Origin of the sequence: Streptomyces sp. B3I8, assembly GCF_030816915.1 — a bacterium.
GTDB lineage: Bacteria > Actinomycetota > Actinomycetes > Streptomycetales > Streptomycetaceae > Streptomyces.
Genome location: NZ_JAUSYN010000002.1, coordinates 1,433,210 through 1,546,645, shown reverse-complemented (window position 1 = coordinate 1,546,645; position 113,436 = coordinate 1,433,210). Strand labels below are relative to the sequence as shown.

Sequence of the window (113,436 nt, the reverse complement as noted above, 5' to 3'; positions counted from 1 at the left end):
GGGCGACGTGGACCTCAGTGGGCCCCCGGCTCGGCATCCCCCGCGGCCGCGGCCCGCAGCCGGTCCAGTTCGCGCCGGTCGCGCTTGGTGGGGCGGCCGGCGCCGCGGTCGCGGACGGCGACCGGCGCGACCGCCTCACGGGGCGGCGGGGGCGGACTGTTGTCGACGTAGCACTCGGCCGCGACGGGGGCGCCGACCCGCTTGCGGATCAGACGCTTCACGACGACGATCCGCTCGCGTCCGGCGGCCTGCCGCAGCCGCACCTCGTCGCCGACGCGCACCGCATACGCGGGCTTGACGCGTTCGCCGTTGACGCGGACGTGCCCGCCCCGGCAGGCGGTCGCGCCCATCGAGCGGGTCTTCACCAGACGCACGGACCAGATCCAGCTGTCGATCCGCACACTCTCGCCCCCGGCGGGCCGGGCCGCCACAGCGGCGGCCACGGCATCGGCGTGGGTTCCGGTGCCATGGGCGGCGCCGGTGTCTCCCGCTCCGCCCTCGGGTTCTCTGCCTTCGGATTCTCTGCCCTCGGAAGCCATGCTCCCGACCTTAGTGAACTCGGCGGGGCGGCGTTCCACGACCACGGGATGTCCGCCTCGGAGGAGGGGCGTCCGGCGCTCCCTCCACGACCACAGGCGACCGGGTCCGTCGTCCGCGTCGTACGCCCGGCCGTCCTCCTGCACCGCGCAAGGGCGGGGTCAGGCGCGTGGCAGTACACCCAGCAGCGTCGAGGTGAAGGAGATCAGCAGGGCTTCACGCAGTTCCATGTGGAGGACGCCGAGGGCGGGCTCGTCCGCGTAGGCGGTGAGAAGGCTGGGCGGCGGCGGGACGTAGGTCGACAGGGCGCCCGCCGACGCGAGGCCCATCAGACAGAACATCGGCGCTTCGTCGCCGAGTTCGGGCACGTGGCGGCGGAGCAGGTCGGACATGGCCGTGAGCTTCGCCAGGGAGGACCGCTTGTGCCGCTTGACCACCTCGACCGAGACGTTGCGTTCGAGGACACCGCCCTGTGCGCCGAAGAGGTCGCACAGCACCGCGCGGTTCGCCAGTGTCCGGCTGAGGATCTCGGCCAGTTGGCGTGCCCGTGTTTCCGGCGACGCGCCCGCCTCGACACCCGCGGCCAGCTCGTCCGTCAGCTCGGCGATCCAGCTCTCCAGGAAGGAGTCCAGGAGTTCGAGCAGCACCGCCTCGCGCGACTCGAAGTACCGCAGAACGTTTGATTTGGCCAGGCCCACCCGGCGGCTGATCTCGTTGAGGCTCACCTCGGCGACGGGCATTTCCTCGAGCATCGCCGCCACCGTGTCCAGGATCGCCCGACGGCGGATCTCCCGCTGCTCCTCGCTTCGCGCCCGCTGGAATGTCACGCCCTCAGCCTAGCTTAAAGACCGCCGGTTCCTTGACAGTAGACCGCCGGTCTCTTATTGTCCTTCGGTAACAGACCGATGGTTCTTTAGGAGTGGGTCATGACCGAGAACTGGACCGAGCAGCACATCCCCGATCAGCACGGCCGGGTGGCGATCGTGACCGGCGCCAACACAGGACTGGGCTTCGAGACGGCCCGGACGCTCGCCGCCCGGGGGGCGAGCGTCGTCCTGGCCGTCCGCAACGTCGAGAAGGGCAGGCGGGCGGTTGACCGCATCACCGGCGACGTCAGCGTCCAGGCCCTGGATCTGACCTCCCTGGACTCGATCAGATCCGCGGCGGCCGACCTGCGCGCCGCCCACCCGCGCATCGACCTGCTGATCAATAACGCCGGCGTGATGTACACCCCGCGCCGGACCACCGCCGACGGCTTCGAGCTGCAGTTCGGGACCAACCACCTCGGCCACTTCGCCCTCACCGGCCTGTTGCTGGACCGGCTCCTGCCGGTCCCGGGCTCCCGCGTCGTCACGGTCAGCAGCACCGGCCACCGCATCCGGGCCGCCATCCACTTCGACGACCTGCAGTGGGAACGTTCCTACGGTCGCGTCGCCGCCTACGGCCAGGCGAAGCTCGCCAACCTGATGTTCACGTACGAACTGAACCGCCGTCTCGCGGCACATGGCACCACGGTCGCGGTGGCCGCCCATCCCGGCGTGTCCAACACCGAACTCATCCGCAACGCGCCCGCGGCGCTGCGGGTGCCCGTCACCTGGGTGGCGCCGCTGTTCACGCAGAAGCCCGAAATGGGGGCCCTGCCCACCCTGCGGGCCGCTACCGATCCGGCGGTCCGCGGCGGCCAGTACTACGGACCCGGCAACCGCAGCGAGACCCGAGGTCATCCGAGGCTGGTCGCCTCCAGCCCCGCCTCCCACGACGAGACCGTCCAACGACGCCTGTGGGCGGTGTCCGAAGAACTCACCGGCGTGACGTTCCCCAGGCGGTGAGGCGATGAGGCGGTGCTCCCGGCAGGCGCGGGGTGTGGCTCTCCGTGAGTCGGAGGCGGCCTCTACGGTGGAGGTATGGACGGCAGCACACCGGACGCACTGGACGCACTGGACGAGCGGATCGCCGACTGTCGGGCGTGCCCACGACTGGTCGCCTGGAGAGAGGAAGCGGCCCGTACCCGGCGGGCCGCGTTCGCCGACTGGACGTACTGGGGGCGGCCGGTGCCGGGCTTCGGACCGCCCGATGCCGCGCTGCTGGTGGTCGGGCTCGCCCCGGCGGCCCACGGCGGCAACCGGACCGGACGGATGTTCACCGGCGACCGCTCCGGGGACGTGCTGTACGCGGCGCTGCACGAGGTCGGGCTGGCCTCGCAGCCGACGGCGGAACGGATCGGCGACGGGCTGGAGCTGTACGGTGTGCGGATCACCTCGCCGGTGCACTGCGCCCCGCCCGCCAACAGGCCGACCCCACTGGAACGGGACACCTGTCGGCCCTGGCTGGTCCAGGAGCTCACACTGCTCCGTCCGACGCTGCGAGCGGTGGTGGTACTGGGCGCGTTCGGCTGGCAGGCCGCACTGCCGGCCTTCGCCGAAGCCGGCTGGACGGTGCCCCGCCCCCGCCCGCCCTTCGCCCACGGCGCCCACATCCGGTTGGACCGGGCCGACGGCTCTCTGGAACTCTTCGGCTGCTTCCACGTCAGCCAGCGCAACACGTTCACCGGCCGACTCACGCCCGACATGCTCCGGGAGGTGTTGCGCACGGCGGCCACGTCGGCCGGGCTGCCGGCCGCCCCGCAGTCCGGCGGACCACCCGCCGACGGTGCCGATGGGAGGCACCGAGCATCGGGAGACATGGAGCACAAGGAGACGGGCGTCACACAAATACGGTGAACGAGTGTCAACAACATCTCAGTACCGTCACGTCCGAAGACCTATACCCTGTCCCAGGCGTTTAACTCTACGGACCACAACCGTTTCCGGGAGAGGTTCCGGGGAGTACGGCGCGTGACACGGAGGTGTACAGGTGAACGGGAGAACGGTGCTTGAGCGGTTCCCCGCCGGCGGGCCTCGCGGCTCGTGGCCCGCGGAGGAGTTCGCGCAGGCGCGCCGTATGGAGGGGACTCCCGCCGAGGTCGTCATGGACCTCGCCACGGACACTTTCCTCGTGATCGTGCGCGCGGCGGAGGCCGTGGTCGACTGAACGGCGCCGCTCGGCCCGGCCCGGTTCCCCGGGCCGGGCTCGGCAAAGCTGCCGGAGGACCGGTCGCGGGAGGCGCGGCGCGCGCCGTGCCGGGCGGGACTCAGGCGCTGAGGGGCCCCGACCACGCCGGGGTCGCCCCTGTGACCCGGCACAGCGCCAGGTAGAGGGGGATCGGCGGGGTGTACGGAAGGGTGCCGTGCGGGCGGTGGATCAGCTCCACGGGGCCGGGTCCCGCACCGGAGCCGTGCGGCCGGCGGGTGACCACCGCGCCCGCCGCGTAGTGGGCCGGCGCCGGCCACTCCAGGGCCACGTCGGAGTCGGACGGCACGATCCACCACCAGTGCGCGCGGTCCGCGTACACACAGCCGACGCGGGGGAGCCGGGGCATCAACTGGGCCCCGAGGGCGGCCGGCACCGCCACCGCGTCGCAGCCGAGCGGCAGTGTCATGCCGGCCGGGATGGGCAGCCGATCGGGCGCGGGGGGCGTGCGCCGGGTGCTTCGGAGACCGACCAGGGTGGCCAGGGTCAGTACCCGGGCGCCGTGACGGCCGCCGGAGGAGGCGCCCGTCACATCCATACGGACCTCATGTCCCTAAGCGCTTCCGCCTCCTCGCCCCGTCCGCCCTCGGCCGGGGGCTTCTTGGCGCTCCACCCCAGATCGGCGCGCGGGGCGGGAGGAGAGGTGGTGCGGTCGCCGGGAGCGGGCCGCGACTCGGGGCCGCCCCTGGTGCGGGTGCCCTGAACGCCGGGGCCCGGAGCGTCGGCGGCCGGGGTTCCGGCGGAGCGGCCCGGACCGGAGTCGGCGGCGCCGGAACCTGCGGGGCCGGCGTTCATGCGGCTGGAATTCGCGGGTGCGCCCGTGGGCCGGGGGTCCGGGGAGTCGTACCTCCCGGTAGGCCGGGCGTCCCCTGTGGAGAAGTCGGCGGCCTCGGGGGAGTCGGGGTGGGACCTGTCGCCGGAACACGACAGGTCCCCCCGGGTGACCGAGACCTCGGCCCGGCGCGGAAGCTCCGCCCAGACCAGCAGTCCCGGCCCGGTCTCCTGGGCGCCCCAGGCCCGGCACAGTGCCTCGACCAGGAGCAGACCCCGGCCGTGCTCCTCCTCCGGTCGGCGCGGGGAGGGATGCGGTTCGCCCGGGGCGCAGCCCTCGTCACGCACGGCTATGCGCACCAGTTCGGGGTCGTCGCGCAACTCGCACACGACGTTCTCGCTGGCAGTGTGCACGATCGCGTTGGTGACGAGTTCGGAGACGACCAGGGCGGCCGAGTCGCAGGTGTCCCCGCAGGCCCCCCAGTCACTCAGCCGCTGCCGTGTCAGCTGCCGGGCCCGTGCCACGGAACCCGGATGTGCGGACAGCTGGAAGCGGAACCGGTGTTCTGCGTTCGCCTCGGGGCGTACCCCTGGGACGACGTGCAGACCCTTCCGGTCCTCGGCGTCTGTTTCTAAACGCGCGGGCGGAGTCACGCTTGCCACTATCTCCCCGTCGGATGCACTTGGCAAGAGTCACTCTGAAAATTGCAGAGTGCTGTGTGCGCTTCGAAGAGGGCGTGGCACACTGCTCGCAACAGCACGCCGAGCGGCGCCAGTTGGAACCTCTGCACGGAACGTGGTCACGCGGGCATGGAGCGTTGCTTTCCCGCCCGGAGGACCGTTTCGACCCATCGTTCGAACAAGAGCGGGGAGGTCTCCGAAAGGCGCCGCCCGGCCTGTCCGGACCAGGAAGAGGGGGCGAGATGAGCGAACCGCGGTCCGCGCCGACGGTCGGACAGGTCGTCCTCGGCCGGCGCCTGCTCGACCTGCGGGAACGTGCGCACCTCAAGCGTGAGGAGGCCGCGCGCATCCTGCGCGTCGCGCCCGCCACCGTTCGCCGCATGGAGACCGCCGAGGTCGCTCTCAAGATCCCGTACCTTCAGCTCCTGCTGCAGGCGTACGGGGTCGAGGAGGAGGAGGCCCAGGCGTTCGTCCGGCTCGCCGAGGACGCCAACAAGCCCGGCTGGTGGCAGCGCTACCACGACATCCTGCCGGGCTGGTTCTCGATGTACGTCAGCCTGGAGGGGGCCGCGGCCCTCATCCGCTCGTACGAACCCCATTTCGTCCCCGGCCTGGTACAGACCGAGGACTACGCCCGCGGCGTCCTGAAGTCGGGCGCCGTCGGCCAGACCAACCCGGAGGAGATCTCGCGGCACGTGGCGGTGCGCTTGCGCCGTCAGCAGCTGCTCACCCGCGAGGACGCGCCCCACTTCTGGGCCGTGATGGACGAGACCGTACTGCGCCGACCCGTCGGCACCCCGGAGGTGATGCGCGCCCAGATCGACAAGCTGCTCGAACTCGGCGAGCTGTCCAACGTGACGCTCCAGGTGATCCCGTTCTCCTCGGGACCGCACCCGGGCACCTACGGGCCGTTCGTCCTCTTCCGGTTCGCCATGCCGGAACTCCCGGACATGGTCTACAGCGAGTACCTGACCGGCGCGGTCTACCTCGACTCGCGCTCCGAGGTGGCTACCCACCTCGAGGTCATGGACCGCATGGCGGCCCAGGCCGCCACGGCACAAGGCACGAAGAAGATCCTCGAGGATCTTCGCAAGGAGCTGTGAATGGACCGCATCACACACGACCGCGTCAACATCAAGCAGGACCGCCGCACCGCGGCCGGCTCCCTGACCCGGCGCGTCTACAACGGCATGCCCGCGCGGGAACTGGGCAGTGAGGGCTGGCACAAGCCGTGGAGCGGCGGGAACGGAGGCAACTGCCTGGAGGCCATGAAGCTCTCCGACGGCCGCATAGCCGTCCGCCAGTCCACGGACCCCGACGGACCCGCGCTGATCTACACCTCCGCCGAGATGACCGCCTTCATCCAGGGAGCGAAGGCGGGTGAGGCCGACTTCCTCCTCTCCTGACGTGCGTCCCGAAGGCCCCGCCGACGGCCTTCCCGACGGACACCGGCCCGGCCGTTGCCCCGGGACCCTGCCTGATCATCCCGTCCCTCCCGATCAGCCCACTCACGCTGATCACGAGCCGTCGCACCACCCCGATCGCTTCCTTCGCCGCTTTGACTGATCGTCTGCTGCTAAACGATGTTGAGTTGACCCGCCGGAACACCCGCCGGAACACCGCGTGCACCACCGGCCCGGCCGCCCCCGCCCCCGTATGGCTCTGCCCTTCGGGGCGCGCTCGGGCGTGCCGTGCCGGCGGGGCATCATGGGCCGTGTGCGACTCGAAGCGATCACCTGGGAGCGCCTCGCCGAGGCGCTCGCCGACCGTCTGCTCGACCTGAAGCCGGAAGACGGCGGCTCCTGGCCGCGCGTCGCGGTGGACGGAGCTCCGGCCGCGCGGCCCGGCGCGCTCGCCGAGCGCGTCGGCGAGGCGCTCCGGGCGCGCGGCCGTCCGTCCCTCGTCGTCGCCGCGGAAGGGTTCTGGCGCCCCGCCTCACTACGGCTCGAACATGGACACCACGACCCCGACTCCTACTACGACGGCTGGCTCGACACCGGCGCCCTGTGGCGCGAGGTGTTCGGGCCCCTCGAACCCGGCGCCGGCGGCCGCGTCCTGCCCGATCTGCGGGATCCGGCCACCGACCGGGCCACCCGCAGCCCCTACGTGTCGCTCCCGCCCGGCGGGGTGCTCCTGCTGCACGGCCCCTTCCTGCTGCGCCACTGGTTCCCGTTCGATCTGACCGTCCACGTCCTCCTCTCCGCCGGCGCACTGCGCCGCCGCACACCCGAGGCCGAGCACTGGACCCTGCCCGCCCACGCGCGCTACGCGGCCGAGACGGACCCGGCCGGCACCGTCGACGTACTGGTCCGCGCGGACGACCCCCGGCACCCGGCGTGGAACGGCACCGGCTGAGAGAAGACGGCCCGCGCGGGCGGAGCGGGGCGAAGCCACCCCGGCCGACCGGGCCCGACCCAGCGGCTACGGCCGACCCGGCACGGTCGGGTGACCGCAGCGGGCGGAAGCGTCGGCCGAGCGACTACGGCCGACCGACTGCGGGACCGGGTGCGGCCGAGCGACGGCGACCAGCCGGGTAGGTCCGGGCGCCCCGCGGCCGGCCGTACCCGGGTCACAGCCAGCCGTTGCGTTTGAACCCCCGGTGCAGGACCAGGCAGGCCACCCCCACCACGGCCAGCGCGAGCGGGTAGCCGAACCGCCAGTGCAGCTCCGGCATGTGGTCGAAGTTCATGCCGTACACGCCGCACACCATCGTCGGTATCGCGATCAGTGCCGCCCAGGCCGTGATCTTCCGCATGTCCTCGTTCTGCGCGACGCTGACCTGGGCGAGATGCGCCTGCAGGATCGAGTTGAGCAGTTCGTCGAACGCGGATATCTGCTCCTTGGCCCGCTGCAGATGGTCCGAGACGTCCCGGAAGTACGCCTGTATCTCCGGGTCGATCATGCGGCTCGGCCGGGTGGCCAGCTCCTGCACCGGCCGGTCGAGCGGTATCACCGCCCGCTTCAGTTCGAGGAGCTCGCGCTTGAGCTGGTAGATCCGTCCCGGATCCGCCCGGGCGCCGTTCTCCGCGAAGACGTCGGTCTCGACCTCGTCGATGTCCTCCTGCACCGCGTCGGTGACACTCAGGTAGTCGTCGACCACGTGGTCCGCGACCGCGTGCAGCACCGCGGCCGGGCCCTTGGCGAGCTGCCGCGGGTCGGCCTCCAACTCCTCGCGCATCGGTCCCAGTGAACCGTGCATCCCGTGCCGGACCGTGATCACGAAGGAGGGGCCGACGAAGACCATGAGCTCGCCGGTCTCCACCACCTCGCTCGTCGCGGTCAGCTCCTTGTGCTCGACGTAGCAGACCGTCTTGAACACCGCGAACAGCGTGTCCCCGTACCGCTCCAGCTTCGGGCGCTGGTGGGCCTCCACCGCGTCCTCGACCGCCAGCGGGTGCAGGCCGAAGAGTTCGGCGATGCCGGCGAACTCCCGGTCCGTCGGTTCATGCAGGCCCAGCCAGACGAAGCCGCCGTCGCCGCGGCCTGCCCGCTCCACCGTCTCTGCCAGGTCCCGCCCGCCGGGGATGCGCACGCCTTCGCGGTACGCCACGCAGTTCACGACCGCGGAGCCCAGCGGCGACCGGACGGGATGGCTCAGGTCGACCCGTCGGCGCCGCCGCGTCAGCCCGGCCATCCTGCGCAGCCCCCCGACCCTGTCGAGGCCCGTGACCTTCCGCAGATTCCCCGCCATGGACATGTGGTTCTCCCCGTACGGCTCGCTCGCGTCGCACTTCGCGTCGCCGCGGCAAGTCTGCCAGCACTCCCGAATCACCGTGCAAGCCTGTGGATAACTGTCATTCCGCTTCTGTGCGGCAGCTGTTGCGCTCCCGTGACACGGTCGGGCGGCGACGGTCGACGGCAGCCGAGGAGGGCCGAGGGCGGTCGGCCGCGGGCCGCAACCCTCGTCGGCGCCCCTCCCCGTGCCCGCGAGTCGGCCGGCTGGGATCATCGCCGGCATGAAGCGAACCGACGGATACCTCCTCGGCAACGGCCAGACGGAGGCGGGCCGACGTTTCGCCGCGCTCGCCACCCTGTTCGACCCCGGCACTTTCCGGCACATGGAGAACCTCGGCATCGGGCCCGGATGGCGCTGCTGGGAGGTCGGCGCCGGCGGCACCTCGGTGATCTCCTGGATGGCCGAACGGACCGGCCCGTCCGGCAGGGTCGTCGCCACCGACATCGACACCTCCTGGGCCACCGCGGCCGCCCGGCACCCGATCGAGGTGCGTACCCACGACGTGGGCGCCGAGGAACCGCCCGGCGACGGTTTCGACCTGGTGCACGCCCGGCTCGTCCTGGTGCACGTGCCCGACCGGGACCGCGCCCTGCGCGCGATGATCGACTCCCTGCGCCCCGGCGGACACCTGCTCGTCGAGGATGCCGACCCCGCGCTGCAGCCACTGCTGTGCCCCGACGAGTACGGTCCCGCGCAGGAACTCGCCAACAGGCTGCGCAGGGGCTTCCGCTCGCTGCTCGCCGAACGCGGCGCCGATCTGTCTTACGGGCGCAGGCTGCCGCGGCTGCTGCGGGAGGCCGGGCTGAAGGAAGTCCAGGCGGACGCGTACTTCCCGATCACCTCGCCCGCCTGCACGGACCTCGAGGCGGCCACGGTCCGTCAGGTCCGCGACCGCCTCGTCGCCGCCGGACTGGCCACCGACGAGGAGATCGACCGGCATCTCGCCAACCTCGCTACCGGGACGATGGACCTGGCCACGTCCCCGATGATCTCGACCTGGGGGCGCAGGGAGTAGGCCGCAGCCCGGTCGCGGGGGGTTCACCCCGCCCGGCCCTCGCCCGGTGGCCGTCCGCCCACCTCGCCCACGGCCAGGGCCCCGGCCCGGCAGCCCTCCCGCGCCGCCGCCACCGGATCCGCACCCGTCAGCAGGGCGGCGAGAAACGCTCCGGTGAAGGCGTCCCCCGCGCCCGTGGTGTCCCGGACGGCGGCGGGCAGCGCCCGGACCCGGCCCCGTACGGCTCCCGACGCGGCCACCAGCGCGCCCCGTGCTCCCCGCTTGGCCACGACCAGCGGGAACCGGCGGCTCAGCGCGACCGCCGCCTCCTCCGGATCGGACCGCCCGGTCAGCAGACAGGCCTCGTCCCGGCTGGGCAGCAGGACGTCGACGCCCTCGGTCAGCGTCAGGAACCGGTCTACTCCCAGCGCGGTGAGGAACCCCGCCGACGCGGGATCGAGGCTGACCGGCACTCCTCGTGCCCGGGCGTCCGCGACTGCCGCCGTCACCAGTGCCTCGCCCGGAGCGGAGAAGAGCAGATAACCCGACAGGTGCAGTCGCGCCACGCCGTCGAGCAACGTCGGTGACCAGTCCTCGGGCGCCAGCCGCAACGAGGCCCCGCTGTCCGTGAGGAACGTGCGTTCCGCGGAGGCATCCGTGTCCACCAGGCAGATCACGGTCCCTGTCGGCGCGTCCGGGTCGATGACGAGCCGGGGCCGCACCCCGCACGCCGTCAGCTCGCGCGCGTGCCAGGCGGCCGACTCGCTTCCCACCCTGCCCAGCAGCCGTACGTCGGCCGGGCCCCAGCGTGCGGCCCAGCACGCCACGTTGGCGCCCGCTCCGCCCGGCACGGTCCGGATCACGGCGGCCGTGTCGGTGCCGGGCGCAGGCGGCCCCCGATGCCGGACCACGACGTCCGTCACCACGTCACCGACGACCAGCAACGCCCCGCATGAGTTCCCTTCCCCCACCCCCCTGATCGTGCCGTCCGCGCGTCCGGTCCGACCGCTCACGCCCCGGCCCAGACCGAGGCGATCCGGGCCGCGAGCCGCACATTGCCCCGCACCGCCGCCAGGTTGGCGGCGAGTGAGGCGCCGTCGGTGTGCCGTACCAAGTGGTCCAGGAGGAAGGGCGTGACCGCCTGCCCGGTCACGCCCCGCGTCTCGCACGCCCGCAGCGCGTCGGCCAGCACACGCGCGTGCAGTGCGGGATCGAGCTGCTCCTCCTCCGGGACCGGATTGGCCACGATCAGCGCCGAGGCGGGCCCGCGCAGCGAGGTCTGGGCCCGCATCACCGCCGCGACCTCCTCCGGGGAGTCCAGCCGCCAGTCGACGGTGTGGCCCGAGTCGGACAGGTAGAAGCCGGGGAACCGGTCCGTGCCGTACCCGGCCACCGAGACGCCCAGGGTCTCCAGCCGCTGCAGGGTCGCCGGGACGTCCAGGATCGACTTCACGCCCGCGCACACCACGGTGATCCGGGTCCGCGCCAGCAGCGCCAGGTCCGCCGACTCGTCCTGCGTCACCGTCCACTCCCGGTGCACCCCGCCCAGACCTCCGGTGGCGAACACCCGTACGCCCGCGAGTGAGGCGAGGAGAGCCGTGGCGGACACCGTTGTGGCGCCGCTCGCGCCGGCCGCGACCGTGAGGGGCAGGTCCCGGTGGCCCAGTTTGCGGATGCCGTCCTCGTGGGCGATCCGCTCCAACTGGTCCTTGTCCAGACCGACGTGCGGCTGCCCGTCGAGCACGGCGACGGTGGCCGGGGTCGCGCCGCCCGCGCGCACCAGGTCCTCCAACTCGTGCGCGACGCGCAGGTTGCGCGGGCGCGGCAGCCCGTGCGCGATGATGGTGGACTCCAGCGCGACCACCGGCCGGCCCGCGACGAGCGCTTCCCGTACCTCTTCGGACACCACTAACACGCACTGCCTCCCGTCGTCGGTTCCTGCCTCATCTCTGGCGGGCGCCGCACCCCGCCAAACGTGCGGGCGCGAGGAGGGTCAGAAAAGCGGTTGGGGAAGTACCCCTTCCAGCGCCAGCAGTGTGCGCTTGGTCTCCAGCCCGCCGCCGAAGCCACCGATGCCGCCGTCGCTCTCCACCACCCGGTGGCAGGGCACCACCACCGGCAGCGGATTGGCGCCCATCGCCAGTCCCACGGCCTGGGCCGCCCCGGGTCGGCCCACCCGCCGGGCCAGGTCGCCGTACCCCACCACCGAGCCGTACGGCACCTGGGAGGCCAGCGCGCGCAGCACCTGACGGGAGAAGCCGGAGACCAGCGACCAGTCGAGCGGCAGTGTGAAGTCCCGCCGCCGGCCCGCGAAGTACTCCTCGAACTGGGATATCGCCTCGGCCAGCGGCGGGGCGGCGGCATCCTGGAGCGGCTCGCCGCCCAACCGGGCCGAGAGCCGCTCCAGTGCCCTGTCGCGCACCGTGTCCGTGGCGTGGAACACGACGTTCACCAGGCCGTCCCCGGTGGCGGCCAGCAGCAGCGGGCCGATGTGCGTGCGGAGCACCGTCCAGGAGGCCCGCCGCGGGGCACCGTCCTCACCGTTCATGCGCCCACGGTACGGCGCACCACTGACAACGCCCCCGGCACGGGCGGCGCCGGTGACGGCTCAGTCCTTCGCCAGCGCCCGCCGCACGACGTCCGGCACATTGGTGATGATGCCGTCGACGTCGTACCCGGCGACGCAGCGGGCGGTCTCCGCGTCGTTCACCGTCCAGGCCATCACCCTCAGCGGGCGGCCATGCGGTCCCCGGAGCATGTGGGCGAGGGACACGTACGCGGCCGACAGCGTGGGGTGGGCGCCGTTGACGCCGTCGGTGAACCCGGCGTACTCGGGCAGGTCCGCGACCCGTGGTGTGCCCAGGTAGGCGGTCCGTACTGCGGGCCGCAGCTCGTGTACGGCCCGGACGGTGTCCGCGTCGAAGCTCTGCACCACCAGCCGCCGCCGGACGTGGTCGGAGTCGAGCCAGCCCCTGTCGGCGAGGGTGTTCAGGGTCTGCCGGGCGATGCCGGGGTACAGCCCGGGATTCTTGATCTCCAGGACCAGCTTCTGGTGGCGGAGGGTGACCCGGTCCATGTACTGGCGCAGCGTGGGCACACGGGTGCCGGCGTACCGGTGGTCGAACCAGCCGCCCGCGTCCAGCCGGGCGATCTCCCGCGCGGTGAAGTCCCCGACCTTCCAGGGCGCCCGGTCGGGGTACACCTGTTCGACGTCGGTCGTGCGGGCCAGGGTGTCGTCGTGGATCACGACCAGCCGGCCGTCCTTGGTGCGCTGGACGTCGTTCTCCACCCAGTCGAACCCCATCGCGGCGGCCTTGTCGACGGCGGGCAGGGTGTTCTCCGGCGCGTAGCCGGAGGCGCCCCGGTGGGCCACGATCACGGGGGCGTCGTGCTCCGAGGCCCCGGCGTGGGACGGGGGCAGTATGACGACGCTCATCCCCAGGAGCGCGGTGGTCGTGGCGGCGGCTACGCGCGCGTGCATGCTTACTCCTCGCGTCGATGGTCACCCACAGCACAAGGGTGACAGCACGGCGTCACCGGGCAAGTCGCGCGGCGGGCACAGAGCGTCAGGAGTTGCCCAACTGCGCTCACAGCGGATGCACAAGTGAGGGCACCGCGTGATTGTTTGCCGGAAAATCGTTGGACCATACAGGTCCGGGTCATACTCTCTGCCTGGCCCCGACCGTTCGCGCGGTCACTGGGGCGGGGGACCGTGAGACATGGCAGGGATGCGCGGCATGGGTGACGCAACGCGCAAGACTCGCCTCGCGCAACACACTCGCGCAGGGCACGCATCACGCAACGCACGCAGCACGCAGAACGTCGGGAAGGGCAGCCGCGCATGCAGGGCACCGTCGACGGCTTCAGCTACGGGATCGTCACACCACTGGTCGCGTTCTTCATGGCCTTCCTCGGCGGGGCGCTGGGGTTGCGCTGCACCACCAGATCGATGTTCGTCACCCAGTCCTGGCGCGCCGGCTGGCTCGCCCTGGGCTCGGCCGCCATCGGCTCCGGCATCTGGACGATGCACTTCATCGCCATGATGGGGTTCACCGTCGAGGAGACCCCCGTCCGCTACGACCAGACGATCGCCTTCTCCAGCCTCGGGTTGGGCGTCCTCATGGTCGGCGTCGGTGTGTTCATCGTCGGCTACCGCGGTGCCACAGGGGTGCCCCTGTTCACGGGGGGCACCATCACGGGTCTGGGTATCGCCACGATGCACTACCTGGGCATGGCCGGGATGCGGCTCAACGGGGCGCTGGAGTACAACACCCTCACCGTCACCGCCTCCGTGGTGATCGCCATGGCCGCCGCGACGGCCGCGCTCTGGGCGGCCGGACGAGCCCGCGGCTTCCTGTGGAGCGTCGGCGCGAGCCTCGTCATGGGGCTCGCCGTCAGTGGCATGCACTACACCGGCATGGCCGCCGTCAGCGTCCATCTGCACGCCGCGCCCGGCGGCCCGACGGGAGACTCCCCGGCCTCCCTCCTCGCGCCACTGATGATCGGCCCGTTGGTCTTCCTCTGCCTGGCCGGCGTCGTCGTGCTGTTCGATCCGCTGATGGTGATGGGCAGGCCCGACCGGCTGCTGGTGGAGCGCCGCCCTGGCGTCCCCGCCCACCCCCCGGCCGCCGACGCCGGACTGCGGCACACCCTCGCCCGGCCCGGTCGGCACATGGTTCCGCGGGACGACCGCACCCCGCAGACCCGCTGATCGCACCCCGCGGACCCGCCGACCGGACCGCGTTGTCAGTGGCGGGTCGTACGGTGGATGACATGCGGCCCGTTTCCACGATCGAACGTACGGTGGCGCCTTTCGAGGTCGTCAGTCCCTATCGGCCCAGCGGCGACCAGCCCACGGCCATCGCCGAGCTGGAGCAGCGCATCCGCGCGGGTGAGAAGGACGTCGTCCTGCTGGGCGCGACCGGCACCGGCAAGTCCGCCACCACCGCCTGGATGATCGAGAAGCTGCAGCGCCCCACCCTGGTGATGGCGCCCAACAAGACCCTCGCGGCCCAGCTGGCCAACGAGTTCCGCGAGCTGCTTCCGAACAACGCGGTCGAGTACTTCGTCTCGTACTACGACTACTACCAGCCGGAGGCCTACGTCCCCCAGTCGGACACCTACATCGAGAAGGACTCCTCGATCAACGAGGAGGTGGAGCGGCTGCGCCACTCCGCCACCAACTCCCTGCTCACCCGACGTGATGTCATCGTGGTCGCCTCCGTCTCCTGCATCTACGGCCTGGGCACCCCGCAGGAGTACGTGGACCGGATGGTCCCCCTCCGGGTGGGCGACGAGATCGACCGCGACCAGCTGCTGCGCCGCTTCGTCGACATCCAGTACACGCGCAACGACGTGGCCTTCTCCCGCGGCACCTTCCGGGTCCGCGGCGACACCGTCGAGATCTTCCCGGTCTACGAGGAACTCGCCGTCCGGATCGAGATGTTCGGCGACGAGATCGAGGCCCTGTCCACCCTCCACCCGCTCACCGGCGAGATCATCAGCGACGACGAGCAGCTCTACGTCTTCCCCGCCTCCCACTACATCGCCGGCCCCGAGCGCATGGAGCGGGCGATCAACGGCATCGAGAAGGAACTGGAGGAGCGTCTGGCCGTCCTGGACCAGCAGGGCAAGCTCCTGGAGTCCCAGCGCCTGCGCATGCGGACCACGTACGACATCGAGATGCTGCGCCAGATCGGGACCTGCTCCGGCGTGGAGAACTACTCGATGCACTTCGACGACCGAGCGCCCGGCACCGCGCCGAACACGCTCCTCGACTACTTCCCCGAGGACTTCCTCCTCGTCATCGACGAGTCGCACGTGACCGTGCCGCAGATCGGCGCCATGTACGAGGGTGACGCCTCCCGCAAGCGCACCCTCGTCGACCACGGCTTCCGGCTGCCTTCCGCCCTGGACAACCGCCCGCTGAAATGGGAGGAGTTCCAGAAGCGCATCGGCCAGACCGTCTACCTGTCGGCGACCCCGGGCGCCTACGAGCTCTCCCGAGGCGACGGACACGTCGAACAGATCATCCGCCCCACCGGGCTCGTCGACCCGGAGGTCGTCGTCAAGCCCACCGAGGGCCAGATCGACGACCTGGTGCACGAGATCCGCATGCGCACGGAGAAGGACGAACGGGTTCTGGTCACCACGCTCACGAAGAAGATGGCCGAGGACCTCACCGACTACTTCGTGGAACTCGGCATCCAGGTGCGCTACCTGCACAGCGACGTCGACACCCTGCGCCGCGTCGAACTGCTGCGCGAACTGCGTGCCGGCGAGTACGACGTGCTGGTCGGCATCAACCTGCTCCGCGAGGGCCTCGACCTGCCCGAGGTCTCCCTGGTAGCCATCCTCGACGCCGACAAGGAGGGCTTCCTGCGCTCCGGGACCTCCCTCATCCAGACCATCGGCCGCGCCGCGCGCAACGTCTCCGGCCAGGTCCACATGTACGCCGACAAGATCACCCCGGCGATGGAACGGGCCATCGACGAGACCAATCGCCGCCGCGAGAAGCAGATCGCCTACAACAAGGCGCACGGCATCGATCCCCAGCCGCTGCGCAAGAAGATCAACGACATCGTGGCGCAGATCGCCCGCGAGGACGTCGACACCGAGCAGTTGCTGGGTACGGGCTACCGCAAGGGCAAGGACGGCAAGGGCGCCAAGACACCGGTTCCCGCGCTGGCCAACCACCAGGTTGCGGGTGCCCCGGCCGGCAAGGGCAAGGGCGCCAAGGGCAAGCAGGTAGAGACGGTTCCCACCGACCGGCCGGCCGCCGCACTGGCGGAACAGATCGAGGAGATGACCACGCGGATGCGGGCGGCGGCGGCCGACCTGCAGTTCGAGATCGCCGCCCGGCTGCGTGACGAGGTCTCGGAGATGAAGAAGGAACTGCGACAGATGAGAGAGGCCGGCCTGGCCTGAGCAAACGGGACGGCGCCCGGCCCGTCGCACGGGTGTGCACGCGCTGTGTTGCAAGACCGACACAAAGCTCCCGCCGAGGGTCGGCACTGTCGGTGCCGCTGCGTAAGGTGCTGGTCATCCGTGGACTTCCACGGCAACAGGGGACATTGCGAGAGGGGAACAGCGCGTGACCGTCAACATGACCAAGGGTCAGGCCATCAGTCTGCAGAAGAGCGACGGAGCCACGCTGACCGCGGTACGCATGGGGCTCGGCTGGCAGGCGGCGCCCCGGCGCGGACTGTTCGGCACGCGCACCCGTGAGATCGACCTCGACGCCTCCGCGGTGCTCTTCGCGGACAAGCAGCCGGTCGACGTGGTGTTCTTCCGCCACCTCGTCAGCGACGACGGCTCCGTCCGTCACACCGGTGACAACCTCGTCGGCGGCGCCGGCCAGGGCGGCGACGACGAGGCGATCCTGGTCGACCTGCAGCGCGTGCCGGTCCACATCGACCAGATCGTCTTCACCGTCAACTCCTTCACCGGTCAGACGTTCCAGGAGGTGCAGAACGCGTTCTGCCGCCTGGTCGACGAGACCAACGGGCAGGAACTCGCCCGCTACACCCTCGCGGGCGGCGGGGCCTACACGGCGCAGATCATGGCCAAGGTGCACCGCTCCGGACCCGGTTCCGATTCCGGCTGGACGATGACCGCCCTCGGCACCCCGGCCAACGGGCGGACCTTCCAGGATCTGATGCCGGCGATCCTGCCGCACCTGTAACCGGCCGACGGCGCGGCAGCACACGCACGGCAGCACACGCACGCCAGTAAGCGCAGAACAGCACACGCGGGACAGCGCACAGGGGGGCGAAGGAGATGACGGCCGAGCTGGTCCGGGGTCAGAACCATCCACTGCCCGGGACGCGTCTGGAGATCCGGATCTCGGCCGGCAAGCCGATCATGGCGGGGGCGGCGCTCAGCGACGAGCAGGGCCGCACCCCCGGCCCCGCGTGGGTGGTCCACCCGGGCGCGCCCGCCCTGCCCGGCATCGAGGTCTCCCAGCAGGTCGCGGCCGATCACCGGCTCGCCGTCGACCTGGCGGCGCTGCCCGAGGAGGCACACCGCCTCTCGGTGCTGCTCGCGCTGCCGACGGGCACCGGCGGCCCGACCCGGTTCGGAGCCCTCCCGGCACCCCACGCGGCGGTGACCGCACTGGACGGCTCCGAGATCGTCGGCTATACGGTCACCGGACTGGACAGCGAGTCCGCGGTTGTCGTCCTGGAGCTGTACCGCAGGCAGGGCGCCTGGAAGGTGCGCGCGGTCGGACAAGGCTACGCGGGCGGTCTCGCCGCGCTCTTCGCCGACCTCCTCACCGGTCGGGACGCGGCCGAGGGGCGGCGTCTCGCGGACCGGGTGGCCGACGCGGTGACGGCGGGCCAGGCCCGCTCCGTGGCCCAGCCGCGTGTCACCTCCGACGGCTCCGCCGCCACCCAGGGTCGGCCCGCCGCGCCCCAGAGCAGGCCCACGCCGCCCCAGGAGCCCGCCGATCCCGGTGCCGAGGAACAGTACGGCCTGCAGGGCGCGGGCGGCGGCTCCGTCGACTACAGCCACCCCGCCCGTCGGCGCACCGCGCCTTTGCCGCCCCCGCCGCCCGCCCCCACGGCCCCACCGGGGCAGCCGGCGGCGCCGGTCGCGGGGGACGCGACCGGCTGGTCCATGGAGGAGCGGCTCTACAACCAGGTGTGGGGCATGTTCGAGGACCTGGCGCGGACGACGGCGGCCTATCGCAGCGCCGTCGACTTCGCCGACCAGCGCAGGGACCGGGAACTGGACGCCGCCCTCGCCGACCCCCGCGCCCGCCTCGGCGGCCAGGGCGACGCGGCCCGGGAGGCGGCCGGCGCACGGCACGCGGACCTGGTCGACCGGGCCAGGTCGGTGCTCGACCGGGACCTCGCCCAGCTCCGGGCCGAGTCCGAGGTGGTGGAACCCGCGCTGCCCCCGGCGTTCGCCCGCTGGGACAGCCCGGTGTGGCAGGACTTCCGCGTGCCGATGGAGATGCCGATGGCGTTGCGCCTGGGCGATCTCCGACTGCCGGAGTGCGCGGACGTCCGCATCCCCATGCTGGTCCGGCTGCCGCTGGAGCGTGGCATATGGATCGACAGCGGGCGCGCCCCGTCCGCCGGAGGCGTGCTCGCCGACCCCGACGAGGTGCGGCGGCTCGCCCTCGGCACGGCGGTGGCACATGTCGCACGGCTGCTCGCCGCCTACCCGGCTGGCGAGTTCGCCGTACACGTGATCGACCCGGCGGGCTCCGGAACCAGGGCCTTCGCGCCGCTGGTCGCGGCCGGGGTGCTCGCCGGTCCGCCGGGCGCGGGGCCGGCCGGGGTCGCCCGGGTACTGGGAGCGCTCACCCAGCGGGTGGACCTGCTGCAGATGGCGTTCCGCGGCGGCGCCGCCGACGCGCTGCCCCCGGACCTCGACTCGGCCGAGCAGCTGCTCGTCGTCAACGACTTCCCGCACGGTTTCGACGACCGTGCGGTGACCCAGCTGCGCTATCTCGCGGACGAGGGGCCGGCGGTGGGCGTCCATCTGATGCTTGTCGCCGACCGCGAGGACGCCGCCGGCTACGGACCGCTCCTGGACCCGCTCTGGCGGGCGCTGCTACGGCTCACCCCGGTGTCCGACGATCACCTCGCCGACCCGTGGGTCGGGCACGCCTGGACCTACGAGCCGCCGTGGACGCCGTCCGGCAGCCGGGTGCTCGAGCGGGTGCTGGAGCGCGTCGCCACGGCCCGCCGGGAGTGGAACCGCTGACGCGGACGGCCGGCCCCGTGCCGCTGCCCGCACTCCTCCTCGGTGTCCCGGCCGGATCTTTCCCAAGCTGAGGTAAAGGTCCAGTGACCTGGTCTTTTTGTTCTTTCTTTCCTTTCCTCTTTACCTTTCCTTGGTGATTCGGGTAGTGTCGTCCGTACGGAGGGGAGTACTCCCCGTCTGCGCGGCGCACCCGTCAATACGGACCGGATATCGGATCCCGGGGCGTCGGCCCGCGCGCCGGACGCGCCCTCGCGTTCCGGGCGGCACGGGTGGAAGAGACCTCCGATGACGCGACCGACAACGCCGTGACATACGACCGGAGGCACCGTGGACGTATCCGTGACCCTTTGGGCTCTCACGATCGTGGGCCTGGCCGCCCTGATCACCGTCGACTTCTTCATCGGACGCAAACCGCACGACGTGTCCGTCAAGGAAGCCGGCATCTGGACGGTGGTGTGGATCGCCCTGGCCGGACTGTTCGGCCTCGGTCTGTTCGCCTTCGCCGGCGGCAGGCCCTCGGGGGAGTTCTTCGCCGGCTTCATCACCGAGAAGTCGCTCAGCGTCGACAACCTCTTCGTCTTCGTCCTCATCATGGCGAAGTTCTCGGTGCCCTCGAAGTACCAGCAGCGGGTGCTGCTGGTCGGGGTCCTCATAGCCCTGCTGCTGCGCGCGGTCTTCATCGCCGCAGGCGCCGCCGTCCTCGCCAGCTTCTCCTGGGTTTTCTACCTCTTCGGCGCCTTCCTCGTCTGGACGGCCTGGAAGCTCATCCAGGACGCGCGGGCCGACCGGGAGGACGAGGAGTTCGAGGAGAACAAGCTGCTCAAGGCCGTCGAGCGCAGATTCGGCGTCGCCGACCGCTACCACGGCACCAAGCTGTGGATCCAGCAGAACGGCAAGCGGGTCATGACCCCGATGCTCGTCGTGATGCTGGCGATCGGCACCACGGACGTGCTGTTCGCGCTCGACTCGATCCCCGCGATCTTCGGCCTGACCCAGGACCCGTACATCGTGTTCACGGCCAACGCGTTCGCGCTGATGGGGCTCAGGCAGCTGTACTTCCTCATCGGCGGACTGCTGAGGAAGCTTGTCCACCTCTCCTACGGCCTGTCGGTCATCCTGGGCTTCATCGGGGTGAAGCTGGTTCTGCACGCGCTGCACGAGTCCGGGGTGCACGTCCCCGAGATCTCCATACCGGTCTCGCTCGGCGTGATCTGCGCGGTCCTGACTGTCACGACGATCACCAGCCTCATGGCCTCGCGGAAGCGGGAGACCGCCGCGGCGACGACCACGAAGGCGACGGTCGCGACGGAGGATGCCGACAAGGACAGCGTGGACGTGTGACCGTGCCGGCGGTGCGCCGCCGGCCGGGCGCGCGTGCCTCTGTGCGCCTCCACGACGACCGCGGCATGATCGTTCGGTACGGCGCGGGGTCGCCACCTGGTGCACGACGCTCGTGCCCACCGCCGGCGGTCGTCCTGCTGGTCTCATCCGGGAACGCGAGCTGCCCGGGCCGGTCGTGGCCGTGGTGACGCCGGTGCCGGCCGGGGCGGTCCTGGCCGCGGTCCACCACGCCGAGGTGGTCGCACACCGGGTGGGCGAGCCCTTCGGCTCCCTGGTGTTCGCCATCGCCGTCACGGACATCGAGGTCGTCCTCACCGCCCCCTGACGCCGGAGGACGGTGACGAAGAGCGCCATGCCCGCCCGCGACGCCGTCTTCGCGGCGGTGATGATCACCTGCAACGGGGTGGTCGGCCCGGCCGAAGGGGTGTCGCCCACTCTGGAGTCCGGGGTGGCGGCGGCCGGATTGCCGCAGGCCGTCGTCGGTGTGGTCATCGCCCTGCTCGTGCTGCTGCCGGAAAACATCGCCGCGCTCCGCGCGGCCCGCCGCGAGCGGGTGCGGACCAGCCTCAATCCCGCCCTCGGCTCCGTCATGGCCGGCATCTGCCTGACCGTCCCCGAGGTGGCCGCGGCCTCCGTCCGGCTCGCCGGCCCCCTGGGAATTCGGCCTGGCCCCGCTGCACATGACGCTGTTCCTGCTCACGGTGGTGGTCGGCTCCCTGACCGTCGTGCCGGGCCGCGCAACGCCCCTTCGGGGCGGTGTCCACCTGGTCCTCTCGCCCCGCCTCCTGGAGCTCGGGGTCACAACCCCCGAGCGCGGCCGCCTCACCGCGGGCCGCAGGCCCGGGAGGCCTCACCCGCGCCGCACCACCCCGTGATAGACCGGGTGCGAGCAGCGGTCCGGACGGGCCGCCGAAGCCCATGGACCGGAGGTACCGTGCCGCGCACCCTCGCAAGCGCCCCGATCATGATTCTGAACGGGCCCAACCTCAATCTCCTGGGCAGGCGGCAGCCGGAGATCTACGGCAGGGACACCCTCGCCGACATCGAGGCACTGTGCGTCAAGGCCGCGGCCGCGCACGGGGGCACGGTGGACTTCCGGCAGTCCAACCACGAGGGCGAACTGGTGGACTGGATCCAGGAGGCACGCCCGCACCACGCCGGCATCGTGATCAACCCCGCCGCCTACTCGCACACCTCGGTGGCGATCCTTGACGCTCTGAACGCCTGCGACGGGCTGCCCGTCGTGGAGGTCCACCTCTCCAACATCCACCGGCGCGAGGAGTTCCGGCACCATTCGTACGTCTCCCTGCGCGCCGACGGGGTCATCGCCGGGTGCGGGGTGCAGGGGTACGCGTTCGCGGTGGAGCGGGTCGCGGTACTGGCGGCGGAGGGCCGCGCGGCCACCTGAACCGCGCCGCCGCGCTGCCACTCGAACCGCGCCGCCGCGTGCCCCTCGTCCGGTGGCTACCAGCCCCGGGCGTGCCACTCGGGCAGGTGGGGCCGCTCCGCGCCCAGCGTGGTGTCGTTGCCGTGGCCGGGGTAGACCCACGTCTCGTCCGGAAGCACGTCGAAGATCCGCCTCTCGACGTCGTGGATCAGACTGGCGAAGGCCTTCGCGTCCTTGAAGGTGTTGCCCACTCCGCCCGGGAACAGGCAGTCTCCCGTGAAGACGTGCGGATGCCCGTGCGGGTCGTCGTAGACGAGGGCGATCGAGCCCGGCGTGTGGCCGACCAGGTGGCGCGCGGTGAGTGTCACGCGCCCCACCTGGATCGTGTCGCCGTCGTCGACCGGCACGTCCGTGGGGACCGGGATGCCCTCGGCGTCGTCCCGACCGGCGTACGTGCGCGCGCCAGTGGCGGCCACGACCTCGGCGAGCGCCTGCCAGTGGTCGCCGTGCCGGTGGGTGGTGACGACGGACGCGATGCCGTCGTCACCGATCGTCCCGAGCAGCGTGTGGGCGTCGTTGGCGGCGTCGATCAGGAGCTGCTCGTCGGTGGCGCGGCAGCGCAGCAGATAGGCGTTGTTGTCCATGGGTCCGACCGCGATCTTGGTGATCATCAGGTCCTGCAGTTCGTGCACATCGGCCGGACCGCCGACCTTCACCGCTCCGCTGTACGTCATGACCGTCAGCCTATAGCTGTGCCCCGGGCGTCACAGCGGGGGCAGGACGGGCAGCGTGCCCCCCTGCGCGGTCAGCGCCGCGCCGTCGCGGCGCCCGGAGAGCCAGCCCAGGAGGTCCGCCGGGCGGCCCGTCACGGTGACCTCGGGCGCGTCGGCCGCGCGCCCCGTGCTCCACGCGCGCGTGCCGTCCGTCAGGCGCGTGGCCGGGACGTCGGGGCGGCCGGTGAAACGGTCGGCCAGGAAGGCGGTCTCGCGCTCGGTGAACTCCGGCGGCAGTTCCTCCAGCTCGTAGCCGATCCCGAGGTCGACGTGGTGCAGCGCGACCTCGATCCAGCGCCGGAACGGCACCCTGGCCGCCGCGTCGGTGACCCCGTTGCGCAGCTCCACCGTGCGCGACCAGTCCGCGGGCGCGTCCGCCGCGCGCACGAAGCGCTCCGCGCTCTCCCGCAGGTCGGCGAGGTGGACGTCCAGCGGGCGCGGGGCGTCCCGCTCGATGTCGGCGTCGCGGGCCTCGGCCGAGGCGTACATCGGGCGCCCCTGGAGCACGTTGACGAGAGCGTCGGCGTTGCGGGCGAGGTGAGCGAGGAGATGGCCGCGGGTCCAGCCCGGCAGCCGTGACGGTTCCGTCACAGCGGCGTTGTCCAGTGCGGCGGCTGCGCTCAGCAGCCGGTCGGTCGCGTCACGGAGAGAGGCCAGGTCGCGGGCGTGATCCGTCATGCCGCCGACCCTAGCCCCGCCACTCCTTCGGGTGAAGGTGGCTCACTCGGTCCGGAAATCGAATGTACGTGCTATAAGCTCGACCGCGGCGTCGGGCATGCTGGATGGTCCGGGATTGTTACGGAGCACAGAATCCGACCGGCGTTGTCAGTGGCTCCCCCTAGTCTGAAATCGACGGGGGCCCCGCCCCTGTCACTTCTCTCAAGAAAGGTGCGGACCGGCGTGGCCGACCGTCTCATCGTCCGTGGCGCGCGTGAGCACAACCTGAAGAACGTCTCGCTCGACCTGCCCAGGGACTCGCTCATCGTCTTCACGGGCCTGTCGGGTTCGGGCAAGTCCTCGCTCGCCTTCGACACCATCTTCGCCGAGGGGCAGCGGCGTTACGTCGAGTCGCTGTCCTCGTACGCGCGCCAGTTCCTCGGCCAGATGGACAAGCCGGACGTCGACTTCATCGAGGGCCTCTCCCCGGCCGTCTCCATCGACCAGAAGTCGACCTCCCGCAACCCGCGCTCCACGGTCGGCACCATCACCGAGGTCTACGACTACCTCCGGCTGCTCTTCGCGCGCATCGGCAAGCCGCACTGCCCGGAGTGCGGCCGGCCCATCTCGCGCCAGTCGCCCCAGGCCATCGTCGACCGGGTGCTCGAACTGCCGGAGGGCAGCCGCTTCCAGGTGCTGTCGCCGCTGGTGCGCGAGCGCAAGGGCGAGTTCGTCGACCTCTTCGCCGACCTGCAGACCAAGGGCTACTCCCGCGCCCGCGTGGACGGCGAGACGGTCCAGCTCTCCAGCCCGCCCACGCTGAAGAAGCAGGAGAAGCACACCATCGAGGTGGTCATCGACCGCCTCACCGTCAAGGACAGTGCCAAGCGCCGCCTCACCGACTCCGTCGAGACCGCCCTCGGCCTGTCCGGCGGCATGGTCGTGCTCGACTTCGTCGACCTCCCCGAGGACGACCCCGAGCGCGAGCGCATGTTCTCCGAGCACCTGTACTGCCCGTACGACGACCTGTCGTTCGAGGAGCTCGAGCCCCGCTCCTTCTCCTTCAACTCGCCCTTCGGCGCCTGCCCCGAGTGCACCGGCATCGGCACGCGCATGGAGGTCGACCCCGAGCTGATCGTCCCCGACCCGGACAAGTCGCTCGACGAGGGTGCCATCCACCCCTGGTCGCACGGACACACCAAGGACTACTTCGACCGCCAGATCCACGCCCTCGCGGACGCCCTCGGCTTCCGTACGGACATTCCGTTCGCGGGGCTGCCGCAGCGCGCCCGCAAGGCGCTGCTGTACGGCCACAAGACCCAGATCGAGATCCGCTACCGCAACAGGTACGGCCGCGAGCGCGTCTACATGGCCTCCTTCGAGGGCGCGGTCAACTTCGTCAAGCGGCGGCACGGCGAGGCCGAGAGCGACACCAGCCGCGAGCGCTTCGAGGGCTACATGCGCGAGGTGCCCTGCCCGACCTGTGAGGGCACCCGGCTGAAGCCGGTCGTCCTCGCGGTCACGGTGATGGGCCGGTCCATCGCCGAGGTCTCCGCCATGTCGATCAGCGACTGCGCGGACTTCCTCGGCGAGCTGAAGCTGGAGGCCCGCGACAAGAAGATCGCCGAGCGGGTCCTCAAGGAGGTCAACGAACGGCTGCGCTTCCTGGTCGACGTCGGCCTGGACTACCTCTCGCTCAACCGCGCGGCGGGCACGCTCTCCGGTGGCGAGGCCCAGCGCATCCGCCTGGCCACCCAGATCGGCTCCGGACTGGTCGGCGTGCTCTACGTCCTGGACGAGCCGTCCATCGGTCTGCACCAGCGCGACAACCACCGGCTGATCGAGACCCTCGTCCGGCTGCGCGACATGGGCAACACGCTCATCGTCGTCGAGCACGACGAGGACACCATCAAGGTCGCCGACTGGATCGTCGACATCGGCCCCGGCGCCGGCGAGCACGGCGGCAAGGTCGTGCACAGCGGCTCCGTGAAGGACCTCCTCGCCAACGAGGAGTCGCAGACCGGGCAGTACCTCTCGGGCCGCAAGGCCATCCCGCTGCCTGAGACCCGCCGACCCCTCGATCCCGCCCGGCGGCTCACTGTTCACGGCGCCCGGGAGAACAACCTCCAGGACATCGACGTCTCGTTCCCGCTGGGCGTCTTCACCGCCGTCACCGGGGTCTCCGGCTCCGGCAAGTCCACGCTGGTCAACGACATCCTGTACACCCACCTGGCGCGCGAGCTGAACGGTGCGCGGAACGTGCCCGGGCGGCATACGCGCGTGGAGGGCGACGACCTCGTCGACAAGGTGGTGCACGTCGACCAGTCGCCCATCGGCCGCACCCCGCGCTCCAACCCGGCCACGTACACCGGCGTATTCGACCACGTGCGCAAGCTGTTCGCGGAGACCACCGAGGCGAAGGTGCGCGGCTACCTGCCGGGCCGCTTCTCGTTCAACGTGAAGGGCGGCCGCTGCGAGAACTGCTCGGGCGACGGCACCATCAAGATCGAGATGAACTTCCTCCCGGACGTCTACGTCCCGTGCGAGGTCTGCCACGGCGCCCGGTACAACCGGGAGACCCTGGAGGTCCACTACAAGGGCAAGTCCATCGCCGACGTCCTGAACATGCCGATCGAGGAGGCCCGTCACTTCTTCGAGGCGGTCCCGGCGATCTCCCGCTACCTCAAGACGCTGACCGACGTCGGACTCGGCTACGTCCGTCTGGGCCAGGCCGCCACCACGCTGTCCGGCGGCGAGGCCCAGCGGGTCAAGCTCGCGAGCGAGTTGCAGCGCCGGTCCACCGGGCGGACGGTGTACGTCCTGGACGAGCCGACCACCGGTCTCCACTTCGAGGACATCAGCAAGCTCCTCAAGGTGCTCGACGGACTGGTCGAGAAGGGCAACACGGTCATCGTCATCGAGCACAACCTCGATGTCATCAAGACCGCCGACTGGCTCGTCGACATGGGCCCCGAGGGCGGCGCGGGCGGCGGCCTCGTCGTCGCCGAGGGCACCCCGGAGCAGGTCGCGGGAGTGCCGGCCAGCCACACCGGCAAGTTCCTCCGGGAGATCCTCTCCCCGGAGCGGATCAGCGACGCGGCGGTTCCGGCCCCCGCGAAGAAGGCGGCCAAGAAGACCACCGCACGCCGGAAGACGGCGGCCAAGGGCTGACCGAACGAGCAGGGCCGAACGAGCAGGGCCGGCCGATCAGGGTCGGCCGAACAGGGCCGGACGGCCGGGGGTGGGCCGACCGCCGGTCCGCCTCGCCCGGCCCTGATCGGTGAGCGAGCCGCCGGGTTCGGCCTTCGGGCCGGCCGGACCCCTCACGCGCCGGTCAGCTCCGTGGCGTACGGGGGCTCCGCCCCCGCACGGGAACAGGTGACCGCCGCCGCGCGGGCCGCGAAGCGCAGCAGCCGCTGCCAGCCGTCGGGGCCGAGACCCGCCAGCGCGGCGGCGGACAACGCGTCACGGGCGGCGAGGCCGTGCAGCAGCGCCGCGTTGACCGTGTCGCCGGCCCCGATCGTGTCCACCACGTCCACCTTCTCGCCCGGGGCGACATACACGGCGTCCACCCCGCCGGTCTCCCGGACGAAGGCGGTCAGCCCGTCCCCGCCGTGCGTGACCACGACGGCGGCGGGACCGGCGTCCAGCCACTCACGGGGCGTACCGCCCAGCCACTCGGCGTCCTCCGCGGACAGCTTCAGCAGCGTCACCGACGGCAGCCAGCTGCGGAACCGGGCACGGTAGGCGTCCGCGTCCGCGATGAGTCCCGTCCGGATGTTGGGGTCGAGCGCGGTGAACAGACCGCGCCTCGACGCCTCCCGCAGCAGTTCCTCGTACGCACTCGCGCCCGGCTCCAGCACCAGCGAGCAGGTGCCGAACGACACGGCCCGGGCGCCCTCCGGAAGCCGCTCCGGCACCGTGAACAGCCGGTCGGCGGTGCCTTCGACGTAGAAGGAGTACGCCGCCGAACCGCCGTCGTCGAGCGTGGCGACCGCCAGGGTGGTCGGCTCGGGGCCGCGCTGCACCGAGGAGACGTCCACCCGGGACTTCCGCAACCGGTCGAGCAGCGCCTCGCCGAAGGGGTCGTGCGAGACGCGGGAGCAGAAGGCGGTGGGGGAGCCGAGGCGGCCGAGCGCCACGGCGGTGTTGTACGGGCCGCCGCCGAGCGCCGGAGTGAGCGCCGCGAGCGCTCCCGCGCCCTGCGGTACCAGGTCGATCAGTGCCTCACCGGCGACGACGATCACGAAACGGGTCCCTTCTCGGGCCGGCTGGGGATACGGGGCGCGAAGGTATCCGATGCGGACGGTGCACGTAAACAGCGGTGCGGCGCACCGGACCGGTGCGGGCGCGAGGCGGGGAAATCGGGCCGCCGACCGAACCGAAACGGGCGGCAGCCGTCATGAAACGGACGGACAGGCTCGGGATCGATCGCCGGTGACGGACAGCCGGTGAGTGTCTCCGGGCGACGGCGGTCGGACGAGGACGGAATGATCCATACCGGTATCCTCAGGACTCGCATTGACAGGGCCTGTTTCCCCAGGACAGGGATCTCCAGGACAGCGCTTCCCAGGACAGGGGACCCCACGGCCCGCATCACCACGACCACCATCACCGACCTCACCGCGACGTCCGTCCCAGGACCTGCGCGGCACCACGAGGGGAGCCCCCTGTGAAGACCGTCCCGCCCGGCAGCCTGAACGCCCGGCGCCGCACCGTACTGCGCGGAGCGGCGCTCGCCTCCGTCGCCGGGACCGGGCTCGCGGCCTGCTCCACCGGCGACGGCGACGACGGCGGCAAGATCCCCGCCACCCCCACCGCGCCGGTGGACCTGGGCGCGGAGGGCGACGTCCCCAAGGGCGGCGCCAAGCTCTACCGGGACGCGAACGTCGTGGTCAGCAGGTCCGACGACGGTGCCCTGAAGGCGTTCAGCACGATCTGCACGCACGCGGGGTGCCCCATCAACAAGTTGTCCGGCACCACCCTCACCTGCCCCTGCCACGGCAGCGAGTTCGACGCCCGGACCGGCGAGGTGCTCCAGGCCCCGGCCACCGAACCGCTGCACACCCTGCCCGTCGCGGCGAAGGACGGCAGGATCGTCGCGGGCCAGAAGGCCTGAGCGGCACCCGGCCCTGGACCGGCACCCGGACCAGCACCCGGCCCCGGACCGGGACCCGGCCCCAGCCCCCTCACTCCCAGTCCCAGGCGATCCCCACGATCCCCGACCGCACCCGCTGCTCCACGAGATGCACCGACCGGTGCTCCCGGCTCAGCCGGAGCTCCTGGCGCCCACCGCGCGGCGCCGCCGGCGAGTGCTGGCTGAACCGGTGGCAGCGCGCCGGCAACGCCGCGTCGTCGAACCGCACCTGGAGCGCGTACTGGCCGCCCGCGCCCCGGAACCCCCGTACGTACTCACGGCTGGGGCCCGCCGTGCCGTCCTCGAACCCGTAGCGGAACAGGAACGTGTCCCCGGCACGCAGCCGCATGTCGAAGAGGAGTTCGGCCACCAGCATTCCCGTCTCACCGTGCCGACGCACGCGCCCGGTGCGGCAGTTCTCCAGCGCGCGCACCATGACGCGTTCCGGAGCGCAGCCCGGGTCGCCGTGATGGACGGCGAGGAAGCGGTCCACCCCGTCCCGGTGGGCGCGCACGATGTGCTGCGACTCGCGCCCCAGCAGCTCCCGGCGCGCGCCGATCCGTACGTACTCGTGGTGACCGATGCTGTGCAGCCCGCCGTCGAGCGGCGACTCCAGCTCGGTGAGCAGTTCCTCCAGCACCCCCGACGCCTCCATGAGGGAGCGGTAGGAGCGGCCCGCGGCCCGGCCCGGCTCCTCCTCGGCCGAGGCGAGCAGCCGGATCAGGGACTCGTCGGGGAGGTGGAGTATCTCCTCCAGCGCGCGCACGGCACGCAGCGACTCGGGGCGCTGGGGGCGGCGGGCGCCCTGCTGCCAGTAGCTGAGGCTCGTCACCCCGAGCTTGACCCCGTGCCGTGACAGATGGTGCTGGACCCGCTGCAGCGGCAGCCCGCGCGCGGTGATCGCGGCGCGCAGGGCGACATGGAAGGGGCCGCGGCGCAGAGCCGTCTCCAACTCCGCGGCGCCGGGATCCGCGTGCTGTGTGCCGTGCCGCATGCAGGGGGCCTTTCTCTTCGGTGCGCGACGGCTGGTCGGACCGCGCGCGGGGGCCGGGCGCGGCGACGGGCGCAGGGCGCCGGGGCACCGAGGGGGAACGCCGTCTTCCGGAGGCCCGGGGGGTTTCCCCGCATTGAAGCGTGTTGACCATGTAAGGACAACAAGAGTGCGGAACCTGGCCGAGGTCCGGTCGACACCTGGCCGGGGTTCGATCGACAACCTGGCCGAGGGGCGGTCGAGAACCCGGCCGGGGCCCCACCCGTGGCGGGCGCGGCCCGGCACACCACGGCCGGCTGTCGGTGCCCGCCAGTAGGGTGTGTGACATGGCCGATCCCTCCAGCTACCGCCCCAGGCCGGGCCAGATCCCGGACTCCCCGGGGGTGTACCGCTTCCGCGACGAGCACCGCCGGGTGATCTATGTCGGGAAGGCCAAAAGCCTGCGCCAGCGCCTGGCCAACTACTTCCAGGACCTGGCGGGCCTCCACCCGCGCACGCGCTCCATGGTCACCACCGCCGCGTCCGTGGAGTGGACTGTGGTGTCCACGGAGGTGGAGGCGCTGCAGCTGGAGTACTCCTGGATCAAGGAGTACGACCCCCGGTTCAACGTCAAGTACCGCGACGACAAGAGCTACCCCTACCTCGCGGTGACGATGAACGAGGAGTACCCGCGCGTGCAGGTGATGCGCGGTCACAAGAAGAAGGGCGTGCGCTACTTCGGCCCCTACGCGCACGCATGGGCGATCCGTGACACCGTCGACCTGCTGCTGCGTGTCTTCCCCGTGCGCACCTGCTCCGCCGGGGTGTTCAAGAACGCCGCCCGCACCGGCCGCCCCTGTCTGCTCGGCTACATCGGCAAGTGCTCGGCGCCCTGCGTGGAGCGGATCTCCGCCGAGGACCACCGGGAACTGGCCGAGGAGTTCTCCGACTTCATGACCGGCCGCACGGGCACGTACATCCGCCGCCTCGAGGCGCGGATGACGGAGGCGGCCGAGGAGATGGAGTACGAGCGGGCCGCCCGGCTGCGCGACGACATCGGGGCCCTGAAGAAGGCCATGGAGAAGAACGCGGTCGTGCTCGCCGACGCGACCGACGCCGACCTCATCGCGGTCGCGGAGGACGAGCTGGAGGCCGCCGTCCAGATCTTCCACGTACGCGGCGGCCGGGTCCGCGGCCAGCGGGGCTGGGTCACCGACAAGGTGGAGGACGTCACCACCGGCGCCCTCGTCGAACACGCCCTGCAGCAGCTCTACGGCGAGGAGACGGGCGACTCGGTGCCCAAGGAGGTCCTCGTCCCCGCGCTGCCGGATCCGATAGAACCCGTCCAGGAGTGGCTCACCGCCCGTCGCGGCTCGAACGTCTCGCTGCGCATCCCGCAGCGCGGCGACAAGAAGTCGCTCATGGAGACGGTGCAGCGCAACGCCCAGCAGGCACTCGTCCTGCACAAGACCAAGCGCGCCTCCGACCTGACCACCCGCTCGCGCGCCCTGGAGGAGATCGCCGAGGCGCTCGGTCTGGACAGCGCTCCGCTGCGCATCGAGTGCTACGACATCTCGCACCTGCAGGGCGAGGACGTCGTGGCCTCCATGGTCGTCTTCGAGGACGGACTGCAGCGCAAGAGCGAGTACCGCCGTTTCCAGATCCGCGGCTTCGAGGGACAGGACGACGTCCGGTCCATGCACGAGGTGCTCGGCCGCCGCTTCCGTCGCTACCTCGCCGACAAGGAGAAGACGGGGGAGTGGTCCGACGGCGAGGCCGCGCTCACCGAGGAGGACGGCAGGCCCAAGCGGTTCGCGTACCCGCCGCAGCTCGTCGTGGTCGACGGCGGGCAGCCCCAGGTCGCGGCCGCCCAGCGGGCGCTGGACGAGCTGGGCATCGACGACATCGCCGTGTGCGGACTGGCCAAGCGGCTGGAGGAGGTGTGGCTGCCCGGCGAGGACGATCCGGTGGTGCTGCCCCGGACCAGCGAGGGCCTCTACCTGCTCCAGCGCATACGTGACGAGGCCCACCGCTTCGCCATCACCTACCAGCGCGCCAAGCGGGCCAAGCGCCTGCGCTCCGGCCCGCTGGACGACGTGCCGGGCCTCGGCGAGACGCGCAAGCAGGCGCTGATCAAGCACTTCGGCTCGGTGAAGCGGCTGCGCGCCGCCACCCTGGACCAGATCCAGGAGGTCCCGGGCATCGGCCGCAAGACCGCCGAGACCATCGCCGTCGCCCTTGCCCGGTCCACCCCGGCCGCGCCCGCCGTGAACACCGCGACGGGAGAGATCATTGAAGAGGAGGAGCCCGCCGGTCCGGCGGATCCTCCTCAGGAGCCCGTGTCCGCGGGCACCTCGCAGGAACGACGGGGGCAGGAGACATGACCGAGCACAGCGCAGACGATCCCGAGGGCACCATGCCCGACAGCGCACCCGACAGCGCACCCGGCAGCGCACCTGACGGAACACCCGACGGCACCGGGCACGGGGCCACCGCCCCGCAGGGGACCGTCCACGGCGGAACGCAGGAGAATGCCCCGGGTGCCGACCGGGCCCCCGTGCCACACGCCCCAGCGCGCGGCACACGTCACGACAACGGAGCACAGGTGAGTACGGGCAGCGACACGGCCGGGGCGCCAGCGGCGCCCGAGACGGCCATCCCCGAGCTGGTGATCATCTCCGGCATGTCCGGAGCCGGCCGCTCCACCGCGGCCAAGTGCCTGGAGGACCTCGGCTGGTTCGTCGTCGACAACCTGCCGCCCGCGCTCATCCCCACCATGGTGGAGCTGGGCGCCCGCTCCCAGGGCAACGTGGCGCGCATCGCCGTCGTCGTCGACGTGCGCGGCCGCCGCTTCTTCGACAACCTGCGCGAATCCCTCGCCGACCTCGAGGCCCGGCACGTCACCCGGCGCATCGTCTTCCTGGAGTCCTCCGACGAGGCCCTGGTGCGCCGCTTCGAGTCGGTGCGCCGACCGCACCCCCTCCAGGGCGACGGCCGCATCGTCGACGGCATCGCCGCCGAACGCGAACTGCTGCGCGAACTGCGCGGCGACGCCGACCTGGTGATCGACACCTCCAGCCTGAACGTCCACGAACTGCGCGCCAAGATGGACGCCCAGTTCGCAGGCGAGGAGGAGCCCGAGCTGCGGGCCACCGTCATGTCGTTCGGCTTCAAGTACGGCCTGCCCGTCGACGCCGACCTGGTCGTGGACATGCGCTTCCTGCCCAACCCGCACTGGGTCCCGGAACTGCGTCCGTTCACCGGCCTCAACGAGGAGGTCGCCGCCTACGTCTTCAACCAGCCCGGCGCCAAGGAGTTCCTCGACCGCTACGCCGAGCTGCTCCGCCTGGTCGCAGCCGGCTACCGGCGCGAGGGCAAGCGCTACGTGACCATCGCGGTCGGCTGCACCGGCGGCAAGCACCGCTCGGTCGCCATGTCGGAGAAGCTCGCCGCCCGCCTCGCGGCCGAGGGCGTGGAGACGGTCGTCGTCCACCGGGACATGGGGCGCGAGTGACCGGACGAACCCCGCGGCTGGGACGACTGCGCCGGGCGGTGCCCGAGAGCCGCGGCGGCCGCCCGGCCGAGGGCCGCCCCGCCCGGCTCGTCGAGGCCCGCGGCGCCAAGCCGCGCCGCCGGGGCGCCCAGCCCAAGGTGGTCGCCCTCGGCGGCGGCATGGGGCTGTCCGCCTCACTCGCCGCGCTGCGCCGCATCACCGGCGACCTCACCGCAGTCGTCACCGTCGCCGACGACGGCGGCTCCAGCGGACGTCTCCGCGACGAGCTCGGCGTGCTCCCGCCCGGCGACCTGCGCAAGGCGCTGGCCGCGCTGTGCGGGGACGACGACTGGGGCCAGACCTGGGCCCGCGTCATCCAGCACCGCTTCCAGTCCCAGGGCGACCTGCACGAACACGCGGTCGGCAACCTGCTGATCGTCGCTCTGTGGGAACAGCTCGGCGACCATGTCCAGGCCCTCGACCTGGTCGGCCGGCTGCTCGGCGCGCACGGCAGGGTGCTGCCCATGTCCGCCGTGCCGCTGGAGCTTCAGGCCCTGGTCAGGGGCCACGACCCGGAGCGGCCGGACGACGTGGACACCGTCCGCGGCCAGGCCACCGTCGCGCTCACCCCCGGCGAGGTGCAGTCCGTCCACCTCGTGCCGAACGACCCGCCGGCCGTCCCCGAGGCGGTCGAGGCGGTGCTGGACGCCGACTGGGTGGTGCTCGGCCCGGGCTCCTGGTTCTCCTCCGTCATCCCGCACCTGCTGGTCCCCCAGTTGCTCGACGCGCTGACCTCGACCAAGGCCCGCCGGGTCCTCTCGTTGAACCTCGTCCCGCAGCCCGGAGAAACCGAAGGCTTCTCCCCGCAGCGTCATTTGGAGGTTTTGGCACGACACGCCCCTAAACTCGCCCTGGACGTGGTGCTGGCCGACGAGGCCGCCGTGCCCGACCGCGAGGTGCTCACCGATGCCGCACTGCGGTTCGGCGCCGCGGTCGAGCTGGCGCCGGTGGCCCGGACCGACGGCACTCCGCGGCACGACCCGGAGCTGTTGGCCGCCGCGTACGACCGTATTTTTCGGATGCATGGAAGGATCGGCCCATGGCGATGACGGCAGCGGTGAAGGACGAGATCTCCCGGCTACCCGTCACCCGGACCTGCTGCAGAAAGGCGGAGGTCTCGGCGATCCTGCGGTTCGCGGGCGGCCTGCACCTGGTCAGCGGCCGCATCGTGATCGAGGCGGAGCTGGACACCGCGATGGCGGCCCGCCGGCTCAAGCGGGACATCCTGGAGATCTTCGGCCACAGCTCCGAACTGATCGTGATGGCGCCCGGCGGGCTGCGCCGCGGCTCGCGCTACGTGGTCCGGGTGGTCGCCGGCGGCGACCAACTGGCCCGCCAGACCGGCCTTGTCGACGGCCGGGGCCGCCCGATCCGCGGCCTGCCGCCGCAGGTGGTCTCGGGGGCCACCTGCGACGCCGAGGCAGCCTGGCGCGGCGCCTTCCTCGCCCACGGCTCGCTCACCGAGCCCGGCCGCTCTTCCTCCCTGGAGGTCACCTGCCCGGGGCCGGAGGCCGCGCTCGCCCTGGTCGGCGCCGCCCGCCGGCTCTCCATCGCCGCCAAGGCCCGCGAGGTGCGCGGCGTCGACCGGGTCGTGGTCCGCGACGGCGACGCGATCGGCGCGCTGCTCACCCGGCTCGGCGCGCACGAGTCGGTGCTCGCCTGGGAGGAGCGCCGGATGCGACGCGAGGTCCGCGCCACCGCCAACCGGCTCGCCAACTTCGACGACGCCAACCTGCGCCGCTCGGCCCGCGCGGCCGTCGCGGCCGGCGCCCGCGTGCAGCGCGCGCTGGAGATCCTCGCGGACGACGTCCCCGAGCACCTCGCCGCCGCCGGCCGACTGCGCATGGACCACAAGCAGGCCTCCCTGGAGGAGCTCGGCGCGCTCGCCGACCCGCCGCTGACCAAGGACGCGGTGGCCGGCCGGATCCGCCGGCTGCTCGCCATGGCCGACAAGCGAGCCTCCGACCTCGGAATCCCGGGCACGGAGTCCAGCCTGACGGAGGAGATGGCGGACAACCTCGCGGGCTGAGACGCCCGTCGCGGGCTTCCCCGCAGAGCCGTCGCGAGCCCTCCCGTCGGGCCGTCGCAGACCCTTCCGTCGGGCCGTCGCGGGCAGCCACCCCGGCGGGTCGCCGAGTGCCCCGTCCGACCGCCCCGGACGGCCGGTGGTTCCAGGTGATCCATGCTGATCCACACCCCTACTTGCCGGTAAGGTCCGCCTCGCGGCATACCGGGTGTCTCAATGTCACCCGGTGGGCCCCGGGGAGGTAGGGTCGTAGGCGGTCGGGGACATCCCATACAGCTCGCCGGCGTCGAACCCGGCGTACCAACGAGGAGATCGGTTCGTGACGATCCGCGTAGGCATCAACGGCTTTGGCCGCATCGGTCGTAACTACTTCCGCGCGCTGCTGGAGCAGGGTGCAGACATCGAGATCGTGGCTGTCAACGACCTGGGTGACACCGCGACCACCGCTCACCTGCTGAAGTACGACACCATCCTGGGCCGTCTCAAGGCCGAGGTGTCGCACACCGAGGACACCATCACCGTCGACGGGAAGACCATCAAGGTCCTCTCCGAGCGCAACCCCGCCGACATCCCGTGGGGCGAACTGGGCGTCGACATCGTGATCGAGTCGACCGGCATCTTCACCAAGAAGGCGGACGCCGAGAAGCACATCGCGGGCGGCGCCAAGAAGGTCCTCATCTCGGCTCCGGCCAAGGACGAGGACATCACCATCGTGATGGGCGTCAACCAGGACAAGTACGACGCCGCCAACCACCACGTCATCTCCAACGCCTCCTGCACCACCAACTGTGTGGCGCCGATGGCGAAGGTGCTCGACGAGAACTTCGGCATCGTCAAGGGCCTGATGACGACGGTCCACGCGTACACCAACGACCAGCGCATCCTGGACTTCCCGCACAAGGACCTGCGCCGCGCCCGTGCCGCCGCGGAGAACATCATCCCGACCACCACGGGTGCCGCCAAGGCCACCGCCCTGGTGCTCCCGCAGCTCAAGGGCAAGCTCGACGGCATCGCGATGCGCGTCCCGGTCCCCACCGGCTCGGCCACCGACCTGGTCGTGGAGCTCCAGCGCGAGGTCACCAAGGACGAGGTCAACGCCGCGTTCAAGAAGGCCGCCGACGACGGCGACCTCAAGGGCTACCTGTTCTACACCGAGGACGCGATCGTCTCCTCGGACATCGTCGGCGACCCGGCCTCCTGCACCTTCGACTCCTCCCTGACCATGGTTCAGGAGGGCAAGACGGTGAAGATCCTCGGCTGGTACGACAACGAGTGGGGCTACTCCAACCGCCTCGTCGACCTCACGGTCTTCGTCGGCGACCAGCTCTGATCGACCGGAGCAGACACCTCGATGCGCAGCAGGGCTCGGACAGTGCGAGGACGCGCTGTCCGAGCCCTGACGCGCGTCCAGCAGCGACCAGCCGGACCCGGCTGGACCGGCCGTCGTGGCCGGAGCGGTCAGAGCCATCCACAGCATCAGGGAGCCCCTGTATGAAGACGATTGACGAACTCCTCTCGGACGGCGTCGCGGGCAAGCGCGTCTTCGTCCGCGCCGACCTCAACGTGCCGCTGTCCGGCACCACCATCACCGACGACGGCCGCATCCGGGCCGTCCTGCCCACGGTCGAGGCGCTGGCCGCGGCGGGTGCCCGCGTGATCGTCGCCTCGCACCTGGGCCGCCCCAAGGGCGCCCCCGACCCCGCCTTCTCCCTCGCCCCCGCCGCCGCCCGCCTCGGTGAACTCCTCGGCGCCCAGGTCGCCTTCGCGAAGGACACGGTCGGCGAGTCCGCAGAGTCCACCGTCGCCGGCCTCGCCGACGGACAGGTCGCGGTCCTGGAGAACCTGCGCTTCAACGCCGGGGAGACGGCCAAGGACGACGCCGAGCGCGCCGCCTTCGCCGACAAGCTCGCCGGCCTCGCCGACACCTACGTCGGCGACGGCTTCGGCGCCGTGCACCGCAAGCACGCCTCGGTGTTCGACCTTCCGAAGCGGCTGCCGCACTACGCCGGTCATCTGATCGCCACCGAGGTCGGCGTCCTGAAGAAGCTCACCGAGGACGTCAAGCGGCCCTATGTCGTCGCGCTCGGCGGCGCCAAGGTCTCCGACAAGCTCGCCGTGATCGACCAGCTCCTCGGCAAGGCCGACCGCCTGCTCATCGGCGGCGGCATGGCATACACCTTCCTCAAGGCCAAGGGGTACGACATCGGCTCCTCCCTGCTGCAGGAGGACCAGCTCCCGGCCGTCACCGAGTACCTGGAGCGCGCCGAGAAGCAGGGCGTCGAGCTGGTGCTCCCGGTGGACGTCGTGGTCGGCCCCGGGTTCCCGGACCTCAAGGCCCAGGCGCCCACCGAGCACACGGTCGTCGACGCGGACAAGATGCCCGAAGGCCAGATGGGCCTGGACATCGGCCCCAGGAGCGGCGAACTGTACGCCGCGAAGCTCGACGACGCCGGGACCGTCTTCTGGAACGGTCCCATGGGCGTCTTCGAGCACCCCGACTACGCCGAGGGCACCAAGGCGGTCGCCCAGGCCCTCGTCGACTCCCAGGGCTTCAGCGTGGTCGGCGGCGGGGACTCCGCGGCCGCCGTGCGCACCCTGGGCTTCGACGAGAACGCATTCGGCCACATCTCGACCGGCGGCGGCGCCTCCCTCGAATACCTCGAGGGCAAGACGCTCCCCGGCCTCGCCGCACTGGAGGACTGACCCCGTATGACCACTCGCACGCCGCTGATGGCGGGCAACTGGAAGATGAACCTCAACCACCTCGAGGCCATCGCGCACGTCCAGAAGCTCGTCTTCGCCCTGGCCGACAAGGACTACGACGCCGTGGAGGTCGCCGTCCTGCCCCCCTTCACCGACCTGCGTTCGGTGCAGACCATGGTCGAGGGTGACAACCTCAAGATCAAATACGGTGCCCAGGACATCTCCGCGCACGACTCCGGCGCCTACACCGGCGAGATCTCCGGCCCGCTGCTCGCCAAGCTGAAGTGCGCCTACGTGGCCGTCGGCCACTCCGAGCGCCGGCAGTACCACGCCGAGACCGACGAGATCGTCAACGCCAAGGTGAAGGCGGCCTTCAAGCACGGCCTCACCCCGATCCTGTGCGTGGGCGAGGAACTGGACGTCCGCGAGGCGGGCAACCATGTCGCGCACACGCTCGCCCAGGTCGAGGGCGGTCTCGAGGACGTCCCCGCCGAGCAGGCCGGCACCGTCGTCATCGCCTACGAGCCCGTGTGGGCCATCGGTACCGGCAAGGTCTGCGGCGCCGACGACGCTCAGGAGGTGTGCGCCGCGATCCGGTCCAAGCTGGCCGAGCTGTACTCGCAGGAGCTGGCCGACCAGGTCCGCATCCAGTACGGCGGCTCCGTGAAGTCGGGCAACGTCGCCGAGATCATGGCGAAGCCCGACATCGACGGCGCGCTGGTCGGCGGTGCCTCGCTGGACGCCGAGGAATTCGTCAAGATCGTGCGCTTCCGCGACCAGTGAGTACGCCGTAGCGGCGATCCGTCGTACCCTTGCGGGGGCCAGTGGTGGGGCCGTGTGCCGCACACCACCGGCCCCCGTCGTCGATTCGCATCCGAGGAAGTTGGTCCAGCCGTGGTTCTGGGGTTCTCAATCGCCCTGATCGTGTTCAGCCTGCTGCTGATGCTGCTGGTGCTGATGCACAAGGGGAAGGGCGGCGGTCTCTCCGACATGTTCGGTGGCGGCATGCAGTCGTCGGTCGGCGGCTCCTCGGTCGCCGAGCGCAACCTGGACCGCATCACCGTGGTGGTCGGTCTGTGTTGGTTCGCGTGCATTGTCGTGCTCGCTCTGGTCATCAAGAGCAATCACTAGTCCGGAGCCAAGGGTCAGCCCTTGGGACGCGGCCTATCATGGGGTTGCGTTCCGGGCCGGGGGGTAACTCCCCTCACTGGACGCGCGTTGGGCCTTACGTAGACTGAGGCGCTCGCAGCGAAGCGGAACGCCGACTCGCTTCGCGGCACCATCACGCAGGGAGTTACGACCGTGGCAAGTGGCAACGCGATCCGAGGAAGCCGGGTCGGGGCTGGGCCGATGGGCGAGGCCGAGCGCGGCGAGTCCGCCCCGCGTCTGCGCATCTCCTTCTGGTGCTCCAACGGGCACGAGACGCAGCCGAGCTTCGCCAGCGACGCGCAGGTCCCCGACACGTGGGACTGCCCGCGCTGCGGCTTCCCCGCAGGACAGGACCGGGACAACCCGCCGGCCCCCCCGCGCACGGAACCGTACAAGACGCACCTCGCCTACGTACGGGAGCGGCGCAGCGACGCGGACGGCGAGGCGATCCTCGCCGAGGCGCTCGCCAAACTGCGCGGCGAGATCTAGAGCGACGAGACGGCCAGGCATCCGGCGGGTGCCTGGCCGGAGCCTTTTGCGCGGGCGAACGACGGCCGGGCCATGTTCGGCTGCCGCCTTCGCACGCATGCGTCGAGCGCGGTGGCCGGGCTCCGCCGTACCTTCCGTCGTGCCGGTGCCGGTGTTGCTTCCTGTCCTCCTGAGACCCTCCTCCTCCTGCGTCTCCCCGCGCTGATCAATTAGGTTGGGACCGGCAGCGGGGCAAGGCACGCACAGGCAAGGCAAGGAAGAAGGCGGAAGTCCGAGATGAACGCAGACAGCCGTACCCGGCTCGACCGCACCCCCGAGTGGTCCGCGCTGGCCACGCACCGCGAGGAACTGGCCAGCACCCACCTGCGGGAGCTGTTCGAGGCCGACCCCGCACGCGGCACCGGTTACACCCTCCAGGTCGGCGACCTGTATGTCGACTACTCCAAGCAGCTCGTCACCGACGAGACCCTCCGGCTGCTGCGCGAGCTGGCCGCCGCCACCGACGTGTTCGGGCTGCGGGACGCGATGTTCCGCGGTGAGCGCGTCAACACCACCGAGAACCGGGCCGTCCTGCACACCGCGCTGCGCGCCCCGCGCGACGCGGTGATCGAGGTGGACGGCGAGAACGTCGTGCCCGCCGTGCACGAAGTCCTGGACCGGATGGCCGACTTCGCCGGGCGGGTCCGCTCCGGGGAGTGGACCGGGCACACCGGCCGGCGCATCCGGAACGTCGTCAACATCGGCATCGGCGGCTCCGACCTGGGCCCCGCGATGGCCTACGAGGCGCTGCGCGCCTTCACCGACCGCGGCCTCACGGTCCGCTTCGTCTCCAACGTGGACGGCGCCGACCTGCACGAGGCCACCCGCGACCTGGACGCCGCCGAGACGCTGTTCATCATCGCCTCCAAGACGTTCACCACCATCGAGACCATCACCAACGCCACCTCCGCCCGCAACTGGCTGCTGGGTGAGCTGAAGGCCGGTCAGGACGCCGTCGCCAAGCACTTCGTGGCGCTGTCGACGAACGCGGAGAAGGTCGCCGACTTCGGCATCGACACGGCCAACATGTTCGAGTTCTGGGACTGGGTCGGCGGCCGCTACTCCTACGACTCGGCGATCGGCCTGTCGCTCGTGATCGCGATCGGCCCCGACCGGTTCCGCGAGATGCTCGACGGCTTCCACGTGATCGACGAGCACTTCCGCACCGCACCCCCCGAGTCCAACGTGCCGTTGCTGCTGGGCCTGCTGGGGATCTGGTACGGCAACTTCCACGACGCGCAGTCGCACGCCGTGCTGCCGTACTCGCACTACCTGTCGAGGTTCACGGCCTACCTCCAGCAGCTCGACATGGAGTCCAACGGCAAGTCCGTGGACCGGGACGGGCGGCCGGTGGAGTGGGAGACGGGGCCGGTGGTGTGGGGCACGCCCGGCACCAACGGGCAGCACGCCTATTACCAGTTGATCCACCAGGGCACCAAGCTCATCCCGGCGGACTTCATCGGCTTCGCCGAGCCGGTGGCGGAGCTGGGCGAGGAGCTGAGGGCGCAGCACGACCTGCTGATGGCGAACTTCTTCGCGCAGACGCAGGCGCTGGCGTTCGGGAAGACGGCGGAGGAGGTGCGGGCGGAGGGGGTACCGGAGGAGCAGGTGGCGCCACGGACGTTCCACGGCAACCACCCCACGACGACGATCCTCGCGCGGGAACTCACGCCGTCGGTCCTCGGCCAGCTCGTCGCGCTCTACGAGCACAAGGTGTTCGTGCAGGGCGCGGTGTGGAACATCGACTCGTTCGACCAGTGGGGGGTCGAGCTGGGGAAGGTCCTGGCGAAGCGGGTGGAGCCGGCGTTGACGGAGGGGGCGGACGTGCCGGGGCTGGATGCGTCCAGTCGTGCGCTGGTCGCCAAGTACCGGGCGCTGCGCGGGCGGTAGGGCTTTTTCTCGCTCCCGCCGCCCCTACCCTTCCCGTCCCCGGGGGGGCTCCGGCCCCCCGGGCCCCCGGAAAGATCGCGCCCACGCGGCGGAGCCGCATATCGACACAGCCCCGTGCCCCTTTTCAGGGGCACGGGGAACCGCGCAATCTCCGTACGGCGCCTACGCCGACGCCGGGGGGTACAGGGAGCGGGGGAGTCGGGAGGCCGCGGGCTCGTCCAGGAGCCACAGGGTGCGGGCCGTGCCGTACGCCCCGGCCGCCGGCGCCTGGATCTCGCCCGCGCCCGACAGCGCGATCCTCACCGCGCCCGCCTTGTCGTCCCCCGCCGCCAGCAGCCACACCTCACGCGCCGCCCGGATCGCCGGCAGCGTCAGCGAGACCCGCGTCGGCGGCGGCTTCGGCGCCCCGTGCACGCCGACCACCGTCCGCTCCGTCTCCCGCACCGCCGGCAACTCCGGGAACAGCGAGGCGACATGCGTGTCGGGGCCGACCCCCAGCATCAGCACGTCGAAGGCCGGCACCCCACCGTGGTCCTCGGGCCCGGCGGCCTTGGCCAGTTCCGCCGCGTACCCCTCGGCCGCCGCCTCCGCGTCGGAGCCGTACGGCCCGTCGGAGGCGGGCATGGCGTGCACCCGCTCCGGATCCAGCGGCACCGCGTCGAGGAGCGCCTCGCGCGCCTGGGTGACGTTGCGCTCGGGGTCGCCCTCGGGGAGGAACCGCTCGTCGCCCCACCACAGGTCCAGCCGCCCCCAGTCGATCGCGTCCCGGGCGGGCGCGGCGGCGAGCGCGGCCAGCAGGCCGTTGCCGTTGCGCCCGCCGGTCAGCACGATCGAGGCGGAACCGCGGGAGGCCTGGGCGTCGACGACCTTGGTGATCAGCCGGGCCGCGGCGGCCTGGGCCATCAGGTCCTTGTCGCGGTGGACGACGAGCTGAGGCGCGTTCACTTCGCGGCCGCCTCCTTCTCGCCGGAGGGCCCGGCGGAGGCATCCGCCGACGCGTCTCGGGCGGCCTTCCCGGCCGCCTTCGCCGCCGCCCACGCGGCGTCCGCCGCGCCCGCGTTGCCCGCGTGCAGCCGTTCCACCCCGAACCGCAGCGCGGACGCGTACGTGTCGTCCGGGTCGAGCCGGCGCAGCTCCTCCGCGATCAGCTCGGCGGTGTCGCGCCGCTTGAGCGCGACCGCCCGCTCCGGCTGTCCCTCGATGGTGAGGGTGGCCAGCCGGCCGTCGGCGCGGTCCAGGGTGATCGGGCCGCAGTCGGTGGACATCCGGACTGCGGTGAGGCCGGGGCCACCGGACGACGAGCGCCGCACCGGCACGTCCAGCCGGTCCGCGAGCCACATCGCCAGCAGCTCGCAGCTCGGGTTGGACTCCTCGCCCTCCACCTCGACCGCCTGCACCTCGCAGGCGACCTGGTCCAGGGCCGCCGCCAGCATGGAGCGCCAGGGCGTGATCCGGGTCCAGGACAGGTCGGTGTCGCCGGGTGTGTAGGAGCCGGCGCGGGCGGTCAGCTCGCGGACCGGCTCCTCGGCGGCGTAGGTGTCGGTGACCCGGCGCTGGGCGAGCGCGCCGAGCGGGTCGCGGGCCGGGTCCAGCGGCGCGTTGACCGGCCACCAGACGACGACGGGCGCGTCCGGCAGCAGCAGCGGCAGCACCACGGACTGGGCGTGGTCGGCGACCTCGCCGTACAGCCGCAGCACCACCGTCTCGCCGGTGCCCGCCTCCGCGCCGAGCCGGACCTCCGCGTCCAGCCGGGACGTGGTGCGGTCCCGGAGCGAGCGGGAGACCCGCTTGACGACGACCAGCGTGCGCGAGGGGTGCTCGTGCGCGGCCTCGCCGGCGGCCTTCAGCGCGTCGTAGGCGTTCTCCTCGTCGGTGACGATGACGAGGGTGAGCACCAGTCCGACCGCCGGGGTGCCGATGGCGCGGCGGCCCTGCACCAGCGCCTTGTTGATCTTGCTGGCCGTGGTGTCGGTGAGATCGATCTTCATGGCCGGCGCCAGCTCCGTCCGTCTCGCTCCAGCATCTGATCGGCCTCGGCCGGCCCCCACGTGCCCGACGCGTACTGCGCGGGCGTGCCGTGGGTGTCCCAGTACCGCTCGATCGGGTCGAGGATCTTCCAGGACAGTTCGACCTCCTCCGTGCGCGGGAAGAGGTTGGCGTCGCCGAGCAGGACGTCCAGGATGAGCCGCTCGTAGGCCTCCGGGCTGGACTCGGTGAAGGACTCGCCGTAGGCGAAGTCCATGGACACGTCCCGGATCTCCATCGACGTGCCCGGCACCTTGGAACCGAAGCGGACCGTGACGCCCTCGTCCGGCTGGACCCGGATGACGATGGCGTTCGACCCGAGCTCCTCGGTGGCGGTGGTGTCGAAGGGGGAGTGCGGGGCCCGCTGGAAGACCACCGCGATCTCGGTGACCCGGCGGCCCAGCCGCTTGCCGGTGCGCAGGTAGAACGGGACACCCGCCCAGCGGCGGTTGTCGATGCCGAGCTTTATCGCCGCGTAGGTGTCGGTCTTCGACTTCGGGTCGATGCCCTCCTCCTGGAGGTAGCCGACCGCCTTCTCGCCGCCCTGCCAGCCCGCCGCGTACTGTCCGCGCACGGTGTCCTGGCCCAGGTCCCTGGGCAGCCGGACGGCGCCGAGCACCTTGGTCTTCTCCGCCGCCAGCGCGTCCGCGCCGAAGGAGGCGGGCTCCTCCATCGCGGTCAGCGCCATGAGCTGCAGCAGGTGGTTCTGGATGACGTCACGGGCGGCGCCGATGCCGTCGTAGTAGCCGGCCCGGCCGCCGATGCCGATGTCCTCGGCCATCGTGATCTGCACATGGTCCACGAAGGACCGGTTCCAGATCGGTTCGAACATCTGGTTGGCGAAGCGCAGCGCCAGGATGTTCTGGACGGTCTCCTTGCCCAGGTAGTGGTCGATCCGGAACACCTGGTCCGAACCGAACACCTCGTGCACGATCCGGTTGAGCTCCTCGGCGGAGGCGAGATCGTGCCCGAACGGCTTCTCGATCACCGCGCGCGGCGCCAGGAACCGCCGGACTGGTCGGCCAGCCCGTGCTTCTTGAGCTGCTGGATGACGACCGGGAACGACTTCGGCGGCACCGACAGATAGAAGGCGAAGTTGCCGCCCGTGCCCTGTGCCTTGTCCAGCTCCTCGATCGTGCCGCGCAGCCGCTCGAACGCCTCGTCGTCGTCGAACGTGCCCTGGACGAACCGCATGCCCTGGACGAGCTGCTGCCAGACCTCCTCGCGGAAGGGAGTGCGTGCGTGTTCCTTCACCGCGTCGTGCACGACCTGCGCGAAGTCCTCGTGCTCCCACTCGCGGCGGGCGAAGCCCACCAGGGAGAACCCCGGCGGCAGCAGGCCGCGGTTGGCCAGATCGTAGACGGCGGGCATCAGCTTCTTGCGCGACAGATCCCCCGTGACGCCGAAAATGACCAGGCCCGACGGCCCCGCGATACGCGGGAGCCGTCGGTCCGCGGCGTCACGGAGCGGGTTGGCTCCGTGTGCGGTCAAGGGGTCAGCCCTCCGAAGGGGCGAGGCGCTTGAGCTCCGCCTCGGTCGACTTGAGCAGGTCGTTCCAGGCCGCCTCGAACTTGTCGACGCCTTCCGTCTCCAGGAGCTCGACCACCTCGTCGTACGAGATGCCGATCTTCTCGAGCGCGTCGATGTCGGCGCGGGCCTGCTCGTAGGTACCGGACACCGCGTCGCCGCGGATCTCGCCGCTCTCCTCGGTGGCCTGCAGCGTGGCCTCCGGCATGGTGTTCACCGTGTTCGGCGCGACCAGCTCGTCGACGTACAGCGTCGCCTTGTACGCCTTGTCCTTGACGCCGGTGGACGCCCACAGCGGACGCTGCTTGCGGGCGCCCGCCCTCTCCAGGGCCGCCCAGCGGTCGGAGGAGAAGATCTCCTCGTACGCCTGGTAGGCGAGCCGGGCGTTGGCCAGACCGGCCTTGCCGCGCAGCGCCTTGGCCTCGTCGGTGCCCTGCGCGTCGATCCGCTTGTCGATCTCGGTGTCCACGCGGGAGACGAAGAAGGACGCCACGGAACGGATCTGCGACAGGTCCAGGCCGCGCTCCTTGGCCTTCTCCAGGCCGGACAGGTAGGCGTCCATCACCTCGCGGTAGCGCTCCAGCGAGAAGATCAGCGTGACGTTGACGCTGATGCCCAGGCCCAGCGTCTCGGTGATCGCCGGGATGCCCGCGCGGGTGGCCGGGATCTTGATGAGCGTGTTGGGACGGTCCACCAGCCAGGCGAGCTGCTTGGCCTCGGCCACCGTCGCCTTGGTGTTGTGGGCCAGGCGCGGGTCGACCTCGATGGAGACCCGGCCGTCCTGGCCGTCGGTGGCGTCGAAGACCGGGCGCAGGATGTCGGCGGCGTCCCGGACGTCCGCCGTCGTGATCATGCGGATGGCCTCTTCGACCGTGACCTTGCGGAACGCGAGGTCGGAGAGCTGCTGGTCGTAGCCGTCGCCCTGCGAGATGGCCTTCTGGAAGATCGACGGGTTGGTGGTGACGCCCACTACGTGCTGCTGGTCGATCAGCTCGGCGAGGTTGCCGGACGTGATCCGCTTGCGCGACAGGTCGTCCAGCCAGATCGCCACGCCTTCCTCGGAGAGGCGCTTGAGTGCGTCTGTCATGGAAATTGCATCTCCTACGTGTCGTATATGAGCGTCAGCGCCGGGCGGCGGCGAGTGATTCCCGAGCCTGGTCGGCCACGTTCTCGGCAGTGAAGCCGAACTCGCGGAAGAGGACCTTGGCGTCGGCGGACGCGCCGAAGTGCTCCAGCGAGACGATGCGGCCGGCGTCCCCGACGTACTTGTGCCAGGTCAGTCCGATCCCCGCCTCCACGGCGACCCTGGCCTTCACGGACGGGGGCAGCACCGATTCCCGGTACCCCTGGTCCTGCTCCTCGAACCACTCCACCGACGGCATGGACACCACCCGGGTCGGAACACCTTCCGACTGAAGCCGTTCCCGCGCCTCGACCGCTACATGCACCTCGGAGCCGGTCGCGATGAGAATGACCTCGGGCGTGCCGCCGTCGGCCTCGAACAGGACGTAACCGCCCTTCACCGTGTCCTCGTTGGCCTCGTACGTCGGCACGCCCTGCCGGGTCAGCGCCAGGCCGTGCGGGGCGCCCTTGCCGAACTCCTTGGTCCACCGGCGCAGGATCTCCGCCCAGGCGAGCGCGGTCTCGTTGGCGTCCGCCGGGCGTACGACGTTGAGACCGGGGATCGCGCGCAGCGAGGCGAGGTGCTCGACCGGCTGGTGGGTGGGGCCGTCCTCGCCCAGACCGATGGAGTCGTGCGTCCACACGTACGTCACCGGCAGGTGCATCAGCGCCGACAGGCGCACGGCGTTGCGCATGTAGTCGGAGAACACGAGGAACGTGCCGCCGTAGACGCGGGTGTTGCCGTGCAGCGTGATGCCGTTCATCTCCGCGGCCATGGAGTGCTCGCGGATGCCGAAGTGGATCGTGCGGCCGTAAGGGTCCGCCTCCGGCAGGTGGTTGCCCTTGGGCAGGAACGAGCTGGTCTTGTCGATCGTGGTGTTGTTCGACCCCGCGAGGTCGGCGGAACCGCCCCACAGTTCCGGGATCACCGCGCCGAGCGCCTGGAGCACCTTGCCGGAGGCGGCACGCGTGGCGACGCCCTTGCCCGGCTCGAACACCGGGAGCTTGCTCTCCCAGCCGGCCGGGAGCTCGCCCGTGGCGATCCGGTCGTAGTCGGCGGCCCGCTCGGGGTTGGCCTCGCGCCAGGCCCGGTAGCCCTTGTCCCACGCGGCCTTCGCCTCGGCGCCCCGGTCCAGGGCCTTGCGGGTGTGCGCGAGGACCTCGTCGGCGACCTCGAAGCTCTTCTCCGGGTCGAAGCCCAGGACCCGCTTGGTGGCCGCGACCTCGTCCGCGCCGAGCGCCGAGCCGTGCGCGGCCTCGGTGTTCTGCGCGTGCGGGGCCGGCCAGGCGATGATCGAGCGCATCGCGATGAACGAGGGCCGGTCGGTGACCTGCTTGGCGGCCTGGACGGCGGCGAAGATCGCCTGCGGGTCCAGGTCGCCGTTCTCCTTGGGCTCCACCCGCTGCACGTGCCAGCCGTAGGCTTCGTACCGCCTGGCGGTGTCCTCGGAGACGGCGGTCTCCGTGTCGCCCTCGATCGAGATGTGGTTGTCGTCCCACAGCAGGATCAGGTTGCCCAGCTTCTGGTGACCGGCCAGCGAGGACGCCTCGGCCGAGATGCCCTCCTGCAGACAGCCGTCACCGGCGACGCAGTAGATGAAGTGGTCGAAGGGGGAGTCGCCCTGGGCGGCCTCCGGGTCGAACAGGCCGCGCTCGTAGCGGGCGGCCATCGCCATGCCGACGGCGTTGGCCACGCCCTGGCCCAGCGGACCGGTCGTGGTCTCCACGCCCGCCGTGTGGCCGTACTCCGGGTGGCCGGGGGTCTTCGAGCCCCAGGTCCGGAAGGACTTGAGGTCGTCCAGTTCCACACCGAAGCCGGCGAGGTAGAGCTGGATGTAGAGGGTCAGGGACGAGTGGCCGGCGGACAGCACGAAACGGTCGCGGCCCACCCAGTCGGTGTCCGCGGGGTCGTGCCGCATCACCTTCTGGAAGAGGGTGTAGGCGGCCGGTGCCAGGCTCATCGCCGTACCCGGATGGCCGTTTCCGACCTTCTGTACGGCATCGGCGGCCAGGACACGGGCGGTGTCCACGGCCCGCTGGTCCCACTCGGTCCACTCGAGGTCTGTGGTGGTCGGCTTGGTGCTCACCCTGGGTCAGGGCTCCTCTCCACATGTCGAATGCCGGTCACGCGGCGCGTACCGGCCGTGATGAGCCTACCCCTGGAGGTAGTGCGTTCTTTCGACTCGTCCCGGATGCCGGGACTGTCCCCGGAGCCCTTGCGGGGCCGGGCGATTCCCGCCCTTCGCCCCCTCCATACGGACCGCGTCACCCGAGTGCTCGACGCGGAGGTCGGGCGGGGTGCTCCGCACGGACACCCCCGCGCGGAGTGAAAGAGGGGCAACGTCTAAAGTGGCGTGGTACGCGCGAGTCCTTTACCCGCCATTGGTGCGGGTATGGCTCGCTTTGATGTCCATGTCAGGGGTGTGCGTGACGGCCGTCGAATCCCGACCAGCGGATGGGGGTACCACCCGCACCGTCGAGGCTGCGGGGGAACCGGGGACAGGCAGCAACCGTGGCCGGCGACCGTTCGGAGCCCGCGCGAAGGCGTTCTTGGCGCTGACCAAGCCGCGGATCATCGAGCTGCTGCTGATCACCACCGTCCCGGTGATGTTCCTCGCCCAGCAGGGTGTGCCGGACCTCAAGCTGGTCCTGCTCACCTGCCTCGGCGGCTATCTGTCCGCGGGCGGCGCCAACGCGCTGAACATGTACATCGACCGTGACATCGACGCCCTCATGGAGCGCACCTCGAAGCGGCCGCTGGTCACCGGCATCGTCCGGCCCTGGGAGTGCCTGGTCTTCGGCATCGGCCTCGCGGTCGTCTCGACGCTGCTCTTCGGCCTCACCGTCAACTGGCTCTCCGCCTGGCTGGCGCTCGGCGCACTCCTCTTCTACGTCGTCGTCTACACGATGATCCTCAAGCGGCGCACCTCGCAGAACATCGTGTGGGGCGGCATCGCGGGCTGCATGCCGGTGCTGATCGGCTGGTCCTCGGTCACCAATACGGTGTCCTACGCGCCGATCGTCCTCTTCCTGGTGATGTTCTTCTGGACGCCGCCGCACTACTGGCCGCTCTCCATGAAGGTCAAGGACGACTACGCCCGCGTGGGCGTGCCCATGCTCCCGGTCATCGCCTCCAACAAGGTGGTCGCCCGGCAGATCGTCCTCTACAGCTGGGTGATGGTCGGCGCGTCCCTGCTGCTCACCCCTCTCGGGTACACCGGCTGGTTCTACCTGGTGGTGGCCCTGGTGGCCGGCGGCATGTGGCTGTGGGAGGCGCACGCGCTGATGAACCGCGCGAAGGCGGGGGTCGCGGGCGCGAAGCTGAAGGAGATGCGTCTGTTCCACTGGAGCATCACCTATGTGTCGATCCTCTTCGTGGCGGTCGCGGTGGACCCCTTCCTGCGGTAGGCGGCCGCTGTTCCTGACGGCGACGGGCGGGCGCGTGGGCAAGACCACGGGCCCGCCCGTCGCCGTTGTCGCTACCCGCCGGTAGCATCCTGGCCATGGCAGACGACACGGCGAACGAGACGGCAGACGAGACCCAGCAGGACGGCGGCTCCACCGACGCCCGGCGCGCCGCCCGCGACGCCCGCCGGGCGAACCGGCTGGCCAAGGAGATCGGTGCCTTCGCCAAGGCGCACGGCGGCGCCGAGGGGCAGATCGCGTACCTCGGGCAGCGCGGCGCCCGCATCGTCCTCGTCGGCGCGGACGGCGGCTGGGGAGACCTCGTCGCGCCGACGCACGCGCTCGCCGAGCGGGCGGTGACGGCGGCCGGCCTCACCGTGCGGGAGGCGTTCGACGGCGAACTCGCGGGCCGGGTGCGCACCGGCCGCTACGAGTGGTCGCGCATGGCCGGGATCCAGGTGGGCGGGCCCCGCAACGGCCCCCGCAACGGCTGACGTCGGACGCGGGCGCCCCGCCGCCTCCGCGACGTGCCCGTGGGGGCGTACTCGCGGGGCGTGCCCGTGGTGGGCGCCCCCGGCACGGAGCGCACCCGTCCGGGCCCCTCGGCCGTTAGGACCTCAAGAGGAACGGTCCAGTCGCCGGGGGAGCCCGCATGATCGAAACGCCGTCACTGGTGGACCAGCACTGCCACGGCGTCCTCCGCACCGAGCTGGGCCTCGGCACCTTCGAGGCCCAGCTCGCCCGTACCGAGGGTCCGCCCGCCGCCGGCACCACCCTCTTCGACACCCAGACGGGCTTCGCCGTCCGCCGCTGGTGCCCGCCCCTGCTCGGCCTGGAGCCGCACTGCCCTCCCGCCCGTTATCTCGCCCGGCGGCGCGAACTGGGCGCCCTCGAGGCCGGACGGCTGCTGCTGCGGGGCAGCGGCATCACCACCTACCTCGTCGACACCGGACTGCCGGGGGACCTCACCGGGCCCGGCGAGATGGCCCTGGCCGGGAACGCCGAGGCGCACGAGATCGTACGGCTCGAACCGCTCGCGGAGCAGGTCGCCGACACCTCCGGGACGGTGGAGTCCTTCCTCGCCGGCCTCGCCGAGGCCGTCCACGCCGCCGCCGAGCACGCGGTTGCGTTCACCTCGGCGACGGGGCTCCGGCACGGGCTGGCGCTCACTCCGGAGCCGCCCGGGCCCGGGGAGGTGCGCGGGGCCGCCGCACGCTGGCTCGGCGGGCGCGGGGTGGGGGACGCGCTGTCCGACCCGGTGCTGCTGCGGCACCTGCTGTGGATGGCGGTGGCCGCGGGACGGCCGCTGCAGTTGCACGCGGGGCTGGACGGGGCGGGGCCGGCCGCACGGGGCGTGGATCCCGGGCTGCTCGCGGAGTTCGCGCGGGCCACGGTGGGGCTCGGTACCGACCTGGTGCTGCTGCACGGCTACCCGTACCACCGGCAGGCCGCGCATCTCGCGGGGATCTTCCCGCACGTCTACGCCGACCTGGGGGCGGCGCTCGTGCGGACCGGGGCGCGGGCGGCGGCGGTCCTCGCGGAGGTGCTGGAACTGGCCCCGTTCGGGAAGCTGCTGTTCTCCAGCGGGGGGCGGGCGCTGCCCGAGCTGCACGTGGTGGGGGCGCGGTTGTTCCGGGAGGCGCTCGGGAGGGTGCTGGGGGCATGGGTGGGGGAGGGGGCGTGGGCGTGGGCGGACGCGGAACGGGTGGCGGGGTTGATCGCGGCGGGGAACGCGGTGCGGGTGTACGGCGTGGGGTGACCGAAGGGTTCCCCGCGACCCCTGACAGGGGCGCGGGGAACCGCGCGATCTTTTGGGGGTCAGGGGGCGGTCCCCCCGGGACGGAAAGGGCGGGGGCGGCGGGGGCGAGGAAGAAATCCGCGGGTTACGCGCTCGTGAGCGTCGTCGCCGTGCCGGCCGGCAGGTCGGCCGCGGCGGGTGGGCGCTCGCGGAGCGACAGGTGCACTCTCAGCACCCCCACCCACATCACCGCGGACCCCAGCATGTGCGCCCCCACCAGGGCCTCGGGAAGATTCGTGAAGTACTGGACGTAACCGACCACGCCCTGGCACAGCAGTACGACGAACAGCTCCCGGGTCCGCGCCAGCGGACCCCGCGGCGCGTCGACCGCCTTCAGCACGAACCACAACGCGAACGTCAGCGTCACCACGATCCACGCCAGCACCGCGTGCAGCTTGCTGACCGTCTCCCAGTCCAGTGGCATCCGCTTCACGTCGCTGGAGTCCCCCGCGTGCGGCCCCGCCCCGGTCACCACCGTGCCCACCGCGAGCAGCACCACCGACGCGACGACCAGGAACCAGACGAGCTGCCGCACCGCCGCGCCGACCAGCGGCCGGGGCGCCCCGTCACCCTCCCGGGTGCGCTGCCACATCACGGTGGCCACCCCGATGAGCGCCGAGGTCAGCAGGTAGTGCGCCGCGACCGTGTACGGGTTGAGGCCGACCAGGACCACGATGCCGCCGAGCACCGCGTTGCCCATGACGATCCAGAACTGCGCCCAGCCCAGCCGGGTCACGCTCCGCCGCCACGGCTTCTCGGCCCGCGCCGCGATGATCGCCCAGCCGACCGCCGCGCACAGCACGTACGTGAGCATGCGGTTGCCGAACTCGATCACACCGTGGAAGCCCATCGCACTGGTGGTGGTGAGCGAGTCGTCGGTGCACTTGGGCCAGGTGGGGCAGCCGAGCCCGGAGCCGGTGAGCCGTACCGCGCCACCGGTGACGACCAGCACGACCGTCATGGCGAGCGCGAAGAAGGCCGCCCGCCGGACGGTCCGCGGGGACGGCGTCCAGCGTGCGGCGATGAAGGCGAGCGGGTTGCGTACGGCCTGCACGGCCTCCGCGTGGGTCAGCTTGGGCACGGGCACCATGGTAGGCGGCTGCTTGTGCACGGTTTCACGAGGGGCGCCCTCACCGGGTGTGCCTCCTGTCACCCTCGCGGCCGGCTACTCCCAGCGGAAGAATCGCCCGGCCGCCGCGAGCCCCACGACCGCCCAGACGGCCAGGATCCCGAGATCGCCCCACGGCATCCCGGCACCGTCCCGCAGCACGTCCCGCAGCCCGTCCGAGAGCGCCGAGATCGGCAGCAGGGCGAGCACGTCCTGGACGGCGCCCGGGAACTTGTCCAGCGGGACGATCACGCCGCCGCCGACGAGCAGCAGCAGGAAGACCAGGTTGGCGGCGGCCAGGGTGGCCTCCGCCTTCAGCGTGCCCGCCATCAGCAGCCCGAGCCCGGAGAACGCGGCCGTGCCCAGCACCAGCAGGAGCAGCACCGCGCCCGGATCGCCGTGCGGCGACCAGCCGAGCGCGAGGGCGATCGCCGTCAGCAGGGCCACCTGGAGCGCCTCGGTCACCAGTACGGACAGCGTTTTGGCGGTCATCAGGGCCCAGCGGGGCAGCGGGGAGGCGGCGAGCCGCTTCAGGACGCCGTAACGCCGCTCGAAGCCGGTGGCGATGGCCTGCCCGGTGAAGGCCGTCGACATCACGGCGAGCGCCAGGATGCCGGGCGCCAGAAAGTCGACGGCCTCGCCCGCACCCGTGTCGACGATGTCGACGGAGGCGAACAGCACCAGCAGCAGCGTGGGGATGACGGCGGTCAGCAGCAACTGCTCGCCGTTGCGCAGCAGCATCTTCGTCTCGAGCACGGCCTGTGCCCCGATCATGCGCGGCAGCGGGGCCGCGCCGGGCTTCGGGGCGTAGGTGCCGGTGGCGGTGGTCACGAGCGCAGCTCCTTGCCGGTGAGCTCCAGGAAGACGTCTTCGAGGGTGTGCCGTTCGACCGAGATGCGGTCCGGCATCACCCCGGCCTGCGCGCACCAGGAGGTGACGGTGGCCAGCAGTTGCGGGTCGATCTTGCCGGCGACCCGGTAGGAGCCGGGCGTCAGCTCCGCGGCCGAGCAGTCGGCGGGCAGCGCCTTGAGCAGCGAGCCGACGTCGAGGCCCGGGCGGCCGGTGAAGCGCAGGGTGTTCTCCGCGCCGCCGCGGCACAGCTGTTCGGGGGAACCCTGGGCGACGACCCGGCCGCCGTCGACGATGGCCACGTCGTCGGAGAGTTGTTCGGCCTCGTCCATGTGGTGCGTGGTGAGGATGACGGAGACGCCGTCGGCGCGCAGGTCCCGGACGAGGTCCCAGGTGGCGCGGCGGGCCTGCGGATCCAGGCCGGCGGTGGGTTCGTCGAGGAAGACCAGCTCCGGGCGGCCGACGACAGCCATGGCGAGCGCGAGGCGCTGCTGCTGGCCGCCGGAGAGGCGCCGGTAGCTCGTACGGCCGCACGAGCCGAGGCCGAGCCGCTCGATCAGGGCGTCGACGTCCAGCGGGTGGGCGTGCAGTCTCGCGACGTGGCGCAGCATCTCCTCGGCGCGGGCGCCGGAGTAGACGCCGCCGGACTGGAGCATCACGCCGATCCGGGGGCGCAGCGCGGCGCCCTCGCGCACCGGGTCCAGGCCGAGGACGCGGACCGTCCCGGAGTCGGGTCTGCGATAGCCCTCGCAGGTCTCCACGGTGGTGGTCTTGCCCGCACCGTTGGGACCGAGTACGGCGGTGACGCCGGGGCGGGCCACGAGGTCGAGACCGTCGACGGCGGTCTTGGCGCCGTACCGCTTCACCAGGGCGCGCACCTGGACGACCGGGTCGCTTCGCATGAGGCGAAGTCTAGGTTCGTGCGGGGTGCGCTTCGCGCGGGGGTGGGGGGAGGGGTTGACCTCTGGCTCCGGTCGCCTTCCGGGTCGGGGGGAGCTGTGGTTCGGCGGGTGCGGGTCGCGTTGTGGCTCGTCGCGCGGTTCCCCGCGCCCCTGGAAGCAGGCGGCACCCCCGCTTTCAAGGAGCGCGGGGAACCGCGCGAACGGCCCCCGCCGGTCCGCTCCCGGGCACGCACCCACAACACCCCGCACTGTTTCCCCAGGTCGAATTAGGCAGGCCTAAGTGATCCAGCCCACCACCCGCCCGGAGGGCCCTCGCTTGCCCGGGCCCGGCGAATTACGCAACAATGGCGTTGTGAAATACGTCGGCGAGGCTCCGCAGGAGGAACTCGCGACCGGTGAGCGGTCCACCCGCAACCGCGTCGCGCGCTCCATCCTGGACCACGGCCCCTCGACCGTCGCCGAGCTGGCCGGCCGCCTCGGCCTCACCCAGGCCGCCGTGCGCCGCCACCTCGACGCGCTGGTCTCGGACAACGTCGTGGAGGCCCGTGAGCGTCGGGTCTACGGCGCGCGCACCCGGGGCCGTCCCGCCAAGGTGTTCGCCCTGACCGACTGCGGCCGGGACGCCTTCGACCAGTCCTACGACCAGCTCGCCGCGGACGCGCTCCGGTTCATCCGGGAGCGCTTCGGCGGCGACGAGGCGGTCGTCGCCTTCGCCCGCGCCCGGATCGCCGAGCAGGCGGCCGCGTACCGCGCGGCGATCGAGGCCGCCGGCCCCGAGGAGCGGACCGAGGCCCTGGCCAGGGCGCTGAGCGCGGACGGGTACGCTGCCACCGCACGCAGTGCGCCCCTCCCGCAGCACGGCGAGCAACTCTGCCAGCACCACTGCCCGGTCGCCCACGTCGCGGAACAGTTCCCGCAGCTCTGCGAGGCGGAAACAGAAGTGTTCTCGCAACTGTTGGGTACACACGTGCAGCGACTGGCGACCATCGCGCACGGCGACGGCGTCTGCACGACGTTCATCCCCAAGATTTCTCACCAAGCAACCGCACGCACGGCCGGGAGGAACCCCGCATGACGCTCCCCACGGAGACTGCTCACCCCGAACTCGAGGGCCTGGGCAAGTACGAATACGGCTGGGCCGACTCCGACACGGCCGGCGCCTCTGCGAAGCGCGGTATCAACGAGGACGTCGTCCGCGACATCTCGGCGAAGAAGTCCGAGCCGGAGTGGATGACGAAGCTGCGTCTGAAGGGCCTGCGACTGTTCGAGAAGAAGCCCATGCCGAACTGGGGCTCGGACCTGTCGGGCATCGACTTCGACAACATCAAGTACTTCGTGCGCTCCACGGAGAAGCAGGCGGAGTCCTGGGACGACCTGCCCGAGGACATCAAGAACACCTACGACAAGCTCGGCATCCCGGAGGCGGAGAAGCAGCGCCTGGTCGCCGGTGTCGCCGCGCAGTACGAGTCGGAGGTCGTCTACCACCAGATCCGCGAGGACCTGGAGGAGCAGGGCGTCATCTTCCTGGACACCGACACGGCGCTGAAGGAGCACCCCGAGCTCTTCAAGGAGTACTTCGGGACCGTCATCCCCGTCGGCGACAACAAGTTCGCCTCGCTGAACAGCGCGGTGTGGTCCGGCGGCTCCTTCATCTACGTGCCGAAGGGCGTGCACGTCGAGATCCCGCTCCAGGCCTACTTCCGTATCAACACGGAGAACATGGGCCAGTTCGAGCGGACCCTGATCATCGTCGACGAGGGTGCCTACGTGCACTACGTCGAGGGCTGCACGGCGCCGATCTACAAGTCGGACTCGCTGCACAGCGCGGTCGTCGAGATCATCGTCAAGAAGAACGCCCGTTGCCGTTACACGACCATCCAGAACTGGTCGAACAACGTGTACAACCTGGTCACCAAGCGCGCCGTCGCCTACGAGGGCGCCACCATGGAGTGGGTCGACGGCAACATCGGCTCCAAGGTGACGATGAAGTACCCCGCCGTGTACCTGATGGGCGAGCACGCCAAGGGCGAGACCCTCTCCATCGCCTTCGCGGGCGAGGGCCAGCACCAGGACGCGGGCGCCAAGATGGTCCACATGGCCCCGAACACGTCGTCCAACATCGTGTCGAAGTCCGTGGCCCGCGGCGGCGGCCGCACCTCCTACCGCGGCCTCATCGAGATCGGCGAGGGCGCCTCCGGCTCCAAGTCGAACGTGCTGTGCGACGCCCTGCTCGTCGACACCATCTCCCGCTCCGACACATACCCGTACGTCGACGTCCGTGAGGACGACGTGTCCATGGGGCACGAGGCGACCGTCTCCAAGGTCTCCGAGGACCAGCTCTTCTACCTGATGAGCCGCGGCCTGACCGAGTTCGAGGCGATGGCGATGATCGTGCGCGGCTTCGTCGAGCCGATCGCCAAGGAACTGCCGATGGAGTACGCGCTGGAGCTCAACCGGCTGATCGAGCTGCAGATGGAGGGCGCGGTCGGCTGATCCGCCGCCCCCGCGCACAGCCGCCGGCCCGCCCTTCCGGGCGGGCCGCGGAAAACGACAACACGCAGGAAGAGAGCACGACGACAGCCATGGCCGAGGCCCACAACAACCCGGTGGGATCCACCACCGCCGGTTCGATCGCGGTGGCCGCCGAGTCGACCGTCGCCACGCGCATGAGCGCGCCGCCGTCCTTCGACGTCGCGGATTTCCCCGTCCCGCACGGCCGTGAGGAGGAGTGGCGCTTCACCCCCCTCGAACGCCTGCGCGGGCTGCACGACGGCACCGCCGTCGCCGACGGCTCGATCAAGGCGGAGATCTCCGTACCCGACGGCGTGCGCGTCGAGACCGTCGCGCGGGACGACGCCCGGCTCGGCCGGGCCGGAGCCCCCGTCGACCGGGTCGCGGCCCAGGCCTACTCCGCCTTCGAGAAGGCGACGATCGTCACCGTGCCCAAGGAGACCGTGCTGACCGAACCGGTCCGCCTGGCCCTGCACGGCGAGGGCGGCGTGACCTACGGGCACACCGTCTTCGAACTCGGCGCCTTCGCCGAGGCCACCGTCGTCATCGACCACACCGGCGACACCGTGCGCGCGGCGGGCGTCGAGTACGTCGTCGGGGACGGCGCGAAGCTCACCGTCGTCACCGTCATGGACTGGGACCACACCGCCGTCCACGCCTCCCAGCAGGGCGCCCTGGTGGGCCGGGACGCGTCCTTCCGGCACATCGTGGTCACCTTCGGCGGAGACCTGGTGCGCATCCACCCGCGTGTCAGTTACGCCGGCACCGGCGGCGAGGCCGAGCTGATCGGCCTGTACTTCACCGACAAGGGCCAGCACCACGAGCACCGCCTCCTGGTCGACCACAACACCCCGCACTGCAAGTCCAACGTCGTGTACAAGGGCGCCCTCCAGGGCGAGGCCGCGCACGCCGTGTGGATCGGTGACGTGCTCATCGAGGCCAGGGCCGAGGGCACCGACACCTACGAGATGAACCGCAACCTGGTCCTCACCGACGGCGCCCGCGTCGACTCGGTGCCGAACCTGGAGATCGAGACCGGCGAGATCGTCGGCGCCGGCCACGCCTCCGCCACCGGCCGCTTCGACGACGAGCAGCTCTTCTACCTGATGTCCCGCGGCATCCCCGAGATCGACGCCCGCCGGCTGGTCGTGCGGGGCTTCTTCGCCGAGCTCGTGCAGCAGATCGGTGTCCCGGACATCGAGGAGCGCCTGCTCGCGAAGATCGAGGAGGAGCTGGAGGCGTCGGTCGCATGACCTTCGTACGCGCCTGCGGACTGAGCGAGCTGGAGGAGGACACCCCCAAGCGGGTGGAACTCGACGGCACGCCCGTCTCCCTCGTGCACACCGAGGGCGAGGTGTTCGCGATCCACGACATCTGCTCGCACGCCAACGTCTCGCTCTCCGAGGGCGAGGTCGACGACTGCCACATCGAGTGCTGGCTGCACGGCTCGCGCTTCGACCTCCGTTCCGGAAAGCCCGACAGTCTTCCGGCGACCCGTCCCGTCCCCGTATACCCCGTAAAGATCGAAGGGGACGACGTGCTCGTCTCCCTCACCCAGGAGTCCTGAGGCACCCATGGCAACGCTTGAAATCCGAGACCTGCACGTCACCGTCGAGGCCGACAACGCCACGAAGGAGATCCTCAAGGGCGTCGACCTCACCGTGAAGCAGGGCGAGACGCACGCCATCATGGGCCCCAACGGCTCCGGCAAGTCGACCCTCGCCTACTCCCTCGCGGGTCACCCCAAGTACACGATCACCGGTGGCACCGTCACCCTCGACGGCGAGGACGTCCTGGAGATGTCCGCCGACGAGCGCGCCCGCGCCGGCCTCTTCCTCGCCATGCAGTACCCGGTCGAGGTCCCCGGAGTCTCCGTCTCCAACTTCCTGCGCACCTCCGCCACCGCCGTCCGCGGCGAGGCCCCCAAGCTGCGCACCTGGGTCAAGGAGGTCAAGGAGGCCATGGAGCGCCTCCACATGGACTCCTCCTTCGCCGAGCGCAACGTCAACGAGGGCTTCTCCGGCGGTGAGAAGAAGCGCCACGAGATCCTCCAGCTCGAACTGCTCAAGCCGAAGGTCGCCATCCTCGACGAGACCGACTCCGGCCTCGACGTGGACGCCCTGCGCATCGTCTCCGAGGGCGTCAACCGCGTCCGCGAGACCGGCGAGGTCGGCACCCTGCTGATCACGCACTACACGCGCATCCTGCGCTACATCAAGCCCGACTTCGTACACGTCTTCTCCGCGGGCCGCATCGTCGAGTCCGGCGGCGCCGAACTCGCCGACAAGCTGGAGGAAGAGGGCTACGAGGCATACACGAAGGGTGGCGTATCAGCGTGACGCAGCTGCCGGGCCTCCTCACCGAGTCCGATCTTCTTGGCGAGGCGCTCCGCAAGGACTTCCCGATCCTGGACCGCCAGGTCCACGACGGGCGCAGGCTCGTCTACCTCGACAACGCGGCCACCTCGCAAACCCCGCGCCAGGTGATCGACGCCCTGGACGAGTACTACGAGCAGCACAACGCCAACGTCCACCGGGGTGTGCACGTGCTCGCCGAGGAGGCCACGGCGCTGTACGAGGGCGCGCGCGACAAGGTCGCCGCGTTCATCAACGCCCCGAGCCGCGACGAGGTGATCTTCACCAAGAACGCCTCCGAGTCGCTCAACCTCGTGGCCAACATGCTCGGCTGGGCCGACGAGCCCTACCGGGTCGACCACGAGACCGAGATCGTCATCACGGAGATGGAGCACCACTCCAACATCGTGCCGTGGCAGCTGCTCGCGCAGCGCACGGGCGCGAAGCTGAAGTGGTTCGGGCTGACCGACGACGGCCGGCTCGACCTCTCCCGCATCGACGAGATCATCACCGAGAAGACGAAGATCGTCTCCTTCGTGCTGGTCTCGAACATCCTCGGCACGCTCAACCCGGTCGAGGCGATAGTCCGGCGCGCCCAGGAGGTCGGCGCCCTGGTCTGCGTCGACGCCTCCCAGGCCGCCCCGCACATGCCCCTGGACGTCCAGGCCCTCCAGGCCGACTTCGTGGCCTTCACCGGCCACAAGATGTGCGGTCCGACCGGCATCGGTGTGCTGTGGGGCCGCCAGGAGCTGCTGGAGGACCTGCCTCCGTTCCTCGGCGGTGGCGAGATGATCGAGACGGTGTCGATGCACTCCTCGACCTACGCCCCCGCCCCGCACAAGTTCGAGGCGGGCACCCCGCCGATCGCCCAGGCGGTCGGCCTCGGCGCGGCGATCGACTACCTGAACTCGATCGGCATGGACAAGGTCCTCGCCCACGAGCACGCACTGACCGAGTACGCGGTCAAGCGGCTGCTCGAGGTCCCCGACCTGCGGATCATCGGCCCCACCACGGCCGAGGACCGCGGCGCCGCGATCTCGTTCACGCTGGGTGACATCCACCCGCACGACGTGGGCCAGGTCCTCGACGAGCAGGGCATCGCGGTACGTGTCGGCCACCACTGCGCGCGCCCCGTCTGCCTGCGGTACGGAATTCCCGCGACCACGCGAGCGTCGTTCTATCTGTACTCCACACCGGGTGAGGTCGACGCGCTGATCGACGGTCTGGAGCACGTACGGAACTTCTTCGGATGAAGGGCTGAGGCGTGAAGCTGGACTCGATGTACCAGGAAGTCATCCTCGACCACTACAAGAACCCGCACGGCCGGGGCTTGCGGGACGGCGACGCCGAGGTGCACCACGTCAACCCGACGTGCGGTGACGAGATCACGCTGCGTGTGAAGTACGACGGCACCACCATCAGCGACGTCAGCTACGAGGGCCAGGGCTGTTCCATCAGCCAGGCCTCGGCCTCCGTGCTCAACGAGCTGCTCGTGGGCAAGGACGTCGCCGACGCGCAGCGGATCCAGGAGACCTTCCTGGAACTGATGCAGTCCAAGGGCAGGGTCGAGCCCGACGACGAGATGGAGGAGGTCCTGGAGGACGCGGTCGCGTTCGCCGGGGTCTCCAAGTACCCGGCGCGGGTCAAGTGCGCGCTTCTCAGCTGGATGGCGTGGAAGGACGCGACGGCCCAGGCCCTCCAGGACGCCGGCGCCCAACCCGGAAGGACAACGGCATGACCGACACCGTGGAGATGAAGCCGGCCTCGGAGGAGGAGCTCCGCGAGGCCCTGATGGACGTCGTCGACCCCGAACTGGGCATCGACGTCGTCAACCTCGGCCTCATCTACGGCATCCACGTCGACGACGCGAACATCGCTACCATCGACATGACCCTCACCTCGGCGGCCTGCCCGCTGACCGACGTCATCGAGGACCAGGCCAAGTCCGCCACGGACGGCCTCGTCAACGAGTTGCGCATCAACTGGGTCTGGATGCCGCCGTGGGGCCCCGACAAGATCACGGACGACGGCCGCGAGCAGTTGCGGGCGCTCGGCTTCAACGTCTGAGCGGACCTCGCGCGCGAGCGCGCTCCCTCGAACCCGACGGCCCCCGGCGCGGAATGCGCCGGGGGCCCTCGCGTCGGCGGGACCGGCGGCGTTCCCCGGCGCCGCGCGGGGCGGGCGCCGTACAGTCGCCCGCATGGGAACGGCGACGGCGACGGGATACGTGCTGCTCGGTGGCGCCATCGCGGCCGAGGTGACGGCCACGTCCGCGACGTGAGAACGCATGCCTCGTCACCCCGCCGGTTGGCCCGCGCCCGCCCGCTCCGGTTAGGTTGCCCTCATGACCGACACGACGACTCCCCGCTCCACCGGCGCCGCCGCCACCGGCCTCGCCACGCTCACCACCGACGGCACCGTTCTCGACACCTGGTTCCCCGCCCCCGAGCTCACCGAGGCCCCCGGCCCGGCCGGCACCGAGCGGCTGTCCGCCGAGCGTGCGGTGGAACTGCTCGGCGAGGGCGCCGCCAAGGCGATCGGCCCGGACGCCCGCCGCGGCGTCGAGGTCGTCGCGGTCCGCACGGTCATCGCCTCCCTGGACGACAAGCCGCTCGACGCACACGACGTCTATCTGCGCCTGCATCTCCTCTCCCACCGCCTGGTCAAGCCGCACGGCCTGAGTCTGGAGGGCCAGTTCGGCTTCCTCGCCAACGTCGCCTGGACCTCGCTCGGCCCGGTCGCCGTGGACGACGTCGAGAAGGTGCGGCTCAACGCCCGCGCCGAGGGCCTGCACCTCCAGGTGACCTCGGTCGACAAGTTCCCGCGCATGACGGACTACGTCGTGCCCAAGGGTGTCCGCATCGCCGACGCGGACCGGGTGCGCCTCGGTGCCCACCTCTCCGCGGGCACCACCGTCATGCACGAGGGCTTCGTCAACTTCAACGCCGGCACGCTCGGCACGTCGATGGTCGAGGGACGTATCTCCGCCGGCGTCGTCGTCGGCGACGGCTCGGACATCGGCGGTGGCGCCTCCACGATGGGCACGCTGTCCGGTGGCGGCAACGTGATCATCTCCCTGGGCGAGCGCTGCCTGGTCGGCGCCGAGGCGGGCGTCGGGATCGCGCTCGGCGACGAGTGCGTGGTCGAGGCAGGTCTGTACATCACCGCGGGGACCCGGGTCACGATGCCCGACGGGCAGATCGTCAAGGCCCGCGAGCTCTCCGGCGCCTCGAACATCCTCTTCCGCCGCAACTCGGTGACCGGCACGGTCGAGGCCCGCCCGAACAACGCGGTCTGGGGCGGCCTGAACGACGTCCTGCACTCGCACAACTGACGGTCCGCAGCCGTGGGGGTGGGCGGGGTCGGACCGCGCCCACCAGTCGGGATCAGACCGCGCCCGCCAGCCGGGTTCCGGCCCCGCCCGCCAGCCGCTCGTACACCGTCAGCAGCCCGTCGGCCGTCTCCCGGCCGGCGGGGCGCAGGGGAGGACGGACCGGGCCGGCGGGGAGGCCGAGGCGGGTCAGCAGGGCCTTCGCGGTGACCGTGCCCGGGAGGCCCGCCGCCATCATCGACTCGATCAGGTCGTTCACCGCGAGCTGGAGCCGGGCCGCACCGGCCGTGTCCCCGGCGTCGAAGGCGTCGAGGATCGCGCGGAACCGGCGCGGTACGACGTTGGCGACCGTGCTCACACAGCCGGCGCCGCCCACCGCGTACAGCGCCAGGGTCTGCTCGTCGCAGCCCGCGTAGTACGCCAACTCCGTGCGGTGCCGCACCTTCTGGGCACCCAGCAGGTCGTGGGAACAGTCCTTGACCGCCACGATCCGGGGGTGTCCGGCCAGCCGGAGCACCGTCTCCGGTTCGATCCGGGTGCCGGTGCGGGCCGGGATGTCGTACAGCATCACGGGCAGCGCGGTGGCGTCGGCGACCTCGCGCAAGTGGGCCTCGACGGCGTCCTGCGGGGGGCGGCTGTAGTACGGGGCGACGACCAGGAGGCCGTCCGCGCCCGCCTTCTCCGCCGCGCGGGCCAGGTTCACGGTGTGCGCGGTGTCGGCCGTGCCGACCCCCGCCACGAGCGTCGCGCGCCCGCCGACGACCTCCCGTACCGCCCGTACCAGTGCCGCCTTCTCCGCGTCCGTGGTGGTCGGTGACTCGCCCGTGGTGCCGGACAGCACCAGGCCCTCGCACCCCTCGTCCACCAGGCGCGCGGCCAGCTCCCGGGCGCCGTCGAGGTCGAGGGCGCCTCCGTCGGTGAAGGGGGTGACCATGGCGCACAGGGCGCGGCCGAAGGGGGCGGGGCGGGACGCGGAGGCGGGTGGGCCGGAGGGCGGGGTGAGTGGTGCGGTGGGTGTCATGTCGGCAGTGTTCACCGGGCGATCTCGTAGCACTACTTAATTCTTCTACGAGGCGTGGGTGAGGTTCGCTAATCGGTCGTGTGTCGCCGGGGGGCGCGGCCGGGAGGGTAGGGCCGTCGGACAGGGGTACTCGGGGCCTCCCCGAGACGAGAGGAGGCGGACCGTGACCACGACCGAGGCCAAGCCCGTGCGCACCGTCCATTACCCGGAGGGTTCCGACCACCATTCGGTGGGCGAACTCGTCGGCCAGGCGACCGAACAGCTCTCCCGGCTCGTACGTCAGGAAATGAGCCTCGCCAAGGAGGAACTCGCCGAGAAGGGACGCCGGGCCGGGCGCGGCGGCGGGCTGCTGGGCGGCGCGGGGGCCGTGGCCTACGTCGGGCTGATGGCGCTGGCTGCCACGGCCATCGCCGCGATCGCGGTGGCGCTGCCCGTATGGGCCGCGGCGCTGATCGTGACGGCGGGGCTGTTCCTGGTGGCGGGCGTGCTCGGGCTGATGGGGAGGGCGCAGTTGCGGCGGGCGACGCCGGCGAAGCCGCAGCAGACGCTCGACAGCGTCAAGGCCGACGTCGATGAGATCAAGGGGAGGGCGCACCGGTGAGCGGAGGGAACGACCACCGGGCGGAGACGGACGCAGGGCAACTGGCCGGGTCCGTACCGGCGTCCGGACGGAGCGCGACGGGGGCCAAGGGACCCGACGAACTGCGGCTGCAGATCGAGGAGACGCGGGGGAAGTTGGGCGACACGGTGGAGGAGCTCGCCGGGAAGGTGGACGTGAAGGGGCGGGCGCGGGCGCGGGCGGAGGATCTGCGGGACCGGGCGGGAGCGGTGACGGTGCAGTTGCGGAGTACGGCGGCGCGGGTGGGGGAGCGGCAGCGGGTGCCGTTGGTTGTTGCGGGAGTGGGGGCCGGGGCGGTTGTGGCGGCAGGGGTGTGGTGGGGGCGGCGCGGGGGGCGGTGACGGTTCCCTCCGGAGGCGGGGGTGTTTTTCCCGCCCCCCGCCTCCCTTACCCTTCCCACCCGTGACCTGGGGGCTCCGCCCCAGGCCCCCTGAGGGAGAACCGGGGCGCTCCGGGTCACAGGTGGAGGCGGGTCACCTGGGGGTCGTGGTCGCTGATCTGGGTGGGGAACTCGGCGTTGATGTGGACGCTGTCGTAGGTGTACGTGCCGGGGTGGCGGAGGGACGGGCTGAGCAGGATCTGGTCCAGAACCTGACTGTTGCCCTGGTAGTCGTACGTGTACCGCTCGCTCTTCGGCAGCGACTTGATCGCCGACCACAGGGCGCCGTCGTCCTCCAGGAGCCGGGCCGTGCCGGAGAACTCGAAGTCGTTGATGTCGCCTAGGGCGATCACCCTCGCGTTCTTCTGGGCCTTGAGGATGTCCTTGACGAAGGCGTTCACCTCCGTCGCCTGGGCGTGCCGCTGGGTCTCCGAGCCGCGCACCGGCGGCTGGTACTGGGCCGTCAGGCCCTGGTCGCCGCCCTTCGAGGCGAAGTGGTTGGCGATCACGAAGACCGTCTTCCCGCGGAAGACGAACTCGCCCGCCAGCGGCTTGCGGCTGTTCTCCCACGCCGCGCTCGCCGGGTCGATCCGCCCCGGGGACGCCGTCAGGCGGGCCTTGCCCCGCGCCTTCTCCACGCCGACGGCCGTCGTGGACGTCCCCCCGGCGCGGTCGGTGAACGACACCCGCGCGGGGTTGAACAGGAACGCCTGGCGGATGTTGCCGCCGGGCTCGCCGCCGTCCTGGTCGTCGACCGGGGCGATGCCACGCCACTCGTAGTGCGGGCCGCCCGCCGCGACGATCGCGTCGATCAGCTTGCCGAGCGTCCGGTCGGCGGCGACCGTGCCGTCGTCCGTGGCGCCGCTGTTGTCCTGGATCTCCTCCAGGGACACGATGTCGGGCGAGTCGAGGTTGTGCACGATCGCGGCGGCGTGGGCGGCGAACGTGTCGTCGGACGGGTCGAGGTTCTCGACGTTGTAGGTGGCCACCGCGAGTTCGCGGCTGCTCTGCCGGTGTGTCGTCTCCTGCTGCAGGCCGCCCTTGCGCAGGCTGCCGAGCTCGCTCGCGACCAGCGTGTAGCCGCCGAACTGGTTGTAGTCCAGCGGCCCGGCGGTGGTGCCGGCGAGGGTGTCGCCGACGGTCGCGGACGGGAAGTCGGCGGTGGGGCCCAGGGACTGGATCTGCAGCCGGCCGGTGTTCTGGGAGGTGTAGGAGCCGTACACCGTGCCGCCGCGCCGGGTCGGGTTCTCGTGCGGCTTCACGGTGACCCACAGCTCGGTGTACGGGTCGGTGCCCGTCACCACGCGGGCGTCGGCGACCCGCACGGTCATGCCCTCCAGGGACTCGTAGTAGTCCAGGGCGTACGTCTTGGGCCGCAGCGTCAGCCCGTTGACCGAGTTCTTCGCGGCGGCGTCGCCCGCCGGGGTGTACGCGTCCGGCACCGAGCGGGCGTCGACCGTGGTCGGCGCCGGGAGCGGGTTGCCGGTGGAGGTGGTGGTGATCACCGGCTTGGTGATCTCGGTGACCGACTGGTTGCCGCTCGACGTGCCGCCGGGCACGTATTCCGAGACGGTGCCCGTCACGGTCACCGCGTCGCCGGCCGAGACCTTCGGCGCGGAGCTGGTGAAGACGAACACGCCCTCGCTGGTGGCCGGATCGGCGTCCGGCGCCGGGTCCTGCATCCAGAAGCCCTTCGACGACCCGTAGCCGCGCACGCCGGTGACGATTCCGGCCACGTCGGTGACCTGCCGGCCGGCGTACGGGGAGATGCGGGTGGTGCCCTGGACGTCATGGACGCGCACACCGTCGGCGTGCGCCGGCGCGGTGAGGACCACGCCGGAGACCGTGGAGCAGACGGCGGCGACGGTGAGCGCGGCGAGACGCGCGGATGACTTGCTCGGCAAGGGGATCCCTCCGGGTACCGCTGGACTGGGACGTGCTCGGCCGCCCCCGGGTCAGGCCGGCCGGGACGTGGCCGGACGACCGCGAGACCCGGTCGGTGACGAGCGATCGGTTGACGGCGTGTGCTCGACGGACGACTGTCCGTCGGTTTCTACGCGCGTCAATCTCCTGCCATATCCCGCCGGTTGTCAAGGTTTCGGCCATGTACGCAGCTCGTCCGGAAGATGAACCGGGCGGCATGGGTGGAAATCCGTCTAGGCTGAGCGGTCGGGCCGTACGCGCGTCACACAGCCGTACGGCACCACGCGGGACCGCTCACAGGCGCACGAGGAGAACCAGCCGATGTCAGACAGCTCCCCCCTGCCGCCGGTCCGGCTGCGCCCCGAAGCGGAGCTCGCGCGGGACGCGCTCGCCACCCCGCTGCTGTCGCGCGCCGCCCGGCTGGCCCGCTGGGCCGGGCCGGACACCCGCGTCGACGCCGACGGCGATCTGGTCGAGGGGCAACTGCCCGCGGCGGCCGAGGCGCTGGGGCTCGGCGGGGACGGGGGCGACGAGACGGCCAGGGCCGCCGAGGCCGCCGAGGCCGCCGAGGACGCCGAGGACGCCGAGAGGCTCGTCGACGAGGCCTGGCAGGTGGCCGTCAACACCGGGCTCGTCACCGTCACCGACGAGGAACAGGGCACCGTCGAGGCGGGGGACGCGCTGCGACTGCTCACCTCGGGCTCGCCGCACGACGTACTGGACGTGTGGCTCGGCGCGCTGGAGACCGTACTGGCAGAGGCGAGCATGCCGGATCCGGGCGACATGGACGCCCTGTCGGAGGAGGCGGACGAGGACGGCGAGATCGACCCCTCCTCGTTCGACTGGGACCCGGAGGCCGAGGCCGCGTTCCTCGACGGGGTGCTCGGCAACCTCTACCTGTTCACCGTCGACGAGGACGGCCCCGGCGAGGGGCCCGTGCCGCTGCCCGCGCTCGCCGCGTCGATGATCGTGCCCGACGGCATGGGCGAGCCCACCAACGACATGCTCGAACAGATCTCCGAGGCGCTGATGCGGCTCGACGACCAGTTCCGGCTGCTGGAGCCGGTCGGGCTGGTCGAGTTCCGGCCGGTCGACGAGGAGTTGCTGACGGAGACGGACGAGGGCGAGAGCTCCGGAGCGACCGCGGGCGGCGCCGGCGGGGCAGCCGAGGTCGACGAGGCCGACGTCAGCCGGTACGGCATGGTGCGGCTGACCCCGCTCGGACTGTACGGACTGCGCATCCGGCTGCTGGAGGCGGGGTTCGAGGCCCCTGTGGTGGGCGAACTCGCCGACAAGGGCGCCGACGCGCTCCTCGACGGCACCGCCGGGTTCCCGCCGAATGCCGCCCTCGCCGAGACCGGACAGTGGCTCGCCCGGCGCGAACCGCTCGCGGCGGCACGGGAGTTGCTGAGCGCCGCCCGGGGCACGGACGCGGGCGGGCCGCTGCGCCGGCTGCACTGCCAGCAGGCGCTGTCGCTGGTGGGCCAGGCGGCGGAGCCCGCGTTGCGCGAGGTGCTGGACGACGCGGAGCTCGGCGGACTGGCGCGGGTGTGGCTCGCGGAGCGGGGGGCGGCGGACGTGCCCGCGCCGCCGGAGTCGATGGTGTTCTGGCTGACCATCGACACGGTGGCGGCGCAGCTCGCGGCCGAGGGGAACTCGTCGGAGCTGCGCGAGCTGGTGGAGGGGCTGGCGGCGGGGCACAGCGGGTTCTTCGAGGCGGCGTGGCGGGTGGAGCATCCGGCGACGGCCGAGGTGCTGGAGGCGATGGGGCGGCTGCACCCGGACAAGAGGGTGGCGAAGGAAGCGCGGAAGGCGGCGTTCAAGGCGCGGTCGCAGCGGGGGGAGTGAGCGGGAGGCACCGCCGGTTCGGGGGTGTGCCGCTTCGGGGGTGCCGGGACGCGGGATTCGCCCCCGCAGCCCTTGCCCTCCCGTCCTTTCGAGAGGCTTCGCCCCTTGGGCCCCGGCACGGGGCTTCGCCCGTTTCGCGCGGTTCCCCGCGCCCCTCCGCAGCGGCCTGCTTCTTGTGGTTCACGGAAGCGTGACGGGCCGTGCCATCTTGAGTTGGGCTGCTGTTCACACGGAGGCGGCACCGTGGCGCCGCAAACGCGGTACGCCACCCTCCACGGTCGCCCATTCCGTCACAGGAGTCAGCATGTCGCTCACCCGTAGGGACTTCGCCGGACGAACCGCGCTCACCGGGGCCGGAGTCGTCCTGGCCGGCAGTGTCGGCGCTCTCGCCACCGCTCCGCAGGCGCTCGCCTCGACCGACCACCACAGCCCGGACGACCACCACCACGGAGGCGTCGGCTACGGTCCGCTGATCGCCGATCCCCAGGGCGTTCTGGCGCTGCCCGCCGGGTTCTCCTACCGCGTCATCACCTACAGCGGCCGCACCAAGCTGGAGTCGGGCGAGTACACGCCCTCCAACCACGACGGCACGTCCACCTTCGACGGCCCCCGCGGCGCCACCCTCCTCGTCAACAACCACGAGCTGAAGGGCCCGCGCGCCGACTGGGAGCACCCCGTGCCGCTCACCGAGGGCCTGGTGTACGACCCGGCCGCGTCCGGCGGCTGCACCGTCGTCGAGGTGCGCCACGACCACGTCGCCGAATGGGTCGGCATCGCCGGCACCTCCACCAACTGCGCCGGCGGCAACACCCCCTGGGACACCTGGCTCACCTGCGAGGAGACCGAGGACAAGGCCGGCCAGAACGGCATGACCAAGGACCACGGCTACGTCTTCGAGGTCGACCCCGCCGACCGCCGGGCCAACCGGGACCCGAAGCCGATCAAGGCGCTGGGCCGGTACGCGCACGAGGCCGTCGTCGTCGACCCCAAGCGCGGCCACCTGTACCTCACCGAGGACGCCTCCGGTCCCAACGGCCTGTTCTACCGCTGGACCCCGCCCCACGGCTTCCGCCACGGCCGCGGCCGGCTGCGCACCCTCGGCGACGACGCCGGCGTGCTCCAGGCCTTCAAGTGCTTCGACTCCGGCGGCCGGTTCGTCGACGACCTCTCCCGCGCCAAGCGCACCGGCACGGTGTACGGCGTCGACTGGGTCGACGTCCCCGACCGCGACGCCACGTCCACCTCCGTCCGCAAGCAGTTCACCGACGGCCAGGTCACCCGCGCCCGCAAGCTGGAGGGCATGTGGTGGGCGGACGGCGGCGCCTACGTCGTCTCCTCCTTCGCGCGCGCGGAGAGCCCCGTCCAGCACGACGGCCAGGTCTGGTTCTACGACCCCCGGCGCCGCACCCTCACCCTGAAGGTGCTCATCGGTGTCAACCCCGACCCCGCCGCCGACGGCGCCTTCGACGGCCCCGACAACATCACCGTCTCCCCGTACGGCGGCCTCGTCATCGCCGAGGACGGCGAGGGCGTGCAGCACCTGTTCGGGGCGACGGACAGCGGGCGCACGTACCCCATCGCCCGCAACGAGCTCAACATCGGTACGGAGGAGGAGCCGGAGTACAGCGAGTTCACCGGCGTCACCTTCTCGCCCGACGGCCACACCCTCTACGCCAACATCCAGACCCCGGGCATCATGCTCGCCATCACCGGTCCCTGGAAGCGGCAGCGGCGGTAACCCCCGGACCCGGACCGGCGGGCCGGGCGCGCCCCTCGGGGCGGGCCCGGCGCCCGGTGCGGCCCGCGTTACAGCGACTGCGCGGCCGGCTTCACCATGCCGCGGACGGTGCGGGACTTGGCGAAGTCGCCCATCGCCGTCATGTCCCACTCGCCGGAGAACTGCCGGACCAGCTTGGCCATCATCACGCCGGTCTGCGCCTCGGCGTTGGTGAGGTCGAAGCGGACCAGCTCCTCGCCCGTCGCGGCGTCCAGGAGGCGGCAGTACGCTTTGGCGACCTCCGTGAACTTCTGGCCCGAGAAGGAGTTGACGGTGAAGACCAGGCCCGAGACCTCCTGCGGGATGCGGCCGAGGTCGACCACGATCACCTCGTCGTCACCGCCGCCCTCGCCGGTGAGGTTGTCGCCGGAGTGCTTGACGGCGCCGTTCAGGATCGACAGCTTGCCGAAGTAGCAGCTGTCGATGTGGTTGCGCTGGGGGCCGTAGGCGATGACCGAGGCGTCCAGGTCGATGTCCTTGCCGCGGTAGGCCGGCTCCCAGCCGAGGCCCATCTTGACCTGGGAGAGCAGTGGGCGGCCGCCCTTGACGAGGGACACCGTCTGGTTCTTCTGCAGGCTGACCCGGCCCTTGTCCAGGTTGACCTTGCCGGAACCGGGGGCGGGGGATTGTGCGGCGGGGGCGGCCTGCGGGGGTGCGGTGGGCGGAGCCATCGGCTGCGGCGGGGCCGTCGGCTGCGGCGGGGTGACCGGCCGGGGCTGTGCGGCCGGTGCCGGTTCCTCCACCGAGACGCCGAAGTCCGTGGCGATGCCGGCCAGCCCATTGGCGTAGCCCTGGCCGACGGCGCGGGCCTTCCAGGCGCCGTTGCGCAGGTAGATCTCCATGACCACCAGGGCCGTCTCGGCGCCGAGCCGCGGGGGTGTGAACGTGGCGAGGACGGAGCCGTCGGCCGCGTTGCGGAGGGTGGCGGTGGGTTCGATGCCCTGGAAGGTCTGGCCGGCTGCGTCGGGGCTGGCGGTGACGACGATCTTCTCGATGCCCGGGGGGACGGCGGTGGTGTCGACGGCGATGGCGTCGGGGGCGGTACCGCCGCCGGAGCGGTAGGTCACGCCGGGGCCGGTGGGCTGGTTGTAGAAGATGAAGTCGTCGTCGGTGCGGACCTTGCCGTCGGGGGTGAGCAGCAGGCCCGATACGTCGAGTCGTACGGGGGCCGCGACATCCACCGTCACGTGGGTGACGGTGAGAGGGATGTTCGAGCCGGGGGTCATAGCTGTCATGTGGGGTGTAACGAGCGGGGTGGCTTTACCGTTCCCTTACCCGAGGTGGGGGTGGGTGCGGGGGTGGGGCTTCTCGCGCAGTTCCCCGCGCCCCTGACGGGCGCGGGGACTGCTCGCGCCCGCAGGGCGGTGACCGCACAGGGTTACCGCCCCGTCTTCCAGGGGCGCGGGGCCGTGTCGATATGCGGCTGCGCCGCGTGGGCGCGGTCGGCCACGACGGACCGGCACCCGCCCACTCGACCCCGCCCACCCGAGTTCTCCCGCGGGCCCGGCCCGGGGGCGGAGCCCCGGGCCAGGGACGGGACGGGCGGGGCGGCGGGGCGAGGGAAAGCTACGGGACCACCACGATCTTCCGGCCGACGCCTGCCGCGAACTGTTCCAGTGCCTTCGGGTAGTCCGTCAGCGGGAGCCGGTCGCTGATGAAGATCTCCGGGTTCAGCACGCCGCCGGCGAACAGCTCCGCCGCCCGCTCGTAACTGTGCAGCACCGCCATCGAGCCGGTGATGGTGATCTCCTGGTTGTAGATCCGGTACGGATCGATCTCCACCCGCGTGGCGTAGTCCGCGACCCCGAACTGGAGGAACGTCCCCGCCTTCGCGACCCTCCCCAGCCCGTCCTGGATCGCCGCCGCGTTCCCCGTCGCGTCGACCACCAGCTCCCAGCCCCGCGGCCGGTCCAGCTCGTCCGCGTTGCCGGCCGTCCCCGACACCCCCAGCCGCCGCGCCGTCTCCAGCCGCGCCGGGTTGATGTCGACGATGTCCACGCTCGCCGCCCCCGTCCGCTTGGCCAGCTCCAGCATCATCAGGCCCATCGTCCCGGACCCGTAGATCAGGACGTGTGCGCCGAGCTGCGACTTCAGGACGTCGTAGCCGCGCACCGCGCAGGAGAGCGGCTCGATGAGCGCCGCGTCCTGCGTGCGGACGTGCTCGGGGAGCTTGACGCAGTTCGCCACCGGCGCCACCGCGTACTGCGCGGCGCCGCCCGCCGTCGTCACACCGATCGCGGCCCACCGCTCGCACATGTTGTTGTGCCCGCTGCGGCAGTAGTGGCACTCGTAGCAGTAGAGGGAGGGGTCCACCGCCACCCGGTCGCCGACCGAGACCTCGGTGACCTGGGCGCCGACCCCGACCACCTCGCCCGCGAACTCGTGCCCGGGCACGATCGGCAGCTTCGGCGCGAACTCGCCCTGGAGGATGTGCAGATCGGTGCCGCACAGTCCGCACGCGGCCACCTCGACGACGACCTCGCGCGGGCCCGGCGTCGGATCCGGCACCTCGGTGACGACGGCGCGGCCCACGGACTCGATGACGGCGGCCTTCATTTCACTGCTCCCAACGACAGGCCCTGGACCAGCTTGTCCTGGGCGGCGAACCCCGCGGCGAGCACCGGCAGGGAGACGACGAGCGACGCGGCGCACACCTTGGCCAGGAACAGGCCCTGGCTGGTGATGAAGCCGGTCAGGAAGACGGGCGCGGTCTCGGCGGCCACACCCGTCAGCACCCGCGCAAACAGCAGTTCGTTCCAGCTGAAGATGAAGCAGATCAGGGAGGTGGCGGCGATGCCCGGCAGCGCGATCGGGGCCACCACGCGGGTGAGGACTGTCGGCAGCCGCGCCCCGTCCACCCGGGCCGCCTCGATCACCGCGACCGGCACCTCGGCGAGGAAGGACTGCATCATCCACACCGCGATCGGCAGGTTCATGGAGGTGTAGAGGATGACGAGCAGCCAGATGTTGTCGAGCATGCCGACGTTCTTGGCGAAGAGGTAGATCGGCAGCAGACCCGCCACCGCCGGCAGCATCTTCGTCGACAGGAAGAAGAACAGCACGTCGGTCCACTTGCGTACCCGGTTGATGGAGAGCGCGTAGGCCGCCGGGAAGGACAGGATCAGGACGAGGAGCGTCGACGCGATCGACGCCACCGCCGAGTTGATCAGCGCGGGCCAGGGGCTGGCCCCGCCGCCGACGCCGAAGAAGTCCCGGTAGCCGTCGAGGGTGAGCGCGGCCGCGAAGGACGGCGGGTTGGTCGCGGCGTCGGCCTCCGAGTGGAAGGAGGTCAGCGCCATCCAGGCGATGGGCAGGAAGAACAGCACTCCCAGCACCCAGGCCAGCAGACCCAGGCCGGCCCCCCGGGTCCGTCCGGGGCGCTTGGCGCCGCCGGTCTCGCCGGCGGTCCGGGACGGTCGTACGCGACTTGCGGTGGCGCTCATGCGCGGGACACCTCCTCGCGGAACAGGGACGACACCACGCGCAGCGCGAAGGTGGCGATGATCAGGGAGCCGATGACCACCAGGACGCCGGCCGCCGAGGCGAGGCCGTTCTCGTGCGCCTGGTAGAAGCTCTGGTAGACGGTGTACGGCAGGTTGGCGGTGCCCAGGCCGCCGGACGTGATGGTGAAGACCGCGTCGAAGTTCTGCACGATGTAGATCGAGCCGAGCAGGGCGCCCAGTTCGAGGTAGCGGCGCAGGTGCGGCAGTGTCAGATGGACGAAGATCTGCCAGCCGCTCGCGCCGTCCACCTTGGCCGCCTCGATCTGCTGGTGGTCGCGGCTCTGCAGGCCGGCCAGCAGGATCAGCATCATGAAGGGCGTCCACTGCCACACCAGCGAGGCCTCGACGGCGAGCAGCGGCGTGTTGGAGATCCAGTCCGGCTGCGGACCGCCCACGTAGTGCAGCAGCCCGTTGAGCAGGCCGTACTCGGGGTTGTAGAGCACGTGCTTCCACAGCAGCGCCGCCGCGACGGGGACCACCAGGAAGGGGGCGATCAGCAGCGTGCGCACCACGCCCCGGCCGGGGAACTTCCGGTCCAGCAGCAGGGCGAGCGCGAGGCCGAGGACCAGGCTGACCAGGACGACGGCGACGGTCAGCAGGATCGTCGTCCACACCGAGTGCCGCAGGTCGGCGTCGGTGAGGACCTGCTGGTAGTTGTCGACGCCGGTGAACTTGCGGGCCTTGGGGTAGAGCGCGTTCCAGTCGAAGAAGGAGATCACCAGCGTGGCCACGAACGGGAGCTGGGTCACGGCGATCATGAAGATCAGGGCGGGCAGCAGCGGTGCCCGGGTGGCCCAGGCGCGCAGCCGCGCGGAGGGCTGTTTCACGTTGTGCGCGGGGGAGGCGGCCACGGGGGCCGCGGTGGTGGCGGTCATCGTCCCTCGTACTCCTCGGAGATCTGCTCGGCGAGCTTCTGGGACTTCTTCAGGGCCGACTCGACGGACTGGCGTCCGGCGATGGCCGCGCTGATCTCCTGCGAGACCTTGGTGCCGAGATCGGTGAACTCGGGAATGCCGACGAACTGGATGCCGGGCGCGGGCCGCGGCTGGACGCCGGGGTCATTGGGGCGGGCGTTCTCGATGGCCTCGCGGGTCATTTCCTGGAAGGCGCCCGCCTCCGCGCGGTAGTCGGGGTTCTCGTACGTCGACGCGCGCTTGCCGGCCGGCACGTTGGACCAGCCGCTGGTGTCACCGACGAGCTGCTCGTACTCCTTGCTGGAGGCCCACGAGACGAACTTCCACGCCTTGTCGGTGTTGCGGGAGGCCTTCTGCATGCCCCAGGCCCAGGTGTAGAGCCAGCCCGAGGACCCGGTCTTCTCGACCGGCGCCGGCGCGTAGCCGATCTTGCCCTTGACCGGGGACTTGTCCGCCTCCAGGGAACCGGCCGCGGAGGTGGCGTCGTACCACATGGCGACCTTGCCCTGGGTGAGGTTGTTCAGGCACTCGGCGAAGCCGGACTGCGGGGCGCCGGACTCGCCGTGGGCGCGTACGAGGTCGACGTAGAACTTTGTCGCCTTCTCGAAGGCGGGGTCGGTGAGCCGGGCCTTCCAGTCCTTGTCGAACCAGGTGCCGCCGAAGGTGTTCACCACCGTCGTCAGCGGCGCCATGATCTCGCCCCAGCCGGGCAGTCCGCGCAGGCAGATGCCCTTCATCCCGGACCTCGCGCCGTCCGCCTTCGCGGCGAGGTCCGCCACCTGGTCCCAGGTGGGGTGCGCGGGCATCTTCAGGCCCTTCGCCGCGAACACGTCCTTGCGGTACATGAGGAACGACGACTCGCCGTAGAAGGGCTGGCCGTAGAGCTTGCCGTCGTCGCCGGTGAGCGACTGGCGCATCGGCTTGAGGACGTCCTTCTCGTCGTACGACGGGTCCTTGGCCACGTACGAGTTCATCTCGTGCAGCCAGCCGTTGCGGGCGTAGATCGGTATCTCGTAGTTGGAGAGGGTCGCCACGTCGTACTGGCCGGCCTGGTTGGCGAAGTCCTGGCTGATCTTGTCGCGGACGTCGTTCTCCGGCAGCACGGTGAAGTTCACCTTGATGCCGGTCTCCTTGGTGAAGTGGGCGGCGGTCAGCTTCTGCAACTCCACCATCTGGGGGTTGTTGACCATCAGGACGTTGACGGAGTCACCGCCGGAACCGGATCCGCCCGCTCCGACCCAGCAGCCGGAGAGCAGCGGTGCGAGCAGCGTTCCCGCGGCGGCCATGGCGAGCGTGACTCGCGGCCTCCGTCGGCTCTGGGTGCGCATGGATCGCTCCTGGAGGAGGGGGATGAGGGAAGGGGTGCGTAGGGGCATAGGTCGCATTTGGGGCGTACAGGGGTTGTCTGGTGCTCGAGGCGGACGTGGACGGGGACGTACGGGGAGTGGGCTCAGACGCGGATGACCTGCGGGCCCAGCAGGGAATACCGGTGGGCCTCGGAGGCCGGCAGCAGGGTGCTCGTGACGATCGCCTCCAGCGCGCCGACCTCCGCGAAGCGGCAGAAGCTCACCGCGCCGAACTTGGTGTGCACGCCGGTGAACACCGTGCGCCGGGAGGCGCGGATCGCCTGGGTCTTGACCTCGCTGACAGCCGGATCGGGGGTGGTGAGTCCGTACTCGCGGGAGATGCCGTTGGCACCGATGTAGGCCAGGTCGATGACGAATCCGGCCAGCATCTTCGTCGTCCAGTGGTCCACGGTGGCGAGCGTGCCGGGACGCACCCGGCCGCCGAGGAGCAGGACGCTGATGTTCCCCGCGTCGGCCAGGACGCCGGCCGTAGCCAGGGAGGCGGTGACCACGGTGAGCGGGCGGTCGCGGGGCAGCGCCTCGGCGATGAGCTGCGGGGTGAACCCCTCGTCGACGAAGACGGTCTCCGCGTCGCCGAGCAGTTCCGCGGCGGCCGAAGCGATCCGGCGCTTCTCGGGGACGTGGCTGGTGGCACGGAAGGCGAGCGTCGTCTCGAAGCCGGCGCTCTCCACGGGGTAGGCGCCGCCGTGGGTGCGGCGGACCAGACCGTGGTCCTCCAGCGCGCGCAGGTCGCGGCGGACGGTCTCCTTGGCGACGCCCAGCCGGGTGGCGAGGGCGGCGACGTCCACGGAGCCGGTGCGGCGGGCGACCGTCACGATCTCGCGCTGCCGCTCCTCGGCCGATCGTGTCGTCATAGCTGGTCAACCTGCCCTTTCACCGGTGCCGGGTGGCTCGGTTCCGCTGTGGCACTCCTGTGCCCGTTCGGGCCCTGCGGGGCCTTGGGGAGAGTTCTACAGCGGGGGCGCGGTGCTGACCAGGTCTGTTGCCGGTCCGAGTGGGTCCGTTTGTGCCCGCTTCGGGGGCCGGGTGGTCGGCGACGACCTGCGGGGCGGGGGCGGGAGAAGTGGGAACGGGCAGCGGGTGTGCCCGGTTCGCGGGGGCAGGGAGTCCGTTTCGCGCCCGAGGGGGTGGTGAGGGGGCGCGTACGGAGCACTCAGGGGCGCGTCGGCGTGGCGGCGCGCCCGGGGCAGGCGGCAACACCCGGGGAGGGCGGGGCCGCCTGCGGGCGCGGCTCAGTGGGCCCAGAGCGGGGGGTCGGTCAGGAAGCGGCCGCCGACGTGGGTGTGGGCGGGGTTGTCGGGGGAGAGCTCGCCGTGCTCGGCCAGCAGCGCCGGGGCGAACCTCTCGGAGTCGTCGCGCGGTGCGTAGCCCAGCGCCCGCGCGCTGCCCAGGTCCCACCACAGGCGCGTGTTGGCCGAGGAGCCGTAGACCACCGTGTGCCCCACGCCCTCGGCCGTCAGCGCCGCGTGGAAGAGGCGCGCGCCGTCCTCGGGGCTCAGCCAGAGGGACAGCATGCGCACGTCCGACGGCTCCCGGAAGCAGGAGCCGATGCGCACGGAGACGGTCTCCACCCCGTGTTTGTCCCAGTAGAGCTGCGCGAGGTCCTCGCCGAAGGCCTTGGACAGTCCGTAGAAGGTGTCGGGGCGACGCGGCGTGCCCACCGGGACCAGCGGCTCCCCGTCCCTCGGCGCCGGCGTGTACCCGACCGCGTGATTGGAGGAGGCGAACACGACGCGCCCCACGCCCTCCTCCCGCACCGCCTCGTACAGGTGGTACGTGCCCTCGATGTTGGCCGCCAGGATCTTCTCGAAGGTGGACTCCACGGAGATTCCCGCGAGGTGCAGCACGGCGTCGACACCGCGCACCGCTTCCCGCACGGCCTCCCGGTCGGCGAGATCGGCGACGATCGCGTCCGGTTCGCCCTCGATCGGGCGGACGTCGAACAGCCTCAGCGCGTAGCCGTGACCGGGCAGCAACTCCCGCATCAGTGTGCCGAGCCCGCCGGCGGCGCCGGTGAGCAGAACGGTGCGGGGAGCGGGCATCCTCGGTCTCCTTGGGCTGGCCGGGTCGCGCATGCGGACGCGTCGGAGGACGTGCGCATTATTCACATGCGTGGACACGCTACGAAGGGACGATCTCCCCCGTCAAGGGTCGCCCGCCGCGCTGACCACCCCGGCCGACGCCGGCTGTCGGCGCAGCAGGATCCACCCCCACTTGACCACCCCTGAGCAGGGGCCTAGCGTGAGGCCGTTCATGCATATGTACTTCAATCAGAGACATGGAAGGCGTACGGGTGTGCGCCGCTGGAGGGCAACGGTGAAGGCGTCGGCATTCGTCAACCCCTGGGACGTCAACGGGGACCCGCACGCGCCCGGACGCCTCGCCGCGCTCGGGGTGCGCCGGGCGACCCTGGCCTCCGCGTACCACTCGACGCGCGCGCTCACGCCGCGCCACCCCCGCCACCGGGTCGTCACCGCCGAACACGCCGCCGTGCTGTACCCGGTGGGGGAGCGCTGGCGGGGCCGCGTGCTGCGGCCGTACGCCGCCGGTGACTGGGCACCCGGCGATGCCTTCGGCGAGGCCGCGGCGGCGCTGACGGAGGCCGGTCTCGAGGTGCATACCTGGGTGGTGCTCGCGCACAACTCCCGGCTCGGCGCGGACCATCCGCACACGTCGGTCGTCAACGCGTACGGCGACCGCTACCCGTGGGCACCGTGCATCGCGCAGCCCGCCACCCGCGCGTACCTCGTGGACCTCGCGGCGGAGGCGGCCGTACGGCCCGGGGCGGCCGGGACGGAGCTGGAGTCGCTCGGCTGGTACGGGCTCGCGCATCTGCACGCCCACGACAAGACGGGCGGCATCGGGCTCGGCGACGCCGGCCAGTACCTGATGTCGCTGTGCTTCTGCGCCACGTGCCGGACGGGATACGGCCGGACGGGATACGTCACGGACGCGGACGAACTGGCGGCGGCCGTACGGGACGCGCTGGAGCCGGTGTGGCGGGGGGCGCCCTCCGGCGGGGGCTGGCCGGCGGTGGAGGAACTGCTCGGCGCGGAGCGGGCGGCGGCCACGCGCGCGTGGCGGGAGCCGGTGGCCCGCTCCCTGCAGGAGGAGGCGGTCGCGGCGGTACGGGCGGCGGCGCCGGACGGCTTCCGGGTGCTGCTGCACGCGGACCCGGTCTGGTACCACGTGGGCGCGAACGCCGGAGTCGACCCGGGCCACGTCCTCGAAGCGGCGGACGGGGTGGTCGTCCCGTGCACCGGTGGTCCGGAACCGCTGACGCCCTTCGCGGAGCAGGGTGCGCGGGGCGCGGTGCTGGCGGCGAACCTGACGGTGGTGTCCGGGATGGGCGGCAGCCCGGGGACACTCGCGCAGGACGCCCGGCGGGCGGCGGACCTGGGCGCGACGGAACTGCGGCTCTACCACGCGGGACTGGCGTCGGACCAGGACCTCGTGGCGGTGCGACGGGGGCTGGCGGAACTCGGCTGAGGGGGCCGGGGGCGGCCCCGTCGGCGTCCGGCGGGGAGTGGCGGGACGGGTTCCGGCGGCACCGATGAGTTTCGCGGGCCGGGGCGGTCCCTCCTTCGAGGGCGCGTTCCGCGCCCCTGACGCTCCGAGGAGGAGACACGCATGGATGCCACCACCGTCGACCTGGGCCCGCAGACCGTGATCATCGCGCGACTCGCGGAGGGCGTGGCCGACGAACGGCTCGACGGTCCGACGCCCTGCCCCGAGTACTCGGTGGGGGGCATGCTGGGCCATCTCCTCGGGCTTTCCGTCGCCTTCCGCGAGGCCGGACGCAAGCGGCTCGGTGCCATGACGGACAGCGCCCCGGACCCGGCCGCCTCGCGGCTTCCGTCCGGCTGGCGGGCGGAGTTGCCGAAGGCGCTGGACGAACTGGCCGCCGTGTGGCGGGAGCCGGAGGCGTGGAGCGGCATGACACGGGCGGGTGGAGTGGACCTGCCGGGGGCGGTCGCGGGGGCCGTGGTGGCGGACGAACTGGTGATTCACGGCTGGGACCTGGCGCGGGCCACGGGGCAGGAGTACGAGCCCGACGAGGCGGCGCTGCGGGCGGCGTACGGGCTGCTCGCGGGCGCGGCGGAGAAGGCGGGCGAGGGGCGCGGGATGTTCGGGCACGTCGTCGCGGTGCCGGAGGGAGCGCCCCTGCTCGACCGGGCGGTCGGCCTGAGTGGCCGTATGCCGGACTGGCGCCCGTAGCGACGGCAGTCGGGACCGGCGCCCGTAGCCGCCGTGTCCCGGACCGGCGCCCGTAGCCGTGGGGTCCGATTTTCCGCTGTTCAGGTATCGATAGGGCAACGGGCCTCGCGCTCGGCGGGGTGACGCGCGTAGAAACCTGTCATGAATAAGCCACTCCGCACCACGGCCGTCGCCGCCGCCTGTACCGTCGCCGCCGCCGCGCTCTACGGTGCCGGTGCCGCCACCGCCGGGCAGTCCACGGCCGATTCCACCCACGAGCCGTACAACATCGGGCTGCTGACCAAGGACATCGACACCTACTACGGCACCGCGCTCGACGCCGACCGCGTCTACCAGGCGTCCCCGGACAGCCCCTACGCCAAGGACCTCGCCCGCGTCGACGCCCAGGCGAAGCGGTACCTGGACAAGGTGGCCCGCGGGGCGAAGCACGGGCGCGTGAAGCCGGCCGTCGTCTTCGACATCGACGACACGCTGCTGCTCAGCCTCGACTACGAGAAGAAGAACAACTACGGCTACAACAGCGCCACCTGGGCCGAGTACGTCAACCGGGCCGACCGACCGGAGGTCTTCGGCAGCCCCGCCCTCGTGCGGTACGCCGAGAAGAAGGGCGTCGAGGTCTTCTACAACTCGGGCCTGAACGAGGCGCAGCGCACCGCCGCCGTCGACAACCTGAAGAAGGTCGGCGCCGACGTCAACCTGGACGCCGCCCACATGTTCCTCAAGGACGTGGCCAACCCGCCGGCGTACCTGCGCGGTTGTGCCACCCCGGGCGCGTGGAAGTGCACCACAGTCGAGTACAAGTCCGGCACCCGCAAGCACATCGAGTCCCTCGGGTACGACGTCGTCGCCAACTTCGGCGACCAGTACTCCGACCTGGAGGGCGGTTACGCCGACAAGAAGTACAAGCTGCCGAACCCGACGTACTTCGTGCAGTAGAGGTGCGGTTGACGTGCGGTAGAGGGGAATCCCGGGGCATGACGTGACGACGGCCCTCACCGTCCGCACGCCTGCGCGGTGGTGAAAGCCGTCGCCGGGTCCGGTACCGGCCCATGGAGCGGCAACCGGATCCGGCTTCGGGTGGCTTGACGGCAGGAGCAGGGGATCAGAGGCGGCGCGTGGCCAGGGTCAGCCGGTCGCGCGCGTCGAACAGCGCGTCCTGCACCAGTTGTTCGTGCGCCGGCGTCAGCCGCGCCACCGGCACCGAGCAGCTGATCGCGTCCCGGGCGGGCGTGCGGTACGGGATCGCCACACCGAAGCAGCGCAGCCCCAGTGTGTTCTCCTCACGGTCGACGGAGATGCCCTGCTCGCGGATCTGGTGCAGCTCCTCGATGAGCTTCTCCCGGTCCGTGATCGTGTGCTCGGTCAGCGCCGGCAGCGTCTCGGGAAGCAGCCCCCGCACCTGCTCGTCGCTGTACGTGGACAGCAGCGCCTTGCCGAGCGAGGTGGAGTGCGCGGGCAGCCGACGGCCGACCCGGGTGAAGGGACGCAGGTAGTGCTGCGACTGGCGGGTGGCGAGGTAGACCACGTTGGTGCCGTCGAGCCGGGCCAGGTGGATGGTCTCCGTGGTGTCGTCCGAGAGCCGGTCCAGGGTCGGGCGGGCCAGCGCCACCACCTCGTCGCCGTCGATGTACGACGTACCGACCAGCAGTGCCCGTACGCCGATGCCGTACCGCGTGCCGGTCGCGTCGGTCTCCACCCAGCCGAGGTCCACCAGGGTGCGCAGCAGCATGTAGAGGCTGGACTTGGGGTATCCGACCGCCTCCTGCACGGCGGCCAGGGAGTGCATGCCGGGCCGTCCGGCGAAGTATTCGAGCAGCTCAACCGTCCGTACCGCGGACTTGACCTGTGCCCCGCCGCCCGTCTCGCCTGCCGACATCGCCCTTGACCCCTTCGTTGGACGCGAAATAGTCTCACACAGCGTATTCACCATCAGAGACGGCGTTCAGTATATCGAACGAGAAAAAGAGGGACCCGCGGTGGCAGCAGCACCAGTCTGGAGTGTCGACCCCCGTACCGGGAAGCAGCGCGAGCAGGTTGCGGTGGAGGCCACGGCCCAGGAGGTGGACGCCGCCGTCCGCGCCGCGCACGAGGCGCGCGGCGCCCTGGCCGACCGCGCCGTGCGCGCGGCGTTCCTGCGGAGCGCCGCCCAGCGGCTGGAGGACGCCAAGGACACGCTCATCGAGGTCGCCGACGCCGAGAGCGCGCTCGGCCCGGTCCGGCTCACCGGCGAGCTCGCCCGGACCTGCTTCCAGCTCCGGGCCTTCGCCGGCATCGTCGACGAGGGCGCCTTCCTCGACGTGGTGATCAACCACCCCGACGACACGACCGTGCCGCCCACCCCCGACCTGCGCCGCTACAAGCTGCCGCTCGGAGTCGTCGCCGTCTACTCGGCGTCCAACTTCCCCTTCGCGTTCTCCGTCGCCGGCGGCGACACGGCGAGCGCGCTCGCGGCCGGCTGCCCCGTGGTGGTCAAGTCCCACCCCGACCACCCGGCCCTGTCCGAGCTGGTCGCCAAGGTGCTGCGCCGCGCCGCCGCCGAGCACGGCATCCCCGAGGGCGTGCTCGGCCTGGTGCACGGCTTCGAGGCCGGCGTCGAGCTCGTCAAGCACCCGCTGGTCGCCGCCGCCGGATTCACCGGCTCCGTACGCGGCGGCCGGGCCCTCTTCGACGCGGCGGCCGCCCGCCCCGTGCCGATCCCGTTCCACGGCGAGCTCGGCTCCCTCAACCCCGTCGTCGTCACCGAGGCGGCGGCCGAGGAGCGGGCCGAGGCGATCGGCACCGGGCTGGCCGGCTCGATGACGATGGGCGTCGGCCAGTTCTGCACCAAGCCGGGCTTCGTCCTCGCCCCCGCCGGCGAGGCGGGCGACCGGCTGCTGAAGTCGCTCATCGACGGCGTCAGCGACACCGACGCCGGGGTGCTCCTCGACCACCGGATGCGGGACCACTTCCTCGCCGGGATCGAGGAGCGCACGCGACTGGCCGACGTGGAGAGCCCGGTGACGCCGGGCGCGGGCGGCGAGCACACGGTCAGCGCCGGGTTCCTCACCGTCCCGGCGAGCCGGCTGGCCGCCGAGGGCGCCTACGACGTGCTGATCGAGGAGTGCTTCGGACCGGTGACGGTCGTCGCCCGCTACGAAAGCGCCGACGAGGTCACCGCGGTCCTCTCCCGCCTCCCGGGCAACCTCACCGCCACGCTGCACCTGTCCGAGGCGGAGGGCGCCGGCGAGGGCCGGGGCGCCGAGCTCCTCGCGGAGCTGACGCCGCTGGCGGGGCGCGTGCTGGTCGACGGCTGGCCGACGGGGGTGGCCGTCGCGCCCTCGCAGCACCACGGCGGGCCGTACCCGGCGACGACGTCGACGTCCACGTCGGTGGGCGGCACGGCGATCGAACGGTGGCTGCGGCCGGTGGCGTACCAGGGGGTGCCGGAGGCGCTGCTGCCGGTGGAGCTGCGGGACGCGAACGAGGCGGGGGTGCCGCGGCGGTTCAACGGGCGGCTGGAGCGGTGACGTGACGCTCCGCTGAGGGTGCGTGTGGGGGTGCGGGGCCCGGGGCCCCGTGCCCCCTTTCGCATGGGGGCCATTGACCGCGGGTTGTTCGGCGGGTGCGGGTCGGAAGTGGCTGGTCGCGCGGTTCCCCGCGCCCCTCGAGGGTGCGCCTCCTCGCGGGGCGCCCCTCGCGGGCCGGGGAATGCCGGTGCGCTGTTGAAGGTTCACGTACCGTTCGGGACGACTCGTCTCCGCGAGGAGTGGTCCCGTGGTCCCGTTTCCGTACCGGTGTGAGCAGGGGAGAGAGCCGAGCATGCGTGTCGAGATCTGGAGCGATGTCGCCTGTCCGTGGTGCTACGTGGGCAAGGCCAGGTTCGAGAAGGCGCTCGCCGGGTTTCCGCAGCGGGAGCGGGTGGAGGTCGTGCACCGGTCCTTCGAGCTGGACCCCGGCCGGGCCAGGGGAGACGTCGAGCCCGTGCTGACCATGCTCACCCGCAAGTACGGGATGAGCGAGGCGCAGGCCCAGGCCGGTGAGGACAACCTGGGCGCGCAGGCCGCCGCCGAGGGGCTCGCGTACCGCACCCGGGACCGCGACAACGGCGGCACCTTCGACATGCACCGCCTCCTCCACCTCGCCAAGGAGCACGGCAGGCAGGCCGAGCTGCTGCGGATCCTGTACCGGGCCAACTTCGCCGAGGAGCGCTCGGTGTTCTCCGAGGGCGACGACCGGCTGGTCGAGCTGGCGGTCGAGGCCGGCCTCGACGAGACGGTCGTACGGGCGGTCCTCGCCGACCCGGACGCGTACGCCGACGCCGTGCGCGCCGACGAGCGCGAGGCGGCCGAGCTCGGCGCGAACGGCGTGCCCTTCTTCGTCCTGGACCGCAAGTACGGCGTCTCCGGCGCCCAGCCCGCCGAGGTCTTCACCCGCGCCCTCACCCAGGCGTGGGAGGCGCACACCCCCCTGCGGCTGCTCGACGGCGACGGCGACGGTGCCGACGCCTGTGGCCCGGACGGGTGCGCGGTGCCGCGGAACTGACGAACCGCAGGTCGAACGCGTCGCATAAGCGTTTCTTGGGGCAACCACGCAGAAATTGCCAATGGACGGGGCGCTCCCCGCGTCGCACAGTTGACCCATGGAGAGCCCCGAGAGCACCGAGAGTCCCGAGAAGCTTGAGAACTTCGCCGCCCTCGTCCGTGCCGAGTTCGCTCCGAGAACCACCTACCTGAACACCGCGAGCACCTCGCTGCCCCCGGCCCGCACGGTCGCCGCCATGCGCGTCGCGCTCGACGCGGCGGCCGTCGGCCGGCCCACCGACATGTTCGCGGACGTCGAGGCCGCCCGGGCCTCCTTCGCCCACCTTGTCCGCGTACCCGCCACCCGGGTGGCCACCGGCGCCTCGGTCGCGACGTACACCGGGCTGATCGCCACCTCGCTCCCCGCCGGAGCCGAAGTCCTCACCGCCGAGGGCGACTTCAGCTCCGTGGTCACCCCTTTCCACGTACGCCGTGACCTGAAGGTCCGCACGGTGCCGCTGGAGGCGGTCGCGGAGTCGGTGCGCCCTGGCACCACCCTCGTCGCGGTCAGCGCCGCACAGTCCGCGGACGGCCGCATCGCCGACCTCCCCGCGATCCGTGCCGCCGCCCACGCGCACGGGGCGCGCACCTACGTCGACGCCTCCCAGGCCGCCGGCTGGCTCGACCTCGACGCGGGGGCGTACGACTACGTCTCCGCCGTCGCCTTCAAGTGGCTGCTCTGCCCGCGCGGCGTCGCCTTCCTCGTGGTCCCCGAGGAGCCCCGCGAACTCGAACCCGTGTTCGCCGGCTGGGTGGCGGGGGAGCGGCCCTGGGACAGTTGCTACGGCCCGGTCGAGGAACTCGCGCACTCCGCCCGCCGGTTCGACGAGAGCCCCGCCCTCTACTCCTACACCGGCGCCCGCCACTCCCTCGCCCTCCTGGAGGAACTGGGCGTGGACACCGTACGCGCGCACGACCTCGCCCTCGCCGAGCGGTTCCGCACCGGTCTGGCCGCCCTCGGGCACGAGCCGGTGGCCGCGCCGGGCTCACCGATCGTCTCGGTGCCCGGACTCGGCGACCGGCAGCCGGCGCTGAGCGCCGCCGGGATCGAGGTCTCCGACCGTGCGGGCAATCTGCGCGCCGCGTTCCACCTCTACAACACCCCGGCGGACGTGGACCGGCTCCTGGACGTGCTGGAGGCGTAGGGACCGCCCGCACACGCCCGGGGCCCCGCCGACCGCGACATCACGGTCGGCGGGGCCCCGGAAGCCGGCTGCCGCCGGGACGCTCACCTCACCGGCGTGAAGTCCCGCGCCCCGATGAAGGACGGCCGGTGCACCGGTGCCGCGAACGGTTCCACCGCCGCGTTCTCCACGCTGTTGAACACGATGAACACGTTGCTGCGCGGGTACGGCGTGATGTTGTCGCCCGAACCGTGCATGCAGTTGCAGTCGAACCAGGTGGCCGAGCCCGGCTTGCCGGTGAACAGCCTGATGCCGTACTCGCCCGCCATCGCGGTCAGCGCCTCGTCCGACGGCGTGCCCGCGTCCTGCATCTGCAGCGACTTCTTGTAGTTGTCCTTCGGCGTGGCCCCCGCGCACCCGAGGAACGTCTTGTGCGACCCCGGCATGATCATGAGGCCGCCGTTGGTCTCGTAGTTCTCGGTCAGCGCGATCGACACGGACACCGTCCGCATGTTCGGCAGACCGTCCTCGGCGTGCCAGGTCTCGAAGTCCGAGTGCCAGTAGAAGCCACTGGCCCCGAAGCCCGGCTTGACGTTGATCCGCGACTGGTGGACGTACACGTCCGAGCCGAGGATCTGCCGCGCCCGGCCGACGACGCGCTCGTCGCGCACCAGGGCCGCGAACACCTCGCTGATCCGGTGCACCTCGAAGACCGAACGGATCTCCTGGGACTTCGGCTCGACGATCGACCGCTCGTCGGCCCGGACCGCAGGGTCGGCGACCAGCCGCTCCAGCTCGGCGCGGTAGCCGGCGGCCTCGTCCTGGGTGATGAGCTGGTCGACGGCGAGGAAGCCGTCGCGGTCGAGGCCGAGCAGTTCGTCCGCCGAGACCGGACCGGGCGTGTCCGGGGCGCCCCAGACGACCGGGTCCTGCCGGGGCACGGACACCTCGGTGGCCCCACGGGTCGGGTAGAGGTCGGTGACGCCGGATCCGGCGGCGGACGACGTGCTGGTGGGAGCGGTCATGGGGTCCTCACACCTCCTCGGTGAGCAGCGGGTAGACGCCGTTCTCGTCGTGGTCCTCCCGTCCGGTCACGGGCGGGTTGAACACGCAGACGCAGTGGAAGTCCTTCTCCTTGACCTTGAGCGTGTGCCGCTCGTGGCCGTTGAGGAGGTACATCGTGCCGGGGGTGATCGTGTAGGTCTTCCCGGTCTCGCGGTCGGTGAGCTCCGCCTCGCCCTCGGTGCAGACGACGGCCTCGATGTGGTTGGCGTACCACATCGACGTCTCCGTGTTCGCGTAGAGAATCGTCTCGTGCACGGAGAAGCCGACCTTCTCCTTGGCGAGGACGATGCGCTTGCTCTCCCAGGTGCCGGACTCGGACTTGATGTGTCGGTCGGTGCCTTCGACTTCCTTGAACGATCGGACGATCACGGTGGGGTGGGCCTCCTTCTCGGTGGGCGCGGTGTGCGCCGGGCTCGGCGTTTCTCGGGGTGCGTGATGCTCTCGGGCCCGCCGGTCGTCGTGCCGACGGCCGGAATCAGGCCGTCTCGCGGACCGCGCGGGCGAGGACGCGCAGCCCCTCGTCCAGTTCCTCGCCGGTCGTGGTGAGGGCGGGCAGCAGCTTGACGACCTCGCTCTCCGGACCGGACGTCTCGATCAGCAGGCCCAGCTCGAAGGCCCGCCGGGCGATGCGGCCGGCCCGCTCCTTGTCGTGGAACTCCAGGCCCCACACCAGGCCGCGGCCGCGGTACTCCTTGATGTCGGCCAGGTTCTCCTCGGTGATGGAGATGAGCGCCTGCTCGACCTGCTCCCCGCGGGCGCGGGTCTGCTTCTCCATGGCGGAGCCGTCGGTCCAGTAGGTCTCCAGCGCGGCGGTGGCGGTGACGAACGCCGGGTTGTTGCCGCGGAAGGTGCCGTTGTGCTCGCCCGGCTCCCAGACGTCCAGCTCCGGCCTGAACAGGGTGAGCGCCATCGGCAGGCCGTACCCGCTGATCGACTTGGAGACGGTGACGATGTCGGGCGTGATGCCGGCCTCCTCGAAGGAGAAGAACGCGCCGGTACGGCCGCAGCCCATCTGGATGTCGTCGACGATCAGCAGCATGTCCTGGCGTTCGCACAGCTCGGCCAGCGCGCGCAGCCACTCGGGACGGGCGACGTTGATGCCGCCCTCGCCCTGCACGGTCTCGACGATCACGGCGGCGGGCTTGTTGAGGCCGGAGCCCTGGTCCTCCAGCAGCCGCTCGAACCAGAGGAAGTCCTCGACGGCGCCGTCGAAGTAGTTGTCGAACGGCATCGGCGTGCCGTGCACCAGCGGAACGCCCGCGCCGGCCCGCTTGAACGCGTTGCCGGTGACGGCGAGCGAACCCAGTGACATGCCGTGGAAGGCGTTGGTGAACGACACGATCGCCTCGCGGCCCTTCACCTTCCTGGCCAGCTTCAGCGCGGACTCCACGGCGTTGGTGCCGGTCGGGCCGGGGAACATCACCTTGAACGGCAGGTCGCGCGGGCGCAGGACCAGGTCCTGGAAGGTCTGCAGGAACTGCCGCTTGGCGGTGGTCGACATGTCGAGCCCGTGCGTGACGCCGTCGCGCTCCAGGTAGTCGATCAGCGCGCGTTTCAGCACGGGGTTGTTGTGGCCGTAGTTGAGCGAGCCGGCGCCGGCGAAGAAGTCGAGGTAGCCGTGGCCGTCCTCGTCGTACATACGGCTGCCGCGGGCGCGGTCGAAGACGGCGGGCCAGCCGCGGCAGTAACTGCGTACCTCGGATTCGAGAGTCTCGAAGACGCTGAGGTCGGGCTGGGTGATGGTCACGCGAATCGCTCCTCGGTGGTGGGGTGGGAGTGGGACTCGGACGTAGCGGGACGAGGCCCCGGCGCGGGGAGGCGAGAGGGGAACAGGTGGTGCCGGGGCCGTCGGACTCAGGCGGCGTGTGCCGAGGGGGTACCGCCGGCCGCGAGCGGGCCGATGCGGTGCAGCACCTCGGGGTCGTGCGGACCGTCGGGGAACCGGTCCGTCCCGAACAACACCGTGTGCTCGACGGTCGCACCGTGGCGGCGGGCGAACGAGGCGAACAGGCGCTCGGAGGCGGTGTTGCCGGGGCTGATGGTCGTCTCCAGGCCGGTGACGCCGTGCTCGGTGACGACGCGGGCGGCCAGGTCGTCGAGCATGCGGGCGGCGAGGCCGCGGCCGCGGTACGAGGCGTCGACGGCGACCTGCCAGACCAGCAGCGTGCCGGGGCGGTCGGGACGCAGGTAGGCGGTGATGAACCCGACGGGGGTGCCGTCGGCGGTGCGGGCCACCACCGAGGTGCCGGCGAAGTCACGGCACCACAGCAGGTAGCTGTAGGACGAGTTGAGGTCGAGGGTTCCGGAGTCCTTGGCGATGCGCCACAGTGCGGCGCCGTCCGCCACCTCCGGACGGTCTGTTCGTACGTCTCCGGTGTTTCCGGTCATTCCCGTGAATTCCGCTGACAGGTCGGCTCGTGCGGCGGTCATGCGGAATGAACTTACCCAGGTGAATTGAAAATTGCATCGCCGAGGGGGGTTACGTGTGGACGACACGTGTGTTATCGGGCGGGCGCGGGCGTCCGGGCGAGGCGACGGTGATATGTCCTGATAAGCGGGGTGAACAAAGGGGCGAAACGGCCTCCCTGTGGAACGCGTCACAACGACGCGACCCCGAGGAGGAGTGACCGGATTGCGCCTTTTCGGGTGCGTGAAATTGTTGCGTTTAGGCCGAAGAAGATCGGGCAGGAGCATATGGGAAACTGCTCGGGCGATAAAAGAAAATGTAAGTGATATTGCCTCGGGAAGTCACCGGAGAAAGTAGCCGACAATTACCCCTTGTAAGAGGCGCGGGGAACTGCGCTTCTTTACAGGGGGACGGGGGGCGGAGCCCCCCGGGGGGCAGGACGGGGAGGCGGGGGCGCCCCCCTGGTTCAGCCCTCGACGACCCGCACCGCCCCCGCCACATCCACTCCACCCACGCCGGCCCCCTCCAGCGCCGCGCCCAGCGCGACCAGGCACCGCCGCACGATCTGTCCGTGCGCGTCCGCCCCGTAGTGGTTCACCCGCACCATCTCCCGCGCCGCCGCGCCGCCGCCCGCCACCAACGGCACCCCGGGATCCACCGCCAGCGCCCGCGTGACGAGGTCCGACGCGCTCACGGCCCCCTTCACCCGCACCGTCGTGGCCACCGGCGCCGCCTCCCGCGCCTCGTACACGTACGGCTCCAGCCCGCCCCCGAGGGCCTGCACTCCCGCCCTGGTCGCCGCCGCGGCCGAGGCGTGCGCGGCCATCACCTCGTCGAGCCCCCGCGCCTCGATCCGCTCCAGGCAGGCCTCCAGTGCGAGCATCTCGAGCTGCGCCGGCGCGTGCGGCAGCGCACGCCGCCCCGCGTCGATCCACCGCTCCTTCCAGTCCAGGAGCGACAGGTACGACCTCCGGGGCGCCCGCGGGTTGGCCGTCATCCGGGCCCACGCCCGCTCGCTCACCGACACCGCGGACACGCCCGCGGGCCCGCCCATCGCCTTCTGGCCGCCGATCACGCACAGGTCCACGCCCCACGCGTCCACCCGCACCGGCTCCGCCGCGACCGAGGCCACCGCGTCCAGGTAGAGGAGGGCGCCCCGCTCGCGTACGACCTCGCTGATCTCCGCGACCGGGTTGGTGTTGCCGGTGGCCGCCTCCGCGTGCACCAGCGACACGAAGTCGATCTCAGGGTGCTCCGCGAACGCCGCCCGCACCTGCTTCGCGCTCACCGCCGTGTGGAACGGCACCACGAGGTCGACGACGGTCGCACCGCAGTCCCGCAGCCAGTCCCCGAACGTCTGTCCGTACGGTCCGGTGATCACGTTCAGTGCGGTGGTGCCGGGCCCGGCGCACCCGCGGATCGCGCCCTCCAACGGCAGCAGCGCCTCACCCTGCATGATCACCACGTCGTTCCGCGTGCCGAGCAGCCGGGCCACCCGGTCCTCCACGGACGCGAAGCGCGCGGCGGTCAGCGGGGCCAGGTCCAGCAGGGGGTGGTTCACGGCGGGCTCTCTCCACTCAACGGGTCACTTAACGGTCGCCGACGCGGGTAGGAAACACCGGTGTCACCCGCGTCCCACACCGCACAGTGAGCCTAATCCCACCCTTCCGTCCCCTCCTTCCCCCACCGAACCGCAGGCCCTATGACCCCTTCGACCATCGGTTTGGTTTGAGAACCTCAAACATCTCCTTATAATCGGAAGTCCGTCTGTGTCTCACAGACGGACCACAGTCGCACCGATCCCGTGGCGCCCGTATCACCCGCGTCACCCGCGTCACCTGCACCAACCGCACCACAACCGCCCCGTACGCCCCCACAGGAGGCCCCCGTCGTGAACACGGTCCCCGGACGCCGGACCCGCGTGCTGACCGCCACTGCCGCGGTCGCCGGACTGCTCCTCGCGGCCGGCTGTTCCTCTGGCGACGACGGCGGCAAGAAGGCCACCGCCAAGGGCGTGCCCCTGGTCAAGGCCGGCCAGATCACCACCTGCACCCACCTGCCCTACCCCCCGTTCCAGTCCGAGATCGACGGCAAGGTGCAGGGTTTCGACGTCTCCCTCGTCGACCTGGTCGCGCACGACCTCGGGGTGAAGCAGGCGATCGTCGACACGCCGTTCGAGAACTTCAAGACCGGTGCCTTCCTCAACTCCGGCCAGTGCGACCTCGCCGCCGCCGGTATGACGATCACCGAAGAGCGCAAGAAGAACGTCGACTTCTCCGACCCGTACTTCGAGGCCACCCAGGCGGTCCTGGTGAGCAAGAAGAGCGGCCTGACCTCGCTCGCCGACGTCAAGTCCAAGGGCAAGAAGCTCGGCGCCCAGGCACAGACCACCGGTGAGGACTACGCCCGCAAGCAGGGCTTCGACCCGGTCTCCTTCGAGTCCTCCGACGCCGTCCTCAACGGTCTGCGCACCGGTCAGGTCCAGGCCGTCGTCATCGACTACCCGGTCGTCCAGGGCTGGCTCAAGGACAAGGCCAACGCCGACGCCTTCGAGATCGCGGACAACATCAACACCGGTGAGCAGTACGGCTTCACGGTGAAGAAGGGCAACAGCAAGCTGCTGGCCGCCGTCAACAAGGCGCTCGCCGGCGCGAAGGCCGACGGCACGTACAAGAAGCTGTACGAGAAGTGGATCGGCCCGTACGACGAGTCGGCGGCGTCCCCGTCGTCCTCCGCCTCGGCCTCCGCCTCCGCCTCATGACGGACACCGGGACCGACACGGCACTGACACCCCGCAAGTCCGGACTGACCCGGCGGCAGAAGCGCGCGCTCTCGCGCGGCGCGCAGTACGTGATCTTCGTCGCCGCCGTGGTCGCGCTGGCGGTGGGCGCCGACTGGGGGCGGCTGCAGAACCAGTTCGCCCAGGTGGACCTGGCCAAGCAGCTCTTCCCGGACATCATCACGCTGGCCCTGAAGAACACCGTGCTCTACACGCTGTCCGGCTTCGTCGTCGGCCTCGTGCTCGGCATGGTGATCGCGCTGATGCGGCTGTCGTCCGTCGGTCCCTACCGCTGGATCTCCGGCATCTACATCGAGATCTTCCGCGGTCTGCCCGCCCTGCTGATCTTCATCTTCGTCGGGGTGGCCGTCCCGCTGGCCTTCCCCGGCACGGAGATCCCCGGCGGCACGTACGGCAAGGTCGCCATCGCGCTCGGCCTCGTGTCCGCCGCGTACATGGCGGAGACGATCCGGGCCGGCATTCAGGCGGTGCCCAAGGGGCAGATGGAGGCGGCCCGTTCGCTGGGCTTCTCGCACGCGCGGGCCATGGTCTCCGTCGTCGTCCCGCAGGCGTTCCGCATCGTGATCCCGCCGCTCACCAACGAACTCGTCCTCCTCTTCAAGGACTCCTCGCTCGTGCTGTTCCTCGGGGTCACCCTGGAGGAGCGCGAGCTGGCGAAGTTCGGCCGCGACCTCGCGAGCGAGACCGCCAACTCCACGCCGATCCTGGTCGCCGGCCTGTGCTACCTGCTGGTCACCGTGCCGCTCGGATTCGTCGTCCGCCGGCTGGAGGCCAAGGCCGCGGAGGCCACCAAGTGAGCCGGGTGAGCCGGGTGAGCCGAGTGAGCGTCCGAACCGTCCGTACCGGAGAGGCAGTCCAGTGAGCGCCCCCGAGTCCAGCGCCGCCGCCCCGCGATCCGGCGTGCCGGAGATCAGCGTCCGCGCACTGCACAAGTCCTTCGGGGACAACGAGGTGCTGCGCGGCATCGACCTGGAGATCCGCCAGGGAGAGGTCGTCTGCGTCATCGGCCCCTCCGGCTCCGGCAAGTCCACGCTGCTGCGCTGCGTGAACCTCCTGGAGGAGCCCAGCAAGGGCCAGGTCTTCGTCGGCGGCACCGAACTGACCGACCCGGACGTCGACATCGATGCCGTGCGCCGCCGGATCGGCATGGTCTTCCAGCAGTTCAACCTGTTCCCGCACCTGACGGTGACCGAGAACCTCACCCTGCCGCAGCGCCGGGTGCTCCGCCGGGACAAGGCGACGGCGGCCCGGGTGGCCGCCGAGAACCTGGAGCGGGTCGGGCTCGCCGAGAAGGCGGACGCCTATCCGTCCTCCCTCTCCGGCGGCCAGCAGCAGCGCGTGGCCATCGCCCGCGCGCTGGCCATGGGCCCGGAGGTGATGCTCTTCGACGAGCCCACCTCCGCGCTCGACCCGGAACTGGTGGGCGACGTCCTCGCGGTCATGCGCCGGCTGGCCCACGAGGGCATGACGATGATGGTCGTCACCCACGAGATGACGTTCGCCCGTGAGGTCGCCGACCGGGTCGTCTTCATGGACGGCGGAGTGATCGTCGAGGACGGTACCCCCGACCAGGTCATCACCGCCCCACAGCACACCCGCACCCGCCACTTCCTCTCCCGCCTCCTGGACCCCGCGATGGCGGAGGTGGAGGAGGAGACGTCGGACCTGGTGCACGGGGCGCCGAAACCACCGGTCACCCAGCAGGAGCGGCCTCCGACGCCGCCGGGGCGGGGGGTCTGAGGGGATCGCCACCGCGCCCGGTCCGGCACGATGCCGACATCGACGTGCACCGTGGTCATCGCGGACTTGATGCCGTGCAGCGGATCCACGTGCCTACGGATCGGCATGGTGTCGCGCACCTGGTCGGGGCGAACGGCCGCGTCGGGGAAGCCCAGTCCGAGGCACGGCACCCGGTCCTGCCCCACTACCCGCCCGAAGCGGACCGGCGGTGACACCGGAGGCTGCCAGTCCGGTTCGGTGATCCGCAGCAGCGCCCCGTCCGCCTCCTCCGCCCCGTCCACCTCCTCCGGGACGTTCATCTGCTCCGGGACGCCCGTCTCCTCATGGATGTCCGGTCCTTCGGCGTCCGGGTGCCGGACAAGTTCGGCGGCCGCCCATTCCGTACGGCCGTGCTCGTCCAACCGCCGCACGTCCACGCGGCCCCCGGTGGGCACCCCACCCACGACATGCCGTGCGGTGAGCACCACGTCGTCACCGATCAGGTACCCGCTGCCCGACTCGCCGAGGACCGGATTCCAGATCTCCACGACCCTCGTTCTGTCCATCCCCCGTCCCGTCCCTCACGCGACACATGGCGACTTCACCGACCGTCCGGCACTGTCGGGGGCGTTGCGGAGAGTGGGCGGAGATCCTCAGGTCCTCCCCGTGCTCGTCGACCGGCTGCAGTGTGAGCGTGACCCGGTGGGTCCGGCCCACGCCGGCCCCACCGTGGGCCTCGATGGTCCAGGGGAGGACGAAGACCCTGGTTCTGGCACCTGCGTCCTTCTTGGCCTCCACGGTGAACTCCAGCTCCACCGGCCCGGTTCGGAACTTGGGGCCCCCGTCCCCGCCGGCCTCCATGGCGCTCCGCAACTCGGCGCGGATCGCCCCGATCGTCTCTCCCAGTTCGGCCCACGGCTCCTGCGGCACGCCCCTGCCCCCTGATCGTCCGGCCCCGGCCCCGCGCCCGGACGGCATGCGGCGGCCGCGGTCACCCGGCTGCCCGACCGCGGTCCGGAGCGTAGTCGGTTGCGCTTTCCCCGGGGAGCCGGTCGGACAACCCCCCGGCGCTCAGGAGACCGTGTCGTCGAACCCGAGGTTAGGGTGCCGTGCATGAGTGATGACCTGGTGCTGCACGTGAAGGGGCGGGTGCTCGTCGGGGCGGACGACGGGCAGGTGCGGGACGAGTTGTGGGTGGTCGGCGGGCGGATCACCTACGACCGGCCGACCGGTGCCGCGGGGCGTGACGTCCGCACCGTCGAGGGGTGGGTGCTGCCGGGGCTGGTCGACGCGCACTGCCACGTCGGGCTCGACGCGCACGGGCCCGTCCCCGACCACGTCTCCGAGAAGCAGGCGCTCACCGACCGCGACGCCGGTGCGCTGCTGCTGCGGGACGCCGGGTCGCCCTCCGACACCCGCTGGATCGACGACCGCGCCGACCTGCCGCGCATCGTCCGGGCCGGCCGGCACATCGCCCGAACCCACCGCTACATCCGCAACTACGCCTGGGAGGTCGAGCCGGAGGACCTGGCCGCCTACGTCGCCCAGGAGGCGCGGCGCGGTGACGGCTGGGTCAAGCTGGTGGGCGACTGGATCGACCGGGAGGCCGGTGATCTGACCGCGTGCTGGCCGCGCGGCGCCGTCGAGACGGCCATCGCCGAGGCGCACCGCCTGGGCGCCCGGGTCACCGCGCACTGCTTCGCCGAGGACTCCCTGCGCGACCTGGTCGAGGCGGGCATCGACTGCGTCGAGCACGCCACGGGCCTGACCGAGGACACCATTCCCCTGTTCGCGGAGCGCGGTGTGGCGATCGTCCCCACCCTCGTCAACATCGCCACGTTCCCGAGGCTCGCCGAGGTCGGCGAGGCCAGGTTCCCGCGCTGGTCCGCCCACATGCGCCGACTCCACGAACGCCGTTACGACACCGTCCGCGCCGCCCACGACGCCGGCATCCCCGTCTACGTCGGCACCGACGCGGGCGGCTCCCTCCCGCACGGCCTGGTCGCGGCGGAGGTCGCCGAACTGGTCACCGCCGGCATCCCTGTGCCGCAGGCCCTGTCGGCGACCGCGTGGGGCGCCCGGCAGTGGCTCGGCCGCCCCGGCCTGGAGGAGGGCGCCCCCGCCGACCTGGTCGTCTACGAGACGGACCCGCGCAAGGACGTACGGGTCCTGGCGGCACCCCGGCGGATCGTGCTGCGCGGCCGGGTGGTTGGGTAGAACTCCGTCCGGCACGGCCGCCACGAAGGCCCTCGAACGCGGCGGTCTCGACCACGTCGCCACTCGTGGCAGTCACGCCACATGCCGACGTGGGGAGCGGACCGTCATCGTTCCCCGCCACGGTGGTCTCGCGCCCCGGCACTTCGCGTTCCGTCCTTCGCCATGCCGACTCGAGCGCTGCCGATCTCGCGGAGCATTTGAAGCAGCGCTTCCGGCGCGGGGCGTTCGGCGTCGCGGCGGCCGCGCTCGCCCCGCACGGCTCATGCCCTCACGAGCGGCCTGCCGTGGCCGGGAGCTGCTCCTCCGGGCGGGGAGCCGTGGCGCGGCGCTTCGCCGCCTGGCGGTCCCGGGCCTTGCGGGCGAGGCGCAGCACGCCCGAGCGGATCACCTCCGCGCGGCGGCTCGACGGGACGAACATCTGCTGCTTCACCCGGGCGATGCGCTGGTGTTTCCGGACGGCGGGACGCAGCCCCGCCTCCCAGTCGGCCAGCGCGGCGGCGAGGTCGTCCGGGTGCCCGCGCAGCGCCTTGCCCAGTTCGGCGCCGCCCTGGAGGGCGGTCGTGGCGCCCATGCCCGAGTAGAGGTTCATGCACCAGGCCGCGTCGCCGACGAGTACGGTCCGGCCCTTGCTCCACCGCTCCATCTTCACCTGGTGCACCGAGTCGAAGAGGTGGTCGGGAGCCTCTTCCAGGGAGTCCAGGACGTACCGCACGACGGGGTCGTCCATGCCGGAGAACACCGTGCGCAGGCGCTCGACCCGGTCCCCGGCGAACTGACCGTCGATGTCGGTGGTGCGGTACGTGAGCAGGGCGGTCGGGGGCTGGTCGGCGAAGCCGAACACCCAGGCCGCACGGCCCGCCCGCGCGGTGATGACGCTGTCCTCGGCGCCGTAGGACGGCACCTGGTCCGGGAGCTGGAAGGCGCAGATCATCGCGTTCCACTTCGTCATGTGGTCCTCGTGCGGACCGAAGACCGTGCGGCGCACGCCGGAGCGGAGCCCGTCCGCGCCGACGACCAGGTTGAAGCTCTCGCGGTACCTCGCGCCGGTGGCGGCGTCGTCGAGGAGTACCTCCACGGCGTCGGCGCCGTCGTCTATCCCGGCGGGCGAGGTGCCGAAGCGCACCTCGACGGGCTCCACGCCCTCCCGGGTGAGACCCTGCCAGAGGGCCTCCTCGATGTCACCGCGCAGCACCGCCGCGGGGTGGCCCGGCTGGCTCAGGAACCCGAGGCCGGGCCTCCGTTTCCCGTGCCGGTTCAGCTCCCACACCGCTCCCTCGTCCGCCGGGTTGCGGGTGTGGAGGTACTCGGCGATGCCCAGGTCGACGGCAGCCTGCCTGCCCTCGGGCATCAGGCCGACGAAGTAGCCGCCGCGCCGGCGCGCGGGCGCCCGTTCGACGATCACGGGAGTCCATCCCGCTGCCCGCAGTCCTATCGCCGCGGACATGCCGGCGATCCCCAAGCCGACGATCAACGCGCGCTTCCGCATGAGAGGTTCCTTAATGTCGTTAAGTGGGCTGGCGACGCCAGCATGCACTTAACGGCGTTAAGGTGTCAACCGTGTGGTGTTGCCCGTGGGACCGCGTCACGTGCCACGCCGGGATCCGGCGTCACTCCTCGCCGCGCGCCTTGCGCAATGCCGTCAGGAACGCCTCCGTCGTCCGCCCGTCCCGTACCGCCAGGCGCAGCCACCGGTCGCCGTCGAGACCGGGGAACGTGTCGCCGCGCCGTACCGCGAAGCCCAGGCCGCGCAGGCGGCGGCGGATCTCCGTCGCGCCGGGCACCCGGGTCAGGACGAAGGGGGCCCGCGGGGGGCCCACCACCGTCAGGCCCTCCTCCCGCAGTCCGGCGACCAGCACCGCACGGTCGGCCGCGATCCGCCGCGCGGCCCGTTCCGCCTCCGCGACCGCCTCCGGCGACACGCACGCCTGCGCCGCCACCAGCGCCGGGGTCGACACCGGCCACAGCGGCTGCGCCCGTTCCAGCGCGCGGACGGTGTCCGGGGCCGCCAGGACGTAGCCGATGCGCAGCCCCGCCAGCCCCCACGTCTTCGTCAGGCTGCGCAGGACCACGAGGCCCGGCACGTCCGTCCGGCCCGCCAGCGCCTCGCGCTCACCCGGCACCGCGTCCATGAACGCCTCGTCCACCACCAACGTCCGCCCGGGGCGGGCCAGTTCGGTGACCGTGGCCGCCGGGTGCAGGACCGACGTGGGGTTGGTGGGGTTGCCGAGCACCACCAGGTCCGCGTCCCGCGGAACGGCCTTTGGCGACAGGCGGAAGCCGTCCCGCTCCCGCAGCGGGACGCGGCCCACCTCGTGCCCCGCGTCCCGCAGTGCCGCCTCCGGCTCCGTGAACTGGGGGTGCACGACCACCGGCCGGCGCACCCGGAGCGTCCGTGCCAGCAGGACGAACGCCTCCGCCGCACCCGCCGTCAGCAGCACCCGCTCCACCGGCACACCGTGCCGTGCCGCCACCGCCGCCCGCGCGGCCCGGCCGTCGGGGTAGGCGGCCAGGCCGGTCAGCGACGCGGCGATGAGGTCGCGCAGCCATGCCGGGGGAGTGCCGGTGCGGACGTTCACCGCGAGGTCGACCAGCGCCGGGCCGCCGTCCCGCACCTCCGCGTCGCCGTGGTGGCGCAGGGGATCGGACGTGTCAGTGCGCATGGGAGTGCGCGGGCCCGTGCCCATGCCCGTGCTGACGGCCGTGGCCATGGCCGTGCCCGTGGCCGTCGTGGCCCTCGTCGTCCGGGTGGAAGTGCGGCTGCTGCGGCAGCCCCACCTTGTCCTCGAAGCCCGGCAGCGCGATCCGGTACACGCACGCGTCGCAGTTCATCCGCACGCCGCCCTTCGCGGCCTCCTCGTACCGCTCCCACACCAGGTCGAGCAGCTCCGGCTCCGGGCCGATCACGTCCGCCGACCGCACCTCCGTCTCCGGGTGCGCAGCCGCCCACGTGCCCGTCTGCTCCCGCACGCGGTCCGGCAGGATGCCGGTGAACAGGAAGTACGGCAGGACGACGATCCGGCGCGCGCCCAGCCTCGCGCAGCGGTCCAGTCCGGTCGGCACGTCCGGCGCCGCCAGCGACACGAACGCCGGCTCCACTCCCGCGTACCCGCGCCCCTCCCACAGCAGCCGCGCGGCCCTGTGCACCTCGGCGTTGGCGTCCGGGTCGGTCGACCCGCGCCCCACCAGCAGCACCGTCACCTCCGACGGCTCCCACCCGGTGCCCTCCAGGGCCTGGCCGAGGCGCCGCTCCAGCACCCGCAGCAGGGCGGGGTGCGGGCCCAGCGGGCGGCCGTAGGTGTACGAGATCCCCGGGTGCCGCTCCTTCTCGCGGGCCAGCGCCGCCGGGATGTCGCCCTTGGCGTGCCCGGCGGAGACCAGCATCAGCGGAACGGCGGCGAACCGGCGCACCCCCCGCTCCACCAGCTCGGCCACCGCGTCGCCCAGCGGCGGCGGGGACAGCTCGATGAAGCCGCCCGCGACGGGCAGTTCGGGGTGCCGACGCCCCAGCTCCTCCACGAAGGAACGGAATGCCTCGGCCCCGGCCTCGTCCCGGGTGCCGTGACCGGCGATGAGCAGGGCGGGGGGTGTGGGGGCGGTCACGGGGTCTCCTCAGGGTGTGGAACGGGGTGGTACAGCAGGGCGTTCAGCGCGGCCGCGGCCACCGCCGAACCACCCTTCTCGGACACGTTGCTCACAGCGGGCAGCCCGCTCGCGCGCAGCGCGGCCTTGGACTCGGCCGCGCCGACGAAACCGACGGGCAGACCGATGACGAGCGCGGGGGAGGCGTCCAGCGTCAGCAGCTCCTCCAGCGCGGTGGGCGCACAGCCGATCACCCACAGCGCGCCGGGGCCGACCTCCTCGTACGCCAGGCGCACCGCGTGCGCGGAACGGGTCAGCCCGGGGCCGGACCTCGCCTCCTTCAAGCGGCAGACGGTGTCGCGGCGCGTGATGCCCGCCGCGACCATCTCCACGTCCACCACCACCGGCGCCCCCGCGTGCAGCGCGGCGTGCGCGGCCGTCAACTCGGCCTCGTGGAGGACGAGATCGGACGCGTAGCCGAGGTCGGCGGCGGAGTGGATCACCCGCTCCACCACCGCCCGGGTCAGCGGCGGGAAGTGCGAGGTGTCCAGCCGGGCGCGCAGCCGCCGGAACGACTCCTGCTCGATGGGGTGCACGACACGGTTCACCGGGCCTCCTCCGGCTTCTGCGGCTGATGCGGCGGGCGCGGCTCCTGTGACTCCTGTGGCTCCTGCGGGCGGGTGTCCTGCCAGCGGTAGCCGCGCGGGGTGACCATGCGGCCGGCGATCTCCCGGGTCGCGGTGTTGCCCACCGTGACGACGGTCATCATGTCGACGGTCGCCGGGTCCAGCGCGGCCAGCGTCGTCACCCGGCTCGACTCGTCCGCCCGGGAGGCGTTGCGCACCACCCCGACCGGCGTCCCCGGCTCCCGGTGCTCCGCGAGGATCGCCAGCGCCTTCGGCAACTGCCAGTCGCGGCCCCGGCTGCGCGGGTTGTAGAACGTCACGACGAGGTCCGCCCCGGCCGCCGCCCGCACCCGCCGCTCGATGACCTCCCAGGGCGTGTGCAGGTCGGACAGGCTGATCGACACGTGGTCGTGGCCCAGCGGCGCGCCCAGGATCGCCCCGGCCGCCAGCGCCGCCGTCACCCCCGGTACCCCGACCACGTCGATGTCGTCGGACGCCTCCGCCAGCGCCGGCGACGCCATCGCGTACACCCCGGCGTCCCCGCTGCCGATCAGCGCGACCGCGTGCCCGCGCCGCGCCTCGGCCACCGCCGTGTGCGCCCGCTCCTCCTCCGCGCCGAGCCCCGACTCCAGAACCCGGGTGCCCGGCCGCAGCAGATCGCGGATCTGGCCGACGTACTGGTCCAGTCCCACGAGCACCGACGCCCGGCGCAGTTCCGCCCGCGCGCGCGGGGTCAGCAGGTCGCGCGCGCCCGGGCCGAGCCCGACCACCGCGAGCCGCCCGCGCCCCGGCCGCCGTACGACCGCACAGGTCGCCATGGCGGGCCGAGCCGCCGACTTCCGCTTGGGCACCAGGAGTTCACCCCCGCGCACCAGCGCCGCCGCCTCCGCCACCGACGGGGTGCCGACGGCGGCGAGCGGGGCCTCGGACGGGTTGGGCACCGCCACCTGCGCCAACTCCCCGGCGGAGTACGTCACCAGCGGCACGCCCAGCCGTGCGGCCGCCTCGACGAGACCGGGCTCCGCCGCCTTCGCGTCCACGGTGGCCAGCTCGGCGACGGAGGCGGGGGACAGCCCGGCCCCGCGCAGGGCGTCCTCGACCAGCCCGAGCACCTCGGCCACGGGTGCGCCCTTGGACGCGCCCACGCCCACGACGAGAGTCGGCGGCCGCAGCACCGCTTCCCGCTCGTCCGGCTCGACGAGCCGGTCCGTGACCCGGATCGCGTAAGTCCCGCCGTCCGCCACCAAGCTGTCGGCCACCGCGCTGCCCGCGACCGGCAGCGGCGGCAGCGGCCACGCCACCTCCGCCCGCAGCGCCACCGGATCCCCGTCGAGCAGCGCGCGCGACACGGCGGCCACCGCGCCCTCCACCGGCAGGCCGAGCGTGTCCAGCCCCGGCAGATCCGCCGCGTCCGTCGCCGTGGTCACCACGGGTGCGGCGTCCAGCAGGTCGCCCACCGCGCGCGCCAGTTCGTTGGCCCCGCCGCCGTGGCCGCCGACCAGCGACACCGCGAATCGTCCGCCCTCGTCGACGCAGACCACGCCCGGGTCGGTGTGCTTGTCGCCGAGCAGCGGCGCGAGCAGGCGCACCGTCGCGCCCGTCGCGAGGAAGCACACGAGCTGCTCGCACTCCGCGAACGCCCGCCGTACGGCGTCCCCGACGGGACCCTCGTACACGCGCGTACGGTCCGGCCACGCCACGGCCAGCCGGTCACGGGCGGCCGCGCCCGCCGCGGTGGCGGAAATCAGGCCGATCACAGGGAAACTCCTTCAGCAGCGGGCGCCGGGGGCCGTACGCCCCACAGCAGGAAAACGGGGTTGGTCGCCGCCAGCCGGGTCACGTCCCCGGGCAGCGGCGAGAGCCGGGAGGACTGCAGCAGGACGCCGTCCACGTCCAGCCCGGCGCCGGCGAGCGCCGCGCGGGCCGCCGGGACCCGGTCGAGCGCGGCCAGCGCCACCACGACCGTCCGCCGGGCCCGCCGCGCGCACGCGGCGACCACGTCCGGCAGGTCCACGCCGCCCCCGCCGACGAACGCCGCGTCGGGATCGTCGGCGAGCCCGGCCAGCGCGCCGGGCGCCGCACCGTGCACCACGCGCACGTCGACGCCGTGCGCGGCGGCGTTGGCGCGGATCCGCCCGACGCCGTCCGCGCTCTTCTCCACGGCCACGACCGCCGCGCCGAACCGCGCGCACTCCACGGCCACCGAGCCGGAGCCCGCGCCCACGTCCCACACCAGTTCGCCGAGCCGGGGGCCGAGACGGGCCAGCGCCAGCGCCCGCACCTCCGCCTTGGTGATCATCGAGTCGCGGTGCGCGAAGGCGTCCTCGGGCAGCGCCCAGCCCCCGGCGGCGGGCCCGGCCGGCGGACCGGCCACCGTGCGGGCGGGGCCCTGCGCGCGCGCCGGGTCCAGGCAGAGGACGACGCTCACCGCCTCGCCCCAGTCGCGGGCCGCGGCCTCGGCGGGGGACACCTGTTCGATCCGTTCGGCGTCGGGGTCGCCCAGCGCCCGCGCCACCACCAGGACCCGGCGCCCGGGTCCGTCAGGTCCGGCAGGTTCGTCCGCCAGCGCCGCGCCCAGCTCGGCCGGGCCCGCGCCGGGTCCGGTCAGCACCGCCACCTTGGGGTGCGCGCGGCAGACGTTCACGGCCGTCCGCAGGGCGCGCCCGTGCGCGCTCACCACCACCGCGTCGTCCCACGGCAGCCCGGCCCGCGCCCACGCGGCCGCCACGGACGACACGCCCGGCCGTACGTCGAGCCGCGCACCGCCGAACCGTTCCGCCAGCGCCCGTACGATCCCGAAGAACCCGGGATCACCGGAGGCCAGCACCACGACCGGGCCGCACCCGCCACCGTCCAGGTGCCGGGCGATCGCCTCCAGGGCCGGTGCCAGCGGCCCGAGCGTCACCTGTTCGACGGTGTCCGGCACCGGCGCGGCCACCAGATGCCGCCGCCCGCCCACGACGAGCCCGGCCCCGGCCACCGCCGCCCGCGCCTCGTCGGCGAGGGGGGCTCCCGTGCCGGTACCGATGACGGTGATCCTCGTCGTGCCGCTCATGGCGTCGGCCTCCGGGCGCGCAGGGTCCGGCGGGCCTCCGGGTCGGCCTTGCGGAAGCCGTGGAAGTGGCCCGGGTGGTACAGGTGCGAGCGGGTGCCGTGGGCGTCCAGGGCCGGGCCGACCAGGAACAACGTGTGCTTCCAGAGCTTGTGCTCCTTGACCGTCTCCTCCAGCGTGCCGATCGTGCAGCGCACGATCAGCTCCTCCGGCCACGTCGCCTGGTACGCCACCACGACCGGCGTCGTCGTCGGATAACCGCCCTCCAGCAGCTCCCGCACGAGCTGGCCGCTGCGGGCCGCCGACAGGAACAGCGCCATCGTGGTGCCGTGCCGGGCGAACTCGCGGACCTCCTCACCGGGCGGCATCGGCGTCTTGCCGCCGCCGAGCCGGGTGAGGATCACCGACTGCGCGACCTCCGGGATGGTCAGCTCGCGCCGGGCGAGCGCGGCCACGGCGGAGAAGGACGAGACGCCCGGCACGATCTCCGTCTCGACGCCGAGGGCCGTGCACCGGTCGAGCTGCTCCTGCGTGCCGCCCCACAGCGCCGGGTCCCCGGAGTGGATCCGCGCCACCTTGAGCCCCTCGGCGTGCGCCCGCTCGTACACGGCGACGACGTCCTCCAGAGACATCGTCGCCGAGTCCAGGACCTCCGCACCCTCGCGTGCGTGTTCGAGCACTTCGGCCTGCACGAGGCTGGCCGCCCAGATCACCACGTCCGCCTCGGCGATCGCGCGCGCGGCACGGAAGGTCAGCAGGTCGGCGGCGCCGGGGCCGGCACCGACGAAGGTCACCTTGCCGGTGGGGGCATCGGCCATGAGGTCGGGTCCTCTCGTACGGGAGGTCACCCGCGGGACGGCGGGGGACGGTGGGGCGGGGGTGGTGGACGCGGTGGGGTGCGCGGTGGTCGATGTGCTGCGGAATGTCATGGTGTGCGGGGGTGGCGCGGTGGCCGGATGTGCGCGAACAGGGGTTGATCGGATAGCAAGGGCCCATGGCGGTACTCGTCGCGCTCGGCGCGTTCCTGATGACGCTGGCCGGCGGCTGGACGGCACAACACGTGACCGACCGCCGCCACCTGGTCCTGGGCCTGGCCGGCGGCCTGATGCTCGGCGTGGTCGGCCTCGACCTGCTCCCCGAGGCATTGGAGGCCGCCGGCGAGGACGTGCTCGGCGTCCCCGAGGCCCTGCTGCTGTTCGTCGGCGGCTTCCTCCTGGCCCACCTGGTCGAACGGCTGCTCGCCGCCCGCCGTGCCTCCCACGGCGCCGACGAGCACAACCATCGGGCTCCCGAGGTGGGCCTGACGGCCGCCGCGGCGATGGTCGGACACAGCGCGATGGACGGTGTCGCGATCGGCGCCGCCTTCCAGGTCGGCGGCGGCATGGGTACCGCCGTCGCCCTCGCCGTCGTCGCCCACGACTTCGCCGACGGCTTCAACACCTACACGCTCACCAGCCTGTACGGGAACGCCCGCCGCAAGGCGCTGACCATGCTCTTCGCGGACGCCGTCGCCCCGATGGTCGGCGCGGCCTCCACGCTCTTCGTCACCATCCCGGAACAGGCGCTCGGCGGCTACCTCGGCCTCTTCGGCGGCGTACTGCTCTATCTCGCCGCCGCCGAGATCCTCCCCGAGGCACATCACGTCCACCCCGCCCGCTCGACCCTGCTGTGCACGGTCGCGGGCGTGGGCTTCATCTGGCTGGTGGTGGGTCTGGCGGGCTGAGCACCGCGCACGCCGCCCCACGAGGGTGGTCACAGCTTGCCGCCCCGGGTGCCGTCGCGGCGGGCGGGCGCGATCAGGGTCGACAGGTAGGGGAGCGGGCCGTCGCCCGTCAGCTCGGCGGCCGGGCGGATCGACTCCTCCGGCAGCCCCAGCGCCGAGCCCCACACCGCGTCCGCCAGCCGCCCCGTCTCGCGCAGCGCGTCGGCGACCTCGCCCGCCTGCCGCCCGAACTTGTAGGCGACGACCGTGCCGGGACCGTCCAGCGCCTCCTTCAGCACCGCCGCCCCGGCGGTCACCGGGACCAGCGTCAGCGGCTCGGTGCCCTCGGTCAGCACGGCACCGGAGCGGGCCGCCAGGTCCTGCATGGCGGTGATCCCGGGCACCGTCTCCACCACCGTCCCCGGCACGAGCGCGGCGACCGTGTGCGCGAGATACGTGAACGTCGAGTACACGTTCGGGTCGCCGATCGTGGCGAACGCGACCGACCCGCCCGGGTGCGCGCGCAGCAGCGCGGCGACCCGCTCACCGGCCACGTCCCACGCGGCCTCGCGCCGCGCCCGGTCCGTCCGCTCGTTCAGCGCGAACACCACCCGTACGACCTTCTCGGCGGACACGTAGTGCAGCACCGTCGCCTCGGCCCGCCCGCGCTCACCGCTGTCCATCACCGGTACGACGACCACGTCCGCGGCGCGCAGCGCGCCCACGCCCTTGACGGTCACCAGCTCGGGGTCGCCGGGACCCACCCCGACCCCGATCAGCCTGCTGTTCATGACGTCCGGCACCTCTCGACGAACCTGTGGGCGACACCCGGCGCGGCGGCCCAGTGCGTGTGCAGATAACTGGCGTGCGCACCGCGCCGTACGAACCCCTCCAGCCGGCGCCCGGTGCCGCGGAGGCCCCAGGCGGGGGCTTCCGGGTCCGCCCCGGGCTCGACGACGGTCCGGTGGAACTCGTGCCCGCGCATGCGGGTGCCGGCGAGGGCGAGGGAGCTGTCGGTCACGGCGACGGCGTCCCGGTAGCCGAGGGTGAGCCGCTCGGACATCCGCGCGGAGGCGTCCAGTACGCCGCACATCGGCAGCCCGTCCAGCTCCCGGCACAGGTACAGCAGCCCGGCACACTCGGCGGCGACGGGCCCGCCGCCCCGCGCGAACTCGCCCACGGCCTTGCGCAGCGGCTCGTTCGCGGACAGCTCGGCGGCGTACACCTCCGGGAAGCCGCCGCCGACGACGAGCCCGGCGGTGCGGTCGGGAAGCCGTTCGTCCCGCAACGGATCGAACGCCACGACCTCCGCCCCGGCGGCGGCGAGCAGTTCGGCATGCTCGGCGTAGGAGAACGTGAACGCGGCCCCGGAGGCGAGGGCGACGACGGGAGGCGCGCCTTCCGGCTCGGGGCGTTCCGGTGCGTCGGCGGGCGTGAGCAGTGCGTGGTCGCTCGCGCGGTTCCCCGCGCCCCCGACAAGGGGCGGCGAGGGCGGGACCCGCACGGCCTCGGCCGCGTCCCACGCCGCACCCGACACCGCACCGGCCCCCCGCGCCAACCCCACCAGCGCCTCCAGATCACACCCCTCGGCCACCTGCGCCGCCATCGCGGCAACGCCCTCCACCGCCGAAGCCCGCCGCTCGGCGACCGGCACCAACCCCAGATGCCGCGACGGCACATCCACCTGCGGCGCCCGCCGCAACACCCCCAGCACCGGCACCCCCACCGACTCCAACGCCTCCCGCAACAACGCCTCGTGCCGCTCCGACGCGACCTTGTTGAGGATCACACCCCCGACCCGCACCTCCGGATCCCACGTCACGAACCCGTGCACCAGCGCCGCCACCGACCGCGACTGCGCCGACGCGTCCACGACCAGCACCACCGGCGCCCCCAGCAGCTTCGCCACCTGCGCCGTGGACCCCAGCTCACCCTCGCCCGCCGCCCCGTCGAACAGCCCCATCACGCCCTCGACGACCGCGATGTCGCACCCCCGCGCCCCGTGCAGGAACAGCGGAGCCACCAGCTCCGGCCCGCACAGGTACGCGTCGAGATTCCGCCCCACCCGTCCCGTGGCGAGCGCGTGGTAGCCGGGGTCGATGTAGTCCGGCCCCACCTTGTGCGGCGACACGGCCAGCCCCCGCGCGGTGAGCGCGGCCATCAGCCCCGTCGCCACGGTGGTCTTGCCACTGCCGGAGGCCGGCGCGGCGACGACCAGCCGGGGCAGCACGGTGGACGACGACGTCACCACTCGATGCCCCTCTGGCCCTTCTGGCCGGCGTCCATCGGGTGCTTCACCTTCGACATGTCGGTCACCAGGTCCGCGAAGTCCACGAGCTTCTCCGGCGCGTTCCGCCCGGTGATCACGACATGCTGGGTGCCGGGCCGGTGCCGCAGCACGTCGACCACCTCGTCGGTGTCGACCCACCCCCAGTGCATCGGGTACGCGAACTCGTCGAGCACGTACAGCTTGTACGTCTCGGCGGCCAGGTCGCGCTTGACCTGCTCCCAGCCCTCCCGCGCCTTCTCCTCGTTGGTCGCGTTGTCGCCCTGCAGGCCCCGCTGGACCCAGGACCACCCCTCGCCCATCTTGTGCCAGGCCACCGAGCCGCCCTCGCCGGACGCCCCCAGCACCCGCAGCGCGTTCTCCTCGCCGACCTTCCACTTCGCCGACTTGACGAACTGGAACACCCCGATCGGCCACCCCTGGTTCCAGGCGCGCAGCGCCAGCCCGAACGCGGCGGTCGACTTGCCCTTTCCCACGCCCGTGTGGACGACCACCAGCGGACGGTTGCGTCGCTGACGGGTCGTCAGGCCGTCGTCCGGCACCACACTCGGCTGTCCCTGCGGCATTACGCGGCCCTCCGCTGTGTCGTCCGCCGTGTCCTCTGCGCATCGTGCGCGCCCTGTGCGCCCTGCACGTCCCGCACCAGCCCGGCGATCGAGTCCGCCCGCAGCTCGTCCAGCGTCACCGCCGTACCGCCCAGTTCACCGGCGAGCCGCCCCGCCAGCCCGAGCCGTACCGGACCCGACTCGCAGTCCACGACCACGGACGCGGTCCCCTCGGCGGCGAACAGCCCCGCCGCCCGCGAGGCCAGCGCGACCGGATCGGGACCGCCGGTGGCCCGGCCGTCCGTCACCACCACGACCAGCGCCCGCCGCGCGGGATCCCGCAGCCGCTCCACCCGCAGCACCTCGTGCGCCCTGAGCAGCCCGGCCGCCAGCGGGGTGCGCCCGCCCGTCGGCAGCGACTCCAGCCGGGCCGCCGCCGCGTCCACGGAGGAGGTCGGTGGCAGGGCCACCTCGGCGGACGAACCCCGGAAGGTCACGAGCCCCACCTTGTCCCGCCGCTGATAGGCGTCGAGCAGCAGCGAGACCACCGCACCCTTCACGGCACTCATCCGCTGCCGCGCCGCCATCGACCCGGAGGCGTCGACGACGAACAGCACGAGGTTGCCCTCACGCCCCTCGCGGGTCGCCTGCCGCAGATCGTCCCGGCGCACCACGAGCCCGGGCCCGCTGCGCCCCCGCGCCCGCTGATGCGGTGCGGCGGCCTGCACCGTCGCCGCCAGGTGCAGCTTGGTCAGGGCGCCCCGGGGGCGCCGGGCGCCCGTCGTCCGCCCGTGCTCGGTCCGCGCCCGAGAGCGCCGCCCGGCGGCACCCTCACCGAGGCCGGGCACGCTGAGCACCTTCGTACGGAACGGCTCGGCGGCCCGCACCGGCGATTGCTCACCGGCGCCCGCACCGGACGGCTGCGGCTCGCCGCCCTCGCCCGCCTCGGGCCGCGCGGCGGTGTCCCCGCCCCCGGGGCCGCCGTCCTCGGGGGACGGCTGCCCGCCGCCACCGCCGGGCCCGTCGTCGTCCGGATCGGGGTCGCCGCCTCCCTCACCGCCGTCGCCGCTGCCCTCGTCCGACCCGCCGCACTCCTCCAGCGTCTCGTCGAGCTTGTCCTCGTCGAGTCCGGGCGCGTCGAACGGGTTGCGACGGCGCCGGTGGGGGAGCGCCAGCAGTGCGGCCTGGCGCACGTCCTCCGCGAGTACGACCGTCCGGCCGGCCCAGGCCGCCAGCGCGGTCGCCGTCCGTGCCATCACGATGTCGGCACGCATGCCGTCCACCTCGAACGCCGCGCACGTCGCCGCGATCTGCCGCAGCGCCCCGTCGCCCAGCCGCACCGAGGGCAGCAACTCCCGCGCGGCGACGATCCGTTGCCGTACGGCGGCCTCCTCCTCGGCCCACCGCACGGCGAACCCGGCGGGATCGTCGTCGTAGGCGAGCCGCCGCCGTACGACCTCCACGCGCTGATCCGGCTCGCGGGACGCGGCGACCTCGACGGTGAGGCCGAAGCGGTCGAGCAACTGCGGCCTCAGTTCCCCCTCTTCGGGGTTCATGGTGCCGACGAGCAGGAACTTCGAGGCATGCCGTACGGAGACACCCTCGCGCTCGACGTACGAGGCACCCATCGCGGCGGCGTCCAGCAACAGGTCCACGAGGTGGTCATGGAGCAGGTTCACCTCGTCGACGTACAGGATTCCCCGGTGCGCGTCGGCGAGCAGCCCCGGTTCGAACGCCTTCACGCCTTCCGCGAGCGCCCGCTCGATGTCGAGCGCACCCACCAGCCGGTCCTCCGAGGCTCCGACCGGCAGCTCCACCATGCGAGCCGCGCGGGACTCGAAGGCCCCGCCCTCGTGCGGCCCGTCCGGGCACGCGGGATCCGGCGCGGCCGGATCGCACGAGAACCGGCACCCGGAGACGACGTCCACGGCGGGCAACAGCGCCGACAGTGCCCGTACGGCGGTGCTCTTGGCGGTGCCCTTCTCGCCGCGCACCAACACCCCGCCGACCGCCGGGGACACGGCGTTCAGCAGCAGCGCGAGCCGCAGGTCGTCCTGGCCGACAACGGCCGTGAACGGAAAGGGGGTACTCACTTCTCGTCGCCCTCCAGATCGCCTTCGAGTTCCAGATAGGTGGCGCGCAGCCGCTCCAGCGTCTCCGCGTCCGGCTCCGCCCACAGCCCGCGCTCCGCCGCCTCCAGCAGGCGTTCGGTGATGCCGCGCAGCGCCCAGGGGTTGGACTTCCGCATGAAGTCCTGGTTCTCGGCGTCGAAGACGTACTCGGCCGACAACTTCTCGTACATCCAGTCGTCGACCACGCCCGCCGTGGCGTCGTACCCGAACAGGTAGTCCACCGTCGCGGCCATCTCGAAAGCACCCTTGTAGCCGTGCCGCCGCATGGCCGCCATCCAGCGCGGGTTGACCACCCGCGCCCGGAACACCCGGTGCGTCTCCTCGCCCAGCGTCCGCGTCTTCACCTGGTCCGGCGTGGCCGAGTCGCCCACGTACGCCTCGGGGCTCTCGCCCGTCAGGTGCCGGACCATGGCGACCATGCCGCCGTGGTACTGGAAGTAGTCGTCGGCGTCGACGAGATCGTGTTCCCTCGTGTCCACGTTCTTCGCCGCCACCGCGATCCGCCGGAACGCCGTCTCCATGTCACCGCGCGCCGCCCGTCCGTCCAGGCCGCGCCCGTACGCGTAGCCGCCCCACACCGCGTACACCTCGGCGAGGTCGGCGTCGGAGCGCCAGTTGCGGGCGTCGATGAGCGGCAGCAGGCCCGCGCCGTACGCGCCGGGCTTGGAGCCGAAGATGCGGGACGTGGCCCGGCGGCGGTCGCCGTGCGCGGCGGTGTCCTCGTCGGCGTGCGCCTTCACGAAGTTGGCGTCGGCCGGCTCGTCCAGCTCCGCCACCGCCCGTACGGCGTCGTCGATCAACCCCACCACGTGCGGGAACGCGTCCCGGAAGAAGCCGGAGATGCGGACCGTGACGTCGATGCGCGGCCGGCCCAGCTCCTTCGGGGGGAGCACCTCGAAGCCGGTCACCCGGCGCGACGCGTCGTCCCACACCGGGCGGCAGCCCAGCAGCGCGAGGATCTCGGCGATGTCGTCGCCCTGGGTGCGCATCGCGGAGGTGCCCCACACCGTCAGCCCGACGGACTTCGGGTACTCACCGGTGTCGGTGAGATACCGCTGCACCAGCGAGTCCGCCAGCGACTGCCCGACCTCCCAGCTCAGCCGGGACGGGATCGCCTTGGGGTCGACGGAGTAGAAGTTCCGGCCGGTCGGCAGGACGTTGACCAGGCCGCGCGTGGGCGAGCCGGAGGGGCCCGCCGGGACGTAACCGCCGTCCAGGGCGAGCAGGATGTGCCCGATCTCGTCCGTCGTACGGGCCAGCCGGGGCACCACCTCCTCGCAGGCGAACCGCAACACCGCCGCCGCCTCGAGGAGTTCGGTGCCCAGGACCTCGCGTACGAGGGCGTCGCCCGCGTCGGCCGCCCAGTCGCGCGCCTCCATGCCCTCGGCGAGGCGGCGGCAGAGCTGCTCGAGCAGGTCGATCGCGTCGGACGCGGTACGGGCGGGACCGTCCACCAGGCCGGTCAGCTCCACCGGAATCTTGACCCCGGCGCCCGGTTCGGCCAGCAACTCCTTCTCCACCAGCCCGAAATGGGCGGCGAGGCAGGCCCGCAGACCCGGCAGCGCGTTCGCCCGGCCGCCCCACACCTGCGAGGCGCGCAGTACCGCGAGCACCAGGTTGACGCGCGGCTCACCGACCGGGCCGCCGCCCAGGATGTGCAGGCCGTCGCGGATCTGCACATCCTTGATCTCGCACAGATAGCCGTCGATGTGCATGACGAACGAGTCGAACTCGGCGTCGTCGGGCTGGTCGTCCACGTGCAGGTCGTGGTGGAGCTCGGCGGCCTTGACCAGCGTCCAGATCTGCGCCCGCACGGCCGGGGCCTTCGTCGGGTCGAGATCGCTCACCAGCGCGTACTCGTCGAGGAGTTGTTCCAGTTTCGCCAGGTCGCCGTAGGTGTCGGCCCGCGCCATCGGCGGCACCAGGTGGTCGACCACCGTCGCGTGCCCGCGCCGTTTGGCCTGGGTGCCCTCGCCGGGGTCGTTGACGATGAACGGGTAGATCAGCGGCAGGTCGCCGAGCACGGCGTCCGGCGCGCAGCCGGCGCTCAGCCCGAGCCCCTTGCCGGGCAGCCACTCCATCGTGCCGTGCTTGCCCATGTGGACGATCGCGTCGGCGCCGAAACTGTTCTCCAGCCATCGGTAGGCGGCGAGGTAGTGGTGGGACGGCGGCATGTCGGGGTCGTGGTAGATCGCGATGGGGTTCTCGCCGAAGCCGCGCGGCGGCTGGATCATGACCACGACGTTCCCGAACCGCAGCGACGCGAGCACGATGTCGTCGCCGTCCACGTACAGGGAGCCCGGCGGCTCGCCCCACGCCTGGAGCATGCCGCCGCGCAGCTCGGGGTCGAGCGTGTCGAACCACTCCCGGTAGTCGGCGAGCGGCACCCGTGCGGGGGCGGCGGCGAGCTGGTCCTCGGTCAGCCACTCCACGTCGTGGCCGCCTGCCTCGATGAGCCGGTGGATCAACTCGTCGCCGCCGGACGGGTATCCGTGCACCCCGTACCCCGCCTCGCGCAGCGCGTCCAGCACCCGTACCGCCGAGGCGGGCGTGTCCAGGCCGACGGCGTTGCCGACCCGGGAGTGCTTGGTGGGGTAGGCGGTGAAGACGAGCGCGATCCTCTTCTCGGCGTTCGGCTTGTGCCCGAGCGCCGCGTGCCGCACGGCGATCCCGGCGACCCGCGCGGCCCGCTCGGGGTCGGCGACGTACACCGGGACCCCGGCCCCGTCGTCGTCGAGCTGTTCCTTGAAGGAGAAGGGGACGGTGACCAGCCGGCCGTCGAACTCGGGGATGGCGACCTGCATCGCCGCGTCCATCGGGGACAGCGCGGCGTCGGACGCCTCCCACTGGGCGCGCGAGGAGGTCAGGCACAGCCCCTGCAGCACGGGCACGTTCAGCTCGGCCAGCGCCCCGACGTCCCACGCCTCCTCCTCGCCGCCCGCCGACGCCTGCGAGGCGTGGGTGCCGCCGGCGGCCAGCACGGTGGCGACGAGCGCGTCGGCCCCCGCCAGCAGCTCGTACAGGCCGGGGTCCGCGCCGCGCAGCGAACCGCAGTACACCGGCAGCGCGTTGGCGCCGCGCGCCTCGATCGCGTCGCACAGGGTGTCCACGAAGCCGGTGTTGCCGCTGAGTTCGTGGGCGCGGTAGAAGAGCACGCCGACGGTCGGCCGGCCCGGTACGCGGGCGCGGGCGCCGTGCACGCCGTACTCGGGCATCTTCCGCGGCTCCTCGAAGCCCTCGCCGGTCAGCAGCACGGTGTCCGACAGGAACCGGGCGAGCTGGGTGAGGTTGTCGGGGCCGCCCTCGACCAGATAGCGCAGGGCCTCGGCCACCACGCCCGCCGGCACCGACGACTCGGCCATCAGCTCGGCGTCCGGCACGCTCTCCCCGCCGAGCAGCACGGTCGGCACGCCGGACGCCTTCAGCGCGGCCAGCCCGTCCTCCCACGCCCGCTTGCCGCCCAGCAGCCGTACGACGGCGAGGTCGGCGCCGTCGAGCAGCG

The 113,436-nt window shown here is 72.0% G+C and carries 100 protein-coding genes and 2 pseudogenes (1 of these 102 running past the window's edge); 53 read left to right on the top strand and 49 right to left on the bottom strand.

Features of this window, described 5'->3' with window-relative positions; translation table 11 throughout:
- Nucleotides 1-14 precede the first annotated feature (14 nt).
- Both QFZ64_RS09180 and QFZ64_RS09175 read right to left on the bottom strand, forming a co-directional pair.
- On the bottom strand, nt 15-539 hold the full coding sequence (locus QFZ64_RS09180; protein ID WP_307064221.1) for an RNA-binding S4 domain-containing protein: 525 nt from the start codon (nt 537-539) through the stop codon (nt 15-17).
- Between the two features lie 159 nt (nt 540-698).
- Entirely contained in the window at nt 699-1,364 is a 666-nt protein-coding gene (locus QFZ64_RS09175; RefSeq protein WP_307064219.1) for a TetR/AcrR family transcriptional regulator, read from the bottom strand.
- Between the two features lie 99 nt (nt 1,365-1,463).
- Between QFZ64_RS09175 and QFZ64_RS09170 the strand changes: the two genes are divergently transcribed.
- The 3 genes from QFZ64_RS09170 (at nt 1,464) to QFZ64_RS09160 (ending at nt 3,567) form a co-directional block, all read left to right on the top strand.
- Nucleotides 1,464-2,366: an SDR family NAD(P)-dependent oxidoreductase gene (locus QFZ64_RS09170; protein ID WP_307064217.1), complete on the top strand. Its 903-nt coding sequence runs from the start codon at nt 1,464-1,466 to the stop codon at nt 2,364-2,366.
- A 75-nt stretch (nt 2,367-2,441) separates the two neighbouring features.
- Nucleotides 2,442-3,257: a uracil-DNA glycosylase gene (locus QFZ64_RS09165; protein WP_307064216.1), complete on the top strand. Its 816-nt coding sequence runs from the start codon at nt 2,442-2,444 to the stop codon at nt 3,255-3,257.
- A 133-nt stretch (nt 3,258-3,390) separates the two neighbouring features.
- The gene (locus QFZ64_RS09160; protein WP_307064214.1) at nt 3,391-3,567 is read left to right on the top strand and encodes a hypothetical protein; all 177 of its coding nucleotides are present in this window, start codon (nt 3,391-3,393) and stop codon (nt 3,565-3,567) included.
- Nucleotides 3,568-3,667: 100 nt separating this feature from the next.
- Here the strand turns inward: QFZ64_RS09160 and QFZ64_RS09155 are convergent, their stop codons facing one another.
- Nucleotides 3,668-4,144, bottom strand: a complete 477-nt coding sequence (locus tag QFZ64_RS09155; RefSeq protein ID WP_307064213.1) for a hypothetical protein — start codon at nt 4,142-4,144, stop codon at nt 3,668-3,670.
- Nucleotides 4,135-4,902 carry an ATP-binding protein gene (locus QFZ64_RS35315; RefSeq protein WP_373430729.1) on the bottom strand — a complete coding sequence of 256 codons (768 nt, stop codon included), beginning with the start codon at nt 4,900-4,902 and terminating at the stop codon, nt 4,135-4,137. Before QFZ64_RS35315 ends, QFZ64_RS09155 begins: the two co-directional genes overlap by 10 nt.
- 398 nt (nt 4,903-5,300) lie before the next feature.
- On the opposite strand from QFZ64_RS35315, the gene QFZ64_RS09145 reads away from it, so the two are divergent.
- The 3 genes from QFZ64_RS09145 to QFZ64_RS09135 all read left to right on the top strand — a co-directional run bounded on the left by QFZ64_RS09145 (nt 5,301) and on the right by QFZ64_RS09135 (nt 7,413).
- Entirely contained in the window at nt 5,301-6,161 is an 861-nt protein-coding gene (locus QFZ64_RS09145; protein ID WP_307064211.1) for a helix-turn-helix transcriptional regulator, read from the top strand.
- Nucleotides 6,162-6,248: 87 nt separating this feature from the next.
- Complete coding sequence (locus QFZ64_RS09140) at nt 6,249-6,464, top strand: DUF397 domain-containing protein (protein WP_307071624.1); 216 nt, start codon at nt 6,249-6,251, stop codon at nt 6,462-6,464.
- 310 nt (nt 6,465-6,774) lie between these two features.
- Nucleotides 6,775-7,413, top strand: a complete 639-nt coding sequence (locus QFZ64_RS09135) for a uridine kinase (RefSeq protein ID WP_307064209.1) — start codon at nt 6,775-6,777, stop codon at nt 7,411-7,413.
- Between the two features lie 214 nt (nt 7,414-7,627).
- Here QFZ64_RS09135 and QFZ64_RS09130 read toward each other — a convergent pair whose 3' ends face one another.
- Nucleotides 7,628-8,755, bottom strand: coding sequence for a CorA family divalent cation transporter (locus QFZ64_RS09130; RefSeq protein ID WP_307064207.1), 1,128 nt, complete (start codon nt 8,753-8,755; stop codon nt 7,628-7,630).
- A 259-nt stretch (nt 8,756-9,014) separates the two neighbouring features.
- Here QFZ64_RS09130 and QFZ64_RS09125 point away from each other — a divergent pair, with 259 nt between their 5' ends.
- On the top strand, nt 9,015-9,809 hold the full coding sequence (locus QFZ64_RS09125; protein WP_307064204.1) for a methyltransferase domain-containing protein: 795 nt from the start codon (nt 9,015-9,017) through the stop codon (nt 9,807-9,809).
- Nucleotides 9,810-9,832: 23 nt separating this feature from the next.
- On the opposite strand, the gene QFZ64_RS09120 is transcribed toward QFZ64_RS09125, so the two are convergent.
- From QFZ64_RS09120 to QFZ64_RS09105, 4 genes are all read right to left on the bottom strand, one after another.
- Nucleotides 9,833-10,759 carry a carbohydrate kinase family protein gene (locus tag QFZ64_RS09120; RefSeq protein WP_307064202.1) on the bottom strand — a complete coding sequence of 309 codons (927 nt, stop codon included), beginning with the start codon at nt 10,757-10,759 and terminating at the stop codon, nt 9,833-9,835.
- Between the two features lie 38 nt (nt 10,760-10,797).
- A complete protein-coding gene (locus QFZ64_RS09115; RefSeq protein ID WP_307064200.1) occupies nt 10,798-11,703 on the bottom strand; it encodes a pseudouridine-5'-phosphate glycosidase in 906 nt (301 codons plus the stop codon).
- Between the two features lie 78 nt (nt 11,704-11,781).
- Nucleotides 11,782-12,336: a methylated-DNA--[protein]-cysteine S-methyltransferase gene (locus QFZ64_RS09110; RefSeq protein WP_307064198.1), complete on the bottom strand. Its 555-nt coding sequence runs from the start codon at nt 12,334-12,336 to the stop codon at nt 11,782-11,784.
- A gap of 60 nt (nt 12,337-12,396) precedes the next feature.
- Nucleotides 12,397-13,269, bottom strand: a complete 873-nt coding sequence (locus QFZ64_RS09105; RefSeq protein ID WP_307064197.1) for a glycerophosphodiester phosphodiesterase family protein — start codon at nt 13,267-13,269, stop codon at nt 12,397-12,399.
- Between the two features lie 360 nt (nt 13,270-13,629).
- Between QFZ64_RS09105 and QFZ64_RS09100 the strand changes: the two genes are divergently transcribed.
- The 7 genes and pseudogenes from QFZ64_RS09100 (at nt 13,630) to aroQ (ending at nt 22,254) form a co-directional block, all read left to right on the top strand.
- Nucleotides 13,630-14,499 carry an MHYT domain-containing protein gene (locus QFZ64_RS09100; protein ID WP_307064195.1) on the top strand — a complete coding sequence of 290 codons (870 nt, stop codon included), beginning with the start codon at nt 13,630-13,632 and terminating at the stop codon, nt 14,497-14,499.
- 62 nt (nt 14,500-14,561) lie between these two features.
- Nucleotides 14,562-16,715, top strand: a complete 2,154-nt coding sequence (gene uvrB / locus QFZ64_RS09095; protein ID WP_307064194.1) for an excinuclease ABC subunit UvrB — start codon at nt 14,562-14,564, stop codon at nt 16,713-16,715.
- A 166-nt stretch (nt 16,716-16,881) separates the two neighbouring features.
- Nucleotides 16,882-17,472: a TerD family protein gene (locus QFZ64_RS09090; protein ID WP_307064192.1), complete on the top strand. Its 591-nt coding sequence runs from the start codon at nt 16,882-16,884 to the stop codon at nt 17,470-17,472.
- 95 nt (nt 17,473-17,567) lie between these two features.
- Nucleotides 17,568-19,505 (top strand): TerD family protein, encoded by a 1,938-nt coding sequence (locus QFZ64_RS09085; protein WP_307064190.1) that lies wholly within the window; start codon nt 17,568-17,570, stop codon nt 19,503-19,505.
- 327 nt (nt 19,506-19,832) lie between these two features.
- On the top strand, nt 19,833-20,846 hold the full coding sequence (locus QFZ64_RS09080; protein ID WP_307064189.1) for a TerC family protein: 1,014 nt from the start codon (nt 19,833-19,835) through the stop codon (nt 20,844-20,846).
- 112 nt (nt 20,847-20,958) lie between these two features.
- Nucleotides 20,959-21,652: pseudogene (locus tag QFZ64_RS09075) on the top strand (hypothetical protein); the annotation flags it as partial.
- 128 nt (nt 21,653-21,780) lie between these two features.
- Nucleotides 21,781-22,254 (top strand): type II 3-dehydroquinate dehydratase, encoded by a 474-nt coding sequence (aroQ, locus tag QFZ64_RS09070; RefSeq protein ID WP_307064187.1) that lies wholly within the window; start codon nt 21,781-21,783, stop codon nt 22,252-22,254.
- Between the two features lie 56 nt (nt 22,255-22,310).
- Here aroQ and QFZ64_RS09065 read toward each other — a convergent pair whose 3' ends face one another.
- On the bottom strand, nt 22,311-22,967 hold the full coding sequence (locus QFZ64_RS09065; protein ID WP_307064185.1) for an MBL fold metallo-hydrolase: 657 nt from the start codon (nt 22,965-22,967) through the stop codon (nt 22,311-22,313).
- Nucleotides 22,968-22,997: 30 nt separating this feature from the next.
- Nucleotides 22,998-23,684: a maleylpyruvate isomerase family mycothiol-dependent enzyme gene (locus QFZ64_RS09060; RefSeq protein WP_307064183.1), complete on the bottom strand. Its 687-nt coding sequence runs from the start codon at nt 23,682-23,684 to the stop codon at nt 22,998-23,000.
- 222 nt (nt 23,685-23,906) lie between these two features.
- Between QFZ64_RS09060 and uvrA the strand changes: the two genes are divergently transcribed.
- Nucleotides 23,907-26,834, top strand: a complete 2,928-nt coding sequence (uvrA, locus tag QFZ64_RS09055; protein ID WP_307064181.1) for an excinuclease ABC subunit UvrA — start codon at nt 23,907-23,909, stop codon at nt 26,832-26,834.
- A gap of 152 nt (nt 26,835-26,986) precedes the next feature.
- Here uvrA and QFZ64_RS09050 read toward each other — a convergent pair whose 3' ends face one another.
- Complete coding sequence (locus QFZ64_RS09050) at nt 26,987-27,910, bottom strand: carbohydrate kinase (protein WP_307064180.1); 924 nt, start codon at nt 27,908-27,910, stop codon at nt 26,987-26,989.
- Between the two features lie 425 nt (nt 27,911-28,335).
- Between QFZ64_RS09050 and QFZ64_RS09045 the strand changes: the two genes are divergently transcribed.
- Nucleotides 28,336-28,782: a Rieske (2Fe-2S) protein gene (locus tag QFZ64_RS09045; RefSeq protein ID WP_307064178.1), complete on the top strand. Its 447-nt coding sequence runs from the start codon at nt 28,336-28,338 to the stop codon at nt 28,780-28,782.
- Between the two features lie 70 nt (nt 28,783-28,852).
- Here the strand turns inward: QFZ64_RS09045 and QFZ64_RS09040 are convergent, their stop codons facing one another.
- Nucleotides 28,853-29,794, bottom strand: coding sequence for a hypothetical protein (locus tag QFZ64_RS09040; protein WP_307064177.1), 942 nt, complete (start codon nt 29,792-29,794; stop codon nt 28,853-28,855).
- A gap of 323 nt (nt 29,795-30,117) precedes the next feature.
- Between QFZ64_RS09040 and uvrC the strand changes: the two genes are divergently transcribed.
- The 10 genes from uvrC to pgi all read left to right on the top strand — a co-directional run bounded on the left by uvrC (nt 30,118) and on the right by pgi (nt 41,619).
- The gene (gene uvrC / locus QFZ64_RS09035) at nt 30,118-32,154 is read left to right on the top strand and encodes an excinuclease ABC subunit UvrC (protein WP_307064175.1); all 2,037 of its coding nucleotides are present in this window, start codon (nt 30,118-30,120) and stop codon (nt 32,152-32,154) included.
- A gap of 32 nt (nt 32,155-32,186) precedes the next feature.
- On the top strand, nt 32,187-33,284 hold the full coding sequence (gene rapZ / locus QFZ64_RS09030; protein WP_373430728.1) for an RNase adapter RapZ: 1,098 nt from the start codon (nt 32,187-32,189) through the stop codon (nt 33,282-33,284).
- Nucleotides 33,281-34,372, top strand: coding sequence for a uridine diphosphate-N-acetylglucosamine-binding protein YvcK (yvcK, locus tag QFZ64_RS09025; RefSeq protein WP_307064171.1), 1,092 nt, complete (start codon nt 33,281-33,283; stop codon nt 34,370-34,372). The genes rapZ and yvcK overlap by 4 nt, the downstream gene beginning before the upstream one ends.
- Nucleotides 34,363-35,352, top strand: coding sequence for a DNA-binding protein WhiA (whiA, locus tag QFZ64_RS09020; protein WP_307064169.1), 990 nt, complete (start codon nt 34,363-34,365; stop codon nt 35,350-35,352). Before yvcK ends, whiA begins: the two co-directional genes overlap by 10 nt.
- A 316-nt stretch (nt 35,353-35,668) precedes the next feature.
- Nucleotides 35,669-36,679, top strand: a complete 1,011-nt coding sequence (gap, locus tag QFZ64_RS09015; RefSeq protein WP_307064167.1) for a type I glyceraldehyde-3-phosphate dehydrogenase — start codon at nt 35,669-35,671, stop codon at nt 36,677-36,679.
- 161 nt (nt 36,680-36,840) lie between these two features.
- Complete coding sequence (pgk, locus tag QFZ64_RS09010; RefSeq protein ID WP_307064165.1) at nt 36,841-38,052, top strand: phosphoglycerate kinase; 1,212 nt, start codon at nt 36,841-36,843, stop codon at nt 38,050-38,052.
- A gap of 6 nt (nt 38,053-38,058) precedes the next feature.
- A complete protein-coding gene (gene tpiA / locus QFZ64_RS09005) occupies nt 38,059-38,835 on the top strand; it encodes a triose-phosphate isomerase (RefSeq protein WP_307064163.1) in 777 nt (258 codons plus the stop codon).
- Between the two features lie 111 nt (nt 38,836-38,946).
- Nucleotides 38,947-39,183: a preprotein translocase subunit SecG gene (secG, locus tag QFZ64_RS09000; RefSeq protein ID WP_307071623.1), complete on the top strand. Its 237-nt coding sequence runs from the start codon at nt 38,947-38,949 to the stop codon at nt 39,181-39,183.
- Between the two features lie 171 nt (nt 39,184-39,354).
- Entirely contained in the window at nt 39,355-39,690 is a 336-nt protein-coding gene (locus QFZ64_RS08995) for an RNA polymerase-binding protein RbpA (RefSeq protein WP_010352468.1), read from the top strand.
- 276 nt (nt 39,691-39,966) lie between these two features.
- Nucleotides 39,967-41,619 carry a glucose-6-phosphate isomerase gene (pgi, locus tag QFZ64_RS08990; RefSeq protein ID WP_307064147.1) on the top strand — a complete coding sequence of 551 codons (1,653 nt, stop codon included), beginning with the start codon at nt 39,967-39,969 and terminating at the stop codon, nt 41,617-41,619.
- Between the two features lie 162 nt (nt 41,620-41,781).
- Here pgi and pgl read toward each other — a convergent pair whose 3' ends face one another.
- The 5 genes and pseudogenes from pgl to tkt form a co-directional block, all read right to left on the bottom strand.
- A complete protein-coding gene (pgl, locus tag QFZ64_RS08985; RefSeq protein WP_307064145.1) occupies nt 41,782-42,564 on the bottom strand; it encodes a 6-phosphogluconolactonase in 783 nt (260 codons plus the stop codon).
- Nucleotides 42,561-43,607: a glucose-6-phosphate dehydrogenase assembly protein OpcA gene (gene opcA, locus QFZ64_RS08980; protein ID WP_307064143.1), complete on the bottom strand. Its 1,047-nt coding sequence runs from the start codon at nt 43,605-43,607 to the stop codon at nt 42,561-42,563. Before opcA ends, pgl begins: the two co-directional genes overlap by 4 nt.
- Nucleotides 43,604-45,135, bottom strand: a pseudogene (zwf, locus tag QFZ64_RS08975) (glucose-6-phosphate dehydrogenase). Before zwf ends, opcA begins: the two are co-directional and overlap by 4 nt.
- A gap of 4 nt (nt 45,136-45,139) precedes the next feature.
- Nucleotides 45,140-46,258, bottom strand: a complete 1,119-nt coding sequence (gene tal / locus QFZ64_RS08970) for a transaldolase (RefSeq protein ID WP_307064141.1) — start codon at nt 46,256-46,258, stop codon at nt 45,140-45,142.
- Nucleotides 46,259-46,292: 34 nt separating this feature from the next.
- Nucleotides 46,293-48,380, bottom strand: coding sequence for a transketolase (gene tkt / locus QFZ64_RS08965; RefSeq protein WP_307064139.1), 2,088 nt, complete (start codon nt 48,378-48,380; stop codon nt 46,293-46,295).
- Between the two features lie 319 nt (nt 48,381-48,699).
- On the opposite strand from tkt, the gene QFZ64_RS08960 reads away from it, so the two are divergent.
- From QFZ64_RS08960 to QFZ64_RS08950, 3 genes are all read left to right on the top strand, one after another.
- Nucleotides 48,700-49,701, top strand: a complete 1,002-nt coding sequence (locus QFZ64_RS08960) for a heme o synthase (protein WP_307064137.1) — start codon at nt 48,700-48,702, stop codon at nt 49,699-49,701.
- A gap of 95 nt (nt 49,702-49,796) precedes the next feature.
- Entirely contained in the window at nt 49,797-50,192 is a 396-nt protein-coding gene (locus tag QFZ64_RS08955) for a hypothetical protein (protein ID WP_307064135.1), read from the top strand.
- 158 nt (nt 50,193-50,350) lie between these two features.
- Entirely contained in the window at nt 50,351-51,457 is a 1,107-nt protein-coding gene (locus tag QFZ64_RS08950; RefSeq protein ID WP_307064134.1) for an amidohydrolase family protein, read from the top strand.
- Between the two features lie 124 nt (nt 51,458-51,581).
- On the opposite strand, the gene QFZ64_RS08945 is transcribed toward QFZ64_RS08950, so the two are convergent.
- From QFZ64_RS08945 to QFZ64_RS08935, 3 genes are all read right to left on the bottom strand, one after another.
- Entirely contained in the window at nt 51,582-52,586 is a 1,005-nt protein-coding gene (locus tag QFZ64_RS08945) for a heme A synthase (RefSeq protein ID WP_307064132.1), read from the bottom strand.
- Between the two features lie 75 nt (nt 52,587-52,661).
- Nucleotides 52,662-53,378, bottom strand: a complete 717-nt coding sequence (locus QFZ64_RS08940; protein ID WP_307071622.1) for an ABC transporter permease — start codon at nt 53,376-53,378, stop codon at nt 52,662-52,664.
- A gap of 53 nt (nt 53,379-53,431) precedes the next feature.
- Entirely contained in the window at nt 53,432-54,355 is a 924-nt protein-coding gene (locus QFZ64_RS08935; RefSeq protein WP_307064129.1) for an ABC transporter ATP-binding protein, read from the bottom strand.
- A gap of 352 nt (nt 54,356-54,707) precedes the next feature.
- Here QFZ64_RS08935 and QFZ64_RS08930 point away from each other — a divergent pair, with 352 nt between their 5' ends.
- The 9 genes from QFZ64_RS08930 (at nt 54,708) to dapD (ending at nt 62,554) form a co-directional block, all read left to right on the top strand.
- Nucleotides 54,708-55,430, top strand: coding sequence for a metalloregulator ArsR/SmtB family transcription factor (locus QFZ64_RS08930; protein ID WP_307064127.1), 723 nt, complete (start codon nt 54,708-54,710; stop codon nt 55,428-55,430).
- On the top strand, nt 55,427-56,848 hold the full coding sequence (gene sufB / locus QFZ64_RS08925) for a Fe-S cluster assembly protein SufB (RefSeq protein WP_307064125.1): 1,422 nt from the start codon (nt 55,427-55,429) through the stop codon (nt 56,846-56,848). Before QFZ64_RS08930 ends, sufB begins: the two co-directional genes overlap by 4 nt.
- A gap of 89 nt (nt 56,849-56,937) precedes the next feature.
- On the top strand, nt 56,938-58,119 hold the full coding sequence (gene sufD, locus QFZ64_RS08920) for a Fe-S cluster assembly protein SufD (RefSeq protein ID WP_307064124.1): 1,182 nt from the start codon (nt 56,938-56,940) through the stop codon (nt 58,117-58,119).
- Nucleotides 58,116-58,433, top strand: a complete 318-nt coding sequence (locus tag QFZ64_RS08915) for a non-heme iron oxygenase ferredoxin subunit (protein ID WP_307064121.1) — start codon at nt 58,116-58,118, stop codon at nt 58,431-58,433. Before sufD ends, QFZ64_RS08915 begins: the two co-directional genes overlap by 4 nt.
- Nucleotides 58,434-58,440: 7 nt before the next feature.
- Nucleotides 58,441-59,205 carry a Fe-S cluster assembly ATPase SufC gene (gene sufC / locus QFZ64_RS08910; RefSeq protein WP_307064119.1) on the top strand — a complete coding sequence of 255 codons (765 nt, stop codon included), beginning with the start codon at nt 58,441-58,443 and terminating at the stop codon, nt 59,203-59,205.
- On the top strand, nt 59,202-60,473 hold the full coding sequence (locus tag QFZ64_RS08905) for a cysteine desulfurase (protein WP_307064118.1): 1,272 nt from the start codon (nt 59,202-59,204) through the stop codon (nt 60,471-60,473). Before sufC ends, QFZ64_RS08905 begins: the two co-directional genes overlap by 4 nt.
- 11 nt (nt 60,474-60,484) lie before the next feature.
- Nucleotides 60,485-60,958, top strand: coding sequence for a Fe-S cluster assembly sulfur transfer protein SufU (gene sufU, locus QFZ64_RS08900; RefSeq protein WP_307064115.1), 474 nt, complete (start codon nt 60,485-60,487; stop codon nt 60,956-60,958).
- Nucleotides 60,955-61,287, top strand: a complete 333-nt coding sequence (locus QFZ64_RS08895; RefSeq protein WP_307064113.1) for a metal-sulfur cluster assembly factor — start codon at nt 60,955-60,957, stop codon at nt 61,285-61,287. Before sufU ends, QFZ64_RS08895 begins: the two co-directional genes overlap by 4 nt.
- A gap of 277 nt (nt 61,288-61,564) precedes the next feature.
- Nucleotides 61,565-62,554: a 2,3,4,5-tetrahydropyridine-2,6-dicarboxylate N-succinyltransferase gene (gene dapD / locus QFZ64_RS08890; RefSeq protein WP_307064111.1), complete on the top strand. Its 990-nt coding sequence runs from the start codon at nt 61,565-61,567 to the stop codon at nt 62,552-62,554.
- A 52-nt stretch (nt 62,555-62,606) separates the two neighbouring features.
- On the opposite strand, the gene dapA is transcribed toward dapD, so the two are convergent.
- Nucleotides 62,607-63,572, bottom strand: a complete 966-nt coding sequence (dapA, locus tag QFZ64_RS08885; protein ID WP_307064109.1) for a 4-hydroxy-tetrahydrodipicolinate synthase — start codon at nt 63,570-63,572, stop codon at nt 62,607-62,609.
- Between the two features lie 163 nt (nt 63,573-63,735).
- On the opposite strand from dapA, the gene QFZ64_RS08880 reads away from it, so the two are divergent.
- Together QFZ64_RS08880 and QFZ64_RS08875 are read left to right on the top strand one after the other, a co-directional pair.
- Complete coding sequence (locus tag QFZ64_RS08880) at nt 63,736-64,173, top strand: phage holin family protein (protein WP_307064107.1); 438 nt, start codon at nt 63,736-63,738, stop codon at nt 64,171-64,173.
- A 41-nt stretch (nt 64,174-64,214) separates the two neighbouring features.
- A complete protein-coding gene (locus tag QFZ64_RS08875) occupies nt 64,215-64,532 on the top strand; it encodes a DUF3618 domain-containing protein (RefSeq protein ID WP_307071621.1) in 318 nt (105 codons plus the stop codon).
- A gap of 115 nt (nt 64,533-64,647) precedes the next feature.
- Here QFZ64_RS08875 and QFZ64_RS08870 read toward each other — a convergent pair whose 3' ends face one another.
- Nucleotides 64,648-66,474, bottom strand: a complete 1,827-nt coding sequence (locus QFZ64_RS08870) for an endonuclease/exonuclease/phosphatase family protein (RefSeq protein ID WP_307064105.1) — start codon at nt 66,472-66,474, stop codon at nt 64,648-64,650.
- A 340-nt stretch (nt 66,475-66,814) separates the two neighbouring features.
- On the opposite strand from QFZ64_RS08870, the gene QFZ64_RS08865 reads away from it, so the two are divergent.
- On the top strand, nt 66,815-68,341 hold the full coding sequence (locus QFZ64_RS08865; protein WP_307064103.1) for a hypothetical protein: 1,527 nt from the start codon (nt 66,815-66,817) through the stop codon (nt 68,339-68,341).
- A 304-nt stretch (nt 68,342-68,645) separates the two neighbouring features.
- Entirely contained in the window at nt 68,646-70,079 is a 1,434-nt protein-coding gene (locus tag QFZ64_RS08860) for an alkaline phosphatase PhoX (RefSeq protein ID WP_307064101.1), read from the top strand.
- Between the two features lie 68 nt (nt 70,080-70,147).
- Here the strand turns inward: QFZ64_RS08860 and QFZ64_RS08855 are convergent, their stop codons facing one another.
- From QFZ64_RS08855 to QFZ64_RS08825, 7 genes are all read right to left on the bottom strand, one after another.
- Nucleotides 70,148-71,344 (bottom strand): TerD family protein, encoded by a 1,197-nt coding sequence (locus QFZ64_RS08855; RefSeq protein ID WP_307071620.1) that lies wholly within the window; start codon nt 71,342-71,344, stop codon nt 70,148-70,150.
- A 340-nt stretch (nt 71,345-71,684) separates the two neighbouring features.
- Complete coding sequence (locus tag QFZ64_RS08850) at nt 71,685-72,674, bottom strand: zinc-dependent alcohol dehydrogenase family protein (RefSeq protein ID WP_307064099.1); 990 nt, start codon at nt 72,672-72,674, stop codon at nt 71,685-71,687.
- The gene (locus QFZ64_RS08845) at nt 72,671-73,561 is read right to left on the bottom strand and encodes a carbohydrate ABC transporter permease (RefSeq protein WP_307064097.1); all 891 of its coding nucleotides are present in this window, start codon (nt 73,559-73,561) and stop codon (nt 72,671-72,673) included. Before QFZ64_RS08845 ends, QFZ64_RS08850 begins: the two co-directional genes overlap by 4 nt.
- Nucleotides 73,558-74,496, bottom strand: a complete 939-nt coding sequence (locus tag QFZ64_RS08840) for a carbohydrate ABC transporter permease (protein WP_307064095.1) — start codon at nt 74,494-74,496, stop codon at nt 73,558-73,560. Before QFZ64_RS08840 ends, QFZ64_RS08845 begins: the two co-directional genes overlap by 4 nt.
- Nucleotides 74,493-75,863 (bottom strand): sugar ABC transporter substrate-binding protein, encoded by a 1,371-nt coding sequence (locus QFZ64_RS08835; RefSeq protein WP_307064093.1) that lies wholly within the window; start codon nt 75,861-75,863, stop codon nt 74,493-74,495. The genes QFZ64_RS08840 and QFZ64_RS08835 overlap by 4 nt, the downstream gene beginning before the upstream one ends.
- 122 nt (nt 75,864-75,985) lie before the next feature.
- The gene (locus QFZ64_RS08830) at nt 75,986-76,756 is read right to left on the bottom strand and encodes a DeoR/GlpR family DNA-binding transcription regulator (protein WP_307064092.1); all 771 of its coding nucleotides are present in this window, start codon (nt 76,754-76,756) and stop codon (nt 75,986-75,988) included.
- A 378-nt stretch (nt 76,757-77,134) separates the two neighbouring features.
- The gene (locus tag QFZ64_RS08825) at nt 77,135-77,944 is read right to left on the bottom strand and encodes an NAD(P)-dependent oxidoreductase (protein ID WP_307064090.1); all 810 of its coding nucleotides are present in this window, start codon (nt 77,942-77,944) and stop codon (nt 77,135-77,137) included.
- 274 nt (nt 77,945-78,218) lie between these two features.
- Between QFZ64_RS08825 and QFZ64_RS08820 the strand changes: the two genes are divergently transcribed.
- From QFZ64_RS08820 to QFZ64_RS08810, 3 genes are all read left to right on the top strand, one after another.
- Nucleotides 78,219-79,391, top strand: coding sequence for a hypothetical protein (locus QFZ64_RS08820; RefSeq protein WP_307064088.1), 1,173 nt, complete (start codon nt 78,219-78,221; stop codon nt 79,389-79,391).
- A 141-nt stretch (nt 79,392-79,532) separates the two neighbouring features.
- Complete coding sequence (locus QFZ64_RS08815; RefSeq protein ID WP_307064086.1) at nt 79,533-80,120, top strand: TIGR03086 family metal-binding protein; 588 nt, start codon at nt 79,533-79,535, stop codon at nt 80,118-80,120.
- Nucleotides 80,121-80,261: 141 nt separating this feature from the next.
- Nucleotides 80,262-81,056 carry an HAD family acid phosphatase gene (locus tag QFZ64_RS08810; RefSeq protein ID WP_307064084.1) on the top strand — a complete coding sequence of 265 codons (795 nt, stop codon included), beginning with the start codon at nt 80,262-80,264 and terminating at the stop codon, nt 81,054-81,056.
- Nucleotides 81,057-81,222: 166 nt separating this feature from the next.
- Here the strand turns inward: QFZ64_RS08810 and QFZ64_RS08805 are convergent, their stop codons facing one another.
- On the bottom strand, nt 81,223-81,996 hold the full coding sequence (locus QFZ64_RS08805; RefSeq protein ID WP_307064082.1) for an IclR family transcriptional regulator: 774 nt from the start codon (nt 81,994-81,996) through the stop codon (nt 81,223-81,225).
- Between the two features lie 100 nt (nt 81,997-82,096).
- Here QFZ64_RS08805 and QFZ64_RS08800 point away from each other — a divergent pair, with 100 nt between their 5' ends.
- The 3 genes from QFZ64_RS08800 (at nt 82,097) to QFZ64_RS08790 (ending at nt 85,824) form a co-directional block, all read left to right on the top strand.
- The gene (locus QFZ64_RS08800) at nt 82,097-83,626 is read left to right on the top strand and encodes an aldehyde dehydrogenase (NADP(+)) (RefSeq protein WP_307064080.1); all 1,530 of its coding nucleotides are present in this window, start codon (nt 82,097-82,099) and stop codon (nt 83,624-83,626) included.
- Between the two features lie 292 nt (nt 83,627-83,918).
- Nucleotides 83,919-84,641, top strand: coding sequence for a DsbA family oxidoreductase (locus QFZ64_RS08795; protein ID WP_307064078.1), 723 nt, complete (start codon nt 83,919-83,921; stop codon nt 84,639-84,641).
- Nucleotides 84,642-84,738: 97 nt separating this feature from the next.
- Nucleotides 84,739-85,824 carry an aminotransferase class V-fold PLP-dependent enzyme gene (locus QFZ64_RS08790; RefSeq protein WP_307064076.1) on the top strand — a complete coding sequence of 362 codons (1,086 nt, stop codon included), beginning with the start codon at nt 84,739-84,741 and terminating at the stop codon, nt 85,822-85,824.
- 83 nt (nt 85,825-85,907) lie between these two features.
- Here QFZ64_RS08790 and thpD read toward each other — a convergent pair whose 3' ends face one another.
- From thpD to QFZ64_RS08765, 5 genes are all read right to left on the bottom strand, one after another.
- Nucleotides 85,908-86,828, bottom strand: a complete 921-nt coding sequence (gene thpD, locus QFZ64_RS08785; RefSeq protein WP_307064074.1) for an ectoine hydroxylase — start codon at nt 86,826-86,828, stop codon at nt 85,908-85,910.
- 7 nt (nt 86,829-86,835) lie between these two features.
- A complete protein-coding gene (locus QFZ64_RS08780) occupies nt 86,836-87,237 on the bottom strand; it encodes an ectoine synthase (RefSeq protein WP_307064073.1) in 402 nt (133 codons plus the stop codon).
- Between the two features lie 106 nt (nt 87,238-87,343).
- A complete protein-coding gene (gene ectB, locus QFZ64_RS08775; RefSeq protein ID WP_307064071.1) occupies nt 87,344-88,615 on the bottom strand; it encodes a diaminobutyrate--2-oxoglutarate transaminase in 1,272 nt (423 codons plus the stop codon).
- Between the two features lie 107 nt (nt 88,616-88,722).
- Nucleotides 88,723-89,256, bottom strand: coding sequence for a diaminobutyrate acetyltransferase (gene ectA, locus QFZ64_RS08770; RefSeq protein ID WP_307071619.1), 534 nt, complete (start codon nt 89,254-89,256; stop codon nt 88,723-88,725).
- A gap of 485 nt (nt 89,257-89,741) precedes the next feature.
- Complete coding sequence (locus QFZ64_RS08765) at nt 89,742-90,836, bottom strand: alanine--glyoxylate aminotransferase family protein (RefSeq protein ID WP_307064069.1); 1,095 nt, start codon at nt 90,834-90,836, stop codon at nt 89,742-89,744.
- Nucleotides 90,837-91,166: 330 nt separating this feature from the next.
- Here QFZ64_RS08765 and QFZ64_RS08760 point away from each other — a divergent pair, with 330 nt between their 5' ends.
- From QFZ64_RS08760 to QFZ64_RS08750, 3 genes are all read left to right on the top strand, one after another.
- Nucleotides 91,167-92,036, top strand: coding sequence for a transporter substrate-binding domain-containing protein (locus tag QFZ64_RS08760; RefSeq protein WP_307064067.1), 870 nt, complete (start codon nt 91,167-91,169; stop codon nt 92,034-92,036).
- Nucleotides 92,033-92,872 carry an amino acid ABC transporter permease gene (locus QFZ64_RS08755; RefSeq protein WP_307064065.1) on the top strand — a complete coding sequence of 280 codons (840 nt, stop codon included), beginning with the start codon at nt 92,033-92,035 and terminating at the stop codon, nt 92,870-92,872. The genes QFZ64_RS08760 and QFZ64_RS08755 overlap by 4 nt, the downstream gene beginning before the upstream one ends.
- A 61-nt stretch (nt 92,873-92,933) precedes the next feature.
- Nucleotides 92,934-93,815: an amino acid ABC transporter ATP-binding protein gene (locus tag QFZ64_RS08750; RefSeq protein ID WP_307064062.1), complete on the top strand. Its 882-nt coding sequence runs from the start codon at nt 92,934-92,936 to the stop codon at nt 93,813-93,815.
- A gap of 471 nt (nt 93,816-94,286) precedes the next feature.
- On the opposite strand, the gene QFZ64_RS08745 is transcribed toward QFZ64_RS08750, so the two are convergent.
- Nucleotides 94,287-94,655: a trypco2 family protein gene (locus QFZ64_RS08745; protein WP_373430727.1), complete on the bottom strand. Its 369-nt coding sequence runs from the start codon at nt 94,653-94,655 to the stop codon at nt 94,287-94,289.
- Nucleotides 94,656-94,907: 252 nt separating this feature from the next.
- Between QFZ64_RS08745 and QFZ64_RS08740 the strand changes: the two genes are divergently transcribed.
- Nucleotides 94,908-96,011, top strand: a complete 1,104-nt coding sequence (locus QFZ64_RS08740; protein WP_307064057.1) for an amidohydrolase family protein — start codon at nt 94,908-94,910, stop codon at nt 96,009-96,011.
- A gap of 268 nt (nt 96,012-96,279) precedes the next feature.
- Here the strand turns inward: QFZ64_RS08740 and QFZ64_RS08735 are convergent, their stop codons facing one another.
- From QFZ64_RS08735 to cobM, 7 genes are all read right to left on the bottom strand, one after another.
- Nucleotides 96,280-97,497 (bottom strand): FAD-dependent monooxygenase, encoded by a 1,218-nt coding sequence (locus QFZ64_RS08735; protein ID WP_307064055.1) that lies wholly within the window; start codon nt 97,495-97,497, stop codon nt 96,280-96,282.
- A gap of 121 nt (nt 97,498-97,618) precedes the next feature.
- Nucleotides 97,619-98,671 (bottom strand): Rv2231c family pyridoxal phosphate-dependent protein CobC, encoded by a 1,053-nt coding sequence (gene cobC / locus QFZ64_RS08730; protein ID WP_307064053.1) that lies wholly within the window; start codon nt 98,669-98,671, stop codon nt 97,619-97,621.
- Nucleotides 98,661-99,611: a sirohydrochlorin chelatase gene (locus QFZ64_RS08725; RefSeq protein WP_307064051.1), complete on the bottom strand. Its 951-nt coding sequence runs from the start codon at nt 99,609-99,611 to the stop codon at nt 98,661-98,663. The genes cobC and QFZ64_RS08725 overlap by 11 nt, the downstream gene beginning before the upstream one ends.
- Nucleotides 99,608-100,198 carry a precorrin-8X methylmutase gene (locus QFZ64_RS08720; protein WP_307064049.1) on the bottom strand — a complete coding sequence of 197 codons (591 nt, stop codon included), beginning with the start codon at nt 100,196-100,198 and terminating at the stop codon, nt 99,608-99,610. The genes QFZ64_RS08725 and QFZ64_RS08720 overlap by 4 nt, the downstream gene beginning before the upstream one ends.
- A complete protein-coding gene (cobJ, locus tag QFZ64_RS08715) occupies nt 100,195-101,973 on the bottom strand; it encodes a precorrin-3B C(17)-methyltransferase (RefSeq protein WP_307064047.1) in 1,779 nt (592 codons plus the stop codon). Before cobJ ends, QFZ64_RS08720 begins: the two co-directional genes overlap by 4 nt.
- Entirely contained in the window at nt 101,970-103,271 is a 1,302-nt protein-coding gene (cbiE, locus tag QFZ64_RS08710) for a precorrin-6y C5,15-methyltransferase (decarboxylating) subunit CbiE (protein ID WP_307064045.1), read from the bottom strand. The genes cobJ and cbiE overlap by 4 nt, the downstream gene beginning before the upstream one ends.
- Nucleotides 103,268-104,086, bottom strand: coding sequence for a precorrin-4 C(11)-methyltransferase (gene cobM / locus QFZ64_RS08705; RefSeq protein ID WP_307064043.1), 819 nt, complete (start codon nt 104,084-104,086; stop codon nt 103,268-103,270). Before cobM ends, cbiE begins: the two co-directional genes overlap by 4 nt.
- A gap of 176 nt (nt 104,087-104,262) precedes the next feature.
- Here cobM and QFZ64_RS08700 point away from each other — a divergent pair, with 176 nt between their 5' ends.
- Nucleotides 104,263-104,991, top strand: a complete 729-nt coding sequence (locus QFZ64_RS08700; RefSeq protein WP_307064041.1) for a ZIP family metal transporter — start codon at nt 104,263-104,265, stop codon at nt 104,989-104,991.
- Between the two features lie 29 nt (nt 104,992-105,020).
- Here QFZ64_RS08700 and cobI read toward each other — a convergent pair whose 3' ends face one another.
- The 5 genes in view from cobI to cobN are tightly spaced (each overlapping or abutting the next) and all read right to left on the bottom strand, a layout consistent with a single transcriptional unit that may run on beyond the window.
- On the bottom strand, nt 105,021-105,761 hold the full coding sequence (gene cobI, locus QFZ64_RS08695; protein ID WP_307064039.1) for a precorrin-2 C(20)-methyltransferase: 741 nt from the start codon (nt 105,759-105,761) through the stop codon (nt 105,021-105,023).
- The gene (locus QFZ64_RS08690; RefSeq protein WP_307064037.1) at nt 105,758-107,221 is read right to left on the bottom strand and encodes a cobyrinate a,c-diamide synthase; all 1,464 of its coding nucleotides are present in this window, start codon (nt 107,219-107,221) and stop codon (nt 105,758-105,760) included. Before QFZ64_RS08690 ends, cobI begins: the two co-directional genes overlap by 4 nt.
- Nucleotides 107,215-107,823: a cob(I)yrinic acid a,c-diamide adenosyltransferase gene (gene cobO, locus QFZ64_RS08685; protein WP_307064035.1), complete on the bottom strand. Its 609-nt coding sequence runs from the start codon at nt 107,821-107,823 to the stop codon at nt 107,215-107,217. The genes QFZ64_RS08690 and cobO overlap by 7 nt, the downstream gene beginning before the upstream one ends.
- Complete coding sequence (locus QFZ64_RS08680) at nt 107,823-109,895, bottom strand: putative cobaltochelatase (protein ID WP_307064033.1); 2,073 nt, start codon at nt 109,893-109,895, stop codon at nt 107,823-107,825. Before QFZ64_RS08680 ends, cobO begins: the two co-directional genes overlap by 1 nt.
- Nucleotides 109,892-113,436: the 3' portion of a cobaltochelatase subunit CobN gene (cobN, locus tag QFZ64_RS08675; RefSeq protein ID WP_307064031.1), read on the bottom strand. It continues 121 nt past the right edge of the window; only the last 3,545 of its 3,666 coding nucleotides appear in the window; its start codon lies beyond the right edge, outside the window; the stop codon is at nt 109,892-109,894. The genes QFZ64_RS08680 and cobN overlap by 4 nt, the downstream gene beginning before the upstream one ends.

What these genes read in the sequence shown, in the direction of transcription:
- QFZ64_RS09180 (WP_307064221.1), bottom strand. Translation starts at nt 539, where the DNA reads ATGGCTTCCGAGGGCAGAGAATCCGAAGGCAGAGAACCCGAGGGCGGA.
- QFZ64_RS09170 (WP_307064217.1), top strand. Translation starts at nt 1,464, where the DNA reads ATGACCGAGAACTGGACCGAGCAGCACATCCCCGATCAGCACGGCCGG.
- QFZ64_RS09165 (WP_307064216.1), top strand. Translation starts at nt 2,442, where the DNA reads ATGGACGGCAGCACACCGGACGCACTGGACGCACTGGACGAGCGGATC.
- QFZ64_RS09155 (WP_307064213.1), bottom strand. Translation starts at nt 4,144, where the DNA reads ATGGATGTGACGGGCGCCTCCTCCGGCGGCCGTCACGGCGCCCGGGTA.
- QFZ64_RS09145 (WP_307064211.1), top strand. Translation starts at nt 5,301, where the DNA reads ATGAGCGAACCGCGGTCCGCGCCGACGGTCGGACAGGTCGTCCTCGGC.
- QFZ64_RS09140 (WP_307071624.1), top strand. Translation starts at nt 6,249, where the DNA reads ATGCCCGCGCGGGAACTGGGCAGTGAGGGCTGGCACAAGCCGTGGAGC.
- QFZ64_RS09130 (WP_307064207.1), bottom strand. Translation starts at nt 8,755, where the DNA reads ATGTCCATGGCGGGGAATCTGCGGAAGGTCACGGGCCTCGACAGGGTC.
- QFZ64_RS09125 (WP_307064204.1), top strand. Translation starts at nt 9,015, where the DNA reads ATGAAGCGAACCGACGGATACCTCCTCGGCAACGGCCAGACGGAGGCG.
- QFZ64_RS09110 (WP_307064198.1), bottom strand. Translation starts at nt 12,336, where the DNA reads ATGAACGGTGAGGACGGTGCCCCGCGGCGGGCCTCCTGGACGGTGCTC.
- QFZ64_RS09105 (WP_307064197.1), bottom strand. Translation starts at nt 13,269, where the DNA reads ATGCACGCGCGCGTAGCCGCCGCCACGACCACCGCGCTCCTGGGGATG.
- QFZ64_RS09100 (WP_307064195.1), top strand. Translation starts at nt 13,630, where the DNA reads ATGCAGGGCACCGTCGACGGCTTCAGCTACGGGATCGTCACACCACTG.
- uvrB (WP_307064194.1), top strand. Translation starts at nt 14,562, where the DNA reads ATGCGGCCCGTTTCCACGATCGAACGTACGGTGGCGCCTTTCGAGGTC.
- QFZ64_RS09085 (WP_307064190.1), top strand. Translation starts at nt 17,568, where the DNA reads ATGACGGCCGAGCTGGTCCGGGGTCAGAACCATCCACTGCCCGGGACG.
- QFZ64_RS09065 (WP_307064185.1), bottom strand. Translation starts at nt 22,967, where the DNA reads ATGACGTACAGCGGAGCGGTGAAGGTCGGCGGTCCGGCCGATGTGCAC.
- QFZ64_RS09060 (WP_307064183.1), bottom strand. Translation starts at nt 23,684, where the DNA reads ATGACGGATCACGCCCGCGACCTGGCCTCTCTCCGTGACGCGACCGAC.
- QFZ64_RS09040 (WP_307064177.1), bottom strand. Translation starts at nt 29,794, where the DNA reads ATGCGGCACGGCACACAGCACGCGGATCCCGGCGCCGCGGAGTTGGAG.
- uvrC (WP_307064175.1), top strand. Translation starts at nt 30,118, where the DNA reads ATGGCCGATCCCTCCAGCTACCGCCCCAGGCCGGGCCAGATCCCGGAC.
- rapZ (WP_373430728.1), top strand. Translation starts at nt 32,187, where the DNA reads ATGCCCGACAGCGCACCCGACAGCGCACCCGGCAGCGCACCTGACGGA.
- whiA (WP_307064169.1), top strand. Translation starts at nt 34,363, where the DNA reads ATGGCGATGACGGCAGCGGTGAAGGACGAGATCTCCCGGCTACCCGTC.
- pgk (WP_307064165.1), top strand. Translation starts at nt 36,841, where the DNA reads ATGAAGACGATTGACGAACTCCTCTCGGACGGCGTCGCGGGCAAGCGC.
- tpiA (WP_307064163.1), top strand. Translation starts at nt 38,059, where the DNA reads ATGACCACTCGCACGCCGCTGATGGCGGGCAACTGGAAGATGAACCTC.
- pgi (WP_307064147.1), top strand. Translation starts at nt 39,967, where the DNA reads ATGAACGCAGACAGCCGTACCCGGCTCGACCGCACCCCCGAGTGGTCC.
- opcA (WP_307064143.1), bottom strand. Translation starts at nt 43,607, where the DNA reads ATGAAGATCGATCTCACCGACACCACGGCCAGCAAGATCAACAAGGCG.
- tal (WP_307064141.1), bottom strand. Translation starts at nt 46,258, where the DNA reads ATGACAGACGCACTCAAGCGCCTCTCCGAGGAAGGCGTGGCGATCTGG.
- QFZ64_RS08960 (WP_307064137.1), top strand. Translation starts at nt 48,700, where the DNA reads ATGTCCATGTCAGGGGTGTGCGTGACGGCCGTCGAATCCCGACCAGCG.
- QFZ64_RS08955 (WP_307064135.1), top strand. Translation starts at nt 49,797, where the DNA reads ATGGCAGACGACACGGCGAACGAGACGGCAGACGAGACCCAGCAGGAC.
- QFZ64_RS08950 (WP_307064134.1), top strand. Translation starts at nt 50,351, where the DNA reads ATGATCGAAACGCCGTCACTGGTGGACCAGCACTGCCACGGCGTCCTC.
- QFZ64_RS08945 (WP_307064132.1), bottom strand. Translation starts at nt 52,586, where the DNA reads ATGGTGCCCGTGCCCAAGCTGACCCACGCGGAGGCCGTGCAGGCCGTA.
- QFZ64_RS08940 (WP_307071622.1), bottom strand. Translation starts at nt 53,378, where the DNA reads ATGATCGGGGCACAGGCCGTGCTCGAGACGAAGATGCTGCTGCGCAAC.
- QFZ64_RS08935 (WP_307064129.1), bottom strand. Translation starts at nt 54,355, where the DNA reads ATGCGAAGCGACCCGGTCGTCCAGGTGCGCGCCCTGGTGAAGCGGTAC.
- sufB (WP_307064125.1), top strand. Translation starts at nt 55,427, where the DNA reads ATGACGCTCCCCACGGAGACTGCTCACCCCGAACTCGAGGGCCTGGGC.
- sufD (WP_307064124.1), top strand. Translation starts at nt 56,938, where the DNA reads ATGGCCGAGGCCCACAACAACCCGGTGGGATCCACCACCGCCGGTTCG.
- QFZ64_RS08915 (WP_307064121.1), top strand. Translation starts at nt 58,116, where the DNA reads ATGACCTTCGTACGCGCCTGCGGACTGAGCGAGCTGGAGGAGGACACC.
- sufC (WP_307064119.1), top strand. Translation starts at nt 58,441, where the DNA reads ATGGCAACGCTTGAAATCCGAGACCTGCACGTCACCGTCGAGGCCGAC.
- QFZ64_RS08895 (WP_307064113.1), top strand. Translation starts at nt 60,955, where the DNA reads ATGACCGACACCGTGGAGATGAAGCCGGCCTCGGAGGAGGAGCTCCGC.
- dapD (WP_307064111.1), top strand. Translation starts at nt 61,565, where the DNA reads ATGACCGACACGACGACTCCCCGCTCCACCGGCGCCGCCGCCACCGGC.
- dapA (WP_307064109.1), bottom strand. Translation starts at nt 63,572, where the DNA reads ATGACACCCACCGCACCACTCACCCCGCCCTCCGGCCCACCCGCCTCC.
- QFZ64_RS08865 (WP_307064103.1), top strand. Translation starts at nt 66,815, where the DNA reads ATGTCAGACAGCTCCCCCCTGCCGCCGGTCCGGCTGCGCCCCGAAGCG.
- QFZ64_RS08860 (WP_307064101.1), top strand. Translation starts at nt 68,646, where the DNA reads ATGTCGCTCACCCGTAGGGACTTCGCCGGACGAACCGCGCTCACCGGG.
- QFZ64_RS08855 (WP_307071620.1), bottom strand. Translation starts at nt 71,344, where the DNA reads ATGACCCCCGGCTCGAACATCCCTCTCACCGTCACCCACGTGACGGTG.
- QFZ64_RS08850 (WP_307064099.1), bottom strand. Translation starts at nt 72,674, where the DNA reads ATGAAGGCCGCCGTCATCGAGTCCGTGGGCCGCGCCGTCGTCACCGAG.
- QFZ64_RS08845 (WP_307064097.1), bottom strand. Translation starts at nt 73,561, where the DNA reads ATGAGCGCCACCGCAAGTCGCGTACGACCGTCCCGGACCGCCGGCGAG.
- QFZ64_RS08840 (WP_307064095.1), bottom strand. Translation starts at nt 74,496, where the DNA reads ATGACCGCCACCACCGCGGCCCCCGTGGCCGCCTCCCCCGCGCACAAC.
- QFZ64_RS08835 (WP_307064093.1), bottom strand. Translation starts at nt 75,863, where the DNA reads ATGCGCACCCAGAGCCGACGGAGGCCGCGAGTCACGCTCGCCATGGCC.
- QFZ64_RS08830 (WP_307064092.1), bottom strand. Translation starts at nt 76,756, where the DNA reads ATGACGACACGATCGGCCGAGGAGCGGCAGCGCGAGATCGTGACGGTC.
- QFZ64_RS08825 (WP_307064090.1), bottom strand. Translation starts at nt 77,944, where the DNA reads ATGCCCGCTCCCCGCACCGTTCTGCTCACCGGCGCCGCCGGCGGGCTC.
- QFZ64_RS08815 (WP_307064086.1), top strand. Translation starts at nt 79,533, where the DNA reads ATGGATGCCACCACCGTCGACCTGGGCCCGCAGACCGTGATCATCGCG.
- QFZ64_RS08810 (WP_307064084.1), top strand. Translation starts at nt 80,262, where the DNA reads ATGAATAAGCCACTCCGCACCACGGCCGTCGCCGCCGCCTGTACCGTC.
- QFZ64_RS08805 (WP_307064082.1), bottom strand. Translation starts at nt 81,996, where the DNA reads ATGTCGGCAGGCGAGACGGGCGGCGGGGCACAGGTCAAGTCCGCGGTA.
- QFZ64_RS08795 (WP_307064078.1), top strand. Translation starts at nt 83,919, where the DNA reads ATGCGTGTCGAGATCTGGAGCGATGTCGCCTGTCCGTGGTGCTACGTG.
- QFZ64_RS08790 (WP_307064076.1), top strand. Translation starts at nt 84,739, where the DNA reads ATGGAGAGCCCCGAGAGCACCGAGAGTCCCGAGAAGCTTGAGAACTTC.
- thpD (WP_307064074.1), bottom strand. Translation starts at nt 86,828, where the DNA reads ATGACCGCTCCCACCAGCACGTCGTCCGCCGCCGGATCCGGCGTCACC.
- ectA (WP_307071619.1), bottom strand. Translation starts at nt 89,256, where the DNA reads ATGACCGGAAACACCGGAGACGTACGAACAGACCGTCCGGAGGTGGCG.
- QFZ64_RS08755 (WP_307064065.1), top strand. Translation starts at nt 92,033, where the DNA reads ATGACGGACACCGGGACCGACACGGCACTGACACCCCGCAAGTCCGGA.
- QFZ64_RS08745 (WP_373430727.1), bottom strand. Translation starts at nt 94,655, where the DNA reads ATGGAGGCCGGCGGGGACGGGGGCCCCAAGTTCCGAACCGGGCCGGTG.
- QFZ64_RS08740 (WP_307064057.1), top strand. Translation starts at nt 94,908, where the DNA reads ATGAGTGATGACCTGGTGCTGCACGTGAAGGGGCGGGTGCTCGTCGGG.
- QFZ64_RS08735 (WP_307064055.1), bottom strand. Translation starts at nt 97,497, where the DNA reads ATGCGGAAGCGCGCGTTGATCGTCGGCTTGGGGATCGCCGGCATGTCC.
- cobC (WP_307064053.1), bottom strand. Translation starts at nt 98,671, where the DNA reads ATGCGCACTGACACGTCCGATCCCCTGCGCCACCACGGCGACGCGGAG.
- cbiE (WP_307064045.1), bottom strand. Translation starts at nt 103,271, where the DNA reads ATGAGCGGCACGACGAGGATCACCGTCATCGGTACCGGCACGGGAGCC.
- cobM (WP_307064043.1), bottom strand. Translation starts at nt 104,086, where the DNA reads ATGGCCGATGCCCCCACCGGCAAGGTGACCTTCGTCGGTGCCGGCCCC.
- QFZ64_RS08700 (WP_307064041.1), top strand. Translation starts at nt 104,263, where the DNA reads ATGGCGGTACTCGTCGCGCTCGGCGCGTTCCTGATGACGCTGGCCGGC.
- cobI (WP_307064039.1), bottom strand. Translation starts at nt 105,761, where the DNA reads ATGAACAGCAGGCTGATCGGGGTCGGGGTGGGTCCCGGCGACCCCGAG.
- cobO (WP_307064035.1), bottom strand. Translation starts at nt 107,823, where the DNA reads ATGCCGCAGGGACAGCCGAGTGTGGTGCCGGACGACGGCCTGACGACC.